General features: G+C 57.8%; 123 protein-coding genes, 2 tRNA genes and 1 pseudogene (1 of these 126 only partly in view). 46 read left to right on the top strand and 80 right to left on the bottom strand.

Going from position 1 to position 108,697, the window contains the following annotated elements; genetic code table 11:
* The 4 genes from ACM6JQ_RS17690 to ACM6JQ_RS17705 form a co-directional block, all read left to right on the top strand.
* Positions 1-361, top strand: the 3' portion of a protein-coding gene (locus ACM6JQ_RS17690; protein ID WP_414894342.1) for a hypothetical protein. It extends 1,040 nt beyond the left edge of the window; the window shows 361 of its 1,401 coding nt (coding positions 1,041-1,401); its start codon lies off the left edge, out of view; its stop codon occupies positions 359-361.
* Between the two features lie 73 nt (positions 362-434).
* A complete protein-coding gene (locus ACM6JQ_RS17695; RefSeq protein WP_414894343.1) occupies positions 435-1,364 on the top strand; it encodes a halovibrin HvnC in 930 nt (309 codons plus the stop codon).
* Positions 1,361-1,813 carry a DUF2599 domain-containing protein gene (locus tag ACM6JQ_RS17700; protein ID WP_414894344.1) on the top strand — a complete coding sequence of 151 codons (453 nt, stop codon included), beginning with the start codon at positions 1,361-1,363 and terminating at the stop codon, positions 1,811-1,813. Before ACM6JQ_RS17695 ends, ACM6JQ_RS17700 begins: the two co-directional genes overlap by 4 nt.
* Before the next feature lie 118 nt (positions 1,814-1,931).
* Positions 1,932-2,624 (top strand): aspartate/glutamate racemase family protein, encoded by a 693-nt coding sequence (locus tag ACM6JQ_RS17705; RefSeq protein ID WP_414894345.1) that lies wholly within the window; start codon positions 1,932-1,934, stop codon positions 2,622-2,624.
* Between the two features lies 1 nt (position 2,625).
* Here ACM6JQ_RS17705 and ACM6JQ_RS17710 read toward each other — a convergent pair whose 3' ends face one another.
* The 14 genes from ACM6JQ_RS17710 to ACM6JQ_RS17775 form a co-directional block, all read right to left on the bottom strand.
* Positions 2,626-3,144, bottom strand: coding sequence for a GNAT family N-acetyltransferase (locus ACM6JQ_RS17710; protein WP_095112042.1), 519 nt, complete (start codon positions 3,142-3,144; stop codon positions 2,626-2,628).
* 192 nt (positions 3,145-3,336) lie between these two features.
* A complete protein-coding gene (locus tag ACM6JQ_RS17715; protein WP_414894346.1) occupies positions 3,337-4,317 on the bottom strand; it encodes a LysR family transcriptional regulator in 981 nt (326 codons plus the stop codon).
* Between the two features lie 156 nt (positions 4,318-4,473).
* On the bottom strand, positions 4,474-5,421 hold the full coding sequence (locus ACM6JQ_RS17720; RefSeq protein ID WP_414894347.1) for a peptidylprolyl isomerase: 948 nt from the start codon (positions 5,419-5,421) through the stop codon (positions 4,474-4,476).
* Complete coding sequence (locus tag ACM6JQ_RS17725; protein WP_095112039.1) at positions 5,418-5,888, bottom strand: YbjN domain-containing protein; 471 nt, start codon at positions 5,886-5,888, stop codon at positions 5,418-5,420. Before ACM6JQ_RS17725 ends, ACM6JQ_RS17720 begins: the two co-directional genes overlap by 4 nt.
* A 17-nt stretch (positions 5,889-5,905) precedes the next feature.
* Complete coding sequence (locus tag ACM6JQ_RS17730; RefSeq protein ID WP_095112038.1) at positions 5,906-6,535, bottom strand: DNA repair protein; 630 nt, start codon at positions 6,533-6,535, stop codon at positions 5,906-5,908.
* A gap of 17 nt (positions 6,536-6,552) precedes the next feature.
* A complete protein-coding gene (locus tag ACM6JQ_RS17735; RefSeq protein ID WP_220558807.1) occupies positions 6,553-8,250 on the bottom strand; it encodes a putative porin in 1,698 nt (565 codons plus the stop codon).
* Between the two features lie 40 nt (positions 8,251-8,290).
* Positions 8,291-8,995 carry an energy transducer TonB gene (locus ACM6JQ_RS17740; protein WP_414894348.1) on the bottom strand — a complete coding sequence of 235 codons (705 nt, stop codon included), beginning with the start codon at positions 8,993-8,995 and terminating at the stop codon, positions 8,291-8,293.
* A gap of 3 nt (positions 8,996-8,998) precedes the next feature.
* Positions 8,999-9,424 carry an ExbD/TolR family protein gene (locus ACM6JQ_RS17745; RefSeq protein WP_007915482.1) on the bottom strand — a complete coding sequence of 142 codons (426 nt, stop codon included), beginning with the start codon at positions 9,422-9,424 and terminating at the stop codon, positions 8,999-9,001.
* A gap of 11 nt (positions 9,425-9,435) precedes the next feature.
* Positions 9,436-11,232, bottom strand: a complete 1,797-nt coding sequence (locus tag ACM6JQ_RS17750; protein WP_095112036.1) for a DUF2341 domain-containing protein — start codon at positions 11,230-11,232, stop codon at positions 9,436-9,438.
* A 14-nt stretch (positions 11,233-11,246) separates the two neighbouring features.
* Positions 11,247-12,845, bottom strand: coding sequence for a ShlB/FhaC/HecB family hemolysin secretion/activation protein (locus tag ACM6JQ_RS17755; protein WP_414894349.1), 1,599 nt, complete (start codon positions 12,843-12,845; stop codon positions 11,247-11,249).
* A 56-nt stretch (positions 12,846-12,901) separates the two neighbouring features.
* Positions 12,902-13,513, bottom strand: a complete 612-nt coding sequence (locus tag ACM6JQ_RS17760; RefSeq protein WP_007915478.1) for a transposase — start codon at positions 13,511-13,513, stop codon at positions 12,902-12,904.
* Between the two features lie 281 nt (positions 13,514-13,794).
* Positions 13,795-15,003, bottom strand: coding sequence for a DSD1 family PLP-dependent enzyme (locus ACM6JQ_RS17765; RefSeq protein ID WP_414894453.1), 1,209 nt, complete (start codon positions 15,001-15,003; stop codon positions 13,795-13,797).
* Between the two features lie 74 nt (positions 15,004-15,077).
* Positions 15,078-16,406, bottom strand: a complete 1,329-nt coding sequence (locus tag ACM6JQ_RS17770; RefSeq protein WP_414894454.1) for a D-arabinono-1,4-lactone oxidase — start codon at positions 16,404-16,406, stop codon at positions 15,078-15,080.
* Between the two features lie 76 nt (positions 16,407-16,482).
* Positions 16,483-16,839, bottom strand: a complete 357-nt coding sequence (locus ACM6JQ_RS17775) for a c-type cytochrome (protein ID WP_414894350.1) — start codon at positions 16,837-16,839, stop codon at positions 16,483-16,485.
* Between the two features lie 332 nt (positions 16,840-17,171).
* On the opposite strand from ACM6JQ_RS17775, the gene ACM6JQ_RS17780 reads away from it, so the two are divergent.
* The 4 genes from ACM6JQ_RS17780 (at position 17,172) to ACM6JQ_RS17795 (ending at position 21,344) form a co-directional block, all read left to right on the top strand.
* Positions 17,172-18,797, top strand: coding sequence for an NADP-dependent glyceraldehyde-3-phosphate dehydrogenase (locus ACM6JQ_RS17780; RefSeq protein WP_095112031.1), 1,626 nt, complete (start codon positions 17,172-17,174; stop codon positions 18,795-18,797).
* Positions 18,798-18,926: 129 nt separating this feature from the next.
* Positions 18,927-19,277, top strand: a complete 351-nt coding sequence (locus tag ACM6JQ_RS17785; protein ID WP_414894352.1) for a DUF3302 domain-containing protein — start codon at positions 18,927-18,929, stop codon at positions 19,275-19,277.
* Between the two features lie 5 nt (positions 19,278-19,282).
* Positions 19,283-20,242 (top strand): HlyD family secretion protein, encoded by a 960-nt coding sequence (locus ACM6JQ_RS17790; protein WP_123375416.1) that lies wholly within the window; start codon positions 19,283-19,285, stop codon positions 20,240-20,242.
* Positions 20,243-20,303: 61 nt separating this feature from the next.
* Positions 20,304-21,344, top strand: a complete 1,041-nt coding sequence (locus ACM6JQ_RS17795; RefSeq protein WP_414894354.1) for an FUSC family protein — start codon at positions 20,304-20,306, stop codon at positions 21,342-21,344.
* A 3-nt stretch (positions 21,345-21,347) separates the two neighbouring features.
* Here ACM6JQ_RS17795 and ACM6JQ_RS17800 read toward each other — a convergent pair whose 3' ends face one another.
* Positions 21,348-22,241: a DMT family transporter gene (locus ACM6JQ_RS17800; protein WP_414894355.1), complete on the bottom strand. Its 894-nt coding sequence runs from the start codon at positions 22,239-22,241 to the stop codon at positions 21,348-21,350.
* Between the two features lie 136 nt (positions 22,242-22,377).
* Here ACM6JQ_RS17800 and ACM6JQ_RS17805 point away from each other — a divergent pair, with 136 nt between their 5' ends.
* Together ACM6JQ_RS17805 and ACM6JQ_RS17810 are read left to right on the top strand one after the other, a co-directional pair.
* A complete protein-coding gene (locus ACM6JQ_RS17805; RefSeq protein ID WP_007915449.1) occupies positions 22,378-22,815 on the top strand; it encodes an Lrp/AsnC family transcriptional regulator in 438 nt (145 codons plus the stop codon).
* A 58-nt stretch (positions 22,816-22,873) separates the two neighbouring features.
* Positions 22,874-23,203 carry a YceK/YidQ family lipoprotein gene (locus tag ACM6JQ_RS17810; RefSeq protein ID WP_007915447.1) on the top strand — a complete coding sequence of 110 codons (330 nt, stop codon included), beginning with the start codon at positions 22,874-22,876 and terminating at the stop codon, positions 23,201-23,203.
* A 43-nt stretch (positions 23,204-23,246) separates the two neighbouring features.
* Here ACM6JQ_RS17810 and ACM6JQ_RS17815 read toward each other — a convergent pair whose 3' ends face one another.
* The gene (locus tag ACM6JQ_RS17815; protein WP_095112028.1) at positions 23,247-24,602 is read right to left on the bottom strand and encodes a hypothetical protein; all 1,356 of its coding nucleotides are present in this window, start codon (positions 24,600-24,602) and stop codon (positions 23,247-23,249) included.
* Between the two features lie 403 nt (positions 24,603-25,005).
* Positions 25,006-25,677: a Bax inhibitor-1/YccA family protein gene (locus ACM6JQ_RS17820; protein WP_007915443.1), complete on the bottom strand. Its 672-nt coding sequence runs from the start codon at positions 25,675-25,677 to the stop codon at positions 25,006-25,008.
* Positions 25,678-25,799: 122 nt separating this feature from the next.
* Here ACM6JQ_RS17820 and ACM6JQ_RS17825 point away from each other — a divergent pair.
* The 5 genes from ACM6JQ_RS17825 to ACM6JQ_RS17845 all read left to right on the top strand — a co-directional run bounded on the left by ACM6JQ_RS17825 (position 25,800) and on the right by ACM6JQ_RS17845 (position 29,164).
* Positions 25,800-25,887, top strand: a tRNA-Ser gene (locus ACM6JQ_RS17825).
* 200 nt (positions 25,888-26,087) lie between these two features.
* On the top strand, positions 26,088-26,297 hold the full coding sequence (locus tag ACM6JQ_RS17830) for a hypothetical protein (protein ID WP_414894357.1): 210 nt from the start codon (positions 26,088-26,090) through the stop codon (positions 26,295-26,297).
* Between the two features lie 154 nt (positions 26,298-26,451).
* The gene (locus tag ACM6JQ_RS17835; protein WP_259494375.1) at positions 26,452-26,883 is read left to right on the top strand and encodes a bleomycin resistance protein; all 432 of its coding nucleotides are present in this window, start codon (positions 26,452-26,454) and stop codon (positions 26,881-26,883) included.
* Between the two features lie 372 nt (positions 26,884-27,255).
* Complete coding sequence (locus ACM6JQ_RS17840; protein ID WP_414894358.1) at positions 27,256-28,293, top strand: hypothetical protein; 1,038 nt, start codon at positions 27,256-27,258, stop codon at positions 28,291-28,293.
* A 145-nt stretch (positions 28,294-28,438) separates the two neighbouring features.
* Complete coding sequence (locus ACM6JQ_RS17845) at positions 28,439-29,164, top strand: hypothetical protein (RefSeq protein ID WP_336354754.1); 726 nt, start codon at positions 28,439-28,441, stop codon at positions 29,162-29,164.
* Here ACM6JQ_RS17845 and ACM6JQ_RS17850 read toward each other — a convergent pair.
* The 27 genes and pseudogenes from ACM6JQ_RS17850 to ACM6JQ_RS17980 all read right to left on the bottom strand — a co-directional run bounded on the left by ACM6JQ_RS17850 (position 29,083) and on the right by ACM6JQ_RS17980 (position 51,053).
* The gene (locus ACM6JQ_RS17850) at positions 29,083-29,676 is read right to left on the bottom strand and encodes a lysis protein (RefSeq protein ID WP_414894359.1); all 594 of its coding nucleotides are present in this window, start codon (positions 29,674-29,676) and stop codon (positions 29,083-29,085) included. The two genes, ACM6JQ_RS17845 and ACM6JQ_RS17850, sit on opposite strands and share 82 nt — an antisense overlap.
* The gene (locus tag ACM6JQ_RS17855) at positions 29,658-30,221 is read right to left on the bottom strand and encodes a glycoside hydrolase family 19 protein (RefSeq protein ID WP_414894360.1); all 564 of its coding nucleotides are present in this window, start codon (positions 30,219-30,221) and stop codon (positions 29,658-29,660) included. The genes ACM6JQ_RS17850 and ACM6JQ_RS17855 overlap by 19 nt, the downstream gene beginning before the upstream one ends.
* Positions 30,222-30,270: 49 nt before the next feature.
* Positions 30,271-31,320 (bottom strand): phage late control D family protein, encoded by a 1,050-nt coding sequence (locus tag ACM6JQ_RS17860; RefSeq protein ID WP_414894361.1) that lies wholly within the window; start codon positions 31,318-31,320, stop codon positions 30,271-30,273.
* A 97-nt stretch (positions 31,321-31,417) separates the two neighbouring features.
* A complete protein-coding gene (locus ACM6JQ_RS17865) occupies positions 31,418-31,624 on the bottom strand; it encodes a tail protein X (protein ID WP_034156567.1) in 207 nt (68 codons plus the stop codon).
* Positions 31,599-32,444: a phage tail protein gene (locus ACM6JQ_RS17870; RefSeq protein ID WP_414894362.1), complete on the bottom strand. Its 846-nt coding sequence runs from the start codon at positions 32,442-32,444 to the stop codon at positions 31,599-31,601. Before ACM6JQ_RS17870 ends, ACM6JQ_RS17865 begins: the two co-directional genes overlap by 26 nt.
* 9 nt (positions 32,445-32,453) lie before the next feature.
* Entirely contained in the window at positions 32,454-35,114 is a 2,661-nt protein-coding gene (locus ACM6JQ_RS17875) for a phage tail tape measure protein (protein WP_414894363.1), read from the bottom strand.
* 150 nt (positions 35,115-35,264) lie between these two features.
* The gene (locus tag ACM6JQ_RS17880) at positions 35,265-35,549 is read right to left on the bottom strand and encodes a phage tail assembly protein (protein ID WP_259740617.1); all 285 of its coding nucleotides are present in this window, start codon (positions 35,547-35,549) and stop codon (positions 35,265-35,267) included.
* 24 nt (positions 35,550-35,573) lie between these two features.
* Positions 35,574-35,864: pseudogene (locus ACM6JQ_RS17885) on the bottom strand (phage tail assembly protein); the annotation flags it as partial.
* Positions 35,865-35,877: 13 nt separating this feature from the next.
* The gene (locus tag ACM6JQ_RS17890) at positions 35,878-36,381 is read right to left on the bottom strand and encodes a phage major tail tube protein (RefSeq protein ID WP_414894365.1); all 504 of its coding nucleotides are present in this window, start codon (positions 36,379-36,381) and stop codon (positions 35,878-35,880) included.
* A 13-nt stretch (positions 36,382-36,394) separates the two neighbouring features.
* Positions 36,395-37,561, bottom strand: a complete 1,167-nt coding sequence (locus ACM6JQ_RS17895; RefSeq protein ID WP_414894366.1) for a phage tail sheath subtilisin-like domain-containing protein — start codon at positions 37,559-37,561, stop codon at positions 36,395-36,397.
* A 103-nt stretch (positions 37,562-37,664) separates the two neighbouring features.
* Positions 37,665-38,108 carry a hypothetical protein gene (locus ACM6JQ_RS17900; RefSeq protein ID WP_414894367.1) on the bottom strand — a complete coding sequence of 148 codons (444 nt, stop codon included), beginning with the start codon at positions 38,106-38,108 and terminating at the stop codon, positions 37,665-37,667.
* A gap of 2 nt (positions 38,109-38,110) precedes the next feature.
* Positions 38,111-40,069 (bottom strand): phage tail protein, encoded by a 1,959-nt coding sequence (locus tag ACM6JQ_RS17905; protein WP_414894368.1) that lies wholly within the window; start codon positions 40,067-40,069, stop codon positions 38,111-38,113.
* Entirely contained in the window at positions 40,070-40,672 is a 603-nt protein-coding gene (locus tag ACM6JQ_RS17910; protein WP_414894369.1) for a phage tail protein I, read from the bottom strand.
* Position 40,673: 1 nt separating this feature from the next.
* The gene (locus tag ACM6JQ_RS17915; protein ID WP_414894371.1) at positions 40,674-41,555 is read right to left on the bottom strand and encodes a baseplate J/gp47 family protein; all 882 of its coding nucleotides are present in this window, start codon (positions 41,553-41,555) and stop codon (positions 40,674-40,676) included.
* The gene (locus ACM6JQ_RS17920; protein WP_414894372.1) at positions 41,552-41,878 is read right to left on the bottom strand and encodes a GPW/gp25 family protein; all 327 of its coding nucleotides are present in this window, start codon (positions 41,876-41,878) and stop codon (positions 41,552-41,554) included. The genes ACM6JQ_RS17915 and ACM6JQ_RS17920 overlap by 4 nt, the downstream gene beginning before the upstream one ends.
* Before the next feature lie 5 nt (positions 41,879-41,883).
* Positions 41,884-42,132: a hypothetical protein gene (locus ACM6JQ_RS17925; RefSeq protein WP_414894373.1), complete on the bottom strand. Its 249-nt coding sequence runs from the start codon at positions 42,130-42,132 to the stop codon at positions 41,884-41,886.
* A 54-nt stretch (positions 42,133-42,186) separates the two neighbouring features.
* Entirely contained in the window at positions 42,187-42,723 is a 537-nt protein-coding gene (locus ACM6JQ_RS17930; RefSeq protein ID WP_414894455.1) for a phage baseplate assembly protein V, read from the bottom strand.
* A 29-nt stretch (positions 42,724-42,752) separates the two neighbouring features.
* Positions 42,753-43,268, bottom strand: coding sequence for a hypothetical protein (locus ACM6JQ_RS17935; RefSeq protein ID WP_414894375.1), 516 nt, complete (start codon positions 43,266-43,268; stop codon positions 42,753-42,755).
* Positions 43,261-43,926: a hypothetical protein gene (locus ACM6JQ_RS17940; RefSeq protein WP_169430199.1), complete on the bottom strand. Its 666-nt coding sequence runs from the start codon at positions 43,924-43,926 to the stop codon at positions 43,261-43,263. Before ACM6JQ_RS17940 ends, ACM6JQ_RS17935 begins: the two co-directional genes overlap by 8 nt.
* A complete protein-coding gene (locus tag ACM6JQ_RS17945) occupies positions 43,923-44,243 on the bottom strand; it encodes a hypothetical protein (protein ID WP_414894376.1) in 321 nt (106 codons plus the stop codon). The genes ACM6JQ_RS17940 and ACM6JQ_RS17945 overlap by 4 nt, the downstream gene beginning before the upstream one ends.
* A 2-nt stretch (positions 44,244-44,245) precedes the next feature.
* The gene (locus ACM6JQ_RS17950) at positions 44,246-45,241 is read right to left on the bottom strand and encodes a major capsid protein (RefSeq protein WP_073473022.1); all 996 of its coding nucleotides are present in this window, start codon (positions 45,239-45,241) and stop codon (positions 44,246-44,248) included.
* 62 nt (positions 45,242-45,303) lie between these two features.
* A complete protein-coding gene (locus ACM6JQ_RS17955; RefSeq protein WP_073473024.1) occupies positions 45,304-45,648 on the bottom strand; it encodes a head decoration protein in 345 nt (114 codons plus the stop codon).
* The gene (locus tag ACM6JQ_RS17960; protein WP_414894377.1) at positions 45,645-46,799 is read right to left on the bottom strand and encodes a head maturation protease, ClpP-related; all 1,155 of its coding nucleotides are present in this window, start codon (positions 46,797-46,799) and stop codon (positions 45,645-45,647) included. The genes ACM6JQ_RS17955 and ACM6JQ_RS17960 overlap by 4 nt, the downstream gene beginning before the upstream one ends.
* Entirely contained in the window at positions 46,796-48,277 is a 1,482-nt protein-coding gene (locus tag ACM6JQ_RS17965) for a phage portal protein (RefSeq protein WP_414894378.1), read from the bottom strand. Before ACM6JQ_RS17965 ends, ACM6JQ_RS17960 begins: the two co-directional genes overlap by 4 nt.
* On the bottom strand, positions 48,277-48,483 hold the full coding sequence (locus ACM6JQ_RS17970; RefSeq protein WP_414894379.1) for a phage head-tail joining protein: 207 nt from the start codon (positions 48,481-48,483) through the stop codon (positions 48,277-48,279). The genes ACM6JQ_RS17965 and ACM6JQ_RS17970 overlap by 1 nt, the downstream gene beginning before the upstream one ends.
* A 1-nt stretch (position 48,484) precedes the next feature.
* Complete coding sequence (locus tag ACM6JQ_RS17975; protein ID WP_414894380.1) at positions 48,485-50,479, bottom strand: phage terminase large subunit family protein; 1,995 nt, start codon at positions 50,477-50,479, stop codon at positions 48,485-48,487.
* A gap of 4 nt (positions 50,480-50,483) precedes the next feature.
* Positions 50,484-51,053 (bottom strand): terminase small subunit, encoded by a 570-nt coding sequence (locus tag ACM6JQ_RS17980; RefSeq protein ID WP_339450372.1) that lies wholly within the window; start codon positions 51,051-51,053, stop codon positions 50,484-50,486.
* 448 nt (positions 51,054-51,501) lie between these two features.
* Between ACM6JQ_RS17980 and ACM6JQ_RS17985 the strand changes: the two genes are divergently transcribed.
* Positions 51,502-51,789, top strand: coding sequence for a hypothetical protein (locus ACM6JQ_RS17985; RefSeq protein WP_414894381.1), 288 nt, complete (start codon positions 51,502-51,504; stop codon positions 51,787-51,789).
* A gap of 235 nt (positions 51,790-52,024) precedes the next feature.
* On the opposite strand, the gene ACM6JQ_RS17990 is transcribed toward ACM6JQ_RS17985, so the two are convergent.
* Positions 52,025-52,372: a phage holin family protein gene (locus ACM6JQ_RS17990; protein ID WP_414894382.1), complete on the bottom strand. Its 348-nt coding sequence runs from the start codon at positions 52,370-52,372 to the stop codon at positions 52,025-52,027.
* A gap of 215 nt (positions 52,373-52,587) precedes the next feature.
* Here ACM6JQ_RS17990 and ACM6JQ_RS17995 point away from each other — a divergent pair, with 215 nt between their 5' ends.
* Entirely contained in the window at positions 52,588-53,355 is a 768-nt protein-coding gene (locus ACM6JQ_RS17995) for a hypothetical protein (protein ID WP_414894383.1), read from the top strand.
* Between the two features lie 37 nt (positions 53,356-53,392).
* Here the strand turns inward: ACM6JQ_RS17995 and ACM6JQ_RS18000 are convergent, their stop codons facing one another.
* Together ACM6JQ_RS18000 and ACM6JQ_RS18005 are read right to left on the bottom strand one after the other, a co-directional pair.
* Positions 53,393-53,776, bottom strand: a complete 384-nt coding sequence (locus ACM6JQ_RS18000; RefSeq protein WP_414894384.1) for an antiterminator Q family protein — start codon at positions 53,774-53,776, stop codon at positions 53,393-53,395.
* A 2-nt stretch (positions 53,777-53,778) separates the two neighbouring features.
* Positions 53,779-54,075 (bottom strand): hypothetical protein, encoded by a 297-nt coding sequence (locus ACM6JQ_RS18005; protein WP_414894385.1) that lies wholly within the window; start codon positions 54,073-54,075, stop codon positions 53,779-53,781.
* Between the two features lie 80 nt (positions 54,076-54,155).
* Here ACM6JQ_RS18005 and ACM6JQ_RS18010 point away from each other — a divergent pair, with 80 nt between their 5' ends.
* On the top strand, positions 54,156-54,302 hold the full coding sequence (locus ACM6JQ_RS18010; RefSeq protein ID WP_414894386.1) for a hypothetical protein: 147 nt from the start codon (positions 54,156-54,158) through the stop codon (positions 54,300-54,302).
* On the opposite strand, the gene ACM6JQ_RS18015 is transcribed toward ACM6JQ_RS18010, so the two are convergent.
* The 7 genes from ACM6JQ_RS18015 to ACM6JQ_RS18045 form a co-directional block, all read right to left on the bottom strand.
* Positions 54,299-55,579 (bottom strand): tyrosine-type recombinase/integrase, encoded by a 1,281-nt coding sequence (locus ACM6JQ_RS18015; RefSeq protein WP_414894388.1) that lies wholly within the window; start codon positions 55,577-55,579, stop codon positions 54,299-54,301. The genes ACM6JQ_RS18010 and ACM6JQ_RS18015 overlap by 4 nt on opposite strands.
* The gene (locus ACM6JQ_RS18020) at positions 55,576-55,878 is read right to left on the bottom strand and encodes a nuclease domain-containing protein (RefSeq protein WP_414894389.1); all 303 of its coding nucleotides are present in this window, start codon (positions 55,876-55,878) and stop codon (positions 55,576-55,578) included. The genes ACM6JQ_RS18015 and ACM6JQ_RS18020 overlap by 4 nt, the downstream gene beginning before the upstream one ends.
* Positions 55,869-56,078 carry a hypothetical protein gene (locus tag ACM6JQ_RS18025; RefSeq protein ID WP_041481054.1) on the bottom strand — a complete coding sequence of 70 codons (210 nt, stop codon included), beginning with the start codon at positions 56,076-56,078 and terminating at the stop codon, positions 55,869-55,871. Before ACM6JQ_RS18025 ends, ACM6JQ_RS18020 begins: the two co-directional genes overlap by 10 nt.
* Positions 56,071-56,733, bottom strand: coding sequence for a replication protein P (locus ACM6JQ_RS18030; RefSeq protein WP_414894390.1), 663 nt, complete (start codon positions 56,731-56,733; stop codon positions 56,071-56,073). Before ACM6JQ_RS18030 ends, ACM6JQ_RS18025 begins: the two co-directional genes overlap by 8 nt.
* Entirely contained in the window at positions 56,733-57,521 is a 789-nt protein-coding gene (locus tag ACM6JQ_RS18035; RefSeq protein ID WP_414894391.1) for a helix-turn-helix domain-containing protein, read from the bottom strand. Before ACM6JQ_RS18035 ends, ACM6JQ_RS18030 begins: the two co-directional genes overlap by 1 nt.
* Before the next feature lie 186 nt (positions 57,522-57,707).
* Positions 57,708-58,130, bottom strand: a complete 423-nt coding sequence (locus ACM6JQ_RS18040; RefSeq protein ID WP_414894456.1) for a phage regulatory CII family protein — start codon at positions 58,128-58,130, stop codon at positions 57,708-57,710.
* An 83-nt stretch (positions 58,131-58,213) separates the two neighbouring features.
* Complete coding sequence (locus ACM6JQ_RS18045; RefSeq protein ID WP_414894392.1) at positions 58,214-58,393, bottom strand: Cro/CI family transcriptional regulator; 180 nt, start codon at positions 58,391-58,393, stop codon at positions 58,214-58,216.
* A gap of 88 nt (positions 58,394-58,481) precedes the next feature.
* On the opposite strand from ACM6JQ_RS18045, the gene ACM6JQ_RS18050 reads away from it, so the two are divergent.
* The 3 genes from ACM6JQ_RS18050 (at position 58,482) to ACM6JQ_RS18060 (ending at position 60,699) form a co-directional block, all read left to right on the top strand.
* Entirely contained in the window at positions 58,482-59,330 is an 849-nt protein-coding gene (locus ACM6JQ_RS18050) for an XRE family transcriptional regulator (RefSeq protein WP_414894393.1), read from the top strand.
* A gap of 147 nt (positions 59,331-59,477) precedes the next feature.
* Positions 59,478-60,296, top strand: coding sequence for a DUF6731 family protein (locus ACM6JQ_RS18055; protein ID WP_414894394.1), 819 nt, complete (start codon positions 59,478-59,480; stop codon positions 60,294-60,296).
* A complete protein-coding gene (locus ACM6JQ_RS18060; protein ID WP_414894396.1) occupies positions 60,262-60,699 on the top strand; it encodes a hypothetical protein in 438 nt (145 codons plus the stop codon). The genes ACM6JQ_RS18055 and ACM6JQ_RS18060 overlap by 35 nt, the downstream gene beginning before the upstream one ends.
* 43 nt (positions 60,700-60,742) lie before the next feature.
* On the opposite strand, the gene ACM6JQ_RS18065 is transcribed toward ACM6JQ_RS18060, so the two are convergent.
* A complete protein-coding gene (locus tag ACM6JQ_RS18065; protein ID WP_414894397.1) occupies positions 60,743-61,060 on the bottom strand; it encodes a DUF1654 domain-containing protein in 318 nt (105 codons plus the stop codon).
* 414 nt (positions 61,061-61,474) lie between these two features.
* Between ACM6JQ_RS18065 and ACM6JQ_RS18070 the strand changes: the two genes are divergently transcribed.
* The 3 genes from ACM6JQ_RS18070 (at position 61,475) to ACM6JQ_RS18080 (ending at position 62,496) form a co-directional block, all read left to right on the top strand.
* On the top strand, positions 61,475-61,777 hold the full coding sequence (locus tag ACM6JQ_RS18070; RefSeq protein ID WP_414894398.1) for a hypothetical protein: 303 nt from the start codon (positions 61,475-61,477) through the stop codon (positions 61,775-61,777).
* An 11-nt stretch (positions 61,778-61,788) separates the two neighbouring features.
* Positions 61,789-62,079: a hypothetical protein gene (locus ACM6JQ_RS18075; protein ID WP_414894399.1), complete on the top strand. Its 291-nt coding sequence runs from the start codon at positions 61,789-61,791 to the stop codon at positions 62,077-62,079.
* Between the two features lie 81 nt (positions 62,080-62,160).
* Positions 62,161-62,496: a hypothetical protein gene (locus ACM6JQ_RS18080; RefSeq protein ID WP_414894400.1), complete on the top strand. Its 336-nt coding sequence runs from the start codon at positions 62,161-62,163 to the stop codon at positions 62,494-62,496.
* Between the two features lie 19 nt (positions 62,497-62,515).
* On the opposite strand, the gene ACM6JQ_RS18085 is transcribed toward ACM6JQ_RS18080, so the two are convergent.
* The gene (locus tag ACM6JQ_RS18085) at positions 62,516-63,247 is read right to left on the bottom strand and encodes a hypothetical protein (protein WP_414894401.1); all 732 of its coding nucleotides are present in this window, start codon (positions 63,245-63,247) and stop codon (positions 62,516-62,518) included.
* A gap of 125 nt (positions 63,248-63,372) precedes the next feature.
* On the opposite strand from ACM6JQ_RS18085, the gene ACM6JQ_RS18090 reads away from it, so the two are divergent.
* A complete protein-coding gene (locus ACM6JQ_RS18090; RefSeq protein WP_414894402.1) occupies positions 63,373-63,774 on the top strand; it encodes a hypothetical protein in 402 nt (133 codons plus the stop codon).
* Positions 63,775-64,237: 463 nt separating this feature from the next.
* On the opposite strand, the gene ACM6JQ_RS18095 is transcribed toward ACM6JQ_RS18090, so the two are convergent.
* Both ACM6JQ_RS18095 and ACM6JQ_RS18100 read right to left on the bottom strand, forming a co-directional pair.
* On the bottom strand, positions 64,238-64,426 hold the full coding sequence (locus tag ACM6JQ_RS18095; protein WP_414894403.1) for a hypothetical protein: 189 nt from the start codon (positions 64,424-64,426) through the stop codon (positions 64,238-64,240).
* Positions 64,427-64,616: 190 nt separating this feature from the next.
* The gene (locus tag ACM6JQ_RS18100; RefSeq protein ID WP_414894405.1) at positions 64,617-65,417 is read right to left on the bottom strand and encodes a putative phage abortive infection protein; all 801 of its coding nucleotides are present in this window, start codon (positions 65,415-65,417) and stop codon (positions 64,617-64,619) included.
* A gap of 107 nt (positions 65,418-65,524) precedes the next feature.
* Here ACM6JQ_RS18100 and ACM6JQ_RS18105 point away from each other — a divergent pair, with 107 nt between their 5' ends.
* On the top strand, positions 65,525-65,926 hold the full coding sequence (locus ACM6JQ_RS18105; protein ID WP_414894406.1) for a hypothetical protein: 402 nt from the start codon (positions 65,525-65,527) through the stop codon (positions 65,924-65,926).
* A 17-nt stretch (positions 65,927-65,943) separates the two neighbouring features.
* Here ACM6JQ_RS18105 and ACM6JQ_RS18110 read toward each other — a convergent pair whose 3' ends face one another.
* On the bottom strand, positions 65,944-66,273 hold the full coding sequence (locus ACM6JQ_RS18110) for a hypothetical protein (protein ID WP_414894407.1): 330 nt from the start codon (positions 66,271-66,273) through the stop codon (positions 65,944-65,946).
* A 99-nt stretch (positions 66,274-66,372) separates the two neighbouring features.
* On the opposite strand from ACM6JQ_RS18110, the gene ACM6JQ_RS18115 reads away from it, so the two are divergent.
* The gene (locus tag ACM6JQ_RS18115) at positions 66,373-67,275 is read left to right on the top strand and encodes a DNA cytosine methyltransferase (RefSeq protein ID WP_414894408.1); all 903 of its coding nucleotides are present in this window, start codon (positions 66,373-66,375) and stop codon (positions 67,273-67,275) included.
* A 39-nt stretch (positions 67,276-67,314) separates the two neighbouring features.
* Here ACM6JQ_RS18115 and ACM6JQ_RS18120 read toward each other — a convergent pair whose 3' ends face one another.
* Both ACM6JQ_RS18120 and ACM6JQ_RS18125 read right to left on the bottom strand, forming a co-directional pair.
* On the bottom strand, positions 67,315-68,190 hold the full coding sequence (locus tag ACM6JQ_RS18120) for a DUF2971 domain-containing protein (RefSeq protein ID WP_414894409.1): 876 nt from the start codon (positions 68,188-68,190) through the stop codon (positions 67,315-67,317).
* A gap of 297 nt (positions 68,191-68,487) precedes the next feature.
* A complete protein-coding gene (locus tag ACM6JQ_RS18125) occupies positions 68,488-69,453 on the bottom strand; it encodes a hypothetical protein (RefSeq protein ID WP_414894410.1) in 966 nt (321 codons plus the stop codon).
* 148 nt (positions 69,454-69,601) lie between these two features.
* Between ACM6JQ_RS18125 and ACM6JQ_RS18130 the strand changes: the two genes are divergently transcribed.
* Positions 69,602-69,928, top strand: a complete 327-nt coding sequence (locus tag ACM6JQ_RS18130) for a hypothetical protein (RefSeq protein WP_414894411.1) — start codon at positions 69,602-69,604, stop codon at positions 69,926-69,928.
* A gap of 49 nt (positions 69,929-69,977) precedes the next feature.
* Positions 69,978-70,172 carry a hypothetical protein gene (locus ACM6JQ_RS18135; protein WP_414894412.1) on the top strand — a complete coding sequence of 65 codons (195 nt, stop codon included), beginning with the start codon at positions 69,978-69,980 and terminating at the stop codon, positions 70,170-70,172.
* 58 nt (positions 70,173-70,230) lie between these two features.
* On the opposite strand, the gene ACM6JQ_RS18140 is transcribed toward ACM6JQ_RS18135, so the two are convergent.
* The gene (locus ACM6JQ_RS18140; protein ID WP_414894414.1) at positions 70,231-70,440 is read right to left on the bottom strand and encodes a hypothetical protein; all 210 of its coding nucleotides are present in this window, start codon (positions 70,438-70,440) and stop codon (positions 70,231-70,233) included.
* 102 nt (positions 70,441-70,542) lie between these two features.
* On the opposite strand from ACM6JQ_RS18140, the gene ACM6JQ_RS18145 reads away from it, so the two are divergent.
* A complete protein-coding gene (locus tag ACM6JQ_RS18145) occupies positions 70,543-70,785 on the top strand; it encodes a DUF4224 domain-containing protein (protein ID WP_414894415.1) in 243 nt (80 codons plus the stop codon).
* 1 nt (position 70,786) lies between these two features.
* On the top strand, positions 70,787-71,836 hold the full coding sequence (locus tag ACM6JQ_RS18150; RefSeq protein WP_414894416.1) for a tyrosine-type recombinase/integrase: 1,050 nt from the start codon (positions 70,787-70,789) through the stop codon (positions 71,834-71,836).
* A 338-nt stretch (positions 71,837-72,174) separates the two neighbouring features.
* Here the strand turns inward: ACM6JQ_RS18150 and ACM6JQ_RS18155 are convergent, their stop codons facing one another.
* The 3 genes from ACM6JQ_RS18155 to galB are packed head-to-tail and all read right to left on the bottom strand — an operon-like array spanning position 72,175 to position 74,752.
* A complete protein-coding gene (locus ACM6JQ_RS18155) occupies positions 72,175-73,302 on the bottom strand; it encodes a 4-oxalomesaconate tautomerase (protein ID WP_414894417.1) in 1,128 nt (375 codons plus the stop codon).
* A gap of 2 nt (positions 73,303-73,304) precedes the next feature.
* Positions 73,305-74,021: a 4-carboxy-4-hydroxy-2-oxoadipate aldolase/oxaloacetate decarboxylase gene (locus ACM6JQ_RS18160; RefSeq protein WP_414894418.1), complete on the bottom strand. Its 717-nt coding sequence runs from the start codon at positions 74,019-74,021 to the stop codon at positions 73,305-73,307.
* Positions 74,018-74,752 carry a 4-oxalmesaconate hydratase gene (gene galB, locus ACM6JQ_RS18165; RefSeq protein ID WP_007915437.1) on the bottom strand — a complete coding sequence of 245 codons (735 nt, stop codon included), beginning with the start codon at positions 74,750-74,752 and terminating at the stop codon, positions 74,018-74,020. Before galB ends, ACM6JQ_RS18160 begins: the two co-directional genes overlap by 4 nt.
* A 154-nt stretch (positions 74,753-74,906) precedes the next feature.
* On the opposite strand from galB, the gene ACM6JQ_RS18170 reads away from it, so the two are divergent.
* A complete protein-coding gene (locus tag ACM6JQ_RS18170) occupies positions 74,907-76,142 on the top strand; it encodes a LysR family transcriptional regulator (protein ID WP_007915432.1) in 1,236 nt (411 codons plus the stop codon).
* On the opposite strand, the gene ACM6JQ_RS18175 is transcribed toward ACM6JQ_RS18170, so the two are convergent.
* The 3 genes from ACM6JQ_RS18175 to ACM6JQ_RS18185 all read right to left on the bottom strand — a co-directional run bounded on the left by ACM6JQ_RS18175 (position 76,117) and on the right by ACM6JQ_RS18185 (position 80,112).
* Positions 76,117-77,364: an OprD family porin gene (locus ACM6JQ_RS18175; protein ID WP_414894419.1), complete on the bottom strand. Its 1,248-nt coding sequence runs from the start codon at positions 77,362-77,364 to the stop codon at positions 76,117-76,119. The two genes, ACM6JQ_RS18170 and ACM6JQ_RS18175, sit on opposite strands and share 26 nt — an antisense overlap.
* A gap of 123 nt (positions 77,365-77,487) precedes the next feature.
* The gene (locus tag ACM6JQ_RS18180) at positions 77,488-78,750 is read right to left on the bottom strand and encodes a gallate dioxygenase (RefSeq protein ID WP_007915428.1); all 1,263 of its coding nucleotides are present in this window, start codon (positions 78,748-78,750) and stop codon (positions 77,488-77,490) included.
* A gap of 24 nt (positions 78,751-78,774) precedes the next feature.
* Entirely contained in the window at positions 78,775-80,112 is a 1,338-nt protein-coding gene (locus tag ACM6JQ_RS18185; RefSeq protein WP_414894420.1) for an MFS transporter, read from the bottom strand.
* 342 nt (positions 80,113-80,454) lie between these two features.
* Here ACM6JQ_RS18185 and ACM6JQ_RS18190 point away from each other — a divergent pair, with 342 nt between their 5' ends.
* Together ACM6JQ_RS18190 and ACM6JQ_RS18195 are read left to right on the top strand one after the other, a co-directional pair.
* Positions 80,455-81,612 (top strand): HD-GYP domain-containing protein, encoded by a 1,158-nt coding sequence (locus ACM6JQ_RS18190; protein ID WP_414894421.1) that lies wholly within the window; start codon positions 80,455-80,457, stop codon positions 81,610-81,612.
* 44 nt (positions 81,613-81,656) lie between these two features.
* On the top strand, positions 81,657-86,036 hold the full coding sequence (locus ACM6JQ_RS18195) for a response regulator (protein WP_414894422.1): 4,380 nt from the start codon (positions 81,657-81,659) through the stop codon (positions 86,034-86,036).
* Positions 86,037-86,257: 221 nt separating this feature from the next.
* On the opposite strand, the gene ACM6JQ_RS18200 is transcribed toward ACM6JQ_RS18195, so the two are convergent.
* Together ACM6JQ_RS18200 and ACM6JQ_RS18205 are read right to left on the bottom strand one after the other, a co-directional pair.
* Entirely contained in the window at positions 86,258-88,129 is a 1,872-nt protein-coding gene (locus tag ACM6JQ_RS18200) for a P-loop NTPase fold protein (RefSeq protein ID WP_414894423.1), read from the bottom strand.
* 221 nt (positions 88,130-88,350) lie between these two features.
* Positions 88,351-88,767, bottom strand: a complete 417-nt coding sequence (locus ACM6JQ_RS18205) for a hypothetical protein (protein WP_414894424.1) — start codon at positions 88,765-88,767, stop codon at positions 88,351-88,353.
* Between the two features lie 365 nt (positions 88,768-89,132).
* Between ACM6JQ_RS18205 and ACM6JQ_RS18210 the strand changes: the two genes are divergently transcribed.
* Entirely contained in the window at positions 89,133-89,594 is a 462-nt protein-coding gene (locus ACM6JQ_RS18210) for a hypothetical protein (RefSeq protein ID WP_007915403.1), read from the top strand.
* A 16-nt stretch (positions 89,595-89,610) separates the two neighbouring features.
* Here ACM6JQ_RS18210 and ACM6JQ_RS18215 read toward each other — a convergent pair whose 3' ends face one another.
* Positions 89,611-90,855 (bottom strand): MFS transporter, encoded by a 1,245-nt coding sequence (locus ACM6JQ_RS18215; RefSeq protein ID WP_414894425.1) that lies wholly within the window; start codon positions 90,853-90,855, stop codon positions 89,611-89,613.
* Positions 90,856-91,085: 230 nt separating this feature from the next.
* On the opposite strand from ACM6JQ_RS18215, the gene ACM6JQ_RS18220 reads away from it, so the two are divergent.
* From ACM6JQ_RS18220 to ACM6JQ_RS18250, 7 genes are all read left to right on the top strand, one after another.
* The gene (locus ACM6JQ_RS18220; RefSeq protein ID WP_007915400.1) at positions 91,086-92,018 is read left to right on the top strand and encodes an AraC family transcriptional regulator; all 933 of its coding nucleotides are present in this window, start codon (positions 91,086-91,088) and stop codon (positions 92,016-92,018) included.
* A gap of 77 nt (positions 92,019-92,095) precedes the next feature.
* The gene (locus tag ACM6JQ_RS18225) at positions 92,096-92,551 is read left to right on the top strand and encodes a (2Fe-2S)-binding protein (protein WP_116030274.1); all 456 of its coding nucleotides are present in this window, start codon (positions 92,096-92,098) and stop codon (positions 92,549-92,551) included.
* Positions 92,551-94,803, top strand: a complete 2,253-nt coding sequence (locus ACM6JQ_RS18230) for a molybdopterin cofactor-binding domain-containing protein (RefSeq protein WP_414894426.1) — start codon at positions 92,551-92,553, stop codon at positions 94,801-94,803. Before ACM6JQ_RS18225 ends, ACM6JQ_RS18230 begins: the two co-directional genes overlap by 1 nt.
* A gap of 17 nt (positions 94,804-94,820) precedes the next feature.
* Positions 94,821-96,173, top strand: a complete 1,353-nt coding sequence (locus ACM6JQ_RS18235) for a c-type cytochrome (RefSeq protein WP_414894427.1) — start codon at positions 94,821-94,823, stop codon at positions 96,171-96,173.
* 12 nt (positions 96,174-96,185) lie between these two features.
* Positions 96,186-97,235 (top strand): XdhC family protein, encoded by a 1,050-nt coding sequence (locus tag ACM6JQ_RS18240; RefSeq protein ID WP_414894429.1) that lies wholly within the window; start codon positions 96,186-96,188, stop codon positions 97,233-97,235.
* A gap of 181 nt (positions 97,236-97,416) precedes the next feature.
* The gene (locus tag ACM6JQ_RS18245) at positions 97,417-97,626 is read left to right on the top strand and encodes a hypothetical protein (RefSeq protein WP_095112009.1); all 210 of its coding nucleotides are present in this window, start codon (positions 97,417-97,419) and stop codon (positions 97,624-97,626) included.
* A gap of 67 nt (positions 97,627-97,693) precedes the next feature.
* The gene (locus ACM6JQ_RS18250) at positions 97,694-97,864 is read left to right on the top strand and encodes a hypothetical protein (RefSeq protein ID WP_176472284.1); all 171 of its coding nucleotides are present in this window, start codon (positions 97,694-97,696) and stop codon (positions 97,862-97,864) included.
* On the opposite strand, the gene ACM6JQ_RS18255 is transcribed toward ACM6JQ_RS18250, so the two are convergent.
* Entirely contained in the window at positions 97,861-98,280 is a 420-nt protein-coding gene (locus tag ACM6JQ_RS18255) for a cupin domain-containing protein (RefSeq protein ID WP_414894430.1), read from the bottom strand. The genes ACM6JQ_RS18250 and ACM6JQ_RS18255 overlap by 4 nt on opposite strands.
* Positions 98,281-98,401: 121 nt before the next feature.
* Positions 98,402-99,310: a transcriptional regulator GcvA gene (locus tag ACM6JQ_RS18260; RefSeq protein WP_176472296.1), complete on the bottom strand. Its 909-nt coding sequence runs from the start codon at positions 99,308-99,310 to the stop codon at positions 98,402-98,404.
* 110 nt (positions 99,311-99,420) lie between these two features.
* Between ACM6JQ_RS18260 and gstA the strand changes: the two genes are divergently transcribed.
* Positions 99,421-100,032: a glutathione transferase GstA gene (gene gstA, locus ACM6JQ_RS18265; protein WP_414894431.1), complete on the top strand. Its 612-nt coding sequence runs from the start codon at positions 99,421-99,423 to the stop codon at positions 100,030-100,032.
* Between the two features lie 99 nt (positions 100,033-100,131).
* A complete protein-coding gene (locus tag ACM6JQ_RS18270) occupies positions 100,132-100,512 on the top strand; it encodes a RidA family protein (protein ID WP_007919637.1) in 381 nt (126 codons plus the stop codon).
* 76 nt (positions 100,513-100,588) lie between these two features.
* Here the strand turns inward: ACM6JQ_RS18270 and ACM6JQ_RS18275 are convergent, their stop codons facing one another.
* Positions 100,589-101,098: a hypothetical protein gene (locus ACM6JQ_RS18275; protein ID WP_095112005.1), complete on the bottom strand. Its 510-nt coding sequence runs from the start codon at positions 101,096-101,098 to the stop codon at positions 100,589-100,591.
* A gap of 209 nt (positions 101,099-101,307) precedes the next feature.
* On the opposite strand from ACM6JQ_RS18275, the gene ACM6JQ_RS18280 reads away from it, so the two are divergent.
* Complete coding sequence (locus ACM6JQ_RS18280) at positions 101,308-103,296, top strand: peptidase U32 family protein (RefSeq protein ID WP_414894432.1); 1,989 nt, start codon at positions 101,308-101,310, stop codon at positions 103,294-103,296.
* A 114-nt stretch (positions 103,297-103,410) separates the two neighbouring features.
* Here the strand turns inward: ACM6JQ_RS18280 and ACM6JQ_RS18285 are convergent.
* Positions 103,411-103,485, bottom strand: a tRNA-Gln gene (locus ACM6JQ_RS18285).
* A 319-nt stretch (positions 103,486-103,804) separates the two neighbouring features.
* Between ACM6JQ_RS18285 and ACM6JQ_RS18290 the strand changes: the two genes are divergently transcribed.
* Positions 103,805-104,833, top strand: a complete 1,029-nt coding sequence (locus ACM6JQ_RS18290; RefSeq protein ID WP_414894433.1) for an alpha/beta fold hydrolase — start codon at positions 103,805-103,807, stop codon at positions 104,831-104,833.
* 216 nt (positions 104,834-105,049) lie between these two features.
* Here the strand turns inward: ACM6JQ_RS18290 and ACM6JQ_RS18295 are convergent, their stop codons facing one another.
* The 5 genes from ACM6JQ_RS18295 to ACM6JQ_RS18315 form a co-directional block, all read right to left on the bottom strand.
* A complete protein-coding gene (locus ACM6JQ_RS18295; RefSeq protein WP_007919067.1) occupies positions 105,050-105,406 on the bottom strand; it encodes a DUF6124 family protein in 357 nt (118 codons plus the stop codon).
* 119 nt (positions 105,407-105,525) lie between these two features.
* A complete protein-coding gene (locus ACM6JQ_RS18300; protein ID WP_007919069.1) occupies positions 105,526-105,891 on the bottom strand; it encodes a DUF6124 family protein in 366 nt (121 codons plus the stop codon).
* A 658-nt stretch (positions 105,892-106,549) separates the two neighbouring features.
* Positions 106,550-106,903 (bottom strand): DUF6572 domain-containing protein, encoded by a 354-nt coding sequence (locus ACM6JQ_RS18305; protein WP_007919071.1) that lies wholly within the window; start codon positions 106,901-106,903, stop codon positions 106,550-106,552.
* A 51-nt stretch (positions 106,904-106,954) separates the two neighbouring features.
* Positions 106,955-107,293, bottom strand: coding sequence for a DUF6572 domain-containing protein (locus ACM6JQ_RS18310; protein ID WP_007919073.1), 339 nt, complete (start codon positions 107,291-107,293; stop codon positions 106,955-106,957).
* A gap of 18 nt (positions 107,294-107,311) precedes the next feature.
* A complete protein-coding gene (locus tag ACM6JQ_RS18315; protein WP_007919075.1) occupies positions 107,312-108,508 on the bottom strand; it encodes an S-type pyocin domain-containing protein in 1,197 nt (398 codons plus the stop codon).
* Between the last annotated feature and the right edge of the window lie 189 nt (positions 108,509-108,697).

The following is a 108,697-nucleotide window of genomic DNA, read 5'->3' on the forward strand; positions in this document are numbered from 1 at the left end:
TTATACGGTTAGATTGCCGGGCACTACCGAAGACATAACATCTCGTGACCTGGATCTGACCGTCACCCGGCAGAAGCACTTGCTAGGCGAGCCCACTATCAATACCGGCAGGACCAATTTAAGGGTTTACTACCCGATACTTGAGGCTGCCTACACGGCACGTATGGCATTGCATGGCGTCGTCACCCGCTATAGCGACGAGGTGAATATCAGTCAACCGTCGTCATATACAGACATCCCCATTCCATCTGCCTGGATCGCGGAAAACCGTGGGCACGCCGTGATGTTCAATTACACCTTGAAGCGAACCGGGACAGATGAGCCGCTGATTTTTTCCTGGTGCCTGAGGTTGACCCTCTAAGCGTCCTCGAGCCCGAACCTCAATGCACAACTCACTCTCTAGCGCTGTGCCGAACAGAGACAAGGACCATGTCATGCTTAGACTAATCAGCTCACTGTTTATTGCACTGTTGATCGGTTGCTCACAGACTTCATCTTCACCGCCCGATGTCATAAACATCAACGGCACCCTGGCGCTGGAGGGGCCCGCCACGGCGGCTTATCTCACCACGCTTTACGCTCGCAAGTTTCCCAACTGCAACAAAGTTGATTCGCAGCCCTCATTCCTGTGCTCGGGGGTGATGATCCGAGTCACTGTCAAAGACCCGAATAACACCTACAAAGTCTGGGAACCCAGTCCTATCTCCGTAACCAGTGGCGGCATTTCGTTTTCCTATCTTCGGGCCGATACCAACTTCGGCCGATTGGCCTGGGGTTACGGTAATGGCTACATCCTTTATCCCGTCCTGGAACGACCTGCCAATACCGATCAACTTCAAGTGCTGTGCTCTTACCCAATGGACTCATGGGGCTGGCATCGCGGTAAAAAAGGTGTGTGCATTCCGACCCCTGCACACCCTGAAAGCGGCTACTGCCACAACGCGAATGTAATCACTGCGGAGCAATTCAAAGCAGCCTGGGACAGGGCAACCGTGAACAGAAACCTCCAGCAATGCGGCTTTGACGTACGAGACGAACGCAATACCCTGGCCGCACCCGCGTTCTATCAGTCGTTGCGCGCCAAAGCGATGTTGGGAGCTACAGGTTTCAACGAACACAACGAAGTCATCATCAAAACCTGGCCGGCAGGCAGGGCCAACACTTTTCCGATTCTCGCGTTCTTCTATGTTTCTGGCGGAACCGACCCCAAGCCGCTCGCGGACGCCAAGTACAACCAGCGAGACTTTTACAACTCGACCAACCCGAAAAGAGTGGTGCCGATCATTCGTATGGTGCCGGCCAACAGTGCGACAGGAACTGCGACTTTCACCTATATCGCCGCTGACCAGGAGGTTACTCGATGACACTGTTTCGGACCGTCTCATTCTTGCAGGCATTTGCGCTGACCGGGTTGGGAATGGCAACTCCCAGCCTTCAGGCTGCCAGTGCACCTTCTGCCGTTGCCGGTGAGAGCATTATCGTGATCGTCGAACGCTGCAACAGGTACATAGAGCGTGCGCACTGGTTTTATCGAGACTACCAATGGGCGCTCTCCATCACTCCCACGCCGTGTGCCAGAAGAACACTGGAATCAGCGACTCCATTCATCTGGGATGAACTCTCACGCGATTATTCCAACAGCCGCTATTGGCGAAATACCCACGGCATGCGCCACCAACTGATTTGCCACTTGGCGATCGCGCGCGATAAACCCGAATGGAATCTCGAGCCCTGGCGTCCGGATGTCGGATATGCCAAGACACTCGCCGCCGGTTGCAATCACGTCATCCCGTTACCTGAGCCTGCACCATGACACTTGCGTAAAACTTCATCGTTACAGTTATTTTGCTGCTGGCATCCATCCTTTAACCCAAGGAAACTCGGTGCAGGCCTGTCTTCACTCGCGTCAGGCCATTGCCCGAGGAACTTCAATGCGCACCATCGGCCTGATCGGCGGCATGAGCTGGGAATCCAGCGCCGAATATTATCGACTCATCAATCAGCAAGTCCGTGATCGTCTCGGTCCTTTGCGCTCGGCACAATTGCTGATGTACAGCGTCGACTTCGGCCCTGTCGAACAGGCCCAGCACGCCGGGCGCTGGGACGATGCGGCGGCGATTCTGGTGGATGCTGCGCGCAGGCTTGAAGCGGGAGGCGCGGAATGCGTGGTGCTGTGTACCAACACCATGCACAAGGTTGCCGAACAGATTCAGGCGGCGATCAGCATTCCTTTTTTGCACATTGCCGAACCGGCCGCGCAGGCTGCGCTGTCAATCGACGCACGCACGGTGGGATTGCTCGGCACCGCATTCACGATGGAACATGACTTTCTCAAGCAACGCCTGATTGCCCAGGGTTTGACCGTGTTGGTGCCGGACGAAACAGAGCGCAAGGATGTGCACCGGATCATCTACGACGAACTCTGCGTCGGCGTGATCAGCGATCAGTCGCGGCAGATCTACCAGCGGGTCATCGAATCCCTCACCGCTCGTGGCGCGCAGGCGATCATTCTCGGTTGCACGGAAATCGGCATGTTGATCAAACCCGAACACAGCGCCCTGCCTCTGCTCGACACCACCGAACTGCATGCACAGTCGGCGGTGGCGTTTGCGCTGGGCGACTGAGTCAGGTTTTCGGGCGATTGCGCAGGCGGGCCATGCTCAGGGTGTCGACCCATTGCCCGTCGCGCACGGCGTAATCGCGAAACAGGCCTTCGGTTTCGAAACCGAATTTGCGATAGAGCGCGATGGCGGCCTCGTTGTCGGCGTAAACCGAGAGTTCGACGCGGTGCAGATTCATCCAGTTGTCGGCGACGTCCAGCGCCGCCGCCAACAGCTTCGACCCCACGCCTTTGCCCTGCCACGCCACAGCGACTGCCATACCGACGCTGCCGGCATGACTGCGACGAATCCGCGAATAGTTTTCCAGCCCCAGATGGCCGATGACCTGACCCTGATGCAGCGCGACCAGCTTCAACACCCGCTCATTCTCCGCCAGCAGCCTTTGGCGCCAGACGTCGACGGACTGAAACGGCATCTGCAACACCTGCCGGGTGACGGCCCGCTCGTTGTAAAGCGCCGTGACAGCCTCGATGTGTGACTCGCTGAAGCGTTCAATATGAATGGCGGTGTTGTGATCGGGCATGGCGGATCCTTCCTGGATCGATGTGTGGCCGATCACTCTAAACCGCCAAACACGACATCTGCCATAGGTAAATACTTGTAGGAGTGAGCCTGCTCGCGATAGCGGTGTGTCAGTCAATATTGATCAATCTGACACACCGCTATCGCGAGCAGGCTCACTCCTACAGGGGAATGCGGGCACAGGAGGATTGCGTCAGGGCTGAAACCATTCCCGGCGTTCGTTGAAGGTGTGGTGAATGAGGTCCGTGAGGGTCAGCACTTCGGCCACATTCTGTGACTCGGCGTTGACCGCCAGCCACGCCTGCAATTGCATGGGTTCTTCAAACAACCCCGGCAGTGCGATCAGCCCCCGATCAAAGCGGCTCATGTACGCTGGCAATAAACCGATGCACGCGCTGCATCGAATCATCTCCAGCATCAATTCATACGACTGCATCTGCACAACCCCGGCCAACCTCTGCTCGACCAAGTCATTCCACGGCCGGAAACTGTCGATCTGCCGGTCGTGTTGCCATTGCACCAGCATGAAGTCGGCCAGGTCGTCGGGGGTGTCCGGGCGCGCGGTGACGCGGGAGTAGCGTTTGGCGATGTGTGGCAGGTAGTCGAGACGTGCCAGCGCTTGCGGTTCGCTGGTGGCGAAGGTCGGGCCCGGGTGTGGGGTTTCGCTGTGGGAGAGCCAGAGGACGACGTCGGCGCTGACGGCACGCAGCGACAATTCGCTGTCCAGCGCGATGATTTCCAGACGCACGCTGGCATTGCGGCGCAGCAGTGCGATGAGGTCACGGCCGAGGATGTCGTGGAGGATCGATTCGGCGACGGCGAGGCGGATCAGTGGCTGTTCGATCACCGGCAGTTTGCGTTCGTTGGCCAGCGCTATCAGTTTGGCCTGCAGTTGCTGGCCTTCACGGGTGAGGCTCAGGGCGCTGCCCTGGAAGCTGAACAGCGTGTGTTGCAGTTCTTGTTCGAGCTGGGCCAGTTGTTTACGCAGCAAGGTCGAGCGCACGTTGAGGCTGCGCGCGGCTTGCATGAAGCAACCGCAGCGGGCGCTGACCAGGAAGTATTGGGCGACGTCGGCGTCAATCGTCGCGGCGTGCGAAAGCCAAGGTTCGCTTTTGTTGTGTGGCCAATGGTAATCGGAGTTGCCCTGTCGTCCTGCGGGTTCGGTGAATGACATCGATGACTCCCTGTCGATCTTTGTATTTGTCTTACGCAGTTCCCTGTAGGAGTGAGCCTGCTCGCGATAGCGTCCGGTCAGTTGACATTGACTAACCTGACCCACCGCTATCGCGAGCAGGCTCACTCCTACAGGGGGTTTGTGGTGTAGGTGAAATCAGTGTTTTTCCTCTAGGACTTTGTTGAGCTCGGCACCGTCGATGCTGAGCGTCGCGGTATTGAGCATGCCGTCGAGGTACGCTTGGGCAATCTGTTCCTGCCGCTGCGCACGCAAGGCCTGGGTCAGTTGATCGCGCAGTTCATCGAGGGTTGCGGTACGGGCGGGTTGTTGCTCGGTGAGCTTGATCACATGGAACCCGGCGGCACTTTGGACGGGATCAGAGATGGCGCCAACCTTGAGCCGCGCCACGGCGCCTCGCACCTCCGGCACCAGTTGCTGCAACGGTTGCAGGCCACTATCGCCGCCGCGTTCAGCGGTGACGCGATCCTGCGAATACTGCGTCGCCAGTGCAGCAAATTCTGCCGGTGTCGCCTGCGCTTTCTTGCTCAGTTCAAGCGCCTGCTTGCGCACCGCTTCAAGATTCTGCGGATCATTGACGCCGAGGAAAATCTGACTGACCCGATACAACGCTGGGGTCTGCCAGCTTGCCTTGCCCGCGTCATAAGCCTGCTGCAATTCCGCTGCACTCGGATAATCCGCCGGCACCTGGCTGACTGAACGCAAGTAATCGCGGAAAATAATCTGCTCAGTCGCCGCACGAGTCTGCCGCGCAACCTCCGGACGCTGCGCCCAACCCTGCGCATCAGCCTGTTCCAGCACCGCTTTCTCGGCCAGCCGCGTGCGAATCCAGCGTTCCAGTGCCTCACGATTGCCGCGCAGTTGCTCGCGGGTTTCCGCTGGCACCGTCGCCAGCAACGTTTGAAGTTCCGCAGGGGTTACTTGCTGATTGCCCAAGCGCGCCACCGCCGGCCCCGTTGCAACCGTCGCCAGCGGTGACGATTGCTGGGCGGCGACCGGGTCACTGCCCGGCCGCACCACCAGCGCCACGGTCACCACCAACAGCGCCACTGCCGCAGCGCTGATCACCATGGCAGGCTTTTTCACAGCGCGACTTCCTCTTGCTCAGCGACGGCGACTTTGGCGGTCTGCGCGCTGCCGTTCTGGGTGAAGTCACGCAGATAAACAATAAACTCTTGCAGCAGGCGATCCCACAATTCCAGGTTGCCACGCAGGTGATCATTGCTCACGCCCGCCGCCACCACCACGTCCATTTCCATCACCAGAAACTCGCCCTGCAACGACAACCGCGCAAACCGGCGGCTCGCGTTCCACTGCTCGGCCACACCGTGTGGCAACTCACCCTGCACGCGCAGCGCACAGCTGAACGTGAAGTCGACGTAACTGCCCTGCTCCACCGCAGGGTTGCCGAAACGCACGGCATAGCCAATGCCCTGACTGGCGCTGAGCAACTGGACGATGCCGTTCTGTTCAGTCTGGTTGACGCGATAACCGGCGGCTTGCAGGACGTCGGTCAGGGATTGTGGGGAAACATGGCTGATCAATTGAGTCATTACTTCTTCCTTGTTTATCAGTGCGAGAGCGCGGCTTGCGGCGCGTCGAATTGAGTCTTGTAGAGCTCGTCACCGAACCCCTGCGCCAGTTCATCGAACTTGACCCGGGCGCTGCCCGCGAAGGGCTGGCGGATCTTCATCACCTCGGCCACGTCGATGTTTTCGTAGGCAGTGAGGATCTGTTTGGCGACGCCGTACATCTGCTGATTCTTGACTGAACATTGCTGCACTTGTGTGTCACGTTCAGCCAATTGCGCTTGAAGCTTAGACCGTTCTGCTTCTTTGGCACGGGCCATGACCAGCAACTCGTCGTAGGCCTTTTTGAACTTGCCGGTCTGCTCGGCGCTGGCTGCCACTTGTGCCTGCGCCTGGCTGTGCAGGCTCTGTTGCTGCCCGGCGAGTTGCTCGGCGACGCCTTTGGCCTTGGCCAGCTCAGCGCTCAATTGCTTGATTTGCGCCTGCGCAGCCTTGGCTTCGTTTTGCGCCGCCAGTTGCGCGGCGCTGGCCTGGGCCTGCTGACTTTGCAGGGCCTGCAACTGTTGCGTGGTGCTGCGCAATTGCGTGCGCAGGCGTTCTTCCATGCCTTCGGCATGCGCTCCAGTGGCGATCAAAAGCCCGAGCCCGAGCCACACAAATCGCGTTTTCATAACCCTCTCCCGGCGCCTTAGAAGCGCGTGTTGATCTCAAGCTGCAAGACGTCGATGTCGAACGGCGCGCCGTACACCGCTTCGGTGCTCATCCAGCGACCGGTCGCGTATACGTTCTTCGCCAGACCGTAGTTGCCGCCGATGAAATAGCCCTTGGCGTTGGTGCCGCCAAGGTGGAATGACGAGTCGTTGAAGCCATCAGGCAAGGCATCCGGTTGGATGTATTTGTAGCCAGCGAACATGTTCCAGTCGCCCTGCTTTTTCAGGTCCAGCGCGCTGCCGAGGGTGAACTGCACCATCCACGCATTGGCGCCGCTTTCGATGTCGCCGTTGCTGTCGAGGTTGTTGACGATCTGCCCGGCCGAACGCTTGCGCATGTCGCCCTCGTCGTACGCGAGGTTGTGGATGTAGTTGCCCTGGCTGCGCAGCTTGAAGTCTTCTGGCAGGTCGGCATCCCAGACCATGTTCAGATCAAGCAGATTGAATTCGGAGGCGAGACCAACGAATTGCGGCTGCGGCGTGGTGGTCGGGTTGAGCGGGTTCGGCGTGATGTCGCGCAGCAGGAACACGCTGTTGCCCTTCTGCATGAACGCCGCGCGGCTGCCGTCGCTGTCACAGCCCGGCGCGCCGGCCCACGGTTCGCAAGGGCTGGAACGCTGGCCTTGAATGTCGTCGAAGCGGTAGTAGGCCAGTGCACCTTTCAAACGGTTGTTGCTGTTGATTGCCCATTTGGCGCCAATCTGCGCGCCGTACAACCACTTGTTGTCGCTCTCTTCCTTGTCGAAACCGTTGCTGCTGGCGGTGTCGTTGGTGTAGTCCACCGGGAACGCACCGACGGTGCCGAACACGCCCCAATCGCGATTGAGCTTGTGGTCGAAAATCGCCGCGACGCCGTCGAAGTTCAGGTCGTTGGAATAGAGCATGTCGGTGGACATGAACGGGTTGGCGAAGCGCCCGCCGGTCAGGGTCAATTCATCCGTAGGCTTCCAGTTCAGGTAGCCCTGATCGAGCCAGATGTCCTTTTTGGCGAAACCGCCGCCGAGGTTTTGCGTGGTCGATACCGGGTTGTTGTCCGAGCCGGTGCCGATACGAATGCCGGCGGTCCATTGCGGCGAAATCTCTGCTTTCATGCCCAGCCTTGCGCGGATGCGGAACTGGTTGGTGCGATCTTCGCGGGTGTTGAGCAGCGGCGGCAGATTGGTGCTGCTGTTGGGGTTCACGTCGTACGGGCCGTTGTTGTTGAGCTTGGCGAAGTCGACGATCTCGTTGCTGTTGCTGTCCGAGTAGTAGCGCGATTCGTTGCGCAAGCGAATGTCGCCGTCGAAACTGATGCGCGCAGCCCATTCCGGGAAGCTGTTGGGCGCGGCCCAGTTTTCCTGTTTGGCGGTGGCCATGACCTCGGCTTTGACCTGATCACGAATCTGGTCGCGCACCGCGGCCGGCACGTATTGCACACGGACGTCACCCGGCGCCGCCACTGGCCCGGCGGCTACGGCGGTGGATGCCGCAGCTTGTTTGGCCTGGGCCGCTTCGTTCTGCGCCTGAGCGATCAGCGCGTCGGCCTTGTCCTGCTTCAGAATGCCCTGCTCGACCAGCAAGCGGATCAGATTGATCGTGGCGTTCTCCGAGGGCGCAGGCGCTGCCACGGCCTGACCGACCAGGGTCGCAATGACCATGCCGACCGCCAGGGACAATCGATTCACGTTGGAAATCATCTGCACACAACTCCTTTTGCCAAAGCTTTAAAAGTGGGGGTTAACCTGGACGCCGCCCTTGCAGGGACAGGCGCACAGGCAAAGTGATGGAGGCCGGTGGCCGTTCGCTCAGCGCCGGCGCACCGCGCAACGCGGCCAGCACTTGCGTATCAATCTCGGGGTTACCGCTCGACTTGATCAGCTCGACGCGGGTGATCTCGCCGACTCTGCTCAGCCAGACATCGGCCTGCAACGAAAACGCGAGGTTGCGCAGCTCAGGGTTCTCACGCAGCAAACGCTGGAAGGTGAACGCCAGAAACTGGCTGTACGTGCCCGTGCCCAGACGCCCGCCACCAGTGCCAGCCATGCCGCCACCCTTGCCCGCGCCGATGTTGAAGGCGTCGCTGCCGCTTTGAGCATCGCCGTCCATTTGCATCGGGTTGGCCAGATCGTCCGCCGGGGATGGCGGTGCTTCTTCCTCGGGCTTGACCTCTTCTGGTTCCGGCGTTGGTTCCGGCTCGACGACTTTTTCTTCCACCGGAGTTTCCGGTTCCGGCGGTTTTTCCGGCGGCGGAGGTGGTGGTGGCGGCAACGGAATGATCGTCGGCACCTTCGGCGCTTCGCGGCGGATGCCGCTCATGTCGTTGGCCCACTGCCAGAGGAACCACGCGGCGAGCGCACCGATGAGCAATCCGGCGCCCCACTTCGCGTAACGCAGCGCTGGCTTTTTCACCGGCAGCGGCTCGATCGGGAGTTGTGCGGTCATGACTCAGCCCTGACTCGGTTTGCCGGTCACAAGACCGACTTGGGACAGTTCGAGCCGGCGCAACAGATCCAGCACTTCAATGACTTTTTGGTATTGCACCGTCGCGTCGCCGCGCACGATCACCGGGAAATCCGGACTCTGTGCCTTTTCGATGCGCAGGCGTTCTTCCAGCTCGGCCAACGTCACCGGATAGGCGTCGAGGAAAACCTGGCCGCCGTCGTTGACCGAAATCGCTTTGGTCTTGGCCTCGGACAGCGACACGGAGGCGCTGGCCTTGGGCAGGTTGATCTGGATCCCGGAGACCTGCGCGGTGGCGGTGAGGATGAACATCACCAGCACCACCATCAGCACATCGACCAGCGGGGTGATGTTGATGCTGTCCACCGCTGCATCTTCGTCATCATCGTGGGAGGCATTTACAGACGCCATGTCAGTGCTCCTCAGGCCGGTACGGAGTGGTTGGCGTGATGGCCGCGATGCGCCGACTCACTGAACTGACTCTCGCCGTGCATCTCCGCCAGCCGCGTGATGAACTCGTCGACAAACACGCGCATGTCGGCGCTGACTTCCTTGTTGCGGGTGATCAGGCGGTTGTAGCCAAACAGCGCCGGGATCGCGACGAACAGGCCCATCGCGGTCGCGAGCAACGCGGCAGCCATACCCGGAGCAATGGCGTTGATGTTGACGTCGCCGGCCATTGCGGTGCCGAGGAACACCACCATGATCCCCAGCACGGTGCCGAGCAGACCGATGTACGGGCCGCCGGCGATGGCGTTGGACAGGGTCGAGAGCTTCGAGCTGAGCTGCTGATTTTCGCGGGTACGCACGCCGTCCATCGAGCAACGGATCGCTTCGATGGTCGCAGCCGAAACCGAGGAGGTATCGGCGCCCTGTTCGCGGCGAGTGCGGATCTCTTTGACCGCCACCAGGTACAGGCGCCACAGCGATGAATGCTGCAAGCGCTGGGCGAGTTGCGCGTCGTCGGCGAACATTTCCAGACGCGTACCGACTTTGGCGAACTGCACACGGAAGTCTTCGTTGGCGGCAGTGACGCGGCTGAGGCTGCGGTTCTTGCGCAGCATGATGATCCACGACTGGAACATCATCAGTACCAGCACGGCGATGATCACCCAAGCGTCGATTGGCACGGCGTTGAGCAGGAAGCCGAGACTGCCGAAGCCGAAACCGGATTGCTCTTCATCAACACCGTAAGAGACCAGTTTCGACTCGGCGCCTTGCGAAGTGGCGTCGGCCAGCAACAGCGCTGCCGGACGTGAAACCTTCGACAGGCGCAATTCATCGATAGCGCCCACAAACGGCTGGAACGGACCTTCGTGCACGTCAGCACCGATGGCCATGACCGAGTTGAAGGCCGGCACCGCTTGAGCGAGCGTGGCCGCTTCGCGACCGTTGATGAACAGGGTCACTTTCGAGCCTTCAGCGGTCAGCGCGACGTGTTGCCATTGGCCCGGATTCAGCGCTTGTGTGGCGACAGCGCGTTGGCCATCGATTTCTACAAACGGCACACCTTGGTTGGCACCGATCAGCAAGCTGTTGGCGCCTTCACGGCGGGCGAGAATCAGTTGCTCGCCACTGGCCTGATCCAGGCGCAGCCAGGCACTGAAAGTGAACGCACTGCCGGCGTTGTGTTGCAGCGATGGGCTGGCCGGCAGCAACAACGGCTGGCCGCTGAACTGCAAGGCGCGCCCTACTACGCCGTCAATCGCCGCGCCGGTCGCGCTTTGTGCGGTGTTGCCGTAGGCGGTGGTGTCTTTCGGCGGGGTGCCGGTGGCGCCGTCGAAGTGATACAGCGCGGTGTAATTCGGATCAAACGTCAGTTGGCCGTTGCCGGTCGCCGGCGCCTTCTGATTGCCGTAATACATCCAGATGTCCTGGCGCTGACCGCCCTCGACATTCGGCACATCGACCCAGATCAGCGCCATGCCCATCAGCGCATCGAAGCTTTCGATCTGGTGGTTGAGCACGGTCTTGTCATCGGCGGCGACGAAGCGCAGGTCCGAGCCGTCCTCTTTCACGCCGTCGAAGGTGAAATTGCCAGTGTGCAGGCGCACCAGCAGCGCGGTGCGGCCGAGGGCCTGATTGATCGCCGCGCCTTGTGGCGTGGTGTCGACAGCGATCTGTTTGCGGTAATGCCAGTCGTCCTGCCACCAGGCCTGAGCCGTGGCCGGGAGCACGAAGCCCAGGCAGATCAACAACGAAAGAAAGAGGCGCTGCATGAACGTGCTCCTTGTCAGAAAGTGGCTTGAAGGTTGAAGTGCAGGCGCGATTCCTGTTTCGAGGTGTTCGGCCCTTCGAGTAGCGGATAGCCCCAGTCGAGGCTGCCGGACAGCCATTTGCTCAGGCTGGCGCGGGTGCCGAGGCCGACGCTGGCCAGGGCGTAATTGGCGTCTTGGTCCGGCAGTTCGTCGCGCAGATAAAGCTGTGCGCCTTCGGCGAAGGCATAGAAACGCCAGTCCTGCATCCACGTGCCGGCGTACTTGGCCAGCGATGGCGTGCGCACTTCCTGACTGAGCAGCAAGCCGTCATCGCCGGTACGCTCGGCGGCCAGATAGCCCCGCACCGAGGTCGCACCACCGGCGGAGAATTGTTCGTTGGAAACCAGTGGCCCGGACGCCAACTGGAAAGCGGCTTTGCTCGCGCTCTGCCAGTCGCTGTCGAAGGTCCAGGTGTAGTTGGTGTCGCCCTTGAGCACGGCGAAGCTCGGCTTGGCGCGGTAGCGTTTGTAGTCGAAGTCTTCGTCGGAACTGCCGTAGCCGAAGATGCTGCGAGTGGCGGCGACCAGGCTCAGACCGAGGCCGAGCTGGCTCTTCTCGGTGTAGCGATAGCCGTTGTAAGCGAAGGTAAAGGGTGCGTATTGCAGCGGGACTTTGTCGCTCTCACCGGACAAGGTCAGGCGTTCGTCGAAGTCCTTGAAGTCGATGCAGGCGGACAGCGAATTCGACCAGTTGCCGCTCGACGGCAGCGTGTAAATCGCCGACATACCATAGGAGTGGCCCTTGCCGAGCACGTTGCTGCCGCCGATGGTGGCGACATTGCTGTCGGACTGGTAACCGGAGAACTGCACGCTCCAGCGATCGGTCAGCGGCGCGGTGTAGGAGCCGGACCAGACCTTGGCGTTATCGGTTTCCTGCGGCGCAGTGAAGAACGTCAGGTTGACGCTATGGCCGAGTTGCCAGAGGTTGTTGTAGCCGAGGCTGGTGACCGTGCGCAGTTTTTCCGTGTCGGCGCTGTAATCGTTGTTGAGGCCGACACTCGCAGTCCACGGGTTTTGATCTTCGACCTGCAAATCGACGTCCATGGTGCCGGGGCGCTGACCTTCGCGCACCAGTGGCATGACTTGCCGCCCCGGGGTTTTGTTGAGCTGCGCGAGTTCGCCCTGAACCTTGGCGAAGTCCGGCACCTCGCCTTCCTTCAGCGCCGGGACGTCGTCGCGGATGTCCAGCGGCGAATAGTGTTTGGCCCCGACCACACGTACCCGGCCGACCTTGGTTTCGCTGACTTGCAGATAGACGATGCCATCGGCAACGGCTTGCTCGGGCAGCTCGACGAACACTGATTGATAGCCGCGTTGCTGATAGGCCTTCTGCAACGCGTCGCGCGCACCTTCGATGTCACTGAGGGCTTTTTGCGGACCGAGGAACGGGTACACCGCTTCTTCAATCGCCCGCGCATCGAGCACGGTGTTGCCGCGCACGAAGTACTCGTTGACGTCGACCAGACGCTGCGCCGCTGCGTTGTTGGCGGCCTCTTCGGCCAATGCCGGCTGCGCGCCCGCCGTCACCAGCAGCCAGCCCCACAGCGCCAGCCGTGACTTGAAAATCGGTTCCACACTACCCCCTGAATTCGCGATGACCTGTTGGCGTTTCGAACGCCGCGTGTATGGCGTCAATTGCTGGCTGTCGAGGCGCAGGCGTGTTTGCCCAGCCACGTGTGCAAAAGCGCGAAGTTCAAGGAGAACTCGGGCATTTGCAGCAACGCGCCGCAGAACACTTCGCCGATGATTTTTTGAATGAGCAGCACCGCCCGGGGCTCGTTGAGCAACGTGGCGATGTCGCGACTGAGGGCGTTGAAGCTCCAGACTTTCTGGTTCAGGCCAAGACCGACGAACCAGCGGAACAACAGGTTGTAATTGAGCTGTTCATACAGTTGCTGCTCGCTGGGCACCGAATACAGCAGTTGCAGGAGCAAGATGTGCATGACCGTTTGCGCGGGAATCAGCATGCCCGGTTCGGCATTGAGGTCGTGCAGGAGCTCGCGGTGGGCGTCGAGCAAGTCGTCGATCTGCGGGCGCAGCAACACCAGCGAATGGCCCGGCGGAATGTAGCTGGAGACCTCTTTCAAGGCGCCCTGCCAGTCATCCTGCGAGACAATCCAGACCCATGGCGCGCCGTAGCGATACACCGAAACCGGCTTCTTGCGCGCGGCTTCGACGATCTTCGACAGGCGTTGATCGAGTTCCTGCATGCCCACTTTCGAGTAGCGTTCCATAGTCCCCATTGCCTCACTCCCGGCGTCCCGCCTCGGCTTGTGAAAAGCGCCCCGTAGGGCCCCTCAAGCGCGTTACATAGGCATGACCGGACTGGCGATGTGCTACCGAACTTTTGTCATAAAAGCTTCATTACAGAATTTGGCAATGAGATAGGACATACACCGAGAACCCTGTGGGAGCTGGCTTGCCAGCGATAGCGGTCTGTCAGCGAAGTAAAGGGTTGCTGACATGACGCCATCGCTGGCAAGCCAGCTCCCACAGGGTTTTGCAGTGTTTGGGTGATTTTGGGTCAGGTGTAGACGGGCCAGGTGTCGACGATTTTGCCGTTGCGCACGGCCAGCAAATCGCCGAATTGCAGCAGTACGGACTCGGTCTGGGTCGGGCGCAGGAAGACTTGATCTTCTATCGTCAGGCCCACGGCGTTGGAGCCATTGACCATCTCTTGATTGGAGCTGCGTCCGTAGACGCTGTTGCTCTGTAAACCCTGGGGCGATTCGAACTCGGCCATCCAGTTACCGCCGTAGATGAAATAGGTCTGGCGCTGATTCTGATCCCACCACGAAAACAACTTCGACTTGCCATCCAGCGCCGGGATATTCACCGCACCGGTGCTTTTTAAAACTGGCGTGGCGATGTAGGTCGCGGGCACATGCTCGGCCAGCGAAGGCAAATCGTAGTGCGTCGGTTTGAGCATCGCCGTGCCCACCGACACTTCAGTGCTGAGCTTCTCGTTTTCATGCATGCGATAACTCGGGCTGCCAGCGGTGTTCAGGCACAACCCGTCATGCCACAACGCGGGAAAATGCTGCCGGGTGAAATCAACACAACGCTGATAAATCACCATGACCTTGGCGAACAACTCCTCCGGCGAGCCAAGAATCCCCGGCACGCCCATGCCCACGAACGGGTCGTAACCCATGAACCCGGCGAATTCCAGGTGCTGCGGATTGGCGCTGATCAGCGTGAGCATTTGCCCAAGGACATTCACATCACTGACCCCGCCACGATGCAGACCGACGTCCAGCTCGATGTTGATACGCATCCGCGTGCCCAAACCCTTCGCCAACGCAAGGTATTGCTGCAAACGTTCGGGGCCGTCGAGCAGCCATTGCAGTTGCTTTGCGGGATCGAACGGACCTTTGTGGGTTTGGTAGAACAGCTCTGCCGAACGCACCGGCAATGGCTTGCCGAGCAGGATGTCGGACTGTGGAAATACCTGCGCATCATGATTGAGAAACGGCTGATGGAATGACATCAATTTTTGCGTCCCGGCACGTTGTGCGATGTAGCTCAACAGCCCCGGTGACGGCAGCGACTTCTCCACCAGACGCAATTGTTTGCCGCCGCGCCTGACCGACTGCATCACCACATCGATGTTGTGATCGAGCCGATCCAGGTCGATCAGCAGCACCGGGCGCATCGGGCCTTTTTCCTTTAACTCTTTGTTCAGTGCGCGGAAATAATCGCTGTACGGCGCGCCGTGGTCTCCCGGCCGCAACCACGCGCCGACGCCCACCAACAATGCGCCAAACCCCAACGTGCCAAGCAGAAAATTGCGTCGATTGACCGCCATCAGCTCACCCCCAATATCGACGCCAGATGCGCATTGAGAAAGCGCCCGCTCGGATCCAGTGCCTGGCGCACATCGACAAACTCGCGCCAGCGCGGGTATAGCGCTTGCAGGTTCTTCGCGTTAAGCGTGTGCAACTTGCCCCAGTGCGGTCGGCCGTTGTACTTCCAGAAGATCGGTTCAACCGCCGCGAAGAAGTTGTGATGATCCATCTGATAATGCTGGTGGACCGAGATCGAACAACTGTCGCGGCCCTCGAACATGCTCAGCGGAATGTCGTCAGCCTTGACGTAGCGGTACTCGATGGGAAACCAGGTGCGCAGGTCCTTGTCCTGAATCAGCTTGAGGATTTCCCGCAGGCAAGCCGGGCCGTGCTCAGCCGGCACCGAGTATTCCATTTCATTGAACCGCACGGTGCGTACGTTGGCGTAGATGTCGAACGAGTCGCCGACGCGATCATCGAAACTGGCCAGATGACGCAAATTGTTGAGCAGCGTGCGGCGCAGGTCGGGGAAGTCGCTGCCGTACTTATCGATCTTCTCGATCAGGTTAACGAACTCGTTACCGCCCTCTTCTTCCGGGCTGATCGGCGGCGTGGCCGGGTCGTCGGTTTCATTGAGGGCGATCGACAAGGCGTAGTCGGAATGGGTAACGACGAGCATTTCCCAGTGCTGGTTTTCACGGGTGTTGTTGTCGATGTCCTCCAGCAGTTCTTCAGTCTTGGCGATCCACTGGCGTTCGCGCAGGCGATAGGCCGGGCGGTTTTGCAGGCGGATTTTCGTCGCCACACCGAGGGCGCCGAGAGAAACCCGGGCGGCATTGAATACTTCGGCATGGCGTTGGCTGTCGCAGTCGAGCACTTCACCGCTGGCCGTCACCAGTTGCATGCCGCAGACGTGCGCCGAGTACGACTGGAAGTTTTTGCCGGTGCCGTGGGTTGAGGTGGAAATGGCCCCGGCGAGTGTCTGGTAATCGATGTCAGCCATGTTTTGCAGAGCCTGACCGATGTCTTTCAGCGGCTGGCCCATGCGCGACATCGGTGTGCCGGCGGCGAATTCGGCTTGCAAGGTTTTCGCGTCGTGATCGAGCAGACCGTTGAAATAGCTCAGCGACAACAGCGTGCCGTCAGTGGGCACCAGCGCGCTGAAGGAATGCGCCGAGCCGACCGGGCGAATCTTGCCTTGTGCCTGCTTGATGATGGTTGCCAACTCATCAAGATTCTTCGGCGCCAACCGAGCGGCTGGCAGGCAACTCTGCCCGCCCGACCAGTTGCGCCACGGAATCAAACGCGGCGCACGCATCAACTGGCCCAGTGCCGGGTGGCTCGCCAACGCGCTGAACGCGCCGACAATACTTGCCCGTTGCAACAACTGACGCCGTGTCAGATCCATGGTCATGCCGGGCACCTTATTGAGGGAGGGGCTGGTCGGCCATGAAGCCGATCAATTGCAGGAATTGCTCTTCCGAGCACTCGACGCACTGGCCCATCGGCGGCATGCCGTTGTAGCCGTTGATGGCGTGATCGAGCAGCGTGTCAGTGCCCTGCTGGAGGCGCGGCTCCCAGGCTTTGCGATCACCAGTGAGGGGTGCGTTGGCGGCGGGATTGGCGTGGCAGAGCTGGCAGCTGTTGGCGTAGATTTGCGCCAGAGCCGGGTCTTTGGGGGTCGCGTTGTTGGTGGTGTTGGCCGGAGGTTTGGGGTCTTCGCCGCAGCCAGGCAGCGCCACGGCTAACGCCAGCAGTAAAGTGAGTCGGATTGCCCGCATAACGGCCTCGCTTATTGTTGTGTTCACACCTTAAGGCAGCGGCTGCAACGGGTTGAGGGCATTGCGGGACAGTGAGGGGGGCATCCGGGGACATGACTTCTATGTAGGAGCTGCCGAAGGCTGCGATCTTTTGATCTTGATCTTAAAAATCAAAGTCAAAAGATCGCAGCCTTCGGCAGCTCCTACAGGATTTCCGATGTGGATGTCCGCTCTGCTCTGCGCCTTTGCGTGACATTCGGGTGACATTTGCGGGTTTAAATTTCGGCGCATTCAGGCGTATAACCTGTGAAGGCTTTTTGATCTGCATACGGACATCAACACGGGGTAGCGACATGACCACAGCAAACATCCTTGGCAACCTGTTCCCTTCTGTCAGCGACATCCCGGAAAAATACCGCCTCGACGCTCAGGTCGAGCAACGCGAATATCTGGTCGACGGCCAGTTGCGCCGCTGGGACGGCCCGCTCGCCACTGTGCGCAGCCCGGTCTATCTGAAAGGTGACAACGGCGACGAACAAGTCATTCTCGGCAGCACACCGCTGCTCGATGCCGACACAGCCCTCACCGCTCTCGACGCCGCAGTGCGTGCCTACGACCGTGGCCAGGGCCTGTGGCCGACCATGCGCGTGGCCGAACGTATCCAGCACGTCGAAGCTTTCCTCGGCCGCATGCGTCAGCAGCGCGATGCCGTGGTGAAGTTGCTGATGTGGGAGATCGGCAAGAACCTCAAGGACTCGGAAAAAGAGTTCGACCGCACCTGCGACTACATCGTCGACACCATCAATGCGCTCAAGGAGCTCGATCGCCGCTCCAGCCGTTTCGAGCTGGAACAGGACACCCTCGGGCAGATCCGCCGCGTGCCGCTCGGCGTCGCCCTGTGCATGGGCCCTTACAACTACCCGCTGAACGAAACCTTCACCACGCTGATTCCGGCGCTGATCATGGGCAACACCGTGGTCTTCAAACCGGCCAAGCTCGGCGTGCTGTTGATCCGTCCGTTGCTCGAAGCCTTCCGCGACAGCTTTCCCACCGGCGTGATCAACGTGATCTACGGCAGCGGCCGCGAAACCGTCAGTGCGCTGATGGCCAGCGGCAAGATCGACATCTTCGCCTTCATCGGCACCAACAAAGCCGCCAGCGATCTGAAGAAACTGCACCCGAAACCGCACCGTTTGCGCGCCGCACTAGGGCTGGATGCGAAAAACCCGGGCATCGTTCTGCCGGAAGTCGATCTCGACAACGCCGTCAGCGAAGCGGTCACCGGTTCACTTTCGTTCAACGGTCAGCGCTGCACCGCGCTGAAAATCCTCTTCGTCCACGAAGACGTGGTCGACAGCTTCATCGAAAAATTCAACGCCAAACTGGCCACGCTGAAACCGGGCATGCCATGGGACAGCGGCGTGTCGCTGACGCCGCTGCCGGAGTCGGGCAAGGTCGATTATCTACACGGTCTGGTGGCGGATGCGCGCAGCAAGGGTGCCGAAGTGGTCAACCCCAATGGCGGCGAATCGCTCGCCTCGTTCTTTTACCCGGCAGTGCTGTACCCGGTGAATCCGCAGATGCGCGTCTACCAGGAAGAGCAATTCGGCCCGGTTGTGCCGATCGTGCCGTACCGTCATCTTGATACCGTGATCGACTATGTGCTGGAGTCGGACTTCGGTCAGCAACTGAGCATCTTCGGCACCAACCCGGTGGCGGTCGGTCGTCTGGTCGACACCTTTGCCAACCAGGTCGGGCGGATCAACCTCAACGCGCAATGCCAGCGCGGGCCGGACACTTACCCGTTCAACGGCCGCAAGAATTCGGCGGAAGGTACGCTGTCGGTACACGATGCATTGCGGGTGTTCTCGATCCGTACGCTGGTGGCGACCAAGTTCCAGGACAGTAACAAGGACCTGATCAGCGAGATCATTCGCGGGCGTGACTCGAGCTTCCTGACCACCGATTACATCTTCTGATCACTGTCACCCGCATCATGAATAAGCAAGAAGGCGACCGCATGCGGTTCTGATCCAAAGTCGCCAAGCGCCCGGCAAATCAGTGTCTACACTGATGCCAGCACTGTGCTGGATGCCGGGAGCTTGATCATGCTGGATTACTTCGCGTTAGGCGTGTTGGTGTTTGCCGGGCTCGTGCTGTTTTACGGGATCATCGTGCTGCATGACATTCCGTACGAAATTGCTGTGCACCGTAACCATCCGCATCAGGATGCAATCCATGCCACTGGCTGGGTCAGTCTGTTCACGCTGCATGCGCTCTGGCCGTTCCTGTGGATCTGGGCGATGGCCTATCGAGAAGATCGCGGCTGGGGGTTCGGTGACGGCAAATCCGTGCAGAACCATGTCGCTCGCCTGGAGCAACAGGTGATCGAACTGCAAGGACGCCTCGAGCGACTCGAAGCGGCGAATGCCACTGCTCCCCAAAACCGGGAGGGCTGAACGCCATGGATCTACTGCTCATCCTGACTTACGCCGCGATCTGCGTCGCAGTGTTCAAGATCTTCCGTATCCCGCTGAACAAATGGACGGTGCCCACCGCCGTACTGGGCGGCATCCTGATGATCGGCGCCTTGATTTTCACCATGAACTACAACCATCCCTACTCCGAAGTGGCGCGCACTTACTTCGTTTCTGTGCCGGTGATTCCCATCATCAGCGGCCAAGTGATCGACGTGCCGGTGAAAGGGAACGAGCCGCTGGAAAAAGGCGACGTGCTGTTTCGCATCGACCCTACGCCGTTTCAAAACCGGGTGAAGTCGCTCAAGGCGCAATTGATCGCCGCCAAGGGTGATCGCTACCGGATCACCGAATTGATCCGGCGCAACTTCGGCACCCAGCGTGAACTGGATGCCGCGATTGCCCGCACCGACGATTTGCAAGCGCAACTGGATAACGCCCAGTTCGAGCTGGACAACACCACCGTCCGCGCGCCGAGCAAAGGCTTCGTCACCCATGTTTCGTTGCGGCCGGGGATGATGGCGAGCAAGTTGCCGTTGCGTCCCTCGATGGTGTTCATTCCCGAGGAAGGCCAATATTTTGCTGCGTGGATGCGCCAGAACAGCCTGCTGCGCCTGACCGTCGGCGATGAGGCGGAAGTCGCGTTCGACGGCATTCCCGGCAAGGTGTTCGCCGGTCGGGTGAAAAACGTCATCGGGGTGATTGCCGAAGGTCAGGTGCAACCTTCCGGCACCCTGATCGGCTACACCGGTTCGCCGCCGGCCGGGCGTGTGCCGGTGATCATCGAAATCACCGATCCGGACTTCGCCCAGTACAGCAAGCTGATGCCGGGCGGTGCGTACGGGCAGGCCGCGTTGTACAGTCAGCACTTCCACCACATTGGCACGATGCGCAAAATCCTCCTGCGTATGGCAGCATGGATGAATTACATTTTCCCGTTCCATTGATCTGAACCGCCATCACGAGAGGCCCGCACTGAGTACTTACAGCACCCATCGACTTCCGCCCTTGCTGCGCCGTGTCCTGCGACCGTTGCTGGATCCTTATCGACGCTACCGGCACGCGCGGCTGATTCATGCGGTGCGCGTGGCCCTCGGGTTACTGGCGACGATCCTGCTGACCACCGGCATCAACCTGCCCCACGGCGAATGGGCCTCAGTGACCATGCTGGTGGTGATCGGTGGTTTGCAGCACCACGGCAACATCGGCAAGAAAGCCGCCGAGCGCGCCACCGGTACGTTAATCGGTGCCGGCGTCGGGTTGCTGCTGATGGCGCAGCAGGCATGGCTCGGCATGCCGTGGCTGACGTATTTTGCAATGGCGGTGGTCTGCGGTTTCTTCTCTTATCACGCCATCGGCAAGGGGGGTTACACCGCCCTGCTTTCGGCGATCACCGTGTTCATCGTCGCCGGGCATGGCGACAATCCGATCACCGATGGCTTGTGGCGTGGGGTCGATATTCTGATCGGCATCGCCCTCGCTCTGGCCTTCTCTTTTGCCCTGCCGCTCTACGCGGTGTATTCGTGGCGCTACAACCTCGCCGATGCTTTGCGCGATTGCGCCACGGTGTACGGACGCATCATCAGCGGTCAACCGGTCAGCGCCGATGAGCATTTGAAACTGATGGGGCGGCTCGGCGCGGTGATGGTGCAGCTGCGCTCATTGATGCCGTCGGTGTCCAAGGAAGTGAAGGTGTCCATGACCGAACTCGATGCGATCCAGCGCAATCTGCGCATGTGCATCAGCACGCTGGAGATCCTCGGCAACATCCGCCCGGATGCCAACGATCCAGAAGCCATGGCCCACCTGCAATCCGCGCTGAAGGCCGAGCACCGGCAGATTCGCGTGCAATTGATCGGCATGGCCCGAGCGTTGAAAACCGGCGCTTCGCAACGCCTGGACAAGCCGCTCGAGTGGCCGGAAGCCAACCTCGATGCGCCGGTTTACAGCACGCTGGATGGTTACCGACTGCTAACCCGGCAACTGGCGGCGAACATCGCCGAGATGCGCCAGCGCCTGGCGAAAACCGCACCGCGCTGGAACATCTGAGGGTTACTGCGCGGCCAGTCGCCGGGACTTCAAGCCCCAACCCTGTTGCATGCCGGCAGCGGCCAGCAGGATCGCTGCCACGCCAATCCATTGCAGGATTTCCAGACGATGGCCGAACGCGAACCAGTCGACGAAGATCGCCGCAATCGGGTAGATGAACGACAGTGCGCCGGTCAATGCGGTCGGCAATTTCTGGATCGCGCCGTACAGCAGCACATACATCAGACCGGTGTGGACGATGCCCAGCGTCACCAGACTGGCCCAGGCGCTCGGCGCTTGCGGCAGCGCACTGAAATGCGCGAACGGCGCCAACAGCAAGATCCCGGTGCAGACCTGAATCAGCGCGATCAGATGTGGCGGCGTGCCGGTCAGGCGCTTGATGATCAGCGCTGCAATCGCATACAGAAACGCCGCGCCCAACGCCAACGCAATCCCCATCAGATAGTCGTTGCCGCTCTCGCCCTGAGTGCCATGGGCACTGACGATCGCCAACATGCCCATGAACGAAATCGCCAGCCAGAACAACTTCTGCAAAGTGATTTTTTCGCCGAGAAACAGTGCCGCCAACCCGACCAGCATAAACGGCTGCACGTTGTACACCGCCGTGCCGATCGCAATCGAAGCGCGAGAATACGAGGCAAACAACAGCACCCAGTTACCGACAATCGCCGCCCCGCTCAGCACCGCGAGCAAGAACGTCGTGCGGGTCAGAATCCCCGGGCGCAGAAAGCCGAAAGCGGCACAGATCAACAGCAAGGTGCCGGCGCCGAACACGCAGCGCCAGAACACTACATCGAGTACCGGTTGCCCGGAGACCAGCACAAACCAGCCGATCGTCCCGGATATCAGCATGGCGGCGGTCATTTCAAATGAGCCGTGACGCAGTGTCTTGTCCATCATTGATCTCCTGTCTTTGTGGCAAAAGTATGCCAAGCGAACACGCAGACGCTCCAGAGTAAAAAGCAGGCTAAACTCGCAATCTGCCTTTTTTATCGAGGGTGGTTTCCGTCAATTGCCTAATGCTGGAGTTTTCATGACCGACGACATTGACCAGATCCTCATCAGCGCCTTGATGGAAGATTCACGGCGCTCACTCAAAGCGCTGGCGCAGATCAGTGGATTATCGTCGCCAAGCGTGGCTGAACGCTTGCGGCGCCTGGAGGAACGCGGTGTGCTCAAGGGCTATACCGTCGAGATCGACCCGAAATGCTTTGGTTACCAATTGCAGGCCATCGTCCGGGTGCGGCCATTGCCGGGACAGTTACAGGAAGTTGAACGGCAGATTCTGTCGATTCCCGAATTCACCGAGTGCGACAAGGTGACGGGCGAGGACTGCTTTATCGCGCGCCTGCATGTGCGCTCGATGGAACAACTGGACACCCTGCTCGACCGCCTCAATACCTTGGCCGAAACCAATACCGCCATCGTCAAGAAGACACCGGTGAAGCGCCGCTTGCCACCGATGGCCTGAGTGCTTTTTTCGCATGTTCGGCGTAGATTGAGGTTTTTCCGGCGAAGGATTGGCGGTAATGAGATTTCAGGCAATGGTGTTGGCAGCGTTGACGCTTGCCGGTTGCGGGACCGTACAGACCGTGGTGCGCAGTGACCAGGCTGCGGTGGACAGCCTCAAGGAGCAGAAAAGTTATTGCGGGGCGGTGCCAAGGATTTACAGCGGCCTCGCCTACGACTTTTGCAGTCTGCATGCGCCTCTGGGCAAGGGCGTTGATGCCGACGATTACAAAAACGCCGCAATTCCCGTGGTGTTGATCGATGCCGTGGTGTCCGGGGCACTCGACACGCTGTTGCTGCCCTACACCGTCTACAAACAGCAGACTGATGGCAGCATCGTGATCAACTGAAAAAAGCCTGCGCACGCCGAAACGTGCGCAGGCTTTTCGCTTCTTACTCCAGCAGTTGCTGCAGGCTCGGGTCACGAATGACTTTCTGCAATGGCTGCGGCGTGGCGTTGTTGGTGGACTTGAGCATTTTCAATTTCATGTCCGACGCTTTGCTGCACGCATTCTTGCCGTCAGCATAGATGCCGCTCATGTCGCATTTCCACTCGAAGTAATTCACCAGACCGCCGGACAACTGCAGGCTGTAGTCAGTGCTTTGAGTGCCCGGCGTGAAAGCATGGCCGGCCGGAATGTTCTGGAACCACTTCATCCATTCAGGCGAACCCGGCTGCGGCGCATTGGCCTGGAACGTTGGATTCATGATCGCCACTTGCGGCGTTTCGGCGGTCGCATGGCAGCTCAGGCAGGAACTGTTGGGGTTGTCCACCGGACCATTGAGGCGACCGTTCCAGCCCAGATGGGTGGGCGGCAACTCTTGGGTCTTGGCGTTGATCGCAGTCTGTTGCAATGCGGGGTTGATCTTGGTTTGCGTCGGTTGCGGGTTGGTGAAGTCGTTGCCGATTTCTTCCGGATCGTTACCCCACATGATCCCTACCGGGACAAGGTTGTCCCAGCCCGGCTTGCCGGTTTTCGCGCCGTTGTACTGAAAGGTGCCGAAGATCCAGCCAGTGGCGCTCATGCGCTGATCGCGCACGGCGATGTCCATCTGAATCAATGCGACATCCTTGACCTTGCGATTGGCCGACGTGAACGTTTCGGTGACGTAGCCCTTCCACAACACCGGGTTCACCAGGAACGGCACGGTGCTGCGATCGATATCGGCGAACAGGGCTTTGCAGACTACGGTGCCGTCGGGGAAGCTGTTGGGTGCCGATGTGTATTTCGGATCAGGGTTGTTCGGGTCTTTCCAGACCTCTCCGATGGTATAGGCACCGATGTCGTTATAGATGCCCACCGCGTAAGTCTGGCCGGTGGCGGTCTGCGTGGGGGCGAGTTGCTTGACCTGGATCTGCGCCTCTTTGGTCAGGCCGTGAATCCCTTCGCGTCCCAGCGGGCCGTAGTGCTGCCACGGCATGTGATACCACTGACGTTTTTTATTGTTCTGCACGTACCAATCAGCCTCGACGTTGCCTTCGAGGCAATAGGTTTTGACTTCCTCCATGTACGCACGCCAAGTCTCAAAATTGTTATCTGGCTTGGTCGGTAGATTCTTGAAAAAACCGGGTAGCGGTACTTTCGGCGCTGTGGCCGGGTAATTCTGGCTCAACTCAAACAGTGGGCCAGAGTATTGGCTGGAAGGTGGTTGATAGCCGAAGTCAGGATAGACGCCGGCGAGGGTTGACGCGCTGAACAGCGCGGTGGTGACGGCCAGTACAGCCAGTTTTCCTTGGGGCTGGTTCATCGATGATCTCCTTGATTGGGACAACGCCTGCAATGGCAGGGCCTCCATTATTTTTCTGGTATCAGGGTCCCGGTCGTTCGCCGGGATACGGTCACGGTGCATGGAGTTTGGCGTGGTTCACCTCCCTATTTTCACTGGACGAACGAATACAGTCGCTCTCGACCGAAAGGCCTGGCGATCAACAGCGAGGGAAGTGAATGCGAGGGACGCAGGAATTACACGAGGGGGGCTGGTTACCGACTCCTGTCGATCAGGCTACTGCTCTTCCTTGGTAATTAGGTTTAGGTGAGTTCCAAAAATACGCCACTATTTTCAGATCATTTTGTAGGTAAAAGGCCACTACGCTTTTCGGCGAGCAACAAAAAACCCGCCGAAGCGGGTTTTTCGTTGAAACGACTAACGATCAGTCGTCGCGGCTCATGATGCCGAAGATCTGCAACAAGCTGATGAACAGGTTGTAGATCGATACATACAGGCTGATGGTCGCCATGATGTAGTTGCGCTCACCGCCGTGGATGATGGCGCTGGTCTGGAACAGGATGCACACGGACGAGAACAGCACGAAACCTGCGCTGATCGCCAGTTGCAGGCCGCTGACCTGGAAGAAGAAGCTTGCCAGCGTTGCACCCAGCAACACGAAGAAACCAGCGGTGATGAAGCCACCGAGGAAGCTCATGTCCTTACGGGTGATCAGCACGTAGGCCGACAGACCACCGAACACCAGTGCGGTCATCGCGAACGCCGAGCTGACCACTTCAGCGCCGCCCTGCATGCCCAGGTAACGGTTGAGGATCGGGCCGAGCAGGAAACCCATGAAACCGGTCAGCGCAAAAGCGGACACCAGGCCCCACGCGGAATCACGCAGCTTGTTGGTGAGGAAAAACAGCCCGTAGAAGCCGATCAGCACCACGAAAATGTTCGGGTAGCCAACGCGCATCTGCTGGGCAACGAAAGCCATGACGCCGCTGAATGCGAGGGTCAGAGCCAGTAGGCCATAAGTGTTGCGCAGGACGCGGCTAACCTCTAGCTGCTCAGCCTGCACGCTGTTATTAACTGCGTAATCCTGTTCGCGCATGGCGACACTCCTGTTGGTTTGAAACGTTCAGTCGCAAAGATCATAACAGACGCTCTGTAACAAGCCATGCAGAGAGTTTGACAGTGTGTTTCATTCAGGTATTATGGCGCCCGCAACGCAACGGAGGTGTGGCCGAGTGGTTTAAGGCAACGGTCTTGAAAACCGTCGACTGTAACAGGTCCATGAGTTCGAATCCCATCGCCTCCGCCATATTTGTAGCGACAAAGCCCTGATTATTCAGGGCTTTGTCGTTTCTGGGATCTGAGATTTTTGCGGCTTTTTCCGACGCGTTACAAAACTTTTTGCAACGCGTTACAAAACTCCCCCCTCTCCGGCGTCCTGCCGATCGTTAAAAAACTCTTCATGTGACACGGTGCTACGCTGGTTCTTTGGCTACCAAGGAAACCAAAATGCCCAACTCAGATCTGCTCCCTTCCCTGCTCTTCAAGATCAACGAAAACCAACTCGCCCTCGAAGCCGCCCTCATGGAGCTATCGAATTGGGTTGAGCAGCGGGGGTCGGCCGATGTCGCCGAGAACGTCCGGGGCGCCCTCTGGGCAATAGACAAGAACGAGGAATTCATCAAGATGACGCTTGCGGTTTTGATGACACCCGAGTGACCGTTATCGGCCAAAAGCTGCCACTCAGCGCGACTCGATAATTCCAACCCGAACATGCATCATCAGGCCGCCACGATCCCGTCGTGGCATCGAAGCCATAAGTGCAGAACCTGCCCGCCTGCACGAATTAGCCTTTTGAAATGGAAGTCATCTCATGTTCGAACGTAACAAGCTGGTTCCGGAGTTAATGGTCACCAACCTGGATAGCAGCCTGGCTTTTTGGGTTTCTTGCTTGGGGCTCAAAATAGCTTATCAACGTCCGGAAGACGGATTTGCATACCTTGATTTGAACGGTGCTCAAGTAATGCTTGAGCAGATTGATTCGGACGCGGGGCAATGGCTGACTGCGCCGTTGACTAAGCCGTTTGGAAGGGGCATCAACCTACAGATTGATGTTGAGGCTGTCGCACCCATCATCCAAAAACTTGATCTGGCTGGATTTCCACTCTATCGAGAATGCAAAGACACTTGGTATCGGGCAGATAATGTAGAAGTAGGCCAGCGCGAATTCATCGTCCAGGATCCCGACGGCTATCTTGTAAGGTTGGTAGAGCGGTTGGGGGAGAGACCGGCTTGCTCAATCTGAAACGGGGCAAAGCCTACCGTCAGCTTTGTGCCGGTGCAGCCCTTCACGACAGGCAGCATCCGGCCATTAGCGGCCTGTCGAGCTGTGCGGCAGACGAGTCAATATAGTCAGCCAGCTCGGGCGGACACAGTTCACCAATTGCTCTAGTCTAAAAGAAAAAAATGAGCCGATTGTTACCCTCAGCGAAGCATCAGTCGGGTTTAAACTCTCGCTTGTCCTTTAGGTATCGCTAACTATAATCTCGTCATCAGCTTATGCGTTCTGTCAAAACGTTTTTTTCTTTGCTGTTATAAGGTACAAGATGTAAATTGTTGAAAATTTTAACAGTAAGTCATACCTCGTATATTGTCGGAATTATGCTATGGAGCTCACATGAGTCAGAACGGCACCCTGAAGGAAGCGCTTCCATTGAGCGAAGCGATTTTATCGGAAATTGAGTTGAGCCAGGCACCGTTAACTTCAATCGCTTTGAAGGCCAGTAGGCTTGCTAGGCTTGTGGGGGACTTCGATCAGCAACAAATCATGATGTATGAAGCAAGTGGTTATCCAAAGACGCCCAAGGGGATTGAATCGAGTGTTTGGCAGCTCGCAGCATTGGCAGGCAGAACTTATAAGCAGATCAAAGATGAAAAAGAGAAAGAATATTGCAAATGCGATTCTCTGGAGCAGATAGAGCTCGAAATGGTGACGGCCAAAGAGAACATTCTTGCGGCGGCTGACGTTAGCACGTCTATCTCATCTGCCAACCCAAATCAGTATGTCTCGAACCCAATTGGCAACGCACGAGAAAGGACAGTTTTGCGGGAAATCGTCAGCGATAGATCCAAATGGCTAGCTGCTCGTAGAGCATACATCCACTCATACGTTAGCTCGGTATACTTCGAACTTAAATTTTCTTCCATACCAAGCGATATATTCGAAAGAACAAGATCAAAAGTTGACAAAAAAATCGGTGAATTGGTTCCTGGGGCAATCAAGAAATTCTCCGCAGTTTACGAGAATTTGGTTTCAGAAAACGATGAGGACTGGGCGAATGCCGTACATAGCTGCCGCCGGATACTTCAAGAAACGGCAGATGGCGTATATCCGCCTAGAGCGGACAAGGAAGTAGGAGTAGGCGGGAAGCAAAAAACCGTTAAGCTCGGCCCAGATAATTACATTAATAGATTAATTGCTTATGTTGAAGAGAATTCTGACTCGGATCGCTTCAATGAAATTGTCGGCTCGCACATGCGATACTTAGGCGAAAGACTAGATTCGATTTTTCAGGCCGCCCAAAAAGGATCTCATCACGTGATCTCGTCACAGGACGAGGCCGATCGTTACGTTATTTATACATATTTGGTTATAGGCGATATTCTTCAACTAAAAAATGAAGTTGAGAAGGGGGTAATAATTGATCAAGTTTGATTACTGGCTAATCCCCGCTTTCCTTTGAATGACTGCTTCTGGCCGATAGCCGACTTTAATCGCAGCTCGTCGCTTCTTGCTCGCTCTACGGTCGGACCTCGATTACTGTACATACATACAGCATTTGTACAGTGAACCCGTTTTCATGAATTTCGACCAGGCCAAAACTCTGAGGCTCCAGCAATGGCGCGCAACTCTCGGTGACCAAGACTTCCGCATGCAAAACCCCGAGGGACATCGGGAAACGCTCCGCGAGATGGCGTCTGCGCTGCACTCTGAGGGGTTGATCCATCAGTTTGAGCAGTTCGAACTGAACGAGATGGCGGACGCTGCCTACTGGCACGCCGTTGAGGAGTTGCAGGACTCATCTGGCCAATACCGCGGAGCGTCGACCTACGATGTCGTGCAGGTCGACACCGGAAAGCTGCTGGGCAAGATCAGTCGGTCGATCTTTAACTTCGAAAGTGACGAATCACGCGGGGCCTCCTTCGCCTACGACGGTAAGGTCTACTCTGACGCGGAGGGGGTGCGGCTGACCTTGGGGCTTTCCCGGAAGATTGGGACAATCTCGGGCCTGATGCTGGAAATGAACGGGCGCCGGTACCACTTAATTGAGACCGAGCGGGTTATCAGTGGTGTTGACTACAAGCCTATCGACGATCCGGACGCTTACCGCGCTCTTGTTGATGTGGCTCAGGTTGCTAAGGAAGATCGGAATCTGCGCGCGTTTGAAAAGGTACGACCTCATATCGAGTCAGCAACCTTCTGCATGTGTCCTGCCTGCCTCGATCATTTTTGTTCGCGCGATGATTGTTCGACGTGTGCCGGAAAGGGCTTCGTGACAAAGCCATCGCCAAGCTCGCTCACATAAGCCTGACAAGCCTGCAATGCGATCACCCCCCGATCGCCTTCATCGGTGATGGCGACAATTCGTTGAGCATGCGCTGGGTCAAGTTCGGCTCTTGTGGGGCCATGAACCACGCGGCCGGTGGCGGTGGTGGCTGACACCGATCCGTTGCCGGCGCCAGTGGTGGCGTCGAGTAGGACTGACAGGCGCAGATCAGCAGTGGCAAGGCGGTCGCGCAGGCGACCTTGATCACGTTGGACATCGCTTAAGGCTCGATAATGGGTTTGTTCGCTGGTAGCCAGGCGCTGCTCAAGCGCAAGGCGTTTGTCCCGTTCGGCACGCTGCTGCGCAACCGTGGCCAAGGCCAACTGGTTAAGGGTTTCTGTGTGGAGCCGGGCCTGCTCTGCGAGCTGTTTGCCGTAGCGCCAATCCTGTACTTGCCAGGTAATGGACGCAGAACTTCCGATCAAGACGACCAGCAGCACGCCTTTTGCCAGTAGCCGGTACGGCGCGGGGATCAGTTCGCCGAGACGCATAGCACCGCCCTCGCCCGCCCCCACAACTCCAGCCGATCCTGCAGGCCATTGAGGCCGCCGTTGATCCTGCGGGTGATCATGTTGAATTCATTTTGATCGGCCAGCGCGTTCAGCCCATTCACCGACCAGAACCATGCGGCCGACTCGGCGGCCCACTGCGGCAGCTCCAGCAGTTCAGGCGTGCGCAGCAATCGCTCGTCACCGAACAGCGCCAAGCTGCAGCGCAGGTAATTGTCGTGGCCGGTGACTTGGATCAGGCCGCGACCGCGATAGCGCTGGCCATCACCATCCGCTGCCGGCGTGTTGCCCAGTTTCGCAGCAAGGTTGCCGGTGTCGTATTTGCTCAGGTACTGATCGCCGCCCAGTTCCCGGACGTACTGCAGCTGACCCGACTCGTGACCAACTTGCGCCAGAAATGCGGCTTGGCGTTTCGGTGTGTTGATCTGCCGATGAGCCATGGCTGCGTTGAGGGGGGATACAAAAACGCCCGCTTGGCGGCGGGCGTTGGGCATGATGCTTTGCAGCTGCTGTTCAGTGATGGACATACAAACTCCAGACATAAAAAAACCGCACTCAGGCGGCGATGGGATGTGGTTACTGCTTCTCGATGTTCACCACCTTGAGCGGTGCTTTTGGCCCTTTCTTTTTCTTGCCCTTGGATTTACCGGCTTTGCCGGCATTGCATTCGACCGTGGTCGACCAGCCGGACTGGGTGAACACCTGCTCCACCGAATCCGCCAGGTATTCACCATCAAGCCCGACCTTGAAACCCTGAGAGATGATGGGACGCTCGGCGAAGATGTCCGTCCGGCCGGGCATCTCAAGCCGCACATCGGCGGTCGAGCGGTTGAACGCCGACAGACGTGCCTTGGCCGCCGCTTCAGCAGCGCCCTTGTCTGGGTAGATATGGCGGTCGGTATGCACTGCCGGCAGGCCATCCGGAGCGTCATCGTTGTCGATGGTAACCACCGCGAGCTTGCCGTTCTTTTTGTCCTGATGCTTGGTGGCCACCGCCTTGTGTGAGTTGCGATCGCCTAGGCTGAATTGCCAGCGGCTGAGGTCACTGCGGGTCAGCGTGATAGCGCCAAATGCTTTGCCGCTGGCCGTCTGGCCACCTTGGCGCGGCATCACCAAAAGCTTGCCGTCGGCCACCTTGGCCGTGCAGTCGTATTGCTTGGCCAGACGGGTGATGAAATTAAAATCGGACTCGTTGAGCTGGTCGACCCGGGCGACCTTGGTCGACACCGGACACACCGGCGTCCAGCCATTGCGCGCGGCCACGTCAGCCACGATCTTCGACAACGGCACGCCCTCCCAGCTTCCGCTACGGATGGTTTTGCCACTGCCACGCACGTCGCTGGCCTTGCCCTTGATCACGATCGTGTCCGGCGGGCCTGACACCTCGACCGTGTCGACGGTGTAACTGCCCATACGCGTCAAGGTCGTTTCCGCATAGCCCAGGTAGATCTCGATTGAGCTGCCACGCCGTGGCAATTGCACTTGCCCGTCACGGTCGTCTATACGCAACTCAAACTCGTCGGACTCCATGCCCGGCTTGTCAGAGGTGCGCAGCAACAACAGCCGATCATTGATCTTGGCCGTGACGTCGGCCCCATCGGCGACAATACGAAACATCGGAGTCATGGTTTTTTCCAATAAAAAACCCGCACAAGGCGGGCCAGAAAAACAAGGTGTCGTTACGCGTGACGCGACGCGGCGCCGGCGAAGGCATCGCCCCGGGTCAATCCCACAAGCTAACGCCTTCATTGGTCGGGCTGGGCAGATCCGGCAGGACGATGATCACGCCCAACCGGAACGGCTGAGGCTCATCGGCCAGCCCCTGATTGGCATCGAGCACGGCCTCCACGCTGCCATTGAGATGGCCGTAAACGTTGTTGCAAATGACATCGAGCATGTCGCCATCAGACGTCCTGCATGTCGTCGCCATAACGCTCAAACTCCAAAGTAAAGCCCTGTTTGCGGGGAATCCCGCCGTGCAAAAACGCGCCCTGTTCATCGTTGATCGTCTTCAGGCACCACGTCCCGATCACCTCGCCATAGCCCGTGGTCAGGGTCAGCGGTTGCTGCCTGGCCCCGATGGAACGCAGCGTGTCGAGCTGCTTTAAACCGCCTTTGAAGCCCGGATAGATCGTGCCCTTGAGCGTCAACTTTTCATCGCCCATACCGATGGCCTGCTTCGCCGGCCGACGCGTCAGCCGCTCCTGCGAAGCCCACCGGAATTCGGTCGAACGGCTCAGCTCGTCGAAAGCGGCCGTGTCCAGGTTAAAGTAATACGGCTCAATCTTCGGGTCGCGCGGCTGAATGATCATCAGATGCGGGAACGGCTTCACCGCCTCCGGCGCTGGCGTGGCCGCCACGGAAAAGGAACTGGTGGGCACGATGTTGGCCAGCGACGGACTGACCTTGCCGGCAACGTTGTTGATCGCCGTGGCCGCCTTGCCCGCCTGTTCCTTCAATGTGCCCAGCCGCTCCTGCACTTCGGCCGCCGCCCGGGTGGCGCGGCCGTACACCGCCGCCACCTGACCGACCTTGGCCTGAGCCGCGTCGACGCCGCGCATCACCCGTTGAAGCTTGGCGCCGATGGCCGGCCCGACGAACGGGATGTTTTCCAGCTCGGACGCGGCGCCGGTCAGTTCCCGGATCGCGCCATTGACCGGGGACATCATGCCATCCGCGCTACGCCGCCCGGTTTCCGCTGCATCCACCAGATACTTCAGACTTGATTGCATCTGCTCCATGTAAGCCATGAAACCTCCTTAGACATGGGGTTCGTCGTACAGCTTGGCGGCGTTACTCCTCGCCGCGTCCGCCATCATTCGCTGCATGTGCGGCATCAGATCCTGCGCCAAGGTTTGCGGGTCTTTGACATCGCCCTGCACCGTGACCGGCATGCTCAGTGAATACTGAAACTGCTGATCCACCTTGGCCGGCTCCGGCTTCGCCGCCTCCTTGGGCTGGATGGCCATCGCCGCCGACTTGAGTGGCGCCGTCACTGCCATCGAGCGCGCGACATCCCCCAGCACCGGGCCTTGCTGCGCCGCTGACGCCATCATGAGCGGCGTGGTCGGCACCGGCGCCTTTGCCGTTTGCTCGGGCTTTTCATCCTCACCGCCGAACAGCGACTTACCCAACGACCCGCCCAGCGCCGCACCGCCCTGACTGCCCAGGTAAGCACCGATCATGCCGCCGATCGCGGTGCCGATGATCGGCACAACCGAACCAATGGCGGCGCCTGCTGCTGCACCGGCCATGGTGCCGGCCAGGTTGCCGGCAGCCGAACCGTAACCTTCGGCTTTTTCGTCCTTGGTCTTGGCGTTTTGAAAGGTTTCAAGCGCCATCGCGCCGGACTCCAGCAGCGTGCCGCCAGGAATGACCTTGGCCACCTTGCTGACCTTACCGACGGTTTCTGCGACGACGCCGAGCTTGGACAATGCCCCACTTGGAACAGAAGGGACTGATGGCGCCGGGATCGAAACAGGGGGACGCGAAGCCGGAACGGGTGGACGTGAAACCGGAACAGGTGGACGAGGCACAGATGGGCGAGGACCTCTCGAACTCGGCAACGACCGGCGCCGAGCGCTGCGCCTTGACCCACGTCCACGTCGGCGCGATTCGCCCGACGCATCCACACCGCCCCCCATAGCGCCGGCATTGACGACGAAAACCTTCTTGACGCCGTCGTTACCTGCACCACTTTCAGTACCAAGGCCACCGCCTGTTGCCGCATCCTTCACCCGCGAAACAACATCCAGGCCAGTCGCTACCAGATCAAGTTCTCCGGGGTTTTTATTTGGGGCTTCGCTCCCATTCCTGCCACCGCGCGACCCACGCGCAAGGTTTAGCAGCCCCTTGCCGATCTTGATCGTGCTGAAGATACCCTTTAAGGCGATCAGCCCCGCCCCGACTGTGGCGATACCGGCAACTACCCCGGGCGCGCTATCAGTCAGCGACGTAATGCCTTTAGTCACCTTGGTCAACGACTCGGCCACGGTGTCCGTCACCGGGCGCAGCGCATCACCGATGCTGCGCATGGCGTCATCCATCGACTGGGCCATTTCCGCCCATTTCTGCGATGACGACTCACGCCGCTCGGCGAGGTTTTTGTCGAGGATCCCGGTCGCGTCACGCGAATCGTTTTTGAGCTGGCTGTACAGCGCCTTGTTCTGCATGTAGGCCGACAGTGCGGCCTTGACCTGCATGTCGGCGAACAGGTCGCCGGTGCGCAGGGACTCTTCCAGCGAGGCCATCATGGCCTTGGCCTTCTCCGGGTCGGCTTCCTTGCTGATTTTTGACGTGGCTTCGGCCATGGCCGCCGCACGCTTCGGATCGGTCGCCTGAATGTATTTCTGAGCCAGCGCCATACTGGTTTCGAGCGTCGACATGCCGTTTTGCAAACCGGTCTGCATCGACCCCTTGTAATCAATACCGGCTTTTTCGTAGGCCTTGACCGTATCGGTCGAACCGATTTTGCCCATCCAGTTTTTCAGGTTATTGGCCGCTTCGTCCGAACTGCCGGCCTGTTTCATCTGCACCTGCAGCATGGCACCCAGTTGGGTCACCGCATCCAAGCCGGTGATGCCGTTGCTGGCCATGTTGGCCAGCAGTTCCGGGAACCACTTGGCCATGTCAGCCGCTTCAAAGCTGCCCGCCTGACCTTGGTAGGCGATCGCTTCCAGCGCCTGCTGCATCTGCTTGGGGTCGGTGATCTTGGCGTTCTGCCCTAGGGCGTTGATCATCTTCGCCGTGTCGACGCCGCTGGATCCCTGCCCCACGACAAACTTGGCCGCGACAGGCGCGTATTCCAGCGCCTTGCTCAAGTCCATACCGGCGCCGACCAACTGATTGACCACGTCGGCCACATCGTTGCGCGCCATGCCGGTATCGCGTGACGTGTCGATGATCTTGCGCGACATCTCCTGCTCTTGCGGCTTGTTGGCAATGCCGGCCTTGATCGCGATGTCACGGACAATCGCGCCAAAATCAGCGCTGACCTTGGCCGGCACCGCCATGGCACCGACACCCACAACCGCAGCACCGACAGCGCCCTTCATGCCCTTTACGCCAGAATCAATCTGCTGATGACCCTTGGCTTTCAGCTCGGCTTTGTTGGCCATCTGCCCCATCGAGCGATAGGCTTTTTCCAGCCGGCCGACCTCGACCCCCTGCTTTTTCAAGCTGTCGAGGTTCGAGTTCAAACGGCTGAGTAATTTGGACGCACCGGCCGCGCCGGTGTCGTGAGCCTTTTTCCATTCTTCACGCAGGCGGATGGTGTCGCCAATCGTGCGCTGCAGCACGCGCGCTTTGTTGCCTTCTGCCTCGAGGCGCTTAATGCGCCCGGTCACGTCCTTGAACGCGGCGCCGACCGTGGAACTGACGGCACCGCCGATCACCAGCCCGAGGGCGAGTTTGTTTGCCATGTCATGGCCCTCATGTGCCCAGCACTACCGGGGGCGGCTCAATCCGTGAGCCACCACACCATATCCGCGAACGGCATCGACTGGATCTCGGCGGCGGAAAATCCGGTTTCCGCCGCCAGACGTTTCGCCGCCGACTTGATCACGCAGGGGTTAAAGCCCGTCGTCGTTGTCCATGCGAAAATAGCCGGCCTGCAAGCGGTTAAAATCCACCAGCTTCAGCCCCTCCAGATCCGCCACCGAAGCGCCGGACAACGCCGCAAACAACACCAGCTCGCGCTGCTCATCGTCGCCACCCACCTCACGGTTGGCCGCCCGCACGTCGCCCACGGTCGGCGAACGCAAGGCCAGCTTGTCGACCGTCACGCCGTTGATTTCGCTCGGACACGACAGCGTTACCACTACCTGATCGGTCGTCAGCGACAACCATGCCGGCATCGAGTCCGAATAATCGGTTTTCGGCACCAGGTGCGTATACGCCGCCTGCACGCGGCGATAGTCGGCCATCTTGAGGCCCTCAAGATCCTTCAGCCCGACTTCAGCCAGACCGGCGAACAACATCAGCTCGCGCTGTTCGTCGTCACCATTGGCGGCGCGATCGGCCGCGCGTACCGCACGCACGGTCGGGGCACGCAGGGTCAACGCCTCGACGTCGACGCTATTAGCTTGGCTTGGGCGGGTCAGGGTTACGACGGCACCGATTGCACTGAGCGACAGCCAGGCCGGCAGGGTTTTAGCGATTACTTGAGTCATCTGGATCTATTCCTTACATGCCGAGCGCGTTGCGCACTTCGAGCAGTTGGTCTGTGCCGTCGATCACCTGAATTCCGGCGACCATGTCGATTTCGTACATCAGGCGCCCGTCAATTTCGAGCTTGTAGTACGTGACCGAAACGGCGTGTTTGATCTCGGCCGCATCACCGGCTTTCCAGTCACCGAGATCGACCTCTTTGAGGCGACCGCGCAGAGTGGCAACGACCGCTGTCACCGCGCCCTTTTGGCCCTTGAAGGCACCTCGGAACGTGGCGTTGAACGCCGTGCCGTCGGCCAGGCCGAAGTACTTCAGCGACTCGCGGCGCACGCCCTTGGTGACAAACGAGGCTTCCATTTTTTCCAGCCCCTGATCCATATCGATGGGGCCGGCCATGCCGCCGCCACGATATTCGTCGGTTTTGGTGGTCAGCTTGGGCAGCGTGAGGCTAGGCACGTCGCCGGAGAAGTTCACGCCGTCGACGAACAGGTTGGTGTTGTACAAAGTCTGAGGAATCATTGGTTACGCCCCCTTAGGCTGCTTCAAGCACTTCGGTCATCCACTGATCGGTGACTTCGAAAAGGAAATTCGGGTTCTCTGCCGGCGGCACGTCGGTGAAACGGATGCGCCAATACACCTTGCCCTGGGCGATCTGGCTGGCCGTGTTCAGTTCGGTGTCGGCGAACACTTCAAAGTTGATGATTGCGCCCTGAGCTTTCAGGTCGCGCATGAACGCATCCAGACCGTTGGTGACATCGGTCACGTAGGTCTTGGTGATCGAACGGTCGACGGCCCACTTGTGCCCGGCCTGCACCGCGTCCATGAGGATGAACAGCGTGCGAACGCGGGTAACGAAGGCCCACTTCGGATCGCTCGACAGCGTGCGGTTGCCCCACAGGCGATAACCGTCATCGCGAATGATCGTGGTGATATTGGCGTTGTTGAGCAGGTTGGCCCGGCAGGTCTCGTCGCCGTCCAGGTACTCGACCGCGCGACCGGTACCGGTGATGCCGGTCAACTCCTTGTTCGATGGCGAAGCCCAGAAGCCGTATTCAGCATCCGTCCAGGCAAACAGCCCCGCCGCCCAAGCCGAACCGGGCGCGTCGACCGTCGAGCTGGTGACGGTGTCCCAATACTTGACGCCCGGGTCGACCATGAACAGGTTGCGACTGCCGAAGTTCTCGGCGTAGGCAATAGCGGCCTCGTCGGTGGTACCCGGACCGTCGATGATGCCGATAGCGCGCAGCTTCTGCGCCACGCTGTCGAGCGCCGTGGCCACCGCCTGAGTCGCGGTGTGGCCCGGGGCGATCAGCAATCGCGGCTGGGCGTTGAAAAGGCTCTTGCCGTCGAGCAGCGCCTGTAATCCAGTACGCTGCCCCGACTCCAGCACGCCGCCGATGATCGCCGAGGTTTGCAGCGCAGGGTCTTCCAGCTTGGCCACGCCGATGGCGACGATCACCGCCTTGGCTTTGACGTAGATCGCCTGACAGGCCTTGGTGATTGCCGAATCGGCGCCGAAGGCGGCAATGGCTTCGCGCTCGGTGGTGATCAACTTCAGTTCGCCGGCTTTTGCCGTGCCGCCGCCGAGAACGCCCGGGGTGAAGGTGGCACACAGACCGATGATCGAAGAAGACGGCAGCGAGATGGTGCGCGAACCAGTGTCGACCGACGTGGTCGTGACGCCGTGGAAAAAACTCATAAGGGTCAGTCTCCAGAAACGAAAAAGCCCCGCATAAGCGAGGCTGTGAGGGTGTTCGTGTTACGCGTAACGGAAAAGAAAACGCCCCGTCAGTGCGGGGCGTTTAGTTGGGTTGTGCTGACAGCCAGGTCGGCGCCGGCGGTCGGTGTTCGGCGAGGGGGAATTGATCCCCTTGCGGCCAGTCGCGCAACTGCCGGCGGTAGGCCTGCAACTCCGCGTATTGGTCTGCCGTGAGCGAGGTTGCGCCGCCCTCCTCGATCTCGTCGCGGTGACGGGAAACCAGCGGATCAGTCAGCGCCAATTGCCCATCACGCCAACCGCGTTCGACAGCGGCCAGCGCCTCGGCATCCAGTGCCGGCGGGTCAATCAACACCGGTTGACCGTTGGGCCGTGACGACATCATTTTTGGACTGGTCGACAGCTCATTGAGCAGCGATTGCCAAACGCTTTCCGAGACCTCGACCACGTCCGCCGGCATGTCCGCGCCATGGATCTCGGAGCGATAAGCCCCACACATGGATGGACTGAAATATACAATTTTTTCCACGTTCAATTCCCCAAAGCTCGCCAGAAAACTTGCCACCCAACCGAAGCAGCGCCGGCCGCGTTCTGTACGCGAAGCTTGCAACCGGCCTGCGTGTAGTTGGTATCCATCACCGCGTGCATCAAGGCCGACGAACCAAAGTGCATTGGCGTGACATTGCGCACCCCATTGGGGAACGGGATAGGGTATGTAACGTAAACATAGCCGTTCGCATCCGTTATGCCGACGCCCCATTGCTCGATCAGCCCCGAGGGTAATCGCTGGTAACCAGTGGCCCCGATAGAATTACCGAACTCAGGCGCATATTTCAGGGCCGCCATCCCATCCTCAACAACCCACTGCCCATTGCCCGCCGTAACTTTGATGGTAGACAGGGACTGAAGAGGGACAGAAGTCATCGAATTAACGGACATCGCGCTAATAACATCTGCACCCTGCCGAACAATGTTGACCACCCCCGGCGTCGTGTTAAACAGGAAAAAATTCGTACCGGTGGGCACCGCACTAACAAGTGGCAGGGTCAGCGTTCCTGATGCTGCTAGCACAATGCGCTGGCCAGCGGCCGCAACACTCAATGTCGCCGGCAGCGCCGCGATGTCGAAACGGCCCGAAAAACTCCCCAGCGCGCGCTGCACGAACTCAGTAGTTGCCAGCGCTTTTCCGGCGTCGAACTGAGGCTGCGTGACAAAATGGGCGCCGCTCATCGTACCGGCAAAGCGCAGAGACGCCGTGCCGCCGATCAGCCGCCACTGGTCTTGCAGGCGGATGAACTCAGCCGTGTCACCCAGAGCCAACACCAACGGGCCGGCCACGCCGGTCGAGGTGTACACCACGTCAGCACCGGCCGGGACGATTTTAAGACCCCCAGCGCCGGCACAAACAAGCGTAATGGTTGCAGCCTGCGCGACACCTGCCGTCGGCGGCAAAGTGGCCTGAAGCTGCGCAGCAGCGGAAAAGCTGTGAAGGCCACCGACGTGCGCGGCCGTCAAAGCCAAGCTTGCAGCGTTCGTGGAGAAGCCCGAGAACTCGACACCACTACGCTTTACAAACTCCGCTGTAGCGATCGACTTGCTGCCGTCGAATTGCGCCGGCGTCGGGGCCGTGGGATTGCCGGCAAAGCTTGGCGACAGCAGCCGGGCAAAGCCGTCTGTAATGTCCTTGAACGTGAGCGCCGTGGTGCCCACGACAATCGGGCCATCGGTTACCAGTTGCCAGATCGTGTCGGCCTGCGTCGCACCCACCTCGACCGCTACCGTCAGATTCGGCGTGACCTTCGCGTTATTGTCGGCATCCTTGGCCCGCGCCCAGGCACCCACAGCCACCACATACGGGCCGTTATCCTTGGCGGCCGCCTGATTCTTCACCAGCACGCGATCGCCGGCATTCAGCGAAACACCGTCCACGACCTGCAAACCGACCAAGGCGATATTGGCCGTGGTCGCCGCGCGCACTGACTGCTTGATGTCGAGCTTGCTCAGCTCTTCCAGAATGCGCGAATCAACATACTCACGCGTCGCCAGTACCACCGACGGGTCGATCTTGAGGCTGATTTGCGCCGTGCTGGAAACGATCAGGTTCATCCGCACCACTTGCGTACGACCCGATCCCTGTGACAGCACCGGCTTGAAACTCGGCGCACAGTTGGCCACCGCCACCAGATCACCGTCAGCGTCATACAACCCGACCTCACGAATCCAGCGCCCGCCCTCGTCGGCCGGAATGACTTGCTCGGCAATGATCACCGCCGGGTTCACCGGATCGATGCGCAACTGATTCAGCGGCCGGCGGCGCCATTCGTTGATCAGTTTGGATTGCTTGGCACTGGGCTGCGGATCGGTTTCGTTGGCATCGCCCAAGCCCATTTCCGTGATGTTCCAGGGCACGCCCAGCACATTGGCATTCGCCAGCTTGGCCGCCCCCACGTCCGTCAGGATCGCGAAAAACTTTGAGTTCGCATCAATCATTTAATAAATGTCCATGATGTCTATGGAGTGTTCACGGCCGACCACGCCGAAGCTGCCGGTTATCTCGATGTCCTGCATTTCCGGCGGGAATATGTCGAGTTCATCGCCGTCGTAGAGCGTCACACCCACATTCAAATTGCCCTGTGTTTCCAGGCTGATCGCCAGCCCGGTCATGTGCCGGGTGACGGGCTTGGCGTCGTCAATCAGGCGATCAAGCTCCTGATACATTTCCTCGGTGATACCGGTATCGAGAACGCCAATCTTCAGCGCGAATGTGCCCGGCACGCCCTCGGGCACGGTCTTGAACCACTCGACAATCTCGATCAGATAACCCAGCGGCTCGACCACGCGACGTATCGCGCCGATCGTGCCCTTGTGCTTGTGGATGTAGTACGACGCCTTGATGGCCGCGCGCTTGGTCGCCTCAGACCATCGAAAGTCCCAGCGATCGACCGACCACGCCCACGCCAGATGCGGCAGCAGATGCACCGGACAGGTGTCGGGGTTGTAGAGGTCGCGCAGTGGGACAATCGTCTTTTCGAAAAACGCGGCCTCCATGGCCCGTTCCAGTTGTGTGCTGTTGAGCGGCAGTAGACTTTTCATATCAGCCCGCCAGCCTCACGTTGTAGCGCGTACAGAACGCCGCCTGCGCCTTCGTCGGGGCCAGATCCTGCCACCCGACCAACTCAACCCGGGCAACGCCGGCAACGTGCAACTGAGCGTCAACAGCGGAGCGTGCGACCTCAACGCCCAGCCGCTTGCGTGGATTGATCCAACCGGCCAATCGGCTTTTCGCTTCGGCCAAACTGGCATCCGCTTCCGGGCCAGCACTGGCCATGTGCAAAATGGCGTCTATCTCGTAGCGGATCACCTGCGCGCTCTGCACAGTCACCCGATCACCGACCGGGCGAACGTCATCGTCATCCAGCGCAGCGGCCACCGTGGCCAGCAGCTCCGGCGGCGCTTCACCCTCCCCATCAAACCCCAGCACCGTTACCGTAACGTAGCAAGGCTTCGGGCTTTCAGCCGTGGCGTCTGCCACCAGCCCAGAAGCGTTACGCGCATGCAGGATGTAGCTGTTGCGCGGGCCGGCCGTGGTCAAACCCTCATAGGCCAACTGGATGCGTTCGCGAAACGGGTCGTCGTCTTCCATGACCTTGGGCACCGGCGGCACTGCCAGCAGATCCTCGGCCTGAATGACCAGGCGCTGCAGATTGACGTTGGCCCCCAAGTGATCGAGGTCGCCGCGAATGGCGTGCGCCAGCAATAGCGCCTTGCCGGCATCATTGACCCGGGCGCGGTTGCCGACCTTGTTGTAGGCCCCAACCTCAAGCACTTTGACCACGGGATCGCTTTCCAGCGCGGCCGTCCAGTTGCCACCCATGTACCCGCGAAAGACGCCTAAACCATCCTGATAAACCTCTTCGAAGTCCAGAGGCTCCAGCACGGTCGGCGCCGGCAGCGACGACAGATCTACGGTACTCATGCGGCCACCTCCAACGTGACGCTGTCGCCCAGGTACGTCCCGACGATTTGCAGATTGATTTGCCCACCAATGACGGAAAGGACACGCACCTGGTCGAGCTTCAAACGTGGCTCCCAGCGCCCCAAAGCGCGGGCGACCTCAGCCTGTACGGCGCTTTTCCAGCCTTCGTTGATGGGCAAATCGACAAACCGCCGTAGCTTGCTGCCGTATTCCATACGGTGCCGGCGACTGCCCAGCGGCGTGCTCAAGATGTCGGCAATGGATTGCCGCAGATGCTCGATGCCGGATATGGGTAGGCCGGTCTGGCGATCCATTCCGATCATCGATGTCACTCCTTGAACGGCTCGTATTCTTCGCTGGTTTTCAGGAACTTGACCGCCTCGATGTCGGAGGCCGGCACCACGACCGTCGCCTTCTCCACCGGATAGGAACGGTCAGTACCGGGCACGATCACCAGTCGCGACGTGTAGAGCTTGTCGCGGAATTTCAAGGAGTCCGGCGATGAGTAAGTTGAGGATGACAATGCCGGTTCCGAGGACGTTTGCGCATCGGTTGAGGTCATATCGATCTTGGCCATGTGGTTCTCCAGGCATGAAAAAGCCCGCACTGGGCGGGCTGTGGTGAGTTGAAATTAATGCGTGTGGTGGTTGCTGTTGCCGGTGGCATCAATGATTGCGCCGGCGCTAGTGATGCCCTTGGTAACGTGTAGCGCGCCGTCGATCATTACCGCCGCTTTCAAATTGATGTTGCCGGTGGTCACGTTCACCGCGCTATCGGTCACGACCGCTTCCGTGCTGGCTACTTTGATGGTGACCGTGCCGCTCGGCAGGGTGATGCTGTAGCTCTTGGCCTGCCAGTCGTAGATCAGCGAGCCGCCATCATCAAAACGCCAGACCTCGACGTGGTCGCGGTTATCTGGCGGCGGTCCGGCATTGCCATACAAGCCCGGGACAAATGTGCCTTGTGACACGTCACCGCTGGGACTGATCAAACTGCCCTGCTCGCCCAAAGACGGCGCCCGCCAGTGCCTGGCCTTGCCGGCGGCGATGCTGTGCCACCGCACCCAGGCGCTGACCCATTCACTGCCATCAGACACGCGACATACCGGCGGCGAAGCGGACAGATCCAGCGCGACCACGTAGCAAGCCTTGACCACGCCGGCGAGCATCCGGTCGTGCTGGGCGCTCGCGTAGCCACTCACACATCCTCCGCAGGGACAAAGTCCTCTTTGGCGTCGTTGTTGAATCCAATGAGCAACATTCCCGGCGGTTCGTCGGGCCAGAGCCATTCCTCCGGGCCGAGATAGACTTGCTGAGTCCACTCCACCAGCCACACGGTGTATCCATCCAGGTGCGGCTGGGTAAAGTCCTGCAGCGATTGCACAAACTCGGCGGGTTGAACTGCTAGCCCCCACGTTTGCGAACGCAGCAACACCGCCAACTGGGTCGCCAATTGCACGGCCTGTTGATGATGGTGCGGCAAGATCGGGTCAACAATGATCCTAGCCTCAAACTTGCAGACCAGCGAGGTTTCGCCGGTGCCGATATCGGAACCCGGCTCGATCTCGGCCACCTCCAGAAAAACTGCTGGCAGCAACACGCGATCCTTAATATTTGGCCAGGCTGTGACGGCCTGCACGCCAGCCAAGTGGGTACGCAGATGCTGTTCTACCGCCCGATAAAGCTGGTCCAGGCTGAACGGTTCTTCAGACATTGCCGATCCTCTTAAGGTATTTCTGCAGCTCAAAGTTGAGTTCTTGTTTGAGAATCGCCAACAGGATCTCGTCTGCCTTTTTGACCCAGCTGTCGAAATGCGGCCGGGCTTGCTCCAGCGACACCTTGGCCTTGGCCAGCGGGAAACGACTTCCGTTTTCGGCGACCCAACCCGAACTCGGCCCGCGACCAGGGGAAACCGTGCTGTCCGGGTAGTCGTCCGCGTTGAAATGCTTGGAGGCTGTGCGGATCCAGATGTCGGGCTTGTTGCCGTAGACCTTCTTGAGAAAGGCACCTTCGTAACGCCGCCCTGCCACCGACACACCGCTCCCGGTCTGCCGCGCCCGGCCGATCCGGCTGGATTCGATGGTGTTCAACCCGAACCACAGTTTGCCGCTCGCGGCCGCGCCGGAAACTGGATAGCTGCGCAACCGCTGACGCACCGCTGCTACGGCAATGCGCTCTGACCGGCTGACGGCTCTGGCGATGTGCGTGCGCAACCTTCCCAACGTCTTGTTGATCGCGCGCCGATGCGCCGCAGCAGCCGCTTTCGGCACCACCTTGGCAAAGTCCTGGAACGCCTGAAAATCTGCGGCCGAGGACTGGATAGAGATCATCCCGCCCCCGGCCGAGGGTTTGAAATAGCTGCCGACGCTCATGGCCGCAACCTCAGAATCAGGGCGACCAGCCCGTCACCTCTCGGTTCGAGCTGGATCAGGTCGTAGTCACCACCGCCATCCAAGGCAGGCAGGTCAACGCTGACCAGCATGCCCTGTTCCAGACCTTGCGAATCGCTGACGCGGATCTCGAAGCGAGGCTCACGCAACCCGGTGTTGAGCTTGCCGAACTTGGGTTGCAGCCAGGGCGCGGCAAACATGCCGAGCACAGGCTCTTCGCGACCCTCGATCCGTGCGGTGTCGCCCAGCGTTTCGAACACCACCGCGTCAACCTCGGCGATCAGATCGCGAAAGCCCATGGTCAGAGTTCCAGCAGGATCTGGGCTCGCGGTCGAGTGCACAGGTGCAGCGGGTTGGACTGTGCTTCACCGGCCATACCTTTGTTGAAGGGCAGCGGCTCGATCATGCTGTAGTACGGGATGCCCTGGGTGTTGACCGTTTCCATGTAGTCGGCCGGTGCAAACACGGAGATGTACAGATCGGGCACGCCTTCCGGAACCAGCAGCGCCTTGTCGTCATGCACGAACGACACGCCAGCGACCTTGCCACGGTAGCGTTCCCAGATGATGCCGCCGAACTCGAAGCTTTCCCGGGCGTCGCCACGCAGCGCTGCCGCTTGCTGACTGTTGAGGTAGGTCTCTTTGACCGACTTGTGAACAATCAGCTTGTTCCAGAAGTTCTTGCCGCAGAAAGCGCGCGAACCGGTACTGGTCACGCTACCCAGCGCATCCTCCTGCATGTCCAGCGCCTCACCGCACATGACCCGCAGCTCGGTATCGGCCTTAGTCAGCCCCATGGACATCTTCTGACGCTGCACACCGAAGCGCTCATACAAGTCCAGCAGCACCGTCTGACCGTCAGCGTCGAGGATCTGGCCGTTGAGTGCGCCCATGCGCTGGAACTCATGCGTGGCGTCCAACTGACGACGCGCCTTTGCCAGACGTGCATTGACCACGTCCTGCACGGCCTGCAGCTCAGTGCGAGTGCCGAAGGCGCGGATGCCTTGAATCTCATCCGCCTTGATGGTGAAACGCTCCGGCAGGTGCACGGTGTTGAACGGGATCAGGTTGCGCTTGCTCGCAGCAACCACCAGGCCAGAACCACCGCGCTCACCGGCCGGCACCAGTGCGAGGGTGTCACCGTCCTTTTCAATCTGTACGGTCAGGGTGGTAATGCCTTCCTCGCGGAACAGACCCAGGGCGCTGATGCGGCCCGGCAGGTAGGGTTGATCATTGAGTGCAGCGGTCAGCGAGGTAACGGTAAACGCTTCGTCTTCAAAAATGGCGATATCGGCCATGGGTACTCTCCAGAAACGAAAAATCTCGCACGCGGCGGGATGCATACAAAAAAAGGATCGACTTAGCGGACGATCACGAAATGGGTGGCGAGTGCTTTCTCGGCGGCCAGATCCAGACCGGTCAGGTGCGCTTCGCTGACCTCGGCCAACCGCACCACGGCGCGACCGCGCCGCACCACATCGGATTCGCCAAGCGGGCCGTAGAGAATGGCGACAGCATTTTCGGTGCCGTCCTCAGCCGTTGGGTTGTACGGTGCGAATTCGCCGGAGGCGGTCACCAGTCCGAGGATTTGTCCGGGCCACAACTCTGGACCGGCCGCGACGTTGATCGCTTCACGCGAAATATTGCCGGCGCCTTCGGACAGCAGGAATTCACCCGCGTGCATCGGTTCCTGTTTGATGGTCATGCTCTTGCTCCTTTCGCGCTTTGCGCGGTTCCAGTTTGGGCCGCTTGGCGAGCAGCCCAAATCGAGTTGGGGTCAGGTTGTTTGGCCAGCACCTTGGGCGCCAGGTCGTCCGCCAGCGGCAGACTGTTGTCGATTTCAAAGCCCTTACCGCTGGTGACAATCTTGTCGAACAGACGCGCCCGCACCGCCGGCGCATCCAGACCTGCCGCGACATACTCGGCGCTGAATTCAGGCAGCCGCGCGGCCACGCAGAGGTCGTTAATCGCCTTGGCGCGTGCCAGACCCGCCAAAACGACCTCTTCGCTTTCAAGCTGGGTGGACTTGAGCAGCGGCTCGATCAGGTTGCTGATGCCCGCCGCCGTGCAGCGCTGAGTGACCAGCAATGCCAACTTGGTCGAGTCGACTACAGGCGGCACCAGCGGCGGATCGACAGGATCAAGATCCGGATCCGGTTCGGGCGCCTCGTCGAGCTGGGCCAGCAAATCAGCCGGTGCGTTCTGGAATCGTTGCAGCACCGCGCCTTGACCGAGACAGGCTTTGACCTTGACGCCGTCGCCCACTTCATCGGCCAGCCCCAACGCCACCGCTTCGTTGGCGGTCAGCCAAGTTTCAGCATCAACCATTCCCCGCAGTTCGGCGTCATCAATGTCGGGCGCCTTGGCCTTATAGGCCGCGATGATCGCCTCCAAGGTCTGATCCAATACATCAGCAACCCGGCGGAAGTCCTCAGCGCTACCGCCTGTATAGGTGTATGGGTTGTGAATCATCAACATGGCGTTCGCCGCGATGACTACGCGGTGTGCGCCGCACACGGCCACACTGGCCGCACTCGCGGCCAGTGCATCGATCCGGCCGGTGCAGCGCTCACCCAGCCGCGACAGCGCGTTGTGCATGGCCAGACCGTCGAACAGGTCACCGCCGATACTGTTGAACGCGGCGACCACCGGCGACACACCATCATCCATGGCGCGCAGATCCTGCACGAATTGATTGGCAGTGATACCCCAAGCACCGATCTCGCCATAGACGAAGACTTCGATCACTCGCTCGGTGGCCTCGCCGCTGGCATGAACGGCATACCAGGTCTTGTCCTTGACATCGACGCGTTTGCCGGCGCGGTTGTAAATACGCGGTTTCGCGCTCTTGCTCATGGTTGCTCCTTGTCGTCGGTGTCTTCGACGGCATCAAGGGTGTTGTAGTTGAGGCCCAATAAGGTGGCGCGCGCCAGATCGGCGGCGTTTTCCAGATCAACCGTTTCGGCGTCGTAGCCGGTACGCAGGACCATCTCGCTGCGCGACGAAAAACCGGCTCTCACCTCCATCGCTCGTGCTTGCACGTCCTGAACCGGCTGGATATAGGCCCAGCCTTGCGGTACCCAGCGAGTGCGAAGGTACTGGCGGCGCTTCTGTGCGTAATCCTCCAGCACCAGAACACCCGACAGCACCGCCATGTCCATCCACGCGGCCCGCACCGGGCGGCAAAGTTGATGGACGTACACGCTGAATTGCAGTTGTTCCAGGCGGCGCCGAAACTCGTTGAGCACCACCCGTAATGCTCGGTCGTTGATTCCGCGCATGTCGCCGGTGAGGATCTCGTAAGGCGTACCGCTACCCGCCGCTGCAGCCATCAACTGCTGACGCATGAAGTCCGGGTAGTTGTTGCCCGCGTCCGGCGGTTTGGAAAATTCCACCTCTTCGCCCGGACCGAGTTCCTGCATGGTGCCGGGTTCGAGCGCGACCATCGGCGTAAAACCATCGCGATCCGTAACCAGCGGCGCACCGGTAACCGGGTCGCGCGGCATGGGTCCCGATTCCGGCGGGGGGCGAGTGATGAAGCCGGCAAACAGGTTGGCCACCTCCTGACGGAACAGCACCGCGTCGTCGTAGTTGTCCAAACTGCGTAGCCGTTTCAGAACCGGCGACAAGCGCGGCACACCGCGCAACTGGCCAGGTTCGACCGGTTCGAAGATGTGCAGCACCTGCGTGGCCGGGACGCGCACTAGCTGGTTGTAGCCGGCGTTCAACGAGGCCGCATCACGCGGGTGCGACAGGTACATCCAATACGCTACCCGCTTGCCGCCGGGCGTGAACTCGATGCCGGCACGGATGACGTTGCCGTTCTTGGTGCTCTCGAATTTGTCGTGCGGCACGAACTCCGGCGCCAGGATCTGCAACTGCAGCGGAACCGCCAAACCTTCGTCCCGACTGCGAGGACGCAAGCGAACAAAGCATTCACCCGATGTTTCCACCGTGCGAGCCACCAGCGCCTGCTGGCCGTAAAAGTCGGTGCGGTCATCCGCATCCGACTCATCGACCCAATCGCTCCACAGCTCCTGCAGCAGCTTGCGCAGGGCATCATCATCGGTCGCTGGCCGAGGGGTGATGCCGGTGCCGATCAGGTTGCTGACGCGCTTGTCGATGACGTTGAAGGCATACGGGTCATTGCGAACCGCTGCCCGGGAGCGCGACCGCAAATTGCGCAGTGCCGGGGTGTTGATGCTGTTGATCCCGTTGTCGGGAGCGTCCCAGTTAGCGGATCGGCGGCCTTCACCAGCGCCTTCGTAACTGGCCTTGATGTTGGACGGCAGCACAAAGCCGTTACGGGTCAACGTCGGAAAATGTCGGGCCATTAAAGTCCCCTACCCCCGTGATAAAGGCGAACTACGCGCGAACGTAGCCCGGCGGCGCTGGCCAGCGACGAGCGTATTTCTTCGCGCGCCTTGAGCAGCTCATCGACCGTGCGGTATTCCACGGTACGGTCGGTGTAGCGCACAGTTTTCTCACCGCGAGCAATGGCCGCCTCAACCGCGTCGAGGTGCTTTTTCGTAAATGACATATCAGCGTCTCTTCAGGTAGCCACTGGTGGAGCTGCGGCGTTGTGGGGGGGCCGTTGTCGGACGTGATTTCACGGCTGGTTGCGGCGCCTGTGGTGCTGCCGGTGTTTCGACTGGCCGGCTGAGCCGCTCGCTCTGAACGGGTTGGCCACTATCGCCAGAAGCCGACTGGATGACCGCCTGCCGAATCCGCGCCCAATCGTGATCCTGGTAGCGATTGATGCCGAGGTAATGGGCCATGGCCAGGTTGTAAACCAACAGGTCGAGCGCTTCGTTGCGCTCGGCCTTGCCCTTGGTCCATTCGATGCGCTTATGCCCCCTGACGTAACGGGTGACTTTGCGCTCAGCCACACACTGGGCGAAAAAGTCATCCGGCAGGTCGTTGGCAAAGTGCAGCGCTCCCGGGCCGGTGTCGAATGCATAGCGGTTGTAGATCCAGTCCTTCGCCGTGTCGGTACCGACAATCCAAAGCTCGGCGCCATGCCGTTCAGTCAGGCCCTTCCATGTCACGTCGACCATCGAAGGTCGCTGCGCGATCACCGGCCGGCCCCGCTTGCTCGCCCCCTTGATGGCGAACACGCTGCGCCAGCGGCGCATACGACAGAACTGATAGACCTCATCCGTATGGTTACCACCGGAGTCGACCGCAGTAGCCATGATCATCAGCTCAGCACCACAAGGGTGTCGGTAGCGGGCCTTGAGTAACCCGTCCAGCGCCGCCCAGGTACGCTCATCGGCGGGGTCGCCGGAGATCACTTGAAAGTCGACCACCCAGCGCTCCATGCCAGCGCCCCAACCCATCACCATCAGTTCCAGGCGGTTGGCTTGGGTGTCAACAGAAGCGGTCAGCATCAACACGCCGTCGGGCATTGAGCCAAGCCCGTAGTTTTCCAGTCGCGCCCGATCCATCAGCACACCGGCTGAGGTTTGCTCCTGAGCGCTATCCCAGACCTTGGCCAGACGGGTGTTGTAAAACACCTGCATCGGCTCCAGATCGCCTTTGGCCTGAGCCTTTTTAGCCTTCTCGAATTGCTTGGCCAACGAGGCCCAACCGGTCCAGCCGGGCGGCGAGTACAACGCATTCAAGTTAAAACCAATGGTTTCGCCATCGCCCTGGGTGTGTGCTCGCCACTCCCCTTTCGCCAGCATCTCGCCCTTATAGCGTTCCTCGATCAGTACGTCGCAGTCGGGGCCGGCACACTGGTAATGCACAACCTGAAAATCCGCCGAGTAATGCAAACGCTCCCACTCCAGCACCTGCATGTGTTCACAGGTTGGGCACGGCACGTAGTAGTAACGCTGATCGCTGACCTCAAACAGATCAGCGATCCGGGACGCCCCCCTGACCGTCGGCGAACTGGAAAAGTAAAATTTTGCGTTACGGCCGAAAGTACTACCGCGAGTCTCGGCCAGTTCGACCGGGTCGCCCTCTTCGCCCACGTCCACACTCCAGCGATCAACCTCGTCGCCGTAGATGTAGCGTGCGGAAAGCTCCGCCAGGTTGGCCGCAGAACCGGCCGTGGTGATGTACAGCGAACCACCCTCGAACTCCTTCGTGTCCATGGTGTTGCGCGCATCTCGCGAGCGGTTGGACGCCACGCGCTCACGCAGAACCGGCGTAGCCTTGATGGTTTTACCAATCCGCGACGATACCCGCTTGGCCAATCCCAGACTGGGCAACAACGTCAGGATGTTGGACGGGGCCATATGGATCAGGCCGCCGATCCAGTTCAAGGCGATCTGCGTCTTCATCAACTGCGAAGCCACCATGGTCACCACCCGCTTGCACGGGTGGGCAGGTGACAGACAGCGCATCGGCTCACGCGCATAAGGGGTGCGCGAAGTGTGGTATTGACCAGGCTCGGCCGCACCCGTGTCGCGCGGGATGCGCATGTACTCGTCGGCCCACTGATCAATCCAGACATCTGGCTCTGGTCGCTGCCCACGGAAATACGCTTCGCGGTACACCGTCGCACCGTTCGACATTTCTAAGGACATAGGTTTAGCTCGGGGTAATGGCTTGTTGTAGATCTGCTGCTGACAGCCGCTCAGCATCTTCCAGTGTTTGTCGCAAAGCCGACGTCAGACGCTTTTCGATTTGCCATGGATCAGACAGCGAGGCCAGTTCCGGCGATAGCTGTGGCGCCATCCCAAGCAAAAGATCACGCAGTAAGCGACCGGCGTTATAGGCCGCATCTTCGACCGCTTTGCGCTCTACCAAGGTGCCTCGGGCTTTAAGGAAGTTGTCTTTTTCCTGAAGCGACAGGTAGTGCTCACGAAGCGCGCGTGACTTTTGAAAGTCGGGTACCTGACCAGAAGGGTCATCTACAAAGTCTGCGATGACTATTTCCAGCGGTGGCTGATCACTCCGCTTCGGGCGATTGCGCTCATGTCGAGCGGCGACGGCGGCCTTGCTCGGGTCGCTCGTCATGGCCAGAAGCTGCTCGCTGGCCTCCACATCAATCTGCCCGGCAGCGTTCAGAACCAGTCGTTCATTCTTGACCAGTTTGCCGACGTACTGCCTCGACCACCCCTTCAGCTCGCAGTACTCCTTGCGAGTTACAAAAGCCATGCGGCCTCCATCGTCGTGGCTTGTTAAGCCTGTCAACTAACCCGGCTTAGTTGACAGGCCTTCCGACCATTGCGCCGGGGCTGCTGTTTAAGAAAATGAACAGGCATGAAAAGGCTATACAGCCCAATAGAACCGGGGGTTACTTCACTACAAAACACTGTTTGGATCACGCGAACCCTGTCGCTGGAAACACAGAATTTCTTGTCAACCTGTCAACCACTGTCAACTAACTTTCCAGCCCTGTGGCTAACGCTTTCCCGCGGGTTTCCGACCCCGTACCACGCGAATAACCCTAGGGGCCCCCGCGTTTTTCAGAGCACCAAAGCGGTGCAGGACAATTGAGCATGGCCGTAGGCCAGCCTCGCAACTGGTGATAGCATCAAAAGAGTCCTTCACCAGTAGAGGGATTGTCGGGGAAGGACTACCCACAACTTCGAAAGGGAAAAAGATGGCTAACAAATTTCCATTTGCGCACATTCGGCATCAAGGGCAAGACATGATCATTGTCCCTGTGGATGCTGCGTTCGCCAATAAATCAAGCAACGCCCAACAGGAGTTCGTCGCAGGTTTTGAAACTGCCGTGAACCAAGCTGGTTTGGCCGGTCATGCAGTCGCCATCTGGAATACCGGGAGAAACATCGGCTTTGTCGCTCCGACAAAATGGCACGCTTTCTTCAAGTCACCGGGTATCTGGGAGCTTGTTCACGCCAACATCAACAAGGAAATTTCTCTGTAACAGCTCATCAATAGCTTGGGAGTTAACTACAGCTGGGCATAATTCCGAGTCAGGCTGAACTGATTCTTCCCTTGCCCATTGCAGCGCACGCTCAAGCGCAATGATGATCTTTTCAATCGTTCCATCCCGGCGGAAAGACAGGCTTGTTAGACCGCCGGTTTCTGTCTTGACCCAGAGTACTTCCAAGTCGTTGTCGAGTATTCGAACCTGCATTGGTCCCTCTCCTTTTGATTGACTACTGACCCGATTCACCGTTGTTTTGCTGCACCTCGGAAACGCCCAGCCGCTTGGCAGTCCAGCGCTCGTACAAGCCGATGGCAACATCTGCACCGGCCATCGCGGTCAGGCAACCCAAGGCACCCGCCGTCCAGATCGACATGCTCGCCGCAATCATCAGCATCATCGCCGAGACCCCGCAGACAATGCAGGCACCGGAGCGAAGCGCGAGCCGGCGTAGCAACGCCCAGCCCCGCGCCCCGTCCTTGTCGGCGCGCCACATCTCTCCCGACACGCCACCGACCAAGGCCAGGACGATCACTAACCAAATCGGCATCTCTGCCAGCGCTTGCTGTTCGTTTGTCATTGCTCAAAGCCCTGGTGGCGTCATTGATAGGTTCGGCTCCAGCAGCACTCCCAGCTCGGAGCGATGGGTGTGGTGGAGCCGAAAACGAAAAAGCCCCGGCGAATGCCGAGGCCATAAAAGCGAAAAACCCGACTTAATGACCGGGCTGTATTTTGGTGCCGCGCTGTATCAGCTGTGCACGGTGCTATGAAAACAGAGTTATTCCGCGCGGAAAAGTGCTTTCTGAAAACTCTGCCAATACGGATAATGCCGCCGCTCAACACCAAATCCGCATCCAATGGGATGCCAAGCTGAATTTACCTAGGAAGAAAATGAACACGAAAGGACCATCCCAGGACGACAATATCTCCGAATTTCCGGGTCGAGACAGAGACAGTGCCGAGGGTGGCATTGGAAACTCTGAAAACGCAGCTCCATCCATTGACGAACTTTCAAGACTGGCGCAATTGGAAGAGCTTCGAAACGATGCATATGAAACTCGTCTAGCACTTCAAAAGAAGAGCTTTATGAACAGAATGGTCATGATGAGTGCAGCTGGGATCGTGATCTTTATTTTCTTCTTTTTATCCGCTCGAAATCCAGAAATCTACGACATCGACACCGCCACCCTTAAAACCATCAACCAAGCAATCAACGCTCTGATTTTGTTGACCGTTCCTTTTGTGCTTGGTTCTCTAGGTGCGTTTGCAAGAACTTTGATATCGGACATAACGCCGGATCATAAAGGGGGACTTATTGTCTCATCCGGGCTTATGGGCGTGTTTTCTTGGGTTAGCATTAAGAGCGGCGTTTTAATTGCCCTAATAGCGCCGCACATCGATAAGGCCAACCTCCCAAAAGATACAGTCGTCTCAGGTCAGAGTGATTTTTACACTCTTGCTCTCGTGGCAATCTTGGTCGGCATGTTCTCCACAAATGTTTACTTAATGATCTCTCAAAAAGTCGAGCAGTTAACACGTCAGTCAAAGGCTGATAAGCCCTGAATCGGCTTAGAAACTGCCCGCCCCTTCAATGAACCAATTAGGCAGCTTCTAGAGAGCTAGTTAGAACGCAATCCACCCAAGCCGATGCGGCTCTGGCCAGCTCTCTTGCCTTCCCCTCGCTCAGCCCGAAATATCTTCCGACTCGAACCATGGGCCATTTGGCTCCGTAGTAAAGCCAGAGAATATCGCCCATTTGTTGATCCCGGCGGCACAAACGTGCGACCGCGCCATCCACGGCCATGGCCAGCTCGTCAGTGATTGAAAATGATTTCGATGCCGATGGAAGATGGTTGCGCATTATGGCGAACGCCGGAGATGTATATCCAGGAAGCCCCACCCCATCCAAACGCCACCAACCCCATTGTTCTAGCATGTACTCGGTATCGCCCAAAGGGCGGTGCAACGGTTTTCTTGTGTTCATAGTTAATCCCCTGTGTAGTTGGTGCCGCCGGCACCGCGGCCGTTGTTCTGTTGGTATTGCGCTTCAGCGCCCGCAGGCTTGAAGGAATTCAATGTAGCGATCCGCTGTTCTGCAGACTGGAGACGAATGCTCAGCTGCCTCACCAGCACTTCCAGCGGCAACGCCTCACCGGTTTCCGCGGTGACCCAGCCCGATGCATTGCACTGCAGGCAATCCAATTCATGGAATATGCCTCTGATCACTGCCCGACCACGGCATACCTGGCACTTGGCCAAGTCGAGTTGTTGAGCCTTAATCATTAACGCCTCCCCCTCGCTTTCAGCGTCTCATCCGCAGACCGGTATGCCGCATCGGAGTAATCGGCCATGGACTGGTAGTTATGACGCTTGCCCTCACCGTCGGTATATCCCCAGCCACCTGCGATCACCATGGAGTTCAGGGCGTGCATGGCGACATCATTGCGAAAGCAGACAAGGTCGATATCACCGCCGAAGGCTGGAGCAGCCAGTGGTTTTCCCATTTTTAAACCTCGCCTATGGTTGTTTCTTCAATGGCCTTGCAGGCCTTATGGTCTGTGGCTTGCAGCGAATTACCAGAATCTTCAAATCTAAAGTCGGTCAATCCATGAATCGCTGCAAAGCCTTTCTGATCTAGATGTGCGTGCCACTGTTCAAGGGCATCCCGCTTGCGGCTCATTACGTCCGACTGGATGTAAACCTTCACGTTGTGCCCCATTGCATGGTTGATTAGAAGCTCGCCAATGAGGTGGTCGATGCCGAGATCTGCCCAGCCCGTGCGCGCCACCTTGCGCAAGTCGTGACTGGTCCACTCGCCCTTTCCCAACCGACGGAACACGGCGCAGCCTTGTGCCTCGCCCAGCGCCTTGCCATTGCGCGCAGGGAACATGCATTGGCCGTCATAGCCTCGGGCGTACTGACTTTCTCGGTACCGGGTCAGTAGCGTGCAAACCTGCTCGGTCAGGGGCAGGTGATGCTCGACGCTGGTTTTCGTGTTCTCGGCCGGGATGAACCATTCGCGTTCAGCTAAGCTAATGTGAGACCAGCGCGCCATCCGGGTTTCACCGATCCGCGTGCCATGGCAGAGCATCATCAGTGCGAGCATCGAATCCAGCGGCGCGGTGCTCATGACTTCGGCCAGTTGCCCGAGCAGGCCTTCCAACTGAACGCCGCGCAGACGGGACGGCTTGATGCCGACTTTTGCCTTAGAGAAGTCGTTGAACCGGATCGCTGCCATCGGGTTGGACGTGATCATCCCCAGCTTGGCCGCTTGCCGGAATGACAAGGCCAACAGCTGAAACGCGGAACGCACGTAGTCGATGGAAACCGTCTCCTGCAGCGGCCACATCAGCAGGGTGTCGAGAGCGGCCTTGTCGATGCCGATCAGGGGCAGCTCGCCGAGGCGCGGTTTCAGGTGGCACTTGATGATCGAGGCGCCGGTGTTTTTACGTTTGGTCGACAGATTGCGATCGCGCGACATGCGATCAGCGAACCAGTCCAGCAGTTCGCCAACAGCGTTCCACTTCGACAGGCTCGCGCCCTCCCCGGCGACCAGACGCAGCCGAAGCGAAGGCAGCGCCGCTACAACCTGTTTGTGAGTCAGCTCGGGGAACGTCCCGATGGGATTCCACTTGCCCTTCAACACCAGGTACCACGAGCCACCGGTTCGAGCCTTGTTGAAGCGCAGGTACAGGCCCTTATTCTCAATGTCGCGTACGTCCTGTACGGTGCCGGCCACTTGGCGCTTGATCTCAGCTTCGGTGATCTTCACCGCGGCGGTACTCATGCGGCCCCCTTAACGGTGAGAATTCCAGCCCTGATCAGGGCTTCGTGGGTTTCGGCGATGGCGCGCGGCACGTCTTGCCAGTCGATCTCGCCGGCGGCGCGGCCGTCGATCACGTCGTGGCAAGCGTTGCACGCGTACACCGCCACGGTGTCAAAACCTTTCATGCCCATACCCTTCTGCCCGCAAGGCAGATGCGCGAGGACGGTGGTTTCTGGATTGTGATTGCAGATGCTTGGAATCCAGACGGTGCACTCTTGGCCATTTGCCGAGGCGCGAAGCTTCCTCGAGCTCACTCGCATGCAGGCTTCCCCGTCACTACGTCGACGACTTCGTAGGTCCCAGGCCACATCCACGAGCCATAACGCTTGGCCATGGCCTCGTCGGCAAACAGCGCCAGCGCGTGATCAGGCGGCGAACTCAGATCGACCTTGAACGAGCAGCAGAACACTGCGAAGCGATAGGTATCGATTTCAGGAACAGCCAGGCGGCGGTCAGGCATGACGGGCAGCCCCCGATCTCATGGCGCGCAGCTCGGAGAGCGCTCTGTTTCCGATCTCAGGTGTACGGCGGCCGTCAACTCGGGCGGGCAATGCCAGCGGCATCTTTTGGAGCGGCAACCCATCGATCAAACGGCGCACGGTGATCACGTAGTTGCGCTCGAACAGCTTGCGCGCCAGCGAGGTTTCGAGGCGGTTCAGACTCTCGAAACCCGACTCCTTGGCCGTGTGCCAAATCGCATCATGTGACCAGTTCGCTTGGCCGGCCATCGACGGATGGACATTGCGGCTCGCTTCGCGAAACGCCGTTTCGAGCGGTGGCAGCCCAAGCATTTCAGGCGTGGGCTGGCACAGGTTTATGAACTTGCCTACGCTCGGCACGAAGTCAGAGCCAAGCTTCCGGCACTGCTCGATGCCGAAGCGAATCTGCTCGACCTTCGTGATTTTCTCGGCCATGAACGCCTTGGTCCAGGTGGCTTTCGCGGCGTTGACGGCCTCTTGATCAGGCCAAGCCTGCTTCCACGCCGGGAAGATTGCCATCAGCTCGCGGAACAGTGCGTTGATGACCTGGACGGTACCCGCATCCGCCTTCACTGGCGCGACCTCAGCCGACGCCTCATTGGGTAACATTTGCAGCACACTCGAAACAGACTTCATCACAGACCTCCCAGGTCATCACCCCAACTGGTGTCGTTGAAATCAGGCTCTTGACCACGACCTGCTGCCTGCACTCGCTCACGCTTCACCCACTGGACCAGGCGGTAGCACCAGCCGGAGCCGGAATCGAGAGTGTTTGGCTTGGCGCAGTGGAAGCCCTTGAACTTGCGAACCGCTTCTTCAGGGACGCAGTCGGCCGGAAGCCCCGCGATGGCGATCTGATCCGACAACGCTTTCTCGTTCGGCAACCAAGTCGCGAACATGGAGAAGCGCTGGTGATTATCCTGCGGCTCGATTGCGGCGTTGTTCTGCTCGGCGATCGCGGCATCAATCTCGCGCTGTTGCTGCTCTTCGGTTAATTGATGGTTAAGTGACGGATTGGGTGCAGCCGCTGCACCCCGTTCTGTCTTAGCTTGCACCCCGTTTTGTTGTGGGTTGCACCCCGTGCCGTCATTTGCACCCCGCTCGGAACGGGGTGCAGCATTTGCACCCCGCAATAATTGGAGGTCGTAAACGACTGGGCGTCGGTCATGACGATCAATGTGAACAGCAGCAATCGCCTGATTGCCCTGCTTGATCAGTCCCGACGTCTCAAGGTCATCTAACTTGTAACGCACGGTGCGCTCGGATAGACCGGTGTCTTGAGCCAGGGTGGAAGCTGACGGAAACGCGCCAGTGCCGTTCGATCCGGCATAGTTGGCCAGGCACAGCAGAACGTGCCGTGCGCTGGCATCCTTGAGAACTTGCGTGGGCAAAGACAGCGCCCATGACATTGCTTGAACGCTCACAGCGAGGCTCCGATATTCAATTCGGCAAACCGAGATGACGTGTGTCGCGACACTTTTTGCGATTGACCAAAACGTGTCGCAGGAATGGAGGGATTACCGGGGGTGACGTTCGTATTCATAATGGCCCCTCAGTGTTTTGCGTTTTGAAGAAACCGGGTTGCAGCCCGGCTTTTTTGTGCCTGAAACTCAAGCTGCCTTCACCGAGCTTTCGAGCAAATGAAGGCTTTCGCGTACATGTCCGATCTCAGTGAGAATGTCGGTCTTCTCGCCGGCTGAAACGTGCTGGTCATCTAAAGCCTCGTGCACAGCGATGGTCAGATCAGCTACTTCCTTGCCGACATGTACCAGCGAGGCAGTCAGCTCTTTGGGTGCCGGCGCAACCTTCGGAACGAGCTCGAAACCGAACTGATCTGCCAACGCTTTCAACGGGCGCATGTCTTCGGTATGCAGCAAAATCCCAAAAAGATGTTCAATGGTCAGGTGATGCGCGGCGTTGTCCGGATTTGAGCGCTGCAGCAAACTCACGTGCGCCATGCACATTTTTCCCGCCAACTCCTCTGCCCCGCTTTCCTTTACGGTGGAGTGGCAGGCCCTCAAAAAATCTTCCATTCGTAAAACCTCAAATTTGTTTCCGTAGCACCCCTTGCCAGGCGCGGCGATCATTCGTTCAACAGATCCTGGGCAAGGACGTCTCATGCAGCAGTTTTCTTTTTGTCAGCCTTCAACTGGCCGTCGGTTACAAGTTCAAGCTGGTATTGACGTAGTTCAGGAATCTCCTCACCCCACTGCCGGACAGCCTCGTATGTAATGCCGAGCGCTTTAGCGAGGGGTGTGATCCCTTTGAAATGTTTAATTGCGTCGGCACGGTTCATGGCTGACTCCTTTGGGTACACGCCAATTCAAGCATGCTTGTGTTTACTAAGCAAGCATGCTTGCCAAGCTAACTTGTAGATTGCTTGCATGAAAATTACTGATCGGATTACTAAGCTCGTCCTTGCGCGAAAGCCTGAGATCGGGCCGCGAGGATTCAAAAGGGATATAGCGACCACTTGCGGGGTCAGCTACGAAGCTGTTCGTCAGTGGTTTGCCGGCGACACTGGCAACATAAAGAACGAAAACCTGATTGCGATCGCTGAAGGCTACGACACGACGGTCGACTGGTTACTTGCTGGGAAGGGTGAGCCGCCAAGCCGAAAGTCTGGGAATACTCCAAAATCCGGCAATCCGTCGTCTGCAGATTTGGTCAAACAGATGCTCGCAAAGCACGGTAGGGGATTGTCGGACGAGGCGCGAGCACGAATCGCTGAGGCGGTGGAAGAAACGGCCCTAGAGTCGAATTCTACAAATGTTGTGAAAGTAGATTTCACTCGCGCTGGCCAGGTCGGTGATGAAGTGTGGATAGCACACTACGACGTTCGCGCTGCGATGGGCGGCGGGCAGATTCCACATGAATACCCGGAAATGCTCCAGGACATCAGAGTCAGCCCCAAGCATCTTCGCGATCTCGGCCTCACGTTCAAAGAGCACTTTCATCTGAAGATGATTACCGGGTGGGGTCAGTCGATGGCGCCGACGATCAAAGACCGCGACCCGTTGCTCGTGGACATCACCATCCGGGAGTTCACAGGCGACGGCATCTACCTCTTCTCCCACGACGACATGCTTTACGTAAAGCGCCTACAAAAGAAAGGAAAGGATCGTTTCAAAATGATCTCGGACAACAAGCACCACGACCCCGAGGACATCCGAGTGGACGACACACACATCTTGGCTCGTGTGCTTTACGTGTGGAATGGACAGCCGGTGTAGTACATGATCTGCCCCCCCTGCGCTTACCCGAATTAGTCGATATCAACCCTCTGTGCTTATAAGGAATTTGCAGTGAAGCCGGAAAAGAGACGGAACTACTGTTTTGATTTTTACTCACTAAGATGCGAGCAAAATGATCTCTTTACCATGACTGCCGGTGAGGCCTTTGAAAGAATAGCCAGTGGAGAGTTTCTACCAAGTTACTCTAGCTACGGTTGCACAAGGGAAGTTTTCGGCCTAAAGCATAGGCCTGAAACTGACTCATTTGTTGGTCAGATCAGAAAAATACGAAAAGCAGATTTACCCGAGGTCGGCGTTCCTGGGCGAGACAGCAAGAAACTTGAGCTCGAGCTTGATGAGGGTGTGATAGAAAAGAATTTTTTTGTGTATTACCGTAAAAATTCACTTCTCATCCTCCACAGGAACGATGACGGGAACACCGGAGCCCACTTGGCACAATTACTATCGTCATCAGCCGGAGTATTGTTTTTTTCTTCTCCAATAATTCAGGCCGACCAAGTGGAAAGGCTTCTCAACAACAAATTAACTATAAAAAAGTTCTCGGTAAAAATACCCCGACCTACCAATCCAAGTTTATACCCTCAAGACAGCATCAGCGCCAAAACAATCGAACTCCTGAATCAGTCCGGCGCCGACAGCCTTGATATAACTTTCACAATCGACCAGAAGATCGAAACCAGTGCCGGAAAGCTTTCAAGCTCGCTGCAGAGCGCTATTGGTCAGTTGCTATCAATGGGTGCCACTAAGGCCAAGTTGGATACTGACGAGAATGGTAAGATTCTCCCTATCGATTTAATCGCCAATAGAATATACTCAATTCAACATACAAATACCAACTCATACTTCCCGCCTAGCGAAAGTATGTATAAGCTTGCAGACAAAGCCAAAAACGAGCAGAGAGAGCCACTTGATGACTATTTCGGCAAAACTGCAAGAATCGTTTAAAATAGCGATCGCACTAGCTATTACATTGCTATTCAATCGTTACAACTTTACATTCACGCCGGGTGACCTCACAACATTTGCCACCGCTGTTGCAGGTAGTGCCGGGACAATTCTCGGGTTTGTGATAACCGCTATAGCTCTTATGGCATCCGTTATGGATCGCGACCTATTAAGAAACCTTCGAGCTACAGGCGGATATAAAAAACTTATTAGTGGCAGCTTCGTTTGCGCGGGCCTGCATCTACTGCTGCTTTCCATCGCTCTGAGTTTATTACTTCCTTGGTCTGGCGATAAAGTGACAATAATCCTGGCGGTCGTTTTTGTCGGTAGCCTGTGCGCAGTAAATCTGGCGACAACCGGACTTGGATTCTACCGAGTGATCATGTCTATAAGTAAAAGCTAGCGATTTGCATAGCCCGGCCGAGAGTCGGGCTTTTTATTGCTTGTTAGAAAGGCGCAGGCTGTTCTTCCGGCTCAAACGCGACCTTTCCCTTCCCCGCCATCTCGATTTCCTGCTGCTCCCACCTCACCGTCACGCTGTCGTCGTCATTGAGCGTCAACTCAAGCTCGTCCGTATCAGCGATCACGCCCAGCACCTCTTCCCACTCACGATCCCCGTCCGTTTCCAAGCGATGAATCGTCACCCAGCGCTGCGTTTGGGCCACAGGGTGATTGATCATTGACGACACCCGAAGACTTAGACGTTCCATGCTCGTTATTTCTGCCCGGGGCGACTGCGCCCGGCATCCTTTCTGCTCATCCATATCTACCTCGCTCAAATGCTGTATATCCATACAGTAATAAAAATAAGCACAAGCGTGCTTGCAATCTAAAGGCAAGCATGCTTTTATGAGTGCAAGCAAGCTTGTGCTTCCGAATGAGTACAGGCGGCCGGAGCCGGAATGCTCTATCGCTCTTTAACAGTCAGAAATCTTCGCGGATCGATCCCCGGCAACGGGCACAGCGCGAAACACAAACGTCGATCCCCATGCCAGCTCTGGAACTGGCCGGGCTCCCTCATGAGAGCACGCAAAGTTGCACAGCCACCCGATGTGACGCCAGTTGCGGCAGCGGGCAGAGAGAGGACTCCGGCGTAGAAGTGCAGCGAGAAACGGAAAGCATCACTGAGCAGCCTTCTCGCGAGGGCTGCTTGGGATGACAACCGACAGGTAATCAACATGAAGCACGCAACACAAATTGCTCAAGTCGAAATGCACCCACTGATGCAACAGCGCCGGGAAGTTCTCAACGCCTTGTTTGTTCGCTCCCACGCAGCCCGTGGAGAGTTCGCCCGACTTGCAGGTCTGGCGGCGCCAGATAAGAAAGTTCGCTTTCAGGTGAAGACGGTCGGCAATGCCTATCACATCGTTGATCTGGTCACCGGAAAGACCAAGGCCTTCCGCTTCAATTACCAGGTAGCTGTGAACATGGCGATCGCATTCGAAAAGCAGGCGAATCGCGTGGCGGAAGGTGTGCATTGATCGGTGCACCAATGCCAAACCCACGAGACCAGTTGCTCGACAACCTGAACCAGCAACTTGATCATTTCTTCCGTTCCGGCGGTAAAGCTCAGCAAATCCCCAGTGGCGTCACTGGCGATCCAAAGCTGGCATCCACACCGCACGACGACCGCCTGCGCGTCGAGCGCAACAAGATTGCCCCGAAGGTGCGCGAACTGGCCGAAGCCGGCAAGACCATCAGCGAGACGGCCAAGACACTGCACATGCACGTCAAGCGGGTTGCGCTGATCGCCAGCGAGAACGGATTCAAGTTCAACTCATGAAACGCATCAGTAACCAGGCGACGACACGCCGCCGACAGACCTGGCTGGACTTACCGGCCAGCGGAATTGAAGAGGTAGGCCATGGCTGCAACTCAACAGCAGCGATCTGCAAAGAGCGCGGCGAAACGCAAGGAGCTTGGCGAGGAAGAGCTTCGGCATCGGGTGCGGGCTGGAGAGAGGCAGATGCTCGCCGACCTCATGGCGTGGACTGAAGACACCCAGCAGGCGTCCGTAATGGCCGGCGCTCTGCGCTACGTTCATTCGCTCGGTCGTGAAGGTGCGCGGGAAGCGTTGGAAGCGCGCCACGAAATCGTGATTAGCGAAAACGTGGCGCTGGAATTTTACAGACAAAGCTTAATTGAAATTCGTAAAAATCCGGGCGATGAGATCGCGCAGCCTGTCGCTGAAGGTATTTAGCTGAACTTGACAGTATTTTTTACTTAGTTTCAGCTTGACTTGCCACTTCATGAGATGCAGGAGTCTTAACGTAAGAAATTATCGCATGAGAGCCAATCGTTACTAACACAACGAACATTCCTACGCAGAACCAAACCGACCATTTTTTGGTACTTTTATATGCTGGTTCACCAAGTTTTACAGTCTCCCACTCTATCTTCAATATCCCCCTCGATATCGCCGTCATTTCATTAGCAGCGGAGTGTATCTTTTCTTTCAACTGCAGCTGTTTGGATTTTTCATCAGCGCTGTTTAGTTCGCCCAACAACGTCATACATGTATCAAATTTATTTTCAAACCGTGCAAACGTGGGTTCATCAGGCTTGAAGTGCAGCCGCACGTGCGCATATCCCTGATAAATTTGCTGATTGAGCTCACGGTAAGCCGCGATTCCCTCACTCCACTTGTCCTGCGAAATTCTTATCGTTTCTTTTCTGGTATCGGTCACCAGCTGACTTTCCTCCTTCTCAGGCTTCTCCTTTTTCCACTGAACAAAATGATCAAACATCGCCGAATTCATCACGCTAAGCGTTGCTTGAGCATTGATGTTTCCAATAAGCTGGGAAAAAGCGCTTCGCACAGAGTCTGTCCAAGACTGCCGATACTCCGAAGTTTTACTTTCCTTTTCATTCACAAGTTTCACGATGCTTAGAGCTGCTGTAATGAAACCAGCCAAAGCTGTCAGAAAAGCAGTTAATAATATTTTATCCACGACACCTCTCCCTTACCGAGCACATCCTGTGCGGCTCGTAAGAGCGCGATTAAACACAAAAAAAAACCAAATTGCCACCATGTCACCACCGATCACGGAGGCCGGCGCCTGACTGGAGATCATCCATGAGCCACAACTGCGCATACGTCCGGCAGCACTATCAGGTGCCCGCCGAAATCGGCCGCCGCGTCATCGCCTACGGGAAGCCCGGCGTCATCTTAGCTGACCGCGGCCACTACATCGGTGTGGTGCTGTACGAAGACCTGAAGAAGCGTATCCGCAACTATCATCCAACCCATGAAATGCAATACGGCGAAATGGCCCAGACGCTGCCGCTCAAGGAGTGGCTGGTCTTACCGTTCAAACATGACTGGGATGACCTCGACTGGAACCGGGAAGCCCGCGAAGACTTGGTCAGGGTATGGGCTGCTACTCGAGGCCAAGCCAAATACAAGGCCTACGAGCGGCTTCAGGATTATTGCCACAGCATCAAGGCGATGTTGCACTTCAAAGTCCGGCGCGCCTGACCAACCGCTCGGCTATGTCACTAAATATCAGCTGGCCCAGCAGGGGTTTAGAACCTGCTCGGGCACTTGAAGAGCTGAATGCTCGCGCTACTCAACTTTGGATAGCCGCCCAACACATACAGAGTCTGCACATTGTTTTTCTGAGCGATAAAACCCTCACAGCTGTATCCGCATGACGCGCTAGTCGTGAAGCACACATTTTCACCGGTCAGCTCAAAGAGGTCATGAGGCCACGAAAGGCAGTCATATTTTCCGCCAATTGGACAAGTGACCTGCTGAATATCGCCTGCGGCGAGTATTTGCGACCCGGGAAGACTTTGCATTTCACCGTAAGCAAATGCCTGGGCACTGGATGCAACGACACACGTTGCGAGTATCAGCTTTAAAAAATTCAACACCGCTCCTTGATCCGGCCCAATGCCGGGCCGAACACAAATACCGCAACGATAGGCAATACGCCAGCTCAGACAAAGCTCGGCGGCTCAACAAGCCGATGCGTCGACTCCATGTATCTGGCCAGGTCGATCACCTCCCGAAGAAACACGGCCACCTCCAGCTTCACCGCGTCGTCCGGCAGCCCTATCCGTTTCAGCATCGCTTTAGCGTCCTCTTCGATAGCCGCTAACGCATCTACATCGCTCTGCAACCTCATGTCGGCCTCCTGCCAGTATGAGTTGAGTCATAGATACACCACCTGGTGACGAGCCGGCCAGCGGAATTGAAGAGGTAGGCCTTGGCCGAGGATCAGGAGCCTACGGCGGAAGCGATCAGGCACCGCAAGAACCGCGAGAAAGCGACAGCAACGGACGCCGCACCAAATACAATATAGAGATCAAAGAACACTAAGATTCATGCATCTTGAAAACAGCTAAAGCAGCGGCATTGTTGCCCCATGCTGCTTTTGGCACTCGACATACATCTTCTTTCAACATCAAAATATCTATATCCAGATTGTCAAATAACTGAAACTCCTCAGCATACTTTTTGAAGTTCTCGCCTTTTTCGCTTAAGCAGTTGTAAAAAATGAGAGCCAATTCGAAATCCGACAACAGCGACCTTACAACCACGCCTAATTTTTTCTTATCGGGGTACTCACTCTCCGACACGAATTTAAAAACACTGTAAAGCGACCTCATATAGACACCTAAGTCACTATGAAAATGCCCCCATACGACTGCGTAAGATTTCGTAAGTGCGGCGTCGTGCTTGCGAGTCTTAGTAGCAGTAGAGTAAATCCTATTCATTTCACGAAAAATAGTTTTAAGACAGTCGCGGCCAGTAGCTATTACCGCTTTTGTTTTTCTATCGACCAGATCAAGTCTATCGACAACATTTTGCTGCAATGTTAGGCGACTGTAAAACTGCGTTTCAAATTGCTGCATATCCGTTTTTTCTTTCTGAGCGGATAAATCTCGCCGTTGGTACAGGAGAGTGGCAACAACGCCGCTGCATGCCAGCGCGGAAAAAAGAGCGTTTATTACACCAAATGCATCACCGAATGTCCCGGAACGAGTTCGATCCAGAACACCAAGTGGCGCGGAATCTAATCCAGCATAAAGATACATCCAATAAGCTATATATGTCCCTATGATAAATAAGATTATTAGCCCTATATAACAATCAAGTCGCGACTTCTTATTCACTACCGGCTCCACTTCATCTGACCCCATGCCAGTTACCCGTAATACCCCAACCCAAACCAAATTGCCACCACCGGTCAAGGAGGGCGGCGCCTGACTGGAGATAATCCATGGATCACAACTGCGAGTACGTGCAGCAGCACTACCAGGTGCCCGCCGAAATCGGCCGCCGCGTCATCGCCTACGGGAAGCCCGGCGTCATCCTGGCCGATCGCGGCCATTACATCGGCGTGGTGCTGGACGAAGACCCGAAGAAGCGGATCAGAAACTACCACCCCACCCACGAAGTGCAGTACGGCGAAATGGCCGAGACGCTGCCTCTGAAAGAATGGCTGGTCCTGCCGTTCAAGCATGATTGGGACGATCTAAGCTGGAGTCGAGAGGCCCGCGAAGATTTGGTCAGGGTCTGGGCGGCTACTCGAGGGCAGGCCAACTACAAGGCCTATGAGCGGCTTCAGGATTACTGCCACAGCATCAGGGCGATGCTGCATTTCAAAGTCCGGCGAGCATGACCTGATCTTTGAATCTGTCAGGCAGATTGATTGCGGCGGGCTAGAAACTCTTCCCTCGTTGACACGACCCTCTGCACAAGTCCAGATGAGCATGGATTACCAAACTCATCCACCAAAACCAGAGTGAACGAGCACTTGCAGCCGATGCTGTTATCGTCGCGGCTCATCCAATCTCTTATCTCGTCAGCAGTGAACAATTCACCGCTGCGTTGAGCATGCGAAGTCCGTGTTGAAGGCGAAAGCGCCGACATGTGCATGAAGCGGTGCAGGATATTGAGCCTATTGCAGTCGGCCTCATCCTTTTCGAGCCCCTTCAGCCTCATCTGGTGAAGATCTAAATCGTTCATCCGCTCACTCCATGTTCCGGCCCATGCCGGGCCGAATACAAATACCCCACTTCTACGAATCACGCCAGCCGGCGAGGCCTACTGGTGCACGGAGGATCAATGAATGAGCTGGCTCTTTTCGCAGGCTCTGGTGGCGGAATACTCGGAGGCCACCTCCTCGGCTGGCGCACCGTCTGCGCAGTTGAGCGTGATGCCTACTCAGCACAAGTTCTGGCGCAACGACAAAACGATCGAGCCCTCCCAACTTTCCCGATTTGGTCTGACGTGTGCAGTTTTGACGGTAGACCATGGCGCGGCCTTGTTGACCTGGTTTCTGGCGGATTCCCGTGTCAGGACATTTCAGCTGCCGGGACTGGCGCTGGCATCGACGGAGCTCGCTCCGGGCTCTGGCGTGAAATGGCGAGAATCATCGGCGAGGTACGACCTAAGCTCGTCTACCTGGAAAACTCACCTCTGCTTGTGGGAAGAGGACTTGCACTGGTCCTCAGTGACCTTGCCGAAATGGGGTATGACGCGCAGTGGTGCATTGTTTCAGCATCCGACTGCGGAGCGCCCCATCAGCGGGACCGGATATGGCTTGTTGCCAACGCCATGGGCGGGAGACAGCAGGCGCGGGGATTGCCTATCCGAGCGATTGAGGCGGTCGCCAAACCTTGTAACAGCAGCGAACCTTTGGTCGACGCCGACGGTACACGGCAACCACAACCACCCCGGCAGCAGCAAGAACGCCGGCTGGGGATTAAGCAGCGCAGTGAAGCAGTGGCCTACCCCGGTGGCGAGCATGGCAAAGGGGTCATCGCCGGCGGCGCTGACACGCAAGTCCGGAGCCGACAGATCGAACGACCGGCTGGATCACGCGGTGATGGCTTCCGACGGTGGCCAACTGAACCCGGAATGGGTCGAGTGGCTCATGGGGTGGCCCATCGGGTGGACCGAATTAAAGCCCTTGGCAATGGACAAGTTCCGCGAGTGGCAACAACAGCATTCACCATTCTCTCCTGAGCCAAGGTCTCCCTCGTAACCAACACCTTTCTACTTTCATTAGAAAGCCGATATATGAATATCAAAGCTGCCCGTGACTCTAACAGCTCTCTTTAACTCAATAGAGGCAGACATCTTAGAAACAATTTCGACGATCGCTTGCTCATGATCGCTGGAAATTTTTTCGCCAAAGACAACAGACTTAATTGCAGAAACCGGATAAGGAAGGGTAATTCCTAGTGAGTCTTCTCGCTGCGAGCAATCAATCAGCCGCAGTTCTTCCTCGTAACTCCAAGCTATGGGCTTGGTCGCAAGCATCTTTTGATAGAGCTGTTGTATCTGATCATGTGCATCCTTGATCCCGGATTCATAAAGAGAAAGTTCAAAGCCCTTATCACTCCCCGAACACTTAGACAAAGTTTCAGTTTCAAAAAATGCATCGTTATTGTAGTACCATTGATCGTGCAGGACGGCCATTACCGAAGCATCGACTACTGAAGGAGTCTCAGCATATAGGACCTCATATAGGTTCGCGCTTTCTTGGGAATCAAGGATTCGCCCCTCGTCAAATTCAATGCAAAAGCCTCGCAATCCATCACCGTAATGCGCCCACATAAGGAGGTTGTCCGGCCTCCTGCTAAAGCAAGTTATCCGAGCGCTATCAATGTAATATTCAATATCGGGCTCAGCCCCCTCCAAGCTAGTCATGTATTCGTCATAATTTTCTAAAGCCACCTCATCATCCGCTTTTTCAAAACCCCACGCCCGAAGAACATCCGCAAATCGACTTGAACCGTCACCCAGCTTAGGAAAGCCAGTACGAATCTCACAACGACACTCAAATGGGTCATTGAAAAAAGAATGATGGTTTAAATATAAAGTGTTCTCACGCAAGTTTCGGATGGACCATTCATCAAACCTGAAGTATTTAAACAACGCACGTCTTCCACGAAAAGTATTAAACAAACAGCGTAGCTCAGTAAGAAATAGAACACCTAACCCGAGCAAACCCATTCTTCACAGAGATATCAAATGAAAAACCTGCTTTGGCGGTTCACAGCGAAACTGCTGGCTCGCCAGGCCATCGCCGACTGGCTGATCACCCGCGCCCAGCGCCCCCCCTTACCAGCACATCATGCCCGACGACTGCACCTAGATGTAAATGGCGCGCCCTAACCTATCCTAACCCAACTCATCCTCGAGAACGATGCAAGCCGCCGTAGTAGAGAAAACTTATCGGTGACGACCAAGTTCTTTTTCCGGAGCCCATATTCTCCCATTCCAAGTGATGGGTGCAATTCTTGGACCTTTTTGCACACCATGAGGACTAATACGCATCTGATGACGGGCATTAATAACTCTTGAATATCTTCTAAGCGTTCGATTGAATTCATTTTTCAACCAAATATACTTCTTGAAAACATGCGCATCGCCACCATCAAAATTCAAAACCATTGAATACCTTTCCTTCCAACAGCAGAATTGATCAAGCCTCCGCAACTCCTCGCAAAACCCACACACGCGAACGTCAAACTTGTTCAAGAAATATAATATCGAAACTTTCACTCTCAGCAATGTATCAATCCAGCTTGAATCAAATCCAGACTCATATCCTAACGGGTAATTAAGCAGATATTTCTTACCGTCATCATCTGCTCTAATTGCGTGGCCATTGAGAGGAAAAACACCTACATGGTCAGAGAGGACCTCGCAAATTACATCATCAACCAATATTCTAGGGACATCGGCATCTTTCTCTAAATCCAATGCTTTTTGATAGGCGGTTCCAAATAATATTGGGCCATGATGATAGATTTTTCCGTAGGTTATGGCCCCCCTCATATAAATACCGGCGCAGGCGCCTTGAATGGAAAGCTTTGTTATCTTATTACAAATAGCTTTAAAGCCATTAAAGCTGCCTTCAGCTGATATAATGATGCAATCTGAAATATAGTTCAGCCTTGGATCACCTAGCTCCTTCTCTACTATACCGTCAGAACCCAACTCATAAACATTAAGATCATGATGACCATTTGACTCTTCCGATTCCGCATGTAAAAAATCCAGAGCCCAAGTCACTCGTTCATAATCTTGGCCATCTTCGCTTTCAGACTCAATCTTCTTTACCAGTTCCTTAAAGCCTAAAATATCCAAAAACGCCACAAATCGCGTTTCAATCCCTTTTTTCATCAAGTCCATAACCCTGCTTCACAATGAATATATTTTTATCACAACTCATTTGAAAGCTAGCGCTATAAAAAGCAAGCAGTTACCGCACACTAGCGTCTACCAACTGTAACTCCTCTCACCCCTACTGAATAGTCGCCATAGCGACAAGGACGAAGTCATGTCTGAAAAAATCAAATTGATCCAACCAGCCACGGTCGTACGCGACGAAATGGGTTCGTTCCAGCACCCTGACCTTCCGTACTTCGATGAGGGCGACGGTGAAAAGTGCAAGGCGTGGGTAGCGGAACAGGGCCTGACCGTTAAGCAAGACCGTCTCGAATACGCCGACGAGGCGGTTGCCGATCGCTACTTCGAATCCGACGACCCGGACTTCAGCTACTGGGAGCCTGAAAAGCCCGACGGCGAAGGCTGGTTCTGCCTGGCCATGCACGACACTGACGACGGCCCACTCTGCTGGTGGGCACGCCGCGAGGTGACGCCATGATCTTCGCCCCGCTCTACATGGCCTACCTCATCTACCAAGGGCCGTGGCGATGAGAGTTGTCCCACACACCGGCTGGCTTCGGCGTCGGCTTGAAGCCACGATACTCATCTTGGCTGCCTGGATCATCGACGGTCGCAACGTTGGGCGATCGGGCGTCGTCTCCCGCCGCGATAACAACGACATGCGGTACATGGCGGAAAAGCTTGAAGGCATCGCCGATCGCATTAAACGCCAGTACCTGTAATACATCACCCAACTCAACAACCTGCCCGTGTGCGGCCGTACTGCGGGGAATCACTCTCTCATAACCAGTTCAGCACTCGCAGCACTCTCTCGAATGCTCGCTCACTCGCCACCCACGCCAGCATGACAAGGCCGCCTCCCGCGACTACGAAAATAAACCCACCAACCGCATCGATGACGACCAGAAATATTCCCAGCGTCAGGAGTGCGGCACCGAGCGCCCCCAGTACCGTCCGGCTTTCCTTTTGCTCGGGATACTTGTTGAACATCCGAATACTCCGCATCAGTTGCGCATCGATCAACTGTAGCCCAAGCGCAACCACCCAATATCAACCATCTTCTGCCGCCACGCGCGGCAATGGAGCATCACAATGGAAACAGAAATCCTCTCCGACGAGGAGCTGGCCGAACTCACCGGCTACAAGGCCAGGGCCTACCAGCGCCGCTGGCTGATTGATCGCCAGTGGGTCTTCGTCGAGAGCCGCGGTAAACGTCCACTGGTGGGTCGGATGTATGCCCGCATGAAGCTGGGCATGATCAGCCCCTCGATTGCCGATCCGAACCCACCGCCGGCTCCGCCGGCATGGACACCTGACTATTCGCGAGTGAACTGATATGCGCCCCCGCAAGGCCGATACACGCAACTTGCCGCCTCGGATGTACCAGTGGACGCGAACACGAAAAAGCGGAAAGGTTTGGATCGCTTACTACTATCTGGACATGACAGGCAAGGCGATCCCGTTGGGCAAAGATCTGGACTTGGCCAGGGTCAAATGGGCGGAGCTGGAGGCGAAGGAAAAGCCGCTCGATCTGCGCACCATGAAAGGCATCTTCGACCGATATATCCGCGACATCGTATCGAAGAAAGCTGCGCGGACGCAGAAGGACAATTTGGCGGAGATCAAGCAGCTTCGGCCGATGTTCGACAGCGCTCCTATCGACTCAATCACCCCAGCAACTATCGCTGGGTACCGCGACGCGCGGACAGCGAAGGTTCGGGCGAATCGCGAGATTGCCACCCTCTCCCACGTTTTCAACATTGCTCGAGAATGGGGGCTGACGACCAAAGAAAATCCCTGCCAAGGCGTACGAAAAAACAAGGAAACACCGAGGGACTATTACGCAAATGATGTGGTTTGGGATGCTGTTTACGTGAAGGCAGCTCAGGAGCTGAAAGACGCGATGGATTTGGCCTATCTGACCGGGCAAAGACCGGCCGATGTCTTGGTCATGAGGAAGGACGATATCGAGGGAAATTACTTGGGTGTGCAGCAGAACAAGACACACAAAAAGCTGCGTATCCAGATGACTGACGGTGATAAGCCAAACAGCCTGGGCCTGTTGATCGGCAAAATGGCCGAGCGCAATGCTCTGCACATTTGCAGCTATTTGATCGTAAGCGCACGCGGCAAGCGGATGACAGCGAAGATGCTCCGCGATCGATGGGACGATGCCAGAGAAAGGGCAAAGAAAGAGGCTGTAGAAAAAGGCGATGTTCAGCTGGCGGAGAAAATAGGAGGCTTCCAGTTCAGAGACATCAGGCCGAAAGCGGCTTCGGAAATCCTCGACGTCGGTGATGCGAGCCTACTCTTGGGCCACACCAAAGGGGACATCACCGAGCGCGTGTATCGACGAATTGGCGCCATTGCAAAGCCATCGAAATAGCCCGAAAAACCGTTACAAAACTCAAACTTCGCCCCTTGTAGAATGCGGGCTGTAGAGTTGGCGAAAAATAAACGTATCGTAACGAAAATCGGCTACAGGCCCCGGTTTCATTGGCTTTGAATATCGGTCTTGAAAACCGTCGACTGTAACAGGTCCATGAGTTCGAATCCCATCGCCTCCGCCATATTCTGTACCGACAAAGCCCTGATTATTCAGGGCTTTGTCGTTTCTGGGGTTTGAGATTTCCAGATTTCTTCGCTGGTTGGCGGCCACCCACTAAAAAGGTCAGCCAAGGCTTGCCACCGGAATAGGCAGGAGCAAAGTGAAAAATGGAGTTTTCAGCTCTTTACGCGTACTTGCGAGAGGCACTCTCCTGATTGACCAACGGCTTTACCACGCCAGGTCGCTGATGGAATGCAGACGAAGCCATCAAACAGTAACCGAGCCGTGCGCATCAGTCCGCACCCGACCAATCGCTCGTCCTGCAAGCGCACCTCCACCGTGAACTCGCCCGTCGGATGTTCGATCGACAGGCGTTTCACCTCGCCCTCCTCCACCACCGCCATGACCGCTGCCACACTGCCTTTGATCAGGCAGGCGGCGGCCACGCTGACTGCGCCGAACACGCCAATGCTGGTGTGGCAGCGATGGGGAATGAAGCTGCGTGTGGTGATGGCCCCACCGACCTGCGGCGGTGCAATCAGGCACATTTTCGGCACGTTGCGCTGGCTCACATCATCCAGATTCATGCGCCGCCCCGCTTGCAGGCGGATGGACTCCAGACGCTGTTTCAGTGAAGCATTGACGTCGAGTTGCGCGGGACTCTCATAGCCACTGCAATCCAGCTCTTGCGCGTTGATCAGCACCACGGGCATGCCGTTATCGATGCAGGTCACTTCAACGCCGTCGATCACGTCCCGGGCGTTGCCGGTCGGCAGTAAGGCGCCGCAACTGGAGCCCGCGACATCCTCGAATTCGACAATCAACGGCGCGGCCTGCCCCGGCACGCCGTCAATACGGGCGTCGCCGTCATAGCGCACTTCACCATCAGACGTTGGGACATGGGCGATGGCGATCTGTCCGGTGTTTTCCATATAGATCCGCACAGGGGTGACATCGGCTGTCGCCGCCACCAACCCGCGCTCGATGGCGAACGGACCGACACCGGCGAGGATGTTCCCGCAGTTCTGACCGTAATCGACACGCGGCTCATCCACCAGCACCTGGGCGAAAAGGTAATCGACATCAGCACCCGCGCGGCTCGACGGTCTGATGATCGCCACTTTGCTGGTCAGTGAATCACCGCCGCCAATGCCGTCGATCTGCCGCGCATCCGGCGAGCCCATCACCGCCAGCAACACGCGATCTCGCAGCGCAGGCTCTTGCGGTAAATCGTCGGCCAGAAAGTAAGTGCCTTTCGACGTACCGCCGCGCATCAGCAGACAGGGAATGCGGGTCTGCGCCATGCTCAGTCTCCCAGTTCTTCAAGGCTGTCGACGTAACGCAAACCCTTTTCCGCCAGGCGCGCGCGCATGTTGTAGATGTCCAGACCCAGTTCGCCCTTGGCCAGGCGCAGGGCCTTCTGTTCCTCCAGGTCGGCGCGGGCACGACTGGCTTCGACGACTTGCAGCAGCTCGGTGCGTCGCACGACCACCACACCATCGTCATCAGCAACCACCACATCACCCGGATGCACCAGTTGCCCGCCGCACACCAGTGGCAGGTTGACCGAACCCAGGGTTTCCTTAATTGTGCCTTGCGCGCTGATGGCGCGGGACCAGACCGGGAAGCCCATTTCGCGCAGGGTATGGGTGTCGCGCACGCCGGCCTCAATCACCAGCGCCCCGACGCCGTGAGCCTTGAGCGAGGTGGCCAAGAGGTCACCGAAGTAGCCGTCGGTACACGGTGAACTCGGCGCAACCACCAGAATATCGCCGGGCCGGCATTGTTCGACGGCCACATGGAACATCCAGTTGTCACCCGGCGCAACCAGCACCGTGACGGCTGAACCACTGATCACCGTGCCTTGTTGAATCGGCCTGATCGAACTCGCGAACAGTCCTTTGCGGCCCTGTGCTTCATGTATGGTCGCGACCCCGAAGCGTTTCAACTCATCGACTAGCGCCGCTTCGGCCCGCTGAATATTGCGCACAACAACGCCTGTCTTGCCGATATGTTCGCTCATCCCAGATTCTCCGTGACACGCGGGAAAATACTCTGGTAACCCTCGCCATAAACGATGTTGCGGGTTGAGGTGATCCCGACATTACGTTTGGCTTGCACACCGCGTTGCAGGGCGACGCGCGTGTAGTACTCCCACAAATGCTCCTGTCCGGCCATGCACTGGATGGCCGCGTACTTCTTGTCCCAGACATCAGTGATGTCGAGCAATACATCGGGGCGCCATTCGCATTGCTCGGGCTGGTGTGGCTCGAAACTGTAGACCGGCGGTGCACCGACGATTTTCTCACCCGGTTTATAGCCTTCGGCCTGGGCGATGATGCGCGCCTCCTGGGTCAGGTTCATGGCCAGCGGGTGATCGTAGTTGTACGGGTCTTTGAGCGAGTGACTGAGGACGAACTCCGGTTGCACCCGGCGAAAAACATCGGCTAGACGGAACAAGGTTTCCTTGTCGGCGCGCATCGGGTAATCGCCGATATCGAAGAACTCGACACTGGCCCCGAGAATGTCGGCGGCGGCCTGAGCCTCTTCGCGACGTGCGGCTTTGACCTTGTCTTCGCTCATCTCGCCCTTGCGCCACAACTTGGCGGATTCGCCGCGCTCACCGAACGACAGGCAGACGATATGGACGTTGTAACCCTGCTGCGCATGCAGGGCAATGGCACCACCGGCACGCCAGACAAAATCGGCTGAGTGGGCGCTGACAACCAGCGCGTTTTTGGTTGATTCGATCATTGCGGATACTCCTTTGCGTTGCGAAAGAGCATCGCATCGCACGCCGCCGACGGAGTAATGCGTTCGAGTGTTCGAGGTATGCGTTTTTTTTATTGCCACTCGAAAATAGCGGCGGCATAGTCGTCGGATTCGCCGACCCACAGAGTCCTTACCCATGGAAGTCTTTGAACTGCCGAGCCTGATGCACGTGCGCGCCTTCGTCCGCGTGGCTGATCACGGCAGCGTCTCCAAGGCGTCAGTCGCGCTGTACCGGGCGCAATCGGTGGTCACCCGATCGATTTCCGAATTCGAAGAACGGCTAGGCGTAATGCTGTTCGAGCGGCACGCCAACGGTATGCGCCTGACCAATTTCGGAGAGCGTTTGCTGCCCCGAGCGCGACGGGTGCTGGCAGAGCTTGGGAGCGTGCCGACATTGCTCGGCCAAGGTGAAAAAGCTGCGATTGAACCGCTTTATCTGTTCCAGGCGCGACGCCTGCAAGTGTTCGTCAAACTCTGTGAAACCCAGCACATGCAGACAGTGGCCAACCTGTTGGGGCTGAGTCAGCCTGCGGTCAGTTCGACGCTGAAAGTCCTCGAAAACGGCTGCGGCCAATCGCTGTTCGAGCGCACGCCGCGCGGCTTGCAACCGACCCGCGCGAGTCATGACATCCTGTTTGCAATCCGCCGTGCGCTGAACGAACTGCGCCATATCGACAGCGACATCACCGCCCTTCGCGGTGCCTTGCACGGCGTCGTCCACGTCGGTGCCCTGCCCCTCGGCCGCACGCGCATCCTGCCCGAAGCCATCGTGCGCCTGATGGCCGAGCACCCGGGTATTCAAGTGATCACCAATGAGAGTCCCTTCGACCTGCTGGCGACTGAATTGCGCGCCGGTGATGTGGATTTCATTTTCGGAGCGCTGCGTTCGTCGACCTATGCCAGCGACCTGGTCGGTGAGTCACTGCTGACAGAGGAAATGGTCGTGCTTGCGCGGCGTGATCATCCGCTCTACGGCAAAACCGGCCTGCAAGATCATCTCGCTAACGCGAAGTGGGTATTGCCGCGCGCCGGTTCGCCGGCGCGCAAAATGCTCGACGACTGCTTCGCCGGTTTCGGCATTCCGGCGCCTTCCCCGGTGGTGGAAAGCGCCGACATGGCGATCATTCGCGGACTGTTGTTACGCTCGGACATGCTCGCAGCCGTTTCAGCGCATCAACTGGAACAGGAAATCGCTAGCGGCGAGTTGTGCATTTTGCCGCTGGAATTGAAACAGACCGCCAGGGCCATCGGCCTGACGTACCGCAGCAGCTGCCTGCACTCACCGGTCGCGCAGGCGTTGATGGAGGTGATCCGCCAGGTAATCCGAACTCAGGCCAATGAAGCGGTTAAAGCAGGTTCAACGGATAGCTGATGATCAAGCGATTCTCGTCGAACTCATTGCTGCTGTAATCGCGGCGAATGCTCGAGTTGCGCCAGCGCAGGTTGAGGTTCTTGAACGCGCCGTTTTGCAGCGTGTAACCCAACTCGGATTCGCGGCCCCATTCTTTACCGTCGGTGACGGCTCCGCTGTGCACATTGTCGCCGCTGATATAACGGTTCATCAGGGTCAGACCGGGCACGCCGAGGACGGCGAAGTTGTAGTCATGGCGCAGCTGCCAGGATTTCTCCCGCGCATTGTCGTAGCTGTTGTTGTAGCTGTCGTTGGCCAAGGTTCCGCCGCTGGTGCCGTTGACGCGCATCCAGGCATCGTCGCCGCTGAGCTTTTGCAAACCGAGGTAAAACGTGTTGCCGCCGTAGCGTGCCGACAGCAATGCCGAGAACGTACGGTTGTCCAGATTGCCTGCGCGGGCACTGCCATCCTCGCGACCCCAGAAGTAGCCAAGATTGGCGCCCAGCGTCCAGTCACCCAGTGGTTGGCTATGAACCAGTTGCAGATACTGTTGCTGATAGATGTCCTTTAGCTGAGCATTCCACACGCCGATCATCGTGCGCTTTTCGTTGAACGCGTATTCGCCGCCGACGAAGTTGAAACGGTCAGAGGTAAACGCGGTTTTGCCCTGCATGAACATGTCTTCCATGCTTGAATCGTTGCGCGGACTGTTCTGCCGGAACTGACCGCCATACAAGGTCAACCCGGCGATATCCTGTGAAGTGACCTGACCGCCACGAAAGGTTTGTGGCAACGAGCGACCGTCGTCGGAACGCAATATCGGCAACACTGGCATCCACTCGCCGAGCTTGATTTCGGTCTTGCCGATTTTCATTTTCCCGGCGACAGCCAGGCGCCCAAATTCATCGGCAGGTCGGCCATCACTGTCCAGCGGCAGCAATTGCGTGCCTCCCGTGCCTTGACCGCCGTCAAGCTTCAGCGAATACAGGCCCAGCACATCCACACCAAATCCGACTGCACCTTGGGTGAATCCAGAGCGGAAATCGAGAATGAAATTCTGCGTCCATTCCTCGGCTTTGCCCTGCGCATTGGCCGGGTTGGTGAAATTACGATTGATGTAGAAGTTGCGCAGATTGAGATTGGCGCTGGCGTCTTCCACAAAGCCTGCGGCGCTCGCCTCGACAGGCAGCACACAAACAGCGGACAGCGTGAAGACTACGCGAGTATTGGCGGTGATTTTCATTGTTATTGTTATCCATTTTTTTGGGATGAAGCAGTCCGCTACGCCCGCATGAGCCGGGCGCAGTGAAATCATTCAAGGATGTTGCGAAGCGGCCCGGAGCGAGCCGTCGATGACGCCGTGACGTTAGCGCGGGGCCTTGCCCGCTACCGAATAGAGCACCTGCTGATTACGGGTTTTCATGAACGCCTCCAGGCTTTGTCCGCGCATCGCTGCGTAGATCTGCAGATTCGGCACCCCAACCACGGCAGCGAGTTTTTCCAGCACGAAGAAAATCGCCCCGTAGTGAATCAATCCGCGCCAGTCGCGGCGGCGCAGCAGATCCCGCTCTTCGTCGCTCAGCCCTGCTTCATCGAACAGCGCTTCGGGTTGGTCGAGGAAACGCTGACGCCAGTGCGGCTCGATCATGCGATGCAAAAACTTGTTCAACCGATAGCCCTTGGCGCTGCGTTCCAGGGTGAACGGATAGGTGCCTTCAAGCTTCTCGATACCCGCCAACTGATGCTGCATGTGCTGCAAATGCCGCGCAATGACGTCAACGGGAACGGGCCGATCCTGATTTTCCAGCAACAGTGTGGCAATGCCGGTCATCGACGGCAGGTAGTAATCCTGGTGCAGGTTTTTCACCGTGGCCGACAGCGCGCCGCGCATGATCAGCCAGGTGATCACTTCCGAACCTTCCATGCCCCCCAGCGCGGCGTATTCGGCATGGGTCATTTCGGTCAGGCGCTCGGGATCATTGACCAACAGATCAATGAACTGCTGGTCCCACTCCGGGTTGTTGAACCCACAGCGTTCGCCGTGCACCTGGTGGGAAACGCCACCGGTCGCGACGATGGCTACTTTCAAGTCCTCGGGGTAGCTTTCGATCGCCCGGCGCAGCGCCTGGCCCAACTTGTAGCAGCGCCGCGCACTCGGCACCGGGAACTGCAACACGCCAACCTGCAGCGGCACGATCTCCACCGGCCAGTCCGGCTCGCACGGCAGCAGCGCCGACATCGGCGAGAAGAAGCCATGATCGAGCGGCTTGTCACGGAAGAAACTCATGTCGAATTCATCCGCTACCAGGCTCTCACCGATGTGCCGCGACAGCGCCGCATGGCCAGCGATCCCCGGTAACTCGCGTGGATTACCGCCCTCATCAGCGACTTCGTAACGCTCATCGACACCGAGGGAAAAGGCACCATAGTGATCAAAGAAAAACGAAGTCACGTGGTCGTTGAATATATAGAACAGCACATCCGGTTGCTGCTCCTTCAGCCACACCTTGATCGGCTCAAAACCACGGAAAATCGGCGCCCAGGCGGCCTCATGCTGCTTGTCGTGATCGACCGCAAAGCCGATGGTCGGGGTGTGAGATACAGCGAGGCCACCAATGATGCGTGCCATAACGAGTTCCTTTGTCGAAAAAGATTAATGCGTCAGCAAGGCCCGATTGACTCGGCGCCGTGCATGACCGTTGGCCATGATCGCCAGTGCAGCGATAAAGGCAGGCACGCTCAACAGGGCAAACAGCAGCGGCAACCCCAGCCCAAGGCTGAGCACCGCGCCACCGATGAGTGAACCAAAGATAGCCCCGAAGCGGCCGATACCCAGCATCCAGCTGACGCCCGTGGCGCGGCAATCTGTCGGGTAGTACCCCGGCGCGAAAGCATTGAGGCCGGTTTGCGCCCCACTCATGCAGAAACCTGCCGCCACCACGCCGAACGCCAGCAGACTGGATTCAAGGCTGAAGGCGCCCAGCAGCAGAATGAAAGCGCCACCCAGTGCGTAGGACGTGGCAATTACCGCGTTTGGATTACGCCGGTCCATCGCCCAGCCGACTACGATGGCGCCGACGGTACCGCCAATCTGAAACAGGCCGGTGATGGTCGCGGCGCGTTCGATGGACAGCCCACCTTCACGCAGCAGGGTCGGCATCCAGCCCATGGTCAGGTAGATCACCAGCAACCCCATGAAGTAAGTCGCCCACAAAGCGAGCGTGCCGAAGCGATAGGTTTCGGTGAACAACAAGCGCAGCGGTGCTTTTTGCTGAGCCTGCGGTTCGGCGATGACGAATTTCGTCGCTGCGCTGAACGTGCCCCCCAGCTTGCTCAGCACCTTGGCAATCTGGCTGGCGGGCGCGTTGCGCGCGGCGAGAAAACGCGCCGACTCAGGCAGCAACAGCCACATCAAGGGCAGCAACAACATCGGCAGAATCCCGCCGGCGAGCAACACCGACTGCCAGCCGTGATGGGGAATCAACCATGCGGCGAGAAATCCGCCCAACCCCGACCCCATATTGAATCCGGTGAACATGATCGTGATGAACAGTGACCGATTGCGTTCCGGCAAATACTCGGAAAGCAGTGTGGTGGTGTTTGGCAACGCTGCGCCCAGCGCCACACCGGTCAGCAGACGCAAGGCCGCCAGTTCGTAGGGATTACGCGCAAAGGCGCAGGCTAGGCTCAGCACGCTGAAGCCAGTCACTGCCGTCAGTAGCACCTTTTTGCGGCCGATTCGGTCGGCGTAAGGGCCAGCGGTCAGCGCGCCGATCGCCAGCCCAACCATGCCCGCGCTCATCACTGGGCCAAACGCTGCTTTTGACAATCCCCACTCTTGAATCAGCGAGGGAGCAATAAACCCCATCACCGCGACGTCGAAGCCATCGAAAAGCACAATGAAAAAACATAAGCCCATAATCAGCCACTGGTACGGCACCACTTTGCGGTTGTCGATCCACGCTTTGATATCGACCGTTTCACTCGTCATGCTCTCACCTTCTTATTTTTGTAGAAGTCCCGACGGACAAGGCCTGTAAGTAGACCGTCCACGCTGAACGATGAAGGTGACTGTAAAGCCGCAGGTATACCGCCCGCCTCTGGGAAATCCTTAAGCAGGTATCGGTTTTTCTTATCGGGGGATCAAAAGAGATAAACGGGGCGTGGTAGAGCGTGGGATTGATGGCCGTGGCGCGAGCGGCCAATAATCGAGTACCTCATCGAACAAACCTCCCTGCTTCGACCTACCGATTGCAGCTTTTCTAGCTACGCTTGCCGACAAGAGTCTGGCGTAAGTACGCCTACTGCTTATCAGTCAAGGGAGCCAACATCCATGGATAGCATGCAGGGCGTTTATCCATCAGCAACCGTTCTGGTGGTCGACGATACCCCAGACAACCTGATGCTGATCGCCGAGTTACTCAAGGACAAATACCGGGTCAAGGCCGCCAACAGCGGCGAGAAGGCCTTGCGCCTTCTGCAGGCCGACACGCTCCCCGACCTGATTCTGCTGGACATCATGATGCCGGGCATGTCCGGTTATGACGTTGCCGAGCGGCTCCAGCATGACGCCCGCCTCTGTCATATACCGATCATTTTCCTGACCTCCATGACCGCCACGGAGGACGAAATTCGCGGCTTGAGCCTCGGCGCTGCTGACTACATCACCAAGCCGATCATTCCTCCGGTGCTCATGGCCAGGGTCGAGACTCAGGTCAAGCTCAAGGCCGTCGCCGACTTTCTGCGCAATCAAAACGATTTTCTGGAACAGGAAGTGCAACGCCGTACCCGCGAAGTGATTGCCATCCAGGATGTCACCATCCACGCCATGGCCTCGCTGGCCGAAACCCGCGACAACGAAACCGGCAACCACATTCGCCGCACCCAGCACTACATAAAATTGTTGGCCGAACTGATGCGCGAGCATCCGCGCTTTCGTCACTTTCTCGACGAGGAAACCATCCAGCTGCTATTCAAATCGGCACCGCTGCACGATATCGGCAAGATCGGCATTCCTGATCGCATCCTGCTCAAGCCCGGACGTCTCACGCCGGAAGAGTTTGAGATCATGAAGACCCACACAACCTTGGGACGCGACGCCATCCAGCACGCCGAGGACCAGTTGGGAATAGGCGTCGACTTCCTTCGTCTGGCCAAGGAAATCGCCTACGGGCATCAAGAAAAATGGGATGGCAGCGGCTATCCGCAAGGGTTGGCCACCGACGATATTCCGATCAGCGCGCGTTTGATGGCTGTGGCGGATGTCTACGATGCGCTGATCAGCCGCCGCGTATACAAGCCCGGCATGCCCCATGAGCAAGCAGTGGAAATAATCCGCGAAGGCCGAGGCAAACATTTCGACCCGGACATCTGCGATGCATTTCTGGCCAATGCCGGGCAGTTCCAGAACATTGCCGTGCAGTTCGCCGACAGCGATCAGGACTTGGCCAGACAATTGGCCTTGCTTGAACAGATCGCTGACCAACCCTGAGCCGTGTGCCGCTCTTTGCCCCCCACTGCTGAACGAGGCCCGTTATGAACAGACTGTTCGAGACGCTCGAGCGCCTGTCCCTGCGCAGCAAATTGATCATCGGCTTCGCGGCGCTGCTGATGTTGGTTCTGATACTGGGCGTGCAAAGCCTGCGCACCCAGTATTCGCTCAGGAACGAAATGCAGCAGTTGTACCAGCAGGATCTGGTGGGTATCCAGCATGTGCAGGAAGTCCGGGTGCAGTTGCCGTATCTTTTGCTGGCCATGCAACGTGCGATCGCGACCAACAACGCGGACATTCGCATCAGCGCCAGAACGCAGATGAGTGTCGCCCAGGAACGACTCCACGAAGCCCTGGAACAGGTGCGCCCGACACTGCGGCGACAGAGCAGTCTGAGCAGTCTGCTGGAGTTCGAGAGGGTCTTGCAGCGTCTGCAAAAAGATGGCGATGCGGCGCTGGAATTCGCCGGCAAAGGCTCCCTCGGTCAAGCCTGGATGTTGCTTAACAGTCAGGATTTTCTCGCGCTGGAACAGGGCAGCGACGGGCTGCTCACGCAGATCGAGAACAACAAGCAAGCCGACATCCACGATACCGCGAAGAATCTGGCCGAATATGCGCAGCGCAGTACCACGATCACCTATGTGTTGCTGCTGGGCGGGTCGACACTGGCCTTGCTGTTGACCTGGCTGGTCAGTTATTCCATTCGCGTGCCGCTCAATCGTGTCCGTGTGGCGGTAGACGAATTGGCGTCCGGCAAACTCGACGGGCAGATCCCCCACACCGACCTTCGCAACGAAACCGGTGACCTCGCCCGAGCCATCGCCACGTTGCAGGTGGAGGCTTGTCAGCTTGAGCGCCAGCGCTGGGTTAAAAACCACACTTCGCTTCTGCAAGTGGATCTGCAACAGGCGGAAACGCCGCAGCAGTTGGCCCAGGCTTTTTTTAGCCACATCGCGCCGCAGTTAGGCATGTGCCAAGGGGCACTTTACGTTCTCTATGAAGGCGCCTCGCGCCTTCGATTGGTGGGCGGTTACGCGGTGGACAGTGAGCATCCGCTGCCCGTTGAACTTGCGCTCGGTGACGGGTTGCTTGGCCAGTGCGCACTGGATCACCAACCCCGCCACCTGCAGAATTTACCCGAACCGTTTTGGCATGTACGCACGCAGTTGGGCGCCGCTCCCGCCAGCGTCCTGATGGTTCAACCCGTGCTGCGTGGCGAACGCCTGCTCGGGGTGGTGGAAATGGCCGGTTTTCGCCATCTGGAAGAGAACGAAGCGCTGCTCTTGCAAGAAGTGTTGCCCAGGCTGGCCGGCGCCATGGCCATCATGGAGCGCAGTGAGGCGGCCCAGGCGCTGCTGCTGGAGACTCGTCGTCAGGCGGACGAAATGGGCGCGCAGACTTTGCAACTGGAACACCAGGCCAGCGAACTGGAGGCCCAGCAGGCAGCATTGCGAGCCACCGAGGCCTGGTATCGCGGCATCATCGAGGCAGCACCGGACGGTATGCTGGTGCTGGGGGCTGACGGTCGCATTCTGATGACCAACCCGCAAATGGACAGCCTGTTTGGCTATGCCCCCGGCGAGTTGATTGGCGCCAGCATCGAGCGTCTGGTGCCTCAGGCTGCCCGCGAGCGTCATGTCAAATTGCGCGACGGTTTCATTGCCAGCGGCGGCACCCGGCAGATGGGTGGCGATCTGGAGGACCTGAGCGGCGTGCGTAAAGACGGCAGCCTGTTCTCCGTGGAAATTGGCCTTTCCCACCTGCCCCGCCTGGAAGGTCGTGGCGTCTGCGTCTGTGCCTCGGTGCGCGACGTGAGTGAGCGCAGAGCGATGGAAGCCAGGCTGCGGACTGCCAGCGATCGCCTGAACCTGGCACAAGAGGCCGGCGACATCGGTCTGTTCGACGTTGATCTGGTCAGCGGCACAAACTATTGGACGCCGCAGCTTGAAACCCTGTTTGGTCTTGAACCGGGTGCCTTCGGTGGCACGCTGCAGCACTGGCAGGCGCTGGTGCATCCCGAGGATGTGGCGCGGGTCAGCAGCACCTTCGACAGCGCCGTGCAGAGTGGCGATGACCGCGTCGAATTCGACTTTCGCATCGTGCGCAAAAATGACGGGCAGATACGCACGTTCCGCTCGCTCAACCGTTTCTCACGCACGCCGGACGGCCAGCCATTGCGCGCAACCGGCATCAACATCGACGTGACGGCGCTGGCAGAAGCAAGAGCAGCAGCCGAAGAAGCAACTCAGGCAAAGAGCGAGTTTCTTGCCAACATGAGCCATGAGATCCGCACGCCGATGAACGCCATCATCGGCATGAGCCACCTGGCGCTGCGTACCCATCTGGATAATCGCCAGCGCAACTACATTGAAAAGGTGCATCGCTCGGCGGAGAACCTGCTGGGAATCATCAACGACATCCTCGATTTTTCCAAGATCGAGGCCGGCAGGATGAGCCTCGAACAGGCGCCTTTCCGCCTCGAGGACGTGCTCGACAGCTTTGCCGCCATGATTGGTCTGAAGACCGAGGACAAGGGTCTGGAGTTGTTGTTCCAGATCCCGCCCGATCTGCCCACGGCCCTGATCGGCGATCCCCTGCGCCTGGGGCAAGTGCTGATCAATCTGGGCAACAACGCGGCCAAGTTCACCGAGCACGGTGACATCGTGGTCGGCGTGGAAGAAGTGGGTACACACAACGAACACGTGCAACTGCACTTCTGGGTGCGCGACACGGGCATCGGCATGACCGTCGAGCAGTGTTCACGCCTGTTCCAGTCGTTCAGTCAGGCAGACAGTTCGATCACTCGCAAGTACGGCGGCACCGGGCTCGGCTTGTCCATTTCGAAGAAGCTGGTGGAGCTGATGGCCGGCCGAATCTGGGTGGAAAGCCAACCGGGGGTCGGCTCGACATTCCATTTCCAGGTGCAACTCGCTGTGCAGCAAGGCGTGCAGCCGCGCCGTATGTTCAAGGCCGGCGAGCTATTGGGCATGCGGGTACTGGTCGTGGATGACAATGCCAGTGCGCGTGAAATTCTCTCAGGCATGGCGCGCAGCTTTGGCCTGGAAGTGGATGTCGCGCAGAGCGGTGATCTGGCGCTGCGCATGTTGGCCGACGCCGAGCACAAGGCACTGCCTTACAATCTGGTCTTGATGGACTGGCGGATGCCCGGCATGGATGGCATGGAAGCCGTGAGCAAAATGCATTCCGCCAGCCTGATGCGCACGCCATCGGTGATCATGATCACCGCATTTGGACGCGAAGAAGCCCGCGAAGAAGCCGAGCGCCAAGGCATCCAGTTGCCGGTGGTACTGACCAAACCCGTCACGCCGTCCTCGCTGCTCGAAGCCATCGGCGTGGTGCTGGGCAGAGAACCACAGGGTGAAACGCGAACGGGCGAACGCTCCCTGCACAATGCCAACACCGTCGCCAGCCTCAATGGCGCGCGGCTGCTTCTGGTCGAAGACAACGATCTCAATCAGGAACTGGCCAGCGAGCTGCTGGAGAGCGTCGGAATACGCCTGCGACTCGCCACGCACGGTCAGGAGGCCCTGGACATCCTCGCCGAGGATGGCGACTTCGATGGCGTGTTGATGGATTGCCAGATGCCGGTGATGGATGGCTACACGGCAACCCGAAAAATTCGCCAGCAACCACGCTTCAACACTTTGCCGGTGATCGCCATGACCGCCAACGCGATGGACGGTGACCGCGAGCGCGCCCTCGAATGCGGCATGAACGACCATATCTCCAAGCCACTCAACGTCGAAACCATGTTCGCCACACTGGCAAAATGGATCAAGCCACGTGCCGCTCAAGCATCGCTGAACGCAGGATTCGCCGATGGCTTGCCCGAGCAGCTTGAGGGCATCGACCTCGCGGCAGGTCTCGCCACCTGCATGGGACGACGGGATCTCTACCTACGCCTGCTCTGCAAGTTTCGCGACACTCAGATAGGCTTTATCGAGCAGTTCCACACCGCACGGATCGATCCGGATGCTGGCGCCGCTGAACGACTGGCGCACAGCTTGCGCGGCACCGCCGGCAACATCGGCGCCAAGGCCGTGGCGCAAGCCTGCGCTTTGCTGGAACAGGCCTGCCATGATGGCGAGCCGGCTACGGTGCTGCAAGGGCTGGCGATGCAGGTCGAATATTGCCTGCAGCCGATTCTGGTCGCACTGGCCGACCTCAAGGCAGACACACCGGCCGGCGCAGGTGATGAGCTACAGAACGACTCCGCTATCAACGAGCAACTGAACAGGCTCATGGGTCTTTTGGACGAAGGTGACACGGCGGCTTTGGATGCGCTTGCGGGATTGCGCAACATGCGACTTGATCGGGCGTTAGAAGAACGCCTGGCTCTGGTCGCGGTACAGGTGGAAAGGTTCGATTTTGATCGGGCTTTGAAGCTTTTGCAGGATGGGTGATTTGAGTGAGGAGGTTGCCGTAGACGGTTTCTGTAGATGAGCGATTTTGGCCGATATCGGTCGCTCACGAACGACCGCTTTCGGCCAAAAAGCGGACGTTTTGAGTAGAGAAATTGAGAAATTAAATCCGTCCCCTTTATCCTTCGCCTAGAAGCAAGAAACCTGCGAAAAATCGGGGCTCCAGTGACTTGAACGACGTTTCAAGGGTTTTCATACAGAGCCTAGTAGGCTGATCCTGTTTTTGCATTTTTGATGAGCGACTTAATTATTGGAATGACTTTATTTTCATTGAACATCTCAAGTAGGTGTGATTTTAATGATGTAGCCTTTATCTGTCCGGATTTCAATCGCTCACTTACAGCCTCCCAGAATTTATGTTCTTCGTGCAGGATTTGAGAAAATGTTCTTCCATTGAGAGTATGGTTGTCTCGATAGCGGAAGGACACCATTTCACTGATAAATTGAAGGTCTTTGTTGGTGGATTTTTCAAGTCTGCCGATGAAGTCGTCAGGTGAAAGCTTTGCAAGAATAGGCGTATATTCATTATCTTTGTTGAGTAGTTTTGCTAAGGTTTTGACGTCTGAGTTTGTGAATTGTTCGTTCAACGCGTCGGCTGCTCTCTTTGCCCTTAGCTGCTCACCTGTTTCGAACGAGTCTTTACTCTGTGCTAGCAGTCTTTTTCTTAGATCGATAAAGGAAGGATCTTTGGCTGACAAATATATGTAGCCGATGCCGTCGCTAAAGGTGTTCCCACTCAATTGTGTTGTTAACCACGCCTCGCTACTTTTGTATTCATTAACGAAGCGCTTGGTGGCTTTTGTTATGAAAGGAATGCTGAGAGATGATAATTTTAGTTTGCTAAAATAGATGGCGATGGATATTTTGTGTAGGTATATACGGGGGTCGCATTCAGTGCATTGAACTATTTCTTGCTCTACGATCCTTATTAGCTCTGAAAATTCATTTTCTTCCAATTTTTCGTAATCTAGCAGTTGAACCCAAGCAGGATCTTCCTTCGTTTTTTTAGAGGTGTTTTCGATAAAATATACTAACTTTGATGTCGCCTCATTAATGTTGTTGAGTTTGCCTTTGCACAGTATTTCGGCCCATATTTTCCCCGAGTAAAGGTGTGGACTGTTAATGAAGTACTTATTGAAAACAATCGATTCCCCATCATCTTTTCCTCTACTGTTAGAAAACGGCTTATCGCCTTCGAGATCGCCCTCTTTAAGCTGGCCGGACTTCAGCTCAAGGCTCAGCGCAAAAAAAGTTCGCAGTAGATATTTGTAAAATACCGGATGTTGAGTGTAAGTTTTTTGGAGACACTGAAGAAAGTGCGAAAAATCAGATATCGTTTGTTTAAGTTTGCGTAAATTCCTGTAATCTGCCACTTCGTAGATGTTTTTTATTTCTTCTTTTATACAGATTTCTTTGGGGGCTTTTAACTTGACCGCAACACTTACCCTCAATAGCTCATCTAGAATTGATTCGACATCCTGCGAGATCTCAAATGTCTTGCCGATTACCTTCTCTTTGAATCTTGAATAAATCTCCCCTTCTTCTTCGTTGAACTGCTTTTCATTTGCGATCAAAACAACCCTAACTTTAAGGATTTCCGTTAGTTCGTTTATGTACCCAAGAGTATCCTTAAGGGGGATGCTGCTGCGCTCGATGTCGTCAAGAACTAGGACAAGATCCTTATTTGAGTCACCTGGATAAATTTTTTCGAAAAGCTCCAACTTATCAAGCTTTACATTGGTGGTGCCGTCAGGTTTTCCGTCGGAGTTCAGATCTACTTTAAATCCAAAACTCAAGGCACCCTTAAGTAGCTTTCCTGCTAGTTTAACTTTTTGATTAGCAAAAAATGGATATATAGCCTCAAATATCTTTTCATTAATTTCTTTGGTGCTTGCAAGGCTAAATAGACTGATTTTTATTATTCTGGTTTTTTCTTGTGGATTGCTTGCTATAAAATTATCAATATAATGAGTCTTTCCAGCCCCCCAATCACCACTTATGAGAAAAGCATATTCAGGTGCTTCGATGGTTAAGTAGTTTCTTAGGTTTTCGGATATGTGTTCATTCGGGTTCATGGTTTGCCGAGCTCTAGAGTTTATATAGCCACTCTGTGGCAGGTATACGGATAGTGAGGACTTGATTATGCAAATTATGACTTTTATTTTGACGAAATACCTGTAACCACAACGATTACGCTATTGAGTTTTTTGGGAGGGGGGGCTGATTTATTTTCTGCAAATAAATCACCCCCCTTTTAGTCCCCTTTTTTGATTGTATCACGCGCCTACACTAGAACTCAGACTTCAAACTCACGGGCGGCCTCAGGATCAACTTTGTATTGATCACAGAGAGCGACGTACTGAATTATGGTTTCGACCAGCCCTTGTAGTCTAAGCATATTCCCCTCAGTTGTTTGCCTAGAGTAACCCAGTGCTTCTGACTCACGAAGAACGTCCCTGGACAACTCTTGCCTTATGCTACTCAGGAGAAGCTCTCCGCAATTAAAAACTTCTCGAAAGTCGTATAGCGTATCTAGCCTGCCCTCCGTCAGCATTCGAACAAGATAACCGTACTCGCGCACAACCTGCCTATTTATATTCAACCCACCAAACCCATCAAATTTAATGTCATGTTTTACTATGAACTCTTTGATCTCTTTTGGAAGAGGGTTCGGCTTGGCGTTACGAAAAACACTTAGGACTCTGTTTAGCATGATTTCCTTGCCTGGCTTTGAGTAATTTTATATAAATCCCGGCAGGCAAAAGCCAACTCCTTTTGCTACCACGCATGACTTATTCAAACCATCTTTCGAAACTTTGCTCCGCAGACTGTAATTATTATTCAGGAGCATTACATTATTATCGGCCGCGCACCTGAAAACTTTAAATAGGTACGCGAAGAGCCGTGCGGGACTTTTGGTTCAAGCGTTAGAATCCACTTTCGAGCGGAAGTGGTGACGAATGAATGGCAGCCAATTCACCCAACACCCCTTATGTAACCCAAAAACACGCCGATATCGTCCAGCAGCACGGAAGCACCGCAGCAGCACTGACTCCCTAGAAGGAAGGAACCCAAACAATGTTGGAACACCTCTGGCGCAACATCCATTCCCCGGACTACTTGCCCAACGTACTGGAATGGATGCTCCATATTCTCCTCAGCCCGTTCATGGTGATCATGTGCCTGATGGTCGGGGCGCTGGCGGGAAAATGGTGGAGAGCCCTGCCCTACGGCAGCCTGACTTGTTATGTGGTCTTTCTGAGCCGGTCTTCTTTCTATCGCTGGGAAAGCATTTTCCCCCTAGCCGGCCTGCCTGCGCTGGCGATAGATGGCGCACTGCTTGCGCTGCTCGGCTTTTATTTGAAAGGCGTACTCAGAACCCGCGCAGACGCAAAACCCGAAGGCCATTGGCTGCGCAGGCTTTATCAAGGCCTTAAGGTTTTTCTGCTGACGATCATGGTGATGTTCTGGGGATTGGTCGTGCTGTTTGTCGTGGTCTTCACGGTCTCGGTCGCGACCCAACCGTCATTGGTGCATTGAGTAGCCTCCTGCTTGATCAGACAAGTCGGGACCCAGCTTCGCCGGAAACAGCGGCCGAATGAGCTGCCGGTTCGACAAGATGAACTTCAGTGGCATTGCGACCCGCCAGCCAGGCCAGCACAGACGCGGCGACCAACACCGCCGCACTTAGCTCAAATGTGGCTTTGTATCCGCTCAGGTCAAAAGCCAGACCGCCAATGATTGCGCCTCCGGCGATCGCCAGTTGCACAATGGCCACGAGCAAGCCGCCTCCGGCTTCCGCGTCATCCGGAAGCGTCTGCGCCAGCCATGTCCACCAGCCGACCGGCGCGGCTGTGGCAACCAGTCCCCAGAGGCCGAGCAACACGGCGGTGAGCACCGGTGATTTGCCGAAGCTGACCAACGCCAGCGCGATGGCCGCCATGATCAGCGGGATGACGGTCAACGTGCGGTAGAGGCTTCGGCCCATAAACCGTTCGATCAGAAAGGTGCCGATAAACCCTGCCAGTCCCAGCCCCAGCAGCATCAAGGACAAGGTTGAGACGCTTACGCCGGTCACGCCCTCAAGAAAGGGACGCAGGTAGGTGAACAGCATGAACTGGCCCATGAAAAATACGCTGACGGCGACCATGCCCAAGGCTACTGGCGGCTGCTTCATCAGGCGCAGAACGTTGCCGCTACCGGCTTGGCGCTCGGCCTTGAACGACGGCAGGCTTATCAGCAGCCAGACGGCGGCCAGCACTGCGACCGGAACCACACAGAAGAATGCCCCGCGCCAGCCGATCAGCGAGCCAAGAAAGCTCCCTGCCGGAGCGGCGATGACCGTGGCCAAGGCGTTACCGCCATTGACGATGGCCAGCGCTCGCGAAACCTGTTCAGGCTTGACCAGACGTATTGCAGTCGCCGCCGACAGTGACCAGAAACCACCAATCGCTATCCCGATCAGCGCACGTCCAAACATGAATGACGGGTAACCCGGCGCGACCGCGACGACCGTACCAGAGACGATCATCAGCAAGGTCAGGCCCAGCAGCAGCTTCTTGCGCTCGACGCGAGCGGCGACCGAGGCAATCAACAGACTGGTGATCAAGGCAAAGGCACCGGACACGGAAATGCCCTGCCCGGCCTGGCCTTCGGTGATGTGCAGGTCGGCCGCAATCGGCGTCAGCAGGCTGACCGGCATGAATTCTGAAGCGACCAAGGCGAATGCGGCCAACGACATGGCCAGCACAGCGCTCCAGCCGCCTGTTCTTTTAGATGGATCTGTAGATGGAAACGTCATGAGAACTACCTGTGGTGCGAAAAACCTGTGGATGTGATGCGCAGGGGCAAGCGGTTTGTCGTCCCTTCCGGACACTGCCCCCGTAACAGATAGACACATTCTCCCGGTCAATCCGGCCCTTCCCTAGCGCATTCCTCTTGAATGCTTGCCTGATCCTCTGGCGATGCAGGGTGATGGATAGGAAACGTCTCGCGCGCGCATTAGAGTTCAGTCAACAGGAGTGACCCGACATGATCCCTACCCCTCTGCCCCAGGAATCGCCTTTGGCGTTGCACATTGACCCGCGCGTGAGTGCGCCGGGTGACTTCGCCACGGCCATACCCGGGCTGTCGCTGTTTCGTCGCGACCAACCGGCGCCGCCCGTGGTGTGCATGATCGAACCGAGCCTGATTCTGGTGGGGCGCGGCGAAAAGCGTTTGTGGGTCGGTGGTGAGGGTTACAGCTATGACCCGTCACGGTTTCTGGTGACGTCGCTGGACTTGCCCGCCAACTCCGAAGTGATGCTCGCCAGCCCCGAACAGCCTTGTGTCGGCCTCGTGCTGAAGCTGGATGTCAGCATGCTCGCCGAGGTCATCACCAAGAGCGGCTTGCCGGCCAAGCGGCAGCCAGCAACGGGTACGGGCGCCGCGATTGGCAGCCTGTCCTCTGCGCTGGAGGGCGCACTTGATCGGCTGCTGGCATTGCTCGATGAACCCGAGGCGATCCCGGTGCTGGCGCCGCTGATTCTGCGCGAAATCCACTATCGGCTGCTGCACACCGACCAAGGCGCACGGCTGCGGCAGATCACGGCCGTCGATGGTCAGGGTTATCGCATTGCCAAGGCCATTGACTGGCTGAAGGTCAACTACACCGATGCTCTGCGCATCGACGATCTGGCCGCGCGGGTGCAGATGAGTGCGCCGACCTTTCACCACCATTTCCGACAGCTCACTGGCATGAGTCCGCTGCAGTACCAGAAATGGCTGCGGCTCAACGAAGCGCGGCGGCTGATGCTGGTCGAACGCCTCGACGTTTCGCGGGCGGCGTTTGCGGTCGGCTATGAAAGTCCGTCGCAGTTCAGCCGCGAATATGCCCGGCTGTTCGGCACCGCGCCGAGTCGTGACATTGCCCTTTTGCGTGGGCAGCCATTCGAAGCAGAAGCCCTCGGCACAGTAGCGAATTGAACGAAAAACGCTGATACGCCTCGCCGCGTGTCACCGCTCATAACAATGCAAGTCAACCGATGATCAGCGGGTGAACCATGGAACTACGAATCAACCAGAAGACCTATCAGGTCGATGCCGACGCCGATACGCCCTTGCTGTGGGTGATCCGCGATGATTTGGGCATGACCGGCACCAAATACGGCTGCGGATTGGCGCAATGCGGCGCCTGTTCGGTGCTGGTGGACGGCAACGTCGTGCGCTCGTGCGTCACGCCGGTGGCGGGTGTGGTCGGCCGCGAGGTCACCACCATTGAGGCGATCGAAAGCGATGAGGTGGGCAAACGGGTGGTCGCGACCTGGGTCGATCTGCAGGTTGCTCAGTGTGGCTACTGCCAGTCCGGGCAGGTGATGGCCGCCACCGCGCTGCTCAAACAAAACCCCAAACCGAGTGATGCGCAAATCGAAGCGGCGATGGTCAATCTGTGCCGCTGCGGTACCTACAACGCCATTCATGCCGCCGTGCATGAGCTGGCCGGCAAGGGAGACGCGTGATGAAAGTTCGAATCGACCCTTCACTGCAAGCCTCAGCACTGGATCTGCACGAACCGATCAATGTATCGCGCAGGCGTTTTCTGACCGGAACTGCCGTCGGCGCACTGGTGCTCGGTTTCGGTCTGCCGCTCGGTACAACGCGCGTGCAAGCTGCCGTTGCAGCGGCAACGGCCGAGCGCGGCACGCAAGTGCCGGCGTTTCTCGAAATCCGTCCAGACAATCGCGTGCGTCTGCTCTGCCCGTTCATGGAGGGCGGACAAGGTACGTTCACGGCGATGGCGCAAATCGTCGGTGAAGAACTGGATGCCGACCCGGCAACCTTCCTCGTCGAAGCCGCGCCGCCCGGCGAAGCCTATGTGGTGTTGGAAAACGGCATGCGCATCACCGGCGGCAGCATGTCGGTGCGCATGAGCTACCCGGTCATGCGCCGCCTCGGCGCCCTCGCCCGTGCCATGCTGCTGCAAGCGGGCGCGCAACAGCTTGGCGTGCCAGTCGGCGAGTTGACCACCGAGCCTGGCAAAGTCGTGCATGCCAAGTCGGGCCGCTCGTTGGCCTACGGTGATCTGGCCGAGCGCGCAATGGATCTGCCGGTTCCCGATCCGGCCTCCGTGCAACTGCGTGATCCGAGCCAGTTCCGCTGGATCGGCAAACCGGTGAAGCGCCTCGATGCCTATGACAAATCCACGGGCAAGGCGCTGTACAGCATCGATCTGAAAGTCGACGACATGCTCCATGCCGCCGTGCAACACGCCCCGCGCCTGGGCATGACGGTGGGCAATCTGCGCAACGAAGAGCAGGTCAAGGCAATGAAAGGCGTGCATTCCGTGCATCGTCTGCCGGGCGCCGTGGCGGTGCTCGCCGAGCGCTGGTGGCACGCCAAACGTGCGGTCGAGGCGATTCAGGTTGATTGGCAAGAACCAACGGCCGAGAGCAAAGTACGGCCGATGCCCGCTGACTTTTCCAGCGATGCCTGGTTCAAGCGCCTTGCTGAAGATAAAGGCCCGGCCAAAGATGATGAAAACCAAGGCGACGTGGCGTCGATTCTCAAGGAGACCAAGACCCGGATCGACGCCACTTACCACAACCAATACCTGAACCACGGCCAGTTGGAGCCGCCTTCGGCACTGGCCCGATTCAATCCGGACGGTTCGCTGGAAGTCTGGTTGCCGAATCAGGCGCCGGACATGTTCCGCGCCGACATCGCCAAACGCACCGGGCTGGATCCGTCGCGCATTACGTTGCATTCGCCACTGCTGGGTGGCTTCTTCGGTCGGCATTTCCTCTACGATTCGGCCAGTCCCTATCCGCAGGCGATTGCGCTGTCCAAGGCCGTTGGCCGACCGGTCAAACTGATCTGGAGTCGCGAAGAAGAGTTCCTGCGTGACGTGCTGCGCCCGGTTGCCGCAGTGAATTTCCGTGCCGCGCTGGACAGCGACGGCTGGCCGCTGGCAATCGAAGCGATCAGTGCCACCGAAGGGCCGACCGAAGCCCTCGCCGGCAAGCAGGGTGAAAAACTCGACCCCACAGCGCTTGAAGGCTTGTCAGGCAAGTCCTACGCGATCCCCAACAAGCGCATCGCGCAGATCTACGTCAAAGGCCCGGCGATGCTCGGTTACTGGCGTTCGGTGGGCAATTCCCTCAATGACTTCTTCTATGAATCGTTCCTCGATGAACTGGCCGACAAGGGCGGCAAGGATCCGTTTGACCTGCGCCTGCATTTGCTGCGCGACAACAAACGACTGACCACCCTGCTGCAAGCGGTGGGTGAGCTATCCGGTGGCTGGAAGCGCGGGCCGTTTACCGCCGAAGACGGCAGCAAACGTGCACGCGGCGTGGCCATGGCTTCGCCGTTCGGTACGGAGACGGCGGTGATCGCCGAGGTGTCCATCGACAACGGCCAGGTCAAGGTGCACGACATCTGGCAGGCAATTGATCCGGGCAGCATCGTCAACCCGGCGATTGTCGAGGCTCAGGTCAATGGCGCCGTGGCGCTGGGGCTGTCGCAAACCCTGGTGGAAGAAGCCGTGTGGATTGATGGCAAACCCCGAGCGCGCAATTACGACTTGTATCCGATCCTGCCGCCTGCGCGGATGGCCCGGGTCCATGTACGCGTGGTCGAGAGCGGGGAAAAAATGGGCGGCATCGGTGAACCGCCGTTGCCTGCAGTCGCGCCCGCCGTCGCTAACGCGGTGGCAAGGCTAACCGGTCAGCGGGTGCGCAGCCTGCCCATGAGCCGACACACCTTCACTTGATCAGCGCCGGAGCGTCCATGAATAACAGCCGATTCGCAAGAACCGCTGGCTGGCTGGCGGTGCCGTGCCTGGTCGCGGCAGGCCTGCTGGCCTGGTATGTAACCCGCGAGCCTGTCTCGCGCCTGGAAAATCCTCAGATCGCCGTGGCCGACATCGACCCGGCACTGGTCGCCCGTGGCGAATACGTCGCCCGGCTCAGCGATTGCGTGGCCTGTCACAGCGTGCCGGGGGGCGCGCCATTCGCTGGTGGCCTGGAAATGGCCACACCGCTGGGCTCAATCCATGCGACCAATATCACCCCGGACACGGACACCGGCATCGGCCACTACAGCTTGGCGGACTTCGACCGAGCGGTGCGTCACGGCGTGGCCCCCGACAGTCGCCGGTTGTATCCGGCGATGCCCTACCCGTCCTACGCCAAGCTCAGTGACGATGATGTGCGTGCGTTGTATGCGTTCTTCATGAAAGGCGTGGCGCCGGTGAAACAGGCGAATATCCCCAGCGCGATTCCGTTTCCGCTGAACCTGCGCTGGCCGATTGCACTGTGGAACGGTGTGTTTGTCGATGCCGAACCGTACGTGGCCAAACCTTCGCAGGATCAACAGTGGAACCGTGGCGCTTACCTCGTTCAGGGCGCCGGGCACTGCGGCAGTTGCCACACGCCGCGCGGCCTGGCGTTCAACGAGAAGGCACTCGATGACACCGGTAAACCGTACCTCGCCGGCGCCTTGCTCGATGGCTGGTACGCGCCGAGCCTGCGCGATGATCACAACACCGGATTGGGCCGCTGGAGTGAGGCGGAAATCGTGCAGTTCCTCAAGACCGGTCGCAACCAACATGCGGTGGTCTACGGCTCGATGACCGAAGCGTTCAACAACTCCACGCAGTTCATGAGCGATGACGATCTGAGCGCGATTGCCCACTACCTGAAGTCACTTCCCGGGGATCGCGAACGGGACGGCGCGCCGTGGCAGTATCAAGCGGTTTCGGCAGCGCAACGCCTGGACTCGCCCGGTGCGCATACCTACGTGGCGCGCTGTGCTTCCTGCCATGGCCTCGACGGCAAGGGGCAACCTGAATGGATGCCGCCGCTGGCCGGCGCCACCTCGGCACTGGCCAAGGAGAGCGCTTCGGCGATCAACATCACCCTGAATGGTTCGCAGCGTGTGGTCGCGGCTGGCGTGCCGGACGCTTATCGCATGCCGGCCTTCCGTGAACAGCTGTCGGATCAGCAGATCGCCGAAGTGCTGACATTCATGCGCAGCACCTGGGGCAATCAGGCCAGCGCTGTCGATGCGCAGAGCGTGGGCAAACTGCGTGAGCACACCGATCCGGCCAGCAGCAGCCCGATCATCCTGCAGATGCGCTAAGAGGAGACACTGATGGAAAGCATCGACTTGCTGGTCCTGCGCACGGCGCGGGACTGGCTTGCCGCTGGCGAGCGTGTATTGCTCGCCACGGTGGCGCGCACTTGGGGTTCTTCACCGCGTCCGACGGGGTCGATGATGGCGTTGCGTGACGATGGTCGCGTGGTGGGCAGCGTGTCCGGCGGCTGCATCGAAGACGATCTGATCCATCGCTACACCACGGCCCATGGCGGCAGCGCTTTTAGCGACAGCGCACCGCAAGGGGTGCGCTATGGCGTCAGTGCCGATGAGGCGCATCGCTTCGGCTTGCCCTGTGGCGGCACGCTGGAACTGATCCTTGAGTTCAATCCGTCGTGGCAGTCACTCGACGCGTTGCTGGTGCAACTGGACGCCGGGCAACTGGTTCGCCGTCGCCTGGCGTTGGAGTCCGGTCAGGTCATGCTCGAACCGACTGCGACGCCGGAACAGTTCAGCTTCGATGGCGTGCAGATGCTCAACACCTTGGGACCCGGCTATCGGATGCTGATGATCGGGGCCGGCGCACTGGCCGAGTATCTGGCGACCATGGCGTTGTTCAACGGTTTCAAAGTGGCGGTGTGCGATCCGCGTCCCGAGTACATCGAAACCTGGGCGGTCGATGGCGTGGAGCGCATCATTGGCATGCCGGATGATGTGGTGCGCGACTTCGCGGTCGATCTGCGCACCTGCATCGTTGCCTTGAGCCATGACCCCAAACTCGACGATCTGGCCCTGCTCGAAGCCCTCCACAGCCCGGCGTTCTATATCGGCGCCATCGGCTCGCGGCGCAATAGCCAACTGCGCCGCGAACGCCTGATCGAGCATTTTGGTGAAACCGAAGCGTCACTTGAGCGTCTGCACGGACCGATCGGCGTATACATCGGCAGCAAGACGCCTGCGGAGATCGCCGTCAGCGTGATGGCCGAGATTCTTGCAGCCAAGAACGGTGCAAACTTGCCGAGTGAACTCAGCATCGCCCAGGCCAAACACTCCATCGAATCTGTGGCGACTGCTTCTGCTCGGGATACTTGCCAAACATCGTCCTGATCTCGTCAGTCGTTGTATCGATCCACTCTAGACCAGACGCGAACAGCCACTGATCATTCGTGCGACACATGGACGGCGGACGTCGCAGCAAAACGCTTGCAGATGTGCTGCAATAGCCGTCGAAAAACCGCATCAAGCGTTTACCGGCCTGATTCGTCATACGTCACCAGAGGAGGCCTGAATGCCGAAAAAACTGTCAGTCCATAAAGAGGCCACCACCGCCGCAGACATCGAGCGTTCCATTCAGGCCATGAACAAAATGGCCGAACGTCTCTGGGGCGAAGGCCGAGAAGCCGAGGCCAAAGCCCTGCTCGATGCCCTCGATGCGTTGAACCGGGCGCTGGACAGAATCAGGATTGGCGAGAGTCGCAGAGTTGTGACACTGCACTGAATAGTGGCATCTGGAACTGACTGATGAATCAGCCGTGCGAACGTGGCATGGCCAAGGATGAACGCTGATGCGCGCGATAAAAACCTTCTTCGGCATTCTGTTGTTACTGTGCGGTTTCGACTTCAACTACGAAAAACCCCGCAGGGTCTTTACTGCGGGGTTCGTCAGGTTTTGCGTGGTCGTCGCTTTCGTAGAGTTGCTGATACTGCACACGATTTATTACGGCCCGACGCGTTAGCTCTGCGGTTTGAGAATCAGCACCGGCTCACCTTTCTTGACGATGTAAGTCGCCAGTTCGGAACCTTTGTCCTGACCGACATTGCGCGCGATATGCGCCACGCCTTCCGGAATGAACAGCGAATCACCGGCCTTCAACGTGACCGGCGCCCGGCCTTCCAGTTGATACTCGAATGTGCCGCTGATCACATAAGCGACTTCCACGCCCGGATGGGCATGTCGGGGCGAGGTCACGCCCGGTTCGAAATCAACCCGTGCCTGAATCACTTCGCGGTCGGCCGCGCCGAGATCCTGCTTTACCAGATCGGTGCGGCTCAGCCCTTGCTGCCAGCTCTTGGGTTGCGCGTCGGCCGCGTGTGCGAAGCCGATCATCGAAGCGAAAATTACTGCGGTGGTCAGAAACAGTGGACGGTGCATGGCGTGCCTCTCAAAGGTCGTGTTGGGGTGACCTCTACTGTGGGCGCGGCATGTAGAAAGGATGTGTCGCAAATCCTCGGTTTGTTGTTTACGTGTGTCCTTGCACGGGATTGATACACGCTTATACAAAGGCCTCGTCGCCGGGGCGTTGCGCCAACAGCCAAGTCCTGAACGCCGCGATCTTGCGGGTATCGGCGGTTTCATGGGGCGTCACCAAATAGAAACCCAAGTCATCCTTCAACCGTAGATTAAACGGGGCGACCAGCCGGCCCGCGCGCAGGTCGTCGTCGACATACGTCGAACGCCCGATGCACACACCCTGCCCGTCCACCGCCGCTTGCACGGCCATCATTGCCAGATCGAAGGTCAGGCGCGGGCGCTCGGCGAGTTGCGCACACTCACCGGCGGCGCTGAGCCAGTTGTTCCAGTCGCCGGCGGTCATGCCACTGACTTGCAACAACGTGTGCTCGAGCAAATCGGCCGGTGCGCTCAGGCTTTTCGACGCGTCGAGCAACGCCGGACTGCACACCGGAAAAATCTCATCGGACATCAGGAAATCGGCGCGCAAGCCTTTCCAGTCGCCACGCCCGTAACGAATCGCGGCATCGATGCCGCCCCGACGAAAATCGACCAGCTCGGTGGATGCGCTGATGCGCACATCGATGGCGGGAAACGCCTGCTGAAATGACGGCAATCGCGGCAACAACCATTTGGAAGCGACCGACACCAAGGTATTGATGGTCAACACGCTGTTGTGGCGCGACTCCAATAACGTCTGCGTCGAATAGCGCAACTCTTGGAAGGCTGTACGAATGCCAGGCAAGTACGCCTGGCCGTCTTCAGTCAGGGCCAGCCCATCCTTGAGCCGCAGAAACAGATTCACGCCCAACTCCTCTTCGAGACGGCGGATCTGATGGCTGATGGCGGTTTGCGTGACGTTCAGTTCTTCGGCAGCCTTGGTGAAACTCATATGCCGAGCGGCACACTCAAACGCTTTCAAGCCGTTGAGCGAGGGGAGTCTGGCGACCATGGCGAGTTCGGTACTCATGAGATTTTGTCATACGCTAACACCGCAAATGACCTTTGCGAAGACCTGTCCCTGCAAGGGATGCTGACACTTTCCCACCCACTGGAAGTGCCATGAAACTGTATTTCGCCCCGATGACCTGCTCGCTGGCGCCGCACATTGTCTTGCGCGAATCGGGCCTGCCCTTCGAGCTGATTCGCGTCAACAATCAGAGCAAGCGCACGGCCGACGGACAAGACTTTCGCGACATCAACCCCAAGGGCTACGTCGCTGCGTTGCTCCTGGATAACGGCGAAGTGCTGACAGAAGGCCCGGCGATCCTGCAGTTCCTCGCCGATCAGGTCGCCGAAAGCGCACTGGCGCCGACACTCGGCAGTTGGCAGCGGACGCGCTTGCAAGAGGACCTGAACTTCATCAGCACGGAAATTCACGGTGGCTGTGCACCGCTGTTCGATGCGCAAATGCCACAAGCGACCAAAACGATTTTTACGCAAAAACTGTTCAAACGCCTCGACTACCTGAACCGCAGGCTGGTGGATCAGGACTATTTGCTGGGCACATTCGGAGTCGCCGATGCCTACCTGTTTAGCGTGTTGACATGGTTGCCAAGCTTCAATATCGACCTGCAGCACTGGCCGGCGCTGGCCGCCCACTCCCGTCGCATCGCCGCCCGCCCCAGCGTCGCTGCAGCCCTAGCGGCAGAAGCGGCGACGCAGCCGGTTTGATCGCCCTCAACGCTTTCACTGCGGTGGCGGCTGATCATTTGTCCGTTAGCCCTGAATCTGTAAACTGGCGCGATTTACTCGCTCAAACAAGGGATCCGCATGGCTAACCAAGACATCACCTTTACCCCCGATCCGGACGCAGACTCGATTTCGTCGGACGTCACCACGTTCAACGGGATCATGATGTCCACGCAGATCCCGACCCGTGCCGACGGCAGTCTGGAACTGGGCGACATCACCCTGCAAAGTGAATGCACCCTGCAAGCGCTGAAAGTTGCGCTGGAACGCGCCGGCAGCTCGATGGACCGGGTGATGCACCTGACCATCTACCTGACCGACATGGCCGATCGCGCGGCATTCAACGAGGTTTACAAGCGCTACTTCGCCAAGCCATGGCCAGTGCGCGCGGCGGTGGGTGTGGCGTCGCTGGCGGTTGAAGGCATGCGTGTGGAAGTGACTGCGATGGCGGCCAAGGCCTGAGTTCCACGCCTTTCAAGTCATCAGCCGCCGATTCATAGACCCGAGCCAAGCCTCTAAAGGCTGGCTCGGGTCTTTTTCAGGATTGCTTCCGGGCTTCAAGTGGCCCTGTTGCGACAAGCGATAACTTTCCTTCCTTCACGCTGTATTTTTTTATTTGGCCGTCATCCTCAAGCTCAAAGTCGAAGTGGAAACTGGCGGTTATCGAACTGTTCGCGTCATTTCTCTGAAACTTAATTTTCCCCGCCTTGGCATAGATGATATGCGGGGTCATTGTGATGAGCCCTTGAACACTACTACCCTGCCCCCCTATGTCGTGTTCCCCATCGGGTAGCTCGTTATTGATAACGAATGACATTATTTCGAAAATGTCGTTTGCATGCTCTCTATGGTGCGCGATCAGGCTAAAGGTCTCGGCGGAACCGAAGTAGAAAGCTCTGCCTTCTTTGGTTGCCTGAAATACCGGCCCGTCAAGGTGCGGATGGACGGGGTCAATCACTGCTTTGTAGTAAATTTCCGGCGCGCGGGTCCTTCTGTTCAAATTATTTTTGTTGATGCCTAAATAACCAAAATAGTCTTTATCGTTCATAGCAACATGTCCTTTTCGTAATGAATGTTCGGCGAATGATTTCATTACTATTTCGAACTTCCTTCTGCACAACAACTGACAGGTCTGACAGTTGCGCGAACCCGCGAAACGTGCAGAGCGCGATTTACAGACCATCGGTACAGAGGTGCCGACATGTCGTTTCACGGGTAGAATGCGCGCCTAACCGTGACAGCCTGACTAAAAAAACTATGTCCTTGCCCAAGCATCACCTGGAATTGCTCAGCCCTGCCCGCGATGTGGCCATCGCCCGTGAGGCGATCCTGCACGGCGCTGACGCCGTGTACATCGGCGGCCCGAGCTTCGGCGCGCGCCATAACGCCTGCAACGAAGTCGGCGAAATCGCCGAACTGGTGGAGTTCGCCCGCAAGTATCACGCGCGCATCTTCACCACTATCAACACCATCCTCCACGACAACGAACTGGAGCCGGCGCGCAAGCTGATCCATCAGTTGTACGACGCCGGTGTCGACGCGCTGATCGTTCAGGATCTGGGCGTGATGGAGCTGGACATTCCACCGATCGAACTGCACGCCTCGACCCAGACCGACATCCGCACCCTTGAGCGGGCGAAGTTCCTCGATCAGGCCGGTTTCTCGCAACTGGTCTTGGCCCGCGAGCTGAACCTGCAAGAAATCCGCGCAATCGCCGACGAAACCGACGCCGCCATCGAATTCTTCATCCATGGCGCGTTGTGCGTGGCCTTCTCCGGCCAGTGCAACATCTCCCACGCGCAGACCGGGCGCAGTGCCAACCGTGGCGACTGCTCGCAGGCGTGCCGCTTGCCGTACACCCTCAAAGATGAAAAGGGTGGCGTGATCGCCTACGAAAAACACCTGCTGTCGATGAAAGACAACAACCAGAGCGCCAACATCCGCGCCCTGGTTGAAGCCGGTGTGCGTTCGTTCAAGATCGAAGGTCGCTACAAAGACATGGGCTATGTGAAGAACATCACCGCCTATTACCGTCAGCGCCTCGACGACGTGCTCGAAGATCGCCCGGACCTGGCCCGCGCCTCCAGCGGCCGCACCGCGCACTTCTTCCTGCCCGATCCGGAAAAGACTTTCCACCGTGGCAGCACCGATTACTTCGTCACCGATCGCAAGATCGACATCGGCGCCTTCGACTCGCCAACCTTCACCGGTTTGCCTGTCGGTATCGTCGAGAAAGTCGCCAAGCGTGACATGCAGGTCGTCACCCACGAACCGCTGTCCAACGGTGACGGCTTGAACGTGCTGGTCAAACGCGAAGTGGTCGGTTTCCGCGCCAACATCGCAGAAGCCAAAGGCGAGTTCGAAGAAGACGGCGAGAAGCGCTACCGCTACCGCGTCGAGCCGAACGAGATGCCGGAAGGCCTGTACAAGCTGCGCCCGAACCACCCGCTCAATCGCAACCTCGATCACAATTGGCAACAGGCGCTGCAAAAAACTTCGTCCGAGCGTCGCGTGGCTTTGAGTTGGGTCGCGCGTTTGCGTGAAGAACAGCTGGAAGTGACCGCCACCAGTGAAGAAGGCATCAGCGCCAGTGTCACCCTCGCCGGCCCGTTCGGCGTGGCCAACAAGCCTGAGCAAGCTCTGGAGCAATTGCGAGATCTGCTCGGCCAGCTCGGCACCACGCAGTACCACGCGACCGACATCAAACTGGATGCGCCACAGGCGTTCTTCATCCCGAACTCGCAGCTCAAGTCGCTGCGCCGTGAAGTGATCGAAGCCCTGACCGCCGCCCGTGTCGCCGCTCACCCGCGTGGCGGCCGTAAAGCCGAAACCAACCCGCCGCCGGTGTACCCGGATTCGCACCTGACCTTCCTCGCCAACGTCTACAACCAGAAGGCGCGCGACTTCTACCACCGTCACGGCGTCAAGTTGATCGACGCGGCGTACGAAGCGCATGAAGAGCCAGGCGAAGTGCCGGTGATGATCACCAAGCACTGCCTGCGTTTCTCCTTCAACCTGTGCCCGAAACAGGCGAAAGGCGTGACCGGCGTGCGCACCAAAGTCGCGCCGATGCAGTTGATCCATGGCGATGAAGTGCTGACGCTGAAGTTCGATTGCAAGCCTTGCGAGATGCACATCATCGGCAAGATGAAAGGCCACATCCTCAACCTGCCGCAACCGGGCAGTGTGGTCGGCCACATCAGCCCCGAAGACCTGATGAAAACCATCCCGCGCGCACCGCACTGAGTGGACGGCGTGCGCGGTGCTTCGGCGCCGCGCACGCCTGCCCTGCTCCGCCTGGCCAAATCGCAGGCATAAAAAAACGCCAACTTCTTGCGAAGTTGGCGTTTTTTTCGAATATGGCAGGGGCGGCTGGATTCGAACCAACGCATGGCAGGATCAAAACCTGCTGCCTTACCGCTTGGCGACGCCCCTACTGCTCTTTCCAGCTACTTCGTTAGGTTCGCTGTGAGAACGGGGCGCAATTTACCAAGGTTTTTTTGCTTTGGGAAGCGCGAAGTGAAATTTTTTTTGTTTTAAAACAGCGACTTATTATTTTGACCTGAATCAGGCCCATGCTGAGTCGGTTTAGGCGCCGTGTATCACACTGTGTACGAACCCCGCCGCGACACATCGACTTGCAACAAAGCCGTTCTTCGACACAGGCCAGATACGTCTCCGCGCTCAAATGCACTCAAGGTTTCAGGTGTTCATTCAGAACCCTTGGCCAAAGGCTCGCAAAGGAGACGTCACCATGAAGATGGCACTGCACACCCGCAAAACCGCGTTCGGCTTGTCGATTCTGGCTTTGTCGTTGTTCGGCGCTTTTGGCAGCGCTCAGGCGCAAACCGCAGAACCTTCCGCCGTCAGCTATTCCGCGCCCTCGCCTTTCGGCCCGCTCAAACATGTGAAGGCCGGCGTGCTCGACGTCGCCTACGCCGAAACCGGCCCTGCCGATGGCCCGGTGGTGATCCTGCTGCACGGCTGGCCCTACGACATTCACAGCTACGACGAAGTCGCGCCGTTGCTCGCGGCCAAGGGTTATCGGGTGTTGATGCCGTATGCGCGCGGTTATGGCGATACGCAGTTCCTCTCCAAAGACACCCTGCGCAACGGTCAACCGGCAGCGTTGGCCAGTGATGTCATCGACTTCATGGATGCGCTGAAGATCAAGCAAGCGGTGCTTGGCGGTTATGACTGGGGCGCGCGTTCGGCGGACATCGTTTCGGCGCTGTGGCCGGAACGGGTGAAAGCGTTGGTCTCGGTCAGCGGTTACCTGATCGGCAATCAGGCCGCCGGGCAAAACCCGCTGCCGCCCAAAGCTGAGTTGCAGTGGTGGTATCAGTTCTACTTTGCGACTGACCGTGGTCGCGCCGGGTATGAGAAGAACACTCATGATTTCGCCAAACTGATCTGGCAAACCGCTTCGCCGCAATGGAAATTCGACGACGCCACGTTCGATCGCAGCGCCAAGGCACTGGAGAACCCCGATCACGTCGACATCACCGTGTTCAACTACCGCTGGCGTCTGGGCCTGGTACAGGGCGAAGCGAAGTACGCCGCGCTGGAGCAGAAACTCGCCACCGCGCCGTCGATCAGCGTGCCGACCATCACCCTTGAAGGCGATGCCAACGGTGCGCCGCACCCGGCGCCGGAGGATTATGCCAAGCGCTTTACCGGCAAGTATCAGTTCCGTTTGATCAATGGCGGGATTGGCCACAATTTGCCGCAGGAAGATCCGCAGGCGTTTGCCAAGGCTGTGATTGATGCGGATCACCTGTAGAAACTAAAAAGCAGTCAGCCGCGAAGGCTGACTGCTTGATTATTTGAGGGTGGGATTGAGGCTTGAGGGATGCTCACGTTTTGCAGATTCCTTGCCTGAACGGGCGTCATCGCGAGCAGGCTCACTCCTACAAGGGGAACGCATTTCAAATGTAGGAGTGAGCCTGCTCGCGATCATGCCCGACCAAACACCCTCAATCCCGACTAACGTGCGCGATCACTCAGTTGGCACAACAAGATCCAGCGCCTTGTTCACCGCCAACTCCCCCAACATGACCACTTGCGCAATGCCCAGCAGCGTATGACGGTTCGATCCCTCCAGCACCCCGGCAAAATTACCGAGCATCACCGTGGCGGACGCCAGGGAACCGCTGGCATTGCTCAGCAAGGACTCGGCGTCGGATTGCGGGTTAACCATGAACATCGTGCTGGGCGTATAGGGTGTGGCCATGATCGCGGCAGGCAACAGGTAATGGTCAAGCGCCCGTTCTGCCGCTTCGTGCAGCTTTCTTGAATTGGGCGATGCGTACGGGGACACCAGGTCTGTGACCGGTGGTTCAGGTGGCTGAGACATCAGCTGAAACTCCAGACAAGAACCGCTTCAGGTTCTTTGATAGAAGGCGTGAAGCGCCGCGATCGCGGACGCTTCCGTGCAAATGAGGGGGCACGCCCCCTCACCCATCTGCATCGCGACTAGTGCGGCAAGCGCTGGTTATCCAGAACTCGACCGACCACCAGCTCACTGAGCATGATCACCTGTTGCAGGATCAGCATCTTTTTGCGCTGTGAAGGATCAATCGAATCGGCGAGTTCACGGGCCATGTCAGTGGCGGAGGACAAGGTTTCAGTGGCTTCGACGAGCAGGGTTTCGTTATCCACTGTGGGGTCGATGAGGTAGATCTTGCCGGTTTTGCGGGTGGGGATTGAAGTCTTCAGCGCGGAAGGATTGAGGTAGAAGTTGATCGCGCGGTCGGTGGCCTCTTTGATGTTTTGAGGTTCGAGCGCGGCGTCGTAGGGGATTGGATCGGTTTCTGGCGGGTTTGGCGTAATTTTGAACATGAAGGACTCTTTGTCTTGAAAGAATTGAAGAGCCGTCACTTTCGCTACCAAACGAAGGGTGGCGGCCACACGTGGGTTGGTAGACCGGTCAAGACAGAGTAAACCCCGGCGCCCCCGAAAGGGCCCCACGCATGACCACCATATCAAACCGAGTCCCGAAAAAGAGACCGCAATAAGGTGATGCAATACGGGCTGTCAAGAAACGGGCTACCAAACCCGATCACTGTTTTGCAGTGACTGGGAAACGATACAGCCCGCCTCAAGGCGCGTAAGCCGGCGGATTCTGGCGTACGCGTAGGCAACGGCGCAAGGTGTTGTAGCCGTTATGGCGTAACAGTGCGTGTAAGTTAAACGTGTGTGCGCGGCGGTGTTTAAAAGCCCCTCGCCCTAGCCCTCTCCCAGAGGGAGAGGGGACTGACCGGGGTGTTTGGTAGAGGTACGCCGACGTGGGATACCGTGGTGAACTCAGATGAGAAACGGCTTGGGTTATTTGACCAGCCGCTCTGCTTTGGAGGGTCTGTAGCCGAAATACGAGCTGTAACACTTGCTGAAATGGCTTGGCTGGCTCGATTTCCAGTCGCGCAGGAGTATTCAGTGCGCGCGATCTTTCAGAGAGGACTGTCAGCGTTCAGAGGACAAGCCGGCGTCTGGGCAACCGCTAGTGGCGAACTGCAAAGTCATCCTTGAGTACAAACTCCATTCCAATGCCCACGCCTTTGAGTACCTCGGTCACGCGGTCGATAAAGGTTTCACCTTGCTCGGGCAGCTCATAGAGACCATTGATGCGAATCTTCGGTTTTTTACCTTTCGCTGGCGGATAGCTTTCCAGCAGTTCGCCGCTCTCGATGAAGGCGATGTAGGTATTGATTTTCTCTTGAAGCAACAACAGGTGTTCACCCTGTTGCGCTTTGTCGCCCCATTCCAGGTGATCGGTGATGACGAGCACGACGTTATCTGGTTCCCACTCGGGTACTGCGATGATGTCGACGACTTTGGTTTCGGTGATGGACATGCCCGATCTCTCAGTGGAGATTGTCAGCTCCGTTTTCCCTAGATGTGTTTATTAGTCCGCTTTGAGCACGAATTCGAATCCTATGCCCACCTCCTTCAATGCCTCAGCAACGCGATCGATGAACAACTCGCCTTGCTCGGGTAACTCGTACTTGCCTTGGACACGAATGACAGGTGATTTTCCGAGTGCACCGGGTATCTCAATGTAGATTTCACCGCTTTCGATGAAAGCGATGTAGTTGTTGATTTTCTCTTGAAGCACCAACAGGTGCTCGCCTTGTTCAGCCTTATCGCCCCATTCCAAATGGTCAGCAATACCGAGGATGATCTTGTTGCTGTCCCATTTTGGGATACCCCACATGTCGATGGTTTTTGCGTCTGTTACTGACATTTCAGTTCCTTGATTCCGTTATTTTTGCGGCGGGCGCAGAATTTCTACTCGGGTTGGCGGGATTTGGGTGCCGCCGGGGAAGCCGGGTTTGCCCTTACCCATGATGCGTCCACCGCTCTGTTCGATTTCCGGGAATGCTCGCTTTTGATTGCGGGTCAGTGGTGCCGTTTCCGAGGCTTTGCATTCGACGCACGCGATATCGCCGTTTGCATCTCTGCCTATCATATCGAGGCGGGTCCGGGTGCCGCTCTCTGTTTTTATCGTTACTTGTTGGCCGGACTCTTCCATTTCTTCCGAAAAACCGCTGTACGACTCTTCTTCGAAGGCCGCCCCTGCTACCTTGTTCTTCTCTAGTTGCGTGCTGAGCACGATGTAGATGGGCTCAAGGCCTGCATCGTCGGGGAACCAGATGATCGCATCCTGAAACTCGGGAGGATGTGCTGGATTAGCCAAAAGCGTGTCCGACTTTTCTGTCGGCGGATATATCCATACGGGAGGTAATTGCGGCACGCCTTCAAGTGCTGGAATACCCAGCACACCATCTGGGTTTGCTGCTGGCGTCCAGGTAAGGCCAATGCCGTTACCTACGTCGGCTACGTATTTCTCGCCGTCCTTTTCCGCTTTGATGACAGGAACATTTTCCCAGTCCTTTTTGCCGCCCGTGTAGAAACCGTAAGCGCTGACGGAACCGTCCGGCAAGGTCTTCACGTTGACGCGGACGCGAGTGCGGCCCGTTTCGAGCGTGGCGTACTGGTCGGTTTTGTAGAAGGCACTGTCGGGTGCAAGGTTGGTATTAGGCATTAATAGCGCAACGGTGCCGACGGCGGCACCTGCTGCCAACGCACCTGCACTTTCGAGCAAGCCTAGCGCGAGGGAGCCACCCACTCGCTGAGCAATGGCGCTGCCGGTTGTGGAACCGCCGACCAGTTGAAGAGTTGTGCCTTCGGCGGTGATTGCCGCTCCTGTGGCCAGGACAGCCCACAAACCGTAGTCCGCCAGTTTCTCTACCGGGACGAATCCAGCTTGGTTTGTGTGGTTGATTTCGCCGTCGGGCAAGTTGCAGCTTTTGGCGAAGACGCATCCCAACGGTTCTGGTTTTACGTCTGGTGTCGCTGGAAGGTCTTTGTATTGCGCCCAGTGTTGGGCGTTGACGTCGACGGGTTCGACGCCGGTGTTGCGATAACCCTTTGGAGGGTTGGGGACGTAGCCACTCAATCCTTGATTCCTTGTCCTGATCCTTTGAACGAGGCGCAGGGTGACAGGTGGTGTTTGGGGTGGCAATCAGTGGCACTTTGACGCCATTTTCAATGGCTCGGCATGGCCCATCTGCAAACCGGCAGGACTCCCGCTTGCAACGACTGGGGCATATGGCGCGCTTCGGTGATGTATAAGGTCTTCAAGAGC

Source organism: Pseudomonas sp. IT-232MI5, assembly GCF_949767845.1.
GTDB lineage: Bacteria > Pseudomonadota > Gammaproteobacteria > Pseudomonadales > Pseudomonadaceae > Aquipseudomonas.

Bases quoted from the DNA above. Each gene is read 5' to 3' on its own strand.
- ACM6JQ_RS17695 (WP_414894343.1), top strand. From the start codon at position 435: ATGCTTAGACTAATCAGCTCACTGTTTATTGCACTGTTGATCGGTTGC.
- ACM6JQ_RS17700 (WP_414894344.1), top strand. From the start codon at position 1,361: ATGACACTGTTTCGGACCGTCTCATTCTTGCAGGCATTTGCGCTGACC.
- ACM6JQ_RS17705 (WP_414894345.1), top strand. From the start codon at position 1,932: ATGCGCACCATCGGCCTGATCGGCGGCATGAGCTGGGAATCCAGCGCC.
- ACM6JQ_RS17710 (WP_095112042.1), bottom strand. From the start codon at position 3,144: ATGCCCGATCACAACACCGCCATTCATATTGAACGCTTCAGCGAGTCA.
- ACM6JQ_RS17715 (WP_414894346.1), bottom strand. From the start codon at position 4,317: ATGTCATTCACCGAACCCGCAGGACGACAGGGCAACTCCGATTACCAT.
- ACM6JQ_RS17725 (WP_095112039.1), bottom strand. From the start codon at position 5,888: ATGACTCAATTGATCAGCCATGTTTCCCCACAATCCCTGACCGACGTC.
- ACM6JQ_RS17730 (WP_095112038.1), bottom strand. From the start codon at position 6,535: ATGAAAACGCGATTTGTGTGGCTCGGGCTCGGGCTTTTGATCGCCACT.
- ACM6JQ_RS17735 (WP_220558807.1), bottom strand. From the start codon at position 8,250: ATGATTTCCAACGTGAATCGATTGTCCCTGGCGGTCGGCATGGTCATT.
- ACM6JQ_RS17740 (WP_414894348.1), bottom strand. From the start codon at position 8,995: ATGACCGCACAACTCCCGATCGAGCCGCTGCCGGTGAAAAAGCCAGCG.
- ACM6JQ_RS17745 (WP_007915482.1), bottom strand. From the start codon at position 9,424: ATGGCGTCTGTAAATGCCTCCCACGATGATGACGAAGATGCAGCGGTG.
- ACM6JQ_RS17750 (WP_095112036.1), bottom strand. From the start codon at position 11,232: ATGCAGCGCCTCTTTCTTTCGTTGTTGATCTGCCTGGGCTTCGTGCTC.
- ACM6JQ_RS17760 (WP_007915478.1), bottom strand. From the start codon at position 13,513: ATGGGGACTATGGAACGCTACTCGAAAGTGGGCATGCAGGAACTCGAT.
- ACM6JQ_RS17775 (WP_414894350.1), bottom strand. From the start codon at position 16,839: ATGCGGGCAATCCGACTCACTTTACTGCTGGCGTTAGCCGTGGCGCTG.
- ACM6JQ_RS17780 (WP_095112031.1), top strand. From the start codon at position 17,172: ATGACCACAGCAAACATCCTTGGCAACCTGTTCCCTTCTGTCAGCGAC.
- ACM6JQ_RS17785 (WP_414894352.1), top strand. From the start codon at position 18,927: ATGCTGGATTACTTCGCGTTAGGCGTGTTGGTGTTTGCCGGGCTCGTG.
- ACM6JQ_RS17790 (WP_123375416.1), top strand. From the start codon at position 19,283: ATGGATCTACTGCTCATCCTGACTTACGCCGCGATCTGCGTCGCAGTG.
- ACM6JQ_RS17800 (WP_414894355.1), bottom strand. From the start codon at position 22,241: ATGGACAAGACACTGCGTCACGGCTCATTTGAAATGACCGCCGCCATG.
- ACM6JQ_RS17805 (WP_007915449.1), top strand. From the start codon at position 22,378: ATGACCGACGACATTGACCAGATCCTCATCAGCGCCTTGATGGAAGAT.
- ACM6JQ_RS17810 (WP_007915447.1), top strand. From the start codon at position 22,874: ATGAGATTTCAGGCAATGGTGTTGGCAGCGTTGACGCTTGCCGGTTGC.
- ACM6JQ_RS17815 (WP_095112028.1), bottom strand. From the start codon at position 24,602: ATGAACCAGCCCCAAGGAAAACTGGCTGTACTGGCCGTCACCACCGCG.
- ACM6JQ_RS17820 (WP_007915443.1), bottom strand. From the start codon at position 25,677: ATGCGCGAACAGGATTACGCAGTTAATAACAGCGTGCAGGCTGAGCAG.
- ACM6JQ_RS17830 (WP_414894357.1), top strand. From the start codon at position 26,088: ATGCCCAACTCAGATCTGCTCCCTTCCCTGCTCTTCAAGATCAACGAA.
- ACM6JQ_RS17835 (WP_259494375.1), top strand. From the start codon at position 26,452: ATGTTCGAACGTAACAAGCTGGTTCCGGAGTTAATGGTCACCAACCTG.
- ACM6JQ_RS17840 (WP_414894358.1), top strand. From the start codon at position 27,256: ATGAGTCAGAACGGCACCCTGAAGGAAGCGCTTCCATTGAGCGAAGCG.
- ACM6JQ_RS17845 (WP_336354754.1), top strand. From the start codon at position 28,439: ATGAATTTCGACCAGGCCAAAACTCTGAGGCTCCAGCAATGGCGCGCA.
- ACM6JQ_RS17850 (WP_414894359.1), bottom strand. From the start codon at position 29,676: ATGCGTCTCGGCGAACTGATCCCCGCGCCGTACCGGCTACTGGCAAAA.
- ACM6JQ_RS17855 (WP_414894360.1), bottom strand. From the start codon at position 30,221: ATGTCCATCACTGAACAGCAGCTGCAAAGCATCATGCCCAACGCCCGC.
- ACM6JQ_RS17860 (WP_414894361.1), bottom strand. From the start codon at position 31,320: ATGACTCCGATGTTTCGTATTGTCGCCGATGGGGCCGACGTCACGGCC.
- ACM6JQ_RS17865 (WP_034156567.1), bottom strand. From the start codon at position 31,624: ATGGCGACGACATGCAGGACGTCTGATGGCGACATGCTCGATGTCATT.
- ACM6JQ_RS17870 (WP_414894362.1), bottom strand. From the start codon at position 32,444: ATGGCTTACATGGAGCAGATGCAATCAAGTCTGAAGTATCTGGTGGAT.
- ACM6JQ_RS17875 (WP_414894363.1), bottom strand. From the start codon at position 35,114: ATGGCAAACAAACTCGCCCTCGGGCTGGTGATCGGCGGTGCCGTCAGT.
- ACM6JQ_RS17880 (WP_259740617.1), bottom strand. From the start codon at position 35,549: ATGCCGGCATGGTTGTCGCTGACGACCGATCAGGTAGTGGTAACGCTG.
- ACM6JQ_RS17890 (WP_414894365.1), bottom strand. From the start codon at position 36,381: ATGATTCCTCAGACTTTGTACAACACCAACCTGTTCGTCGACGGCGTG.
- ACM6JQ_RS17895 (WP_414894366.1), bottom strand. From the start codon at position 37,561: ATGAGTTTTTTCCACGGCGTCACGACCACGTCGGTCGACACTGGTTCG.
- ACM6JQ_RS17905 (WP_414894368.1), bottom strand. From the start codon at position 40,069: ATGATTGATGCGAACTCAAAGTTTTTCGCGATCCTGACGGACGTGGGG.
- ACM6JQ_RS17910 (WP_414894369.1), bottom strand. From the start codon at position 40,672: ATGAAAAGTCTACTGCCGCTCAACAGCACACAACTGGAACGGGCCATG.
- ACM6JQ_RS17915 (WP_414894371.1), bottom strand. From the start codon at position 41,555: ATGAGTACCGTAGATCTGTCGTCGCTGCCGGCGCCGACCGTGCTGGAG.
- ACM6JQ_RS17920 (WP_414894372.1), bottom strand. From the start codon at position 41,878: ATGATCGGAATGGATCGCCAGACCGGCCTACCCATATCCGGCATCGAG.
- ACM6JQ_RS17925 (WP_414894373.1), bottom strand. From the start codon at position 42,132: ATGGCCAAGATCGATATGACCTCAACCGATGCGCAAACGTCCTCGGAA.
- ACM6JQ_RS17930 (WP_414894455.1), bottom strand. From the start codon at position 42,723: ATGCTCGCCGGCGTGGTCAAGGCTTGCTACGTGGTCGCGCTGGATCTG.
- ACM6JQ_RS17935 (WP_414894375.1), bottom strand. From the start codon at position 43,268: ATGTCTGAAGAACCGTTCAGCCTGGACCAGCTTTATCGGGCGGTAGAA.
- ACM6JQ_RS17940 (WP_169430199.1), bottom strand. From the start codon at position 43,926: ATGAGCGTCGGCAGCTATTTCAAACCCTCGGCCGGGGGCGGGATGATC.
- ACM6JQ_RS17945 (WP_414894376.1), bottom strand. From the start codon at position 44,243: ATGGGCTTTCGCGATCTGATCGCCGAGGTTGACGCGGTGGTGTTCGAA.
- ACM6JQ_RS17950 (WP_073473022.1), bottom strand. From the start codon at position 45,241: ATGGCCGATATCGCCATTTTTGAAGACGAAGCGTTTACCGTTACCTCG.
- ACM6JQ_RS17955 (WP_073473024.1), bottom strand. From the start codon at position 45,648: ATGACCATCAAACAGGAACCGATGCACGCGGGTGAATTCCTGCTGTCC.
- ACM6JQ_RS17960 (WP_414894377.1), bottom strand. From the start codon at position 46,799: ATGAGCAAGAGCGCGAAACCGCGTATTTACAACCGCGCCGGCAAACGC.
- ACM6JQ_RS17965 (WP_414894378.1), bottom strand. From the start codon at position 48,277: ATGGCCCGACATTTTCCGACGTTGACCCGTAACGGCTTTGTGCTGCCG.
- ACM6JQ_RS17970 (WP_414894379.1), bottom strand. From the start codon at position 48,483: ATGTCATTTACGAAAAAGCACCTCGACGCGGTTGAGGCGGCCATTGCT.
- ACM6JQ_RS17975 (WP_414894380.1), bottom strand. From the start codon at position 50,479: ATGTCCTTAGAAATGTCGAACGGTGCGACGGTGTACCGCGAAGCGTAT.
- ACM6JQ_RS17980 (WP_339450372.1), bottom strand. From the start codon at position 51,053: ATGGCTTTTGTAACTCGCAAGGAGTACTGCGAGCTGAAGGGGTGGTCG.
- ACM6JQ_RS17985 (WP_414894381.1), top strand. From the start codon at position 51,502: ATGGCTAACAAATTTCCATTTGCGCACATTCGGCATCAAGGGCAAGAC.
- ACM6JQ_RS17990 (WP_414894382.1), bottom strand. From the start codon at position 52,372: ATGACAAACGAACAGCAAGCGCTGGCAGAGATGCCGATTTGGTTAGTG.
- ACM6JQ_RS18000 (WP_414894384.1), bottom strand. From the start codon at position 53,776: ATGAACACAAGAAAACCGTTGCACCGCCCTTTGGGCGATACCGAGTAC.
- ACM6JQ_RS18005 (WP_414894385.1), bottom strand. From the start codon at position 54,075: ATGATTAAGGCTCAACAACTCGACTTGGCCAAGTGCCAGGTATGCCGT.
- ACM6JQ_RS18010 (WP_414894386.1), top strand. From the start codon at position 54,156: ATGACGCTTGCCCTCACCGTCGGTATATCCCCAGCCACCTGCGATCAC.
- ACM6JQ_RS18015 (WP_414894388.1), bottom strand. From the start codon at position 55,579: ATGAGTACCGCCGCGGTGAAGATCACCGAAGCTGAGATCAAGCGCCAA.
- ACM6JQ_RS18020 (WP_414894389.1), bottom strand. From the start codon at position 55,878: ATGCGAGTGAGCTCGAGGAAGCTTCGCGCCTCGGCAAATGGCCAAGAG.
- ACM6JQ_RS18025 (WP_041481054.1), bottom strand. From the start codon at position 56,078: ATGCCTGACCGCCGCCTGGCTGTTCCTGAAATCGATACCTATCGCTTC.
- ACM6JQ_RS18030 (WP_414894390.1), bottom strand. From the start codon at position 56,733: ATGAAGTCTGTTTCGAGTGTGCTGCAAATGTTACCCAATGAGGCGTCG.
- ACM6JQ_RS18040 (WP_414894456.1), bottom strand. From the start codon at position 58,130: ATGGAAGATTTTTTGAGGGCCTGCCACTCCACCGTAAAGGAAAGCGGG.
- ACM6JQ_RS18045 (WP_414894392.1), bottom strand. From the start codon at position 58,393: ATGAACCGTGCCGACGCAATTAAACATTTCAAAGGGATCACACCCCTC.
- ACM6JQ_RS18050 (WP_414894393.1), top strand. From the start codon at position 58,482: ATGAAAATTACTGATCGGATTACTAAGCTCGTCCTTGCGCGAAAGCCT.
- ACM6JQ_RS18055 (WP_414894394.1), top strand. From the start codon at position 59,478: ATGACTGCCGGTGAGGCCTTTGAAAGAATAGCCAGTGGAGAGTTTCTA.
- ACM6JQ_RS18060 (WP_414894396.1), top strand. From the start codon at position 60,262: ATGACTATTTCGGCAAAACTGCAAGAATCGTTTAAAATAGCGATCGCA.
- ACM6JQ_RS18065 (WP_414894397.1), bottom strand. From the start codon at position 61,060: ATGGATGAGCAGAAAGGATGCCGGGCGCAGTCGCCCCGGGCAGAAATA.
- ACM6JQ_RS18070 (WP_414894398.1), top strand. From the start codon at position 61,475: ATGAAGCACGCAACACAAATTGCTCAAGTCGAAATGCACCCACTGATG.
- ACM6JQ_RS18075 (WP_414894399.1), top strand. From the start codon at position 61,789: ATGCCAAACCCACGAGACCAGTTGCTCGACAACCTGAACCAGCAACTT.
- ACM6JQ_RS18080 (WP_414894400.1), top strand. From the start codon at position 62,161: ATGGCTGCAACTCAACAGCAGCGATCTGCAAAGAGCGCGGCGAAACGC.
- ACM6JQ_RS18090 (WP_414894402.1), top strand. From the start codon at position 63,373: ATGAGCCACAACTGCGCATACGTCCGGCAGCACTATCAGGTGCCCGCC.
- ACM6JQ_RS18095 (WP_414894403.1), bottom strand. From the start codon at position 64,426: ATGAGGTTGCAGAGCGATGTAGATGCGTTAGCGGCTATCGAAGAGGAC.
- ACM6JQ_RS18105 (WP_414894406.1), top strand. From the start codon at position 65,525: ATGGATCACAACTGCGAGTACGTGCAGCAGCACTACCAGGTGCCCGCC.
- ACM6JQ_RS18110 (WP_414894407.1), bottom strand. From the start codon at position 66,273: ATGAACGATTTAGATCTTCACCAGATGAGGCTGAAGGGGCTCGAAAAG.
- ACM6JQ_RS18115 (WP_414894408.1), top strand. From the start codon at position 66,373: ATGAATGAGCTGGCTCTTTTCGCAGGCTCTGGTGGCGGAATACTCGGA.
- ACM6JQ_RS18125 (WP_414894410.1), bottom strand. From the start codon at position 69,453: ATGGACTTGATGAAAAAAGGGATTGAAACGCGATTTGTGGCGTTTTTG.
- ACM6JQ_RS18130 (WP_414894411.1), top strand. From the start codon at position 69,602: ATGTCTGAAAAAATCAAATTGATCCAACCAGCCACGGTCGTACGCGAC.
- ACM6JQ_RS18135 (WP_414894412.1), top strand. From the start codon at position 69,978: ATGAGAGTTGTCCCACACACCGGCTGGCTTCGGCGTCGGCTTGAAGCC.
- ACM6JQ_RS18140 (WP_414894414.1), bottom strand. From the start codon at position 70,440: ATGTTCAACAAGTATCCCGAGCAAAAGGAAAGCCGGACGGTACTGGGG.
- ACM6JQ_RS18145 (WP_414894415.1), top strand. From the start codon at position 70,543: ATGGAAACAGAAATCCTCTCCGACGAGGAGCTGGCCGAACTCACCGGC.
- ACM6JQ_RS18150 (WP_414894416.1), top strand. From the start codon at position 70,787: ATGCGCCCCCGCAAGGCCGATACACGCAACTTGCCGCCTCGGATGTAC.
- ACM6JQ_RS18155 (WP_414894417.1), bottom strand. From the start codon at position 73,302: ATGGCGCAGACCCGCATTCCCTGTCTGCTGATGCGCGGCGGTACGTCG.
- ACM6JQ_RS18160 (WP_414894418.1), bottom strand. From the start codon at position 74,021: ATGAGCGAACATATCGGCAAGACAGGCGTTGTTGTGCGCAATATTCAG.
- galB (WP_007915437.1), bottom strand. From the start codon at position 74,752: ATGATCGAATCAACCAAAAACGCGCTGGTTGTCAGCGCCCACTCAGCC.
- ACM6JQ_RS18170 (WP_007915432.1), top strand. From the start codon at position 74,907: ATGGAAGTCTTTGAACTGCCGAGCCTGATGCACGTGCGCGCCTTCGTC.
- ACM6JQ_RS18175 (WP_414894419.1), bottom strand. From the start codon at position 77,364: ATGAAAATCACCGCCAATACTCGCGTAGTCTTCACGCTGTCCGCTGTT.
- ACM6JQ_RS18180 (WP_007915428.1), bottom strand. From the start codon at position 78,750: ATGGCACGCATCATTGGTGGCCTCGCTGTATCTCACACCCCGACCATC.
- ACM6JQ_RS18185 (WP_414894420.1), bottom strand. From the start codon at position 80,112: ATGACGAGTGAAACGGTCGATATCAAAGCGTGGATCGACAACCGCAAA.
- ACM6JQ_RS18190 (WP_414894421.1), top strand. From the start codon at position 80,455: ATGGATAGCATGCAGGGCGTTTATCCATCAGCAACCGTTCTGGTGGTC.
- ACM6JQ_RS18195 (WP_414894422.1), top strand. From the start codon at position 81,657: ATGAACAGACTGTTCGAGACGCTCGAGCGCCTGTCCCTGCGCAGCAAA.
- ACM6JQ_RS18200 (WP_414894423.1), bottom strand. From the start codon at position 88,129: ATGAACCCGAATGAACACATATCCGAAAACCTAAGAAACTACTTAACC.
- ACM6JQ_RS18205 (WP_414894424.1), bottom strand. From the start codon at position 88,767: ATGCTAAACAGAGTCCTAAGTGTTTTTCGTAACGCCAAGCCGAACCCT.
- ACM6JQ_RS18210 (WP_007915403.1), top strand. From the start codon at position 89,133: ATGTTGGAACACCTCTGGCGCAACATCCATTCCCCGGACTACTTGCCC.
- ACM6JQ_RS18215 (WP_414894425.1), bottom strand. From the start codon at position 90,855: ATGACGTTTCCATCTACAGATCCATCTAAAAGAACAGGCGGCTGGAGC.
- ACM6JQ_RS18220 (WP_007915400.1), top strand. From the start codon at position 91,086: ATGATCCCTACCCCTCTGCCCCAGGAATCGCCTTTGGCGTTGCACATT.
- ACM6JQ_RS18225 (WP_116030274.1), top strand. From the start codon at position 92,096: ATGGAACTACGAATCAACCAGAAGACCTATCAGGTCGATGCCGACGCC.
- ACM6JQ_RS18230 (WP_414894426.1), top strand. From the start codon at position 92,551: ATGAAAGTTCGAATCGACCCTTCACTGCAAGCCTCAGCACTGGATCTG.
- ACM6JQ_RS18235 (WP_414894427.1), top strand. From the start codon at position 94,821: ATGAATAACAGCCGATTCGCAAGAACCGCTGGCTGGCTGGCGGTGCCG.
- ACM6JQ_RS18240 (WP_414894429.1), top strand. From the start codon at position 96,186: ATGGAAAGCATCGACTTGCTGGTCCTGCGCACGGCGCGGGACTGGCTT.
- ACM6JQ_RS18245 (WP_095112009.1), top strand. From the start codon at position 97,417: ATGCCGAAAAAACTGTCAGTCCATAAAGAGGCCACCACCGCCGCAGAC.
- ACM6JQ_RS18250 (WP_176472284.1), top strand. From the start codon at position 97,694: ATGCGCGCGATAAAAACCTTCTTCGGCATTCTGTTGTTACTGTGCGGT.
- ACM6JQ_RS18255 (WP_414894430.1), bottom strand. From the start codon at position 98,280: ATGCACCGTCCACTGTTTCTGACCACCGCAGTAATTTTCGCTTCGATG.
- ACM6JQ_RS18260 (WP_176472296.1), bottom strand. From the start codon at position 99,310: ATGGTCGCCAGACTCCCCTCGCTCAACGGCTTGAAAGCGTTTGAGTGT.
- gstA (WP_414894431.1), top strand. From the start codon at position 99,421: ATGAAACTGTATTTCGCCCCGATGACCTGCTCGCTGGCGCCGCACATT.
- ACM6JQ_RS18270 (WP_007919637.1), top strand. From the start codon at position 100,132: ATGGCTAACCAAGACATCACCTTTACCCCCGATCCGGACGCAGACTCG.
- ACM6JQ_RS18275 (WP_095112005.1), bottom strand. From the start codon at position 101,098: ATGAACGATAAAGACTATTTTGGTTATTTAGGCATCAACAAAAATAAT.
- ACM6JQ_RS18280 (WP_414894432.1), top strand. From the start codon at position 101,308: ATGTCCTTGCCCAAGCATCACCTGGAATTGCTCAGCCCTGCCCGCGAT.
- ACM6JQ_RS18290 (WP_414894433.1), top strand. From the start codon at position 103,805: ATGAAGATGGCACTGCACACCCGCAAAACCGCGTTCGGCTTGTCGATT.
- ACM6JQ_RS18295 (WP_007919067.1), bottom strand. From the start codon at position 105,406: ATGTCTCAGCCACCTGAACCACCGGTCACAGACCTGGTGTCCCCGTAC.
- ACM6JQ_RS18300 (WP_007919069.1), bottom strand. From the start codon at position 105,891: ATGTTCAAAATTACGCCAAACCCGCCAGAAACCGATCCAATCCCCTAC.
- ACM6JQ_RS18305 (WP_007919071.1), bottom strand. From the start codon at position 106,903: ATGTCCATCACCGAAACCAAAGTCGTCGACATCATCGCAGTACCCGAG.
- ACM6JQ_RS18310 (WP_007919073.1), bottom strand. From the start codon at position 107,293: ATGTCAGTAACAGACGCAAAAACCATCGACATGTGGGGTATCCCAAAA.